This window comes from Lentimicrobiaceae bacterium (genome assembly GCA_023227965.1).
GTDB lineage: Bacteria > Bacteroidota > Bacteroidia > Bacteroidales > JALOCA01 > JALOCA01.
In genome coordinates this window covers 1-83695 of record JALOCA010000012.1, presented here as the reverse complement: position 1 = coordinate 83695, position 83695 = coordinate 1, and the positions used below count along the sequence as shown (strand labels likewise).

General features: G+C 37.0%; 83 protein-coding genes and 1 pseudogene. 60 read left to right on the top strand and 24 right to left on the bottom strand.

Annotated elements, in window-relative coordinates; all coding sequences use genetic code 11:
* On the bottom strand, positions 1-575 hold a 575-nt coding region (locus M0R21_06080; protein MCK9617388.1), incomplete at its 3' end, for a YCF48-related protein.
* Positions 576-778: 203 nt separating this feature from the next.
* Between M0R21_06080 and M0R21_06075 the strand changes: the two genes are divergently transcribed.
* Together M0R21_06075 and M0R21_06070 are read left to right on the top strand one after the other, a co-directional pair.
* Complete coding sequence (locus M0R21_06075; protein ID MCK9617387.1) at positions 779-2779, top strand: sensor histidine kinase; 2001 nt, start codon at positions 779-781, stop codon at positions 2777-2779.
* Positions 2776-3435 carry a response regulator transcription factor gene (locus tag M0R21_06070; protein ID MCK9617386.1) on the top strand — a complete coding sequence of 220 codons (660 nt, stop codon included), beginning with the start codon at positions 2776-2778 and terminating at the stop codon, positions 3433-3435. Before M0R21_06075 ends, M0R21_06070 begins: the two co-directional genes overlap by 4 nt.
* A gap of 40 nt (positions 3436-3475) precedes the next feature.
* Here M0R21_06070 and mqnC read toward each other — a convergent pair whose 3' ends face one another.
* The gene (mqnC, locus tag M0R21_06065; protein MCK9617385.1) at positions 3476-4567 is read right to left on the bottom strand and encodes a dehypoxanthine futalosine cyclase; all 1092 of its coding nucleotides are present in this window, start codon (positions 4565-4567) and stop codon (positions 3476-3478) included.
* 96 nt (positions 4568-4663) lie between these two features.
* Here mqnC and pdxA point away from each other — a divergent pair, with 96 nt between their 5' ends.
* The 8 genes from pdxA (at position 4664) to M0R21_06025 (ending at position 15284) form a co-directional block, all read left to right on the top strand.
* The gene (pdxA, locus tag M0R21_06060) at positions 4664-5722 is read left to right on the top strand and encodes a 4-hydroxythreonine-4-phosphate dehydrogenase PdxA (GenBank protein MCK9617384.1); all 1059 of its coding nucleotides are present in this window, start codon (positions 4664-4666) and stop codon (positions 5720-5722) included.
* A gap of 14 nt (positions 5723-5736) precedes the next feature.
* Complete coding sequence (locus M0R21_06055; GenBank protein ID MCK9617383.1) at positions 5737-8208, top strand: bifunctional UDP-N-acetylmuramoyl-tripeptide:D-alanyl-D-alanine ligase/alanine racemase; 2472 nt, start codon at positions 5737-5739, stop codon at positions 8206-8208.
* 20 nt (positions 8209-8228) lie between these two features.
* Positions 8229-8576, top strand: coding sequence for a hypothetical protein (locus tag M0R21_06050; protein ID MCK9617382.1), 348 nt, complete (start codon positions 8229-8231; stop codon positions 8574-8576).
* A gap of 138 nt (positions 8577-8714) precedes the next feature.
* Positions 8715-9848, top strand: coding sequence for a hypothetical protein (locus tag M0R21_06045; protein MCK9617381.1), 1134 nt, complete (start codon positions 8715-8717; stop codon positions 9846-9848).
* 639 nt (positions 9849-10487) lie between these two features.
* Positions 10488-11207, top strand: a complete 720-nt coding sequence (locus M0R21_06040; protein MCK9617380.1) for a glycosyltransferase family 2 protein — start codon at positions 10488-10490, stop codon at positions 11205-11207.
* Between the two features lie 3 nt (positions 11208-11210).
* Positions 11211-12947: a hypothetical protein gene (locus M0R21_06035; GenBank protein ID MCK9617379.1), complete on the top strand. Its 1737-nt coding sequence runs from the start codon at positions 11211-11213 to the stop codon at positions 12945-12947.
* A gap of 76 nt (positions 12948-13023) precedes the next feature.
* A complete protein-coding gene (locus M0R21_06030; protein ID MCK9617378.1) occupies positions 13024-13791 on the top strand; it encodes a glycosyltransferase family 2 protein in 768 nt (255 codons plus the stop codon).
* 11 nt (positions 13792-13802) lie between these two features.
* A complete protein-coding gene (locus tag M0R21_06025) occupies positions 13803-15284 on the top strand; it encodes a hypothetical protein (GenBank protein MCK9617377.1) in 1482 nt (493 codons plus the stop codon).
* 13 nt (positions 15285-15297) lie between these two features.
* Here M0R21_06025 and M0R21_06020 read toward each other — a convergent pair whose 3' ends face one another.
* The 6 genes from M0R21_06020 to M0R21_05995 all read right to left on the bottom strand — a co-directional run bounded on the left by M0R21_06020 (position 15298) and on the right by M0R21_05995 (position 23529).
* On the bottom strand, positions 15298-16707 hold the full coding sequence (locus tag M0R21_06020) for a hypothetical protein (GenBank protein MCK9617376.1): 1410 nt from the start codon (positions 16705-16707) through the stop codon (positions 15298-15300).
* Between the two features lie 49 nt (positions 16708-16756).
* Positions 16757-18178, bottom strand: coding sequence for an MBOAT family protein (locus M0R21_06015; GenBank protein MCK9617375.1), 1422 nt, complete (start codon positions 18176-18178; stop codon positions 16757-16759).
* A 55-nt stretch (positions 18179-18233) separates the two neighbouring features.
* Positions 18234-20579 (bottom strand): transglycosylase domain-containing protein, encoded by a 2346-nt coding sequence (locus M0R21_06010; GenBank protein MCK9617374.1) that lies wholly within the window; start codon positions 20577-20579, stop codon positions 18234-18236.
* Between the two features lie 14 nt (positions 20580-20593).
* Positions 20594-21067, bottom strand: a complete 474-nt coding sequence (locus M0R21_06005; protein ID MCK9617373.1) for a gliding motility lipoprotein GldH — start codon at positions 21065-21067, stop codon at positions 20594-20596.
* 124 nt (positions 21068-21191) lie between these two features.
* Complete coding sequence (locus M0R21_06000) at positions 21192-22304, bottom strand: hypothetical protein (GenBank protein MCK9617372.1); 1113 nt, start codon at positions 22302-22304, stop codon at positions 21192-21194.
* A gap of 46 nt (positions 22305-22350) precedes the next feature.
* Entirely contained in the window at positions 22351-23529 is a 1179-nt protein-coding gene (locus tag M0R21_05995) for a DNA polymerase III subunit delta (GenBank protein MCK9617371.1), read from the bottom strand.
* A gap of 496 nt (positions 23530-24025) precedes the next feature.
* Here M0R21_05995 and rpsL point away from each other — a divergent pair, with 496 nt between their 5' ends.
* The 35 genes and pseudogenes from rpsL to M0R21_05820 all read left to right on the top strand — a co-directional run bounded on the left by rpsL (position 24026) and on the right by M0R21_05820 (position 44146).
* Complete coding sequence (gene rpsL, locus M0R21_05990) at positions 24026-24406, top strand: 30S ribosomal protein S12 (protein MCK9617370.1); 381 nt, start codon at positions 24026-24028, stop codon at positions 24404-24406.
* Between the two features lie 39 nt (positions 24407-24445).
* Complete coding sequence (rpsG, locus tag M0R21_05985; protein MCK9617369.1) at positions 24446-24913, top strand: 30S ribosomal protein S7; 468 nt, start codon at positions 24446-24448, stop codon at positions 24911-24913.
* A 27-nt stretch (positions 24914-24940) separates the two neighbouring features.
* Positions 24941-27052, top strand: a complete 2112-nt coding sequence (gene fusA, locus M0R21_05980) for an elongation factor G (protein MCK9617368.1) — start codon at positions 24941-24943, stop codon at positions 27050-27052.
* A 25-nt stretch (positions 27053-27077) separates the two neighbouring features.
* The gene (gene rpsJ / locus M0R21_05975; GenBank protein MCK9617367.1) at positions 27078-27383 is read left to right on the top strand and encodes a 30S ribosomal protein S10; all 306 of its coding nucleotides are present in this window, start codon (positions 27078-27080) and stop codon (positions 27381-27383) included.
* Positions 27384-27434: 51 nt separating this feature from the next.
* On the top strand, positions 27435-28064 hold the full coding sequence (gene rplC, locus M0R21_05970) for a 50S ribosomal protein L3 (protein MCK9617366.1): 630 nt from the start codon (positions 27435-27437) through the stop codon (positions 28062-28064).
* The gene (gene rplD / locus M0R21_05965) at positions 28055-28681 is read left to right on the top strand and encodes a 50S ribosomal protein L4 (protein MCK9617365.1); all 627 of its coding nucleotides are present in this window, start codon (positions 28055-28057) and stop codon (positions 28679-28681) included. Before rplC ends, rplD begins: the two co-directional genes overlap by 10 nt.
* A 39-nt stretch (positions 28682-28720) precedes the next feature.
* The gene (gene rplW, locus M0R21_05960) at positions 28721-29011 is read left to right on the top strand and encodes a 50S ribosomal protein L23 (GenBank protein ID MCK9617364.1); all 291 of its coding nucleotides are present in this window, start codon (positions 28721-28723) and stop codon (positions 29009-29011) included.
* A gap of 7 nt (positions 29012-29018) precedes the next feature.
* Entirely contained in the window at positions 29019-29843 is an 825-nt protein-coding gene (rplB, locus tag M0R21_05955; GenBank protein ID MCK9617363.1) for a 50S ribosomal protein L2, read from the top strand.
* 27 nt (positions 29844-29870) lie between these two features.
* Positions 29871-30149 (top strand): 30S ribosomal protein S19, encoded by a 279-nt coding sequence (rpsS, locus tag M0R21_05950; protein MCK9617362.1) that lies wholly within the window; start codon positions 29871-29873, stop codon positions 30147-30149.
* Positions 30150-30164: 15 nt separating this feature from the next.
* Positions 30165-30587 carry a 50S ribosomal protein L22 gene (gene rplV / locus M0R21_05945; GenBank protein ID MCK9617361.1) on the top strand — a complete coding sequence of 141 codons (423 nt, stop codon included), beginning with the start codon at positions 30165-30167 and terminating at the stop codon, positions 30585-30587.
* Between the two features lie 30 nt (positions 30588-30617).
* Entirely contained in the window at positions 30618-31373 is a 756-nt protein-coding gene (rpsC, locus tag M0R21_05940; protein MCK9617360.1) for a 30S ribosomal protein S3, read from the top strand.
* Between the two features lie 42 nt (positions 31374-31415).
* Entirely contained in the window at positions 31416-31844 is a 429-nt protein-coding gene (gene rplP, locus M0R21_05935; GenBank protein ID MCK9617359.1) for a 50S ribosomal protein L16, read from the top strand.
* Between the two features lie 5 nt (positions 31845-31849).
* Positions 31850-32050 (top strand): 50S ribosomal protein L29, encoded by a 201-nt coding sequence (rpmC, locus tag M0R21_05930; protein MCK9617358.1) that lies wholly within the window; start codon positions 31850-31852, stop codon positions 32048-32050.
* Positions 32051-32063: 13 nt separating this feature from the next.
* On the top strand, positions 32064-32321 hold the full coding sequence (gene rpsQ, locus M0R21_05925) for a 30S ribosomal protein S17 (protein MCK9617357.1): 258 nt from the start codon (positions 32064-32066) through the stop codon (positions 32319-32321).
* A gap of 2 nt (positions 32322-32323) precedes the next feature.
* On the top strand, positions 32324-32692 hold the full coding sequence (gene rplN, locus M0R21_05920) for a 50S ribosomal protein L14 (GenBank protein MCK9617356.1): 369 nt from the start codon (positions 32324-32326) through the stop codon (positions 32690-32692).
* Between the two features lie 21 nt (positions 32693-32713).
* Positions 32714-32929, top strand: a pseudogene (locus tag M0R21_05915) (50S ribosomal protein L24).
* Between the two features lie 90 nt (positions 32930-33019).
* Positions 33020-33574: a 50S ribosomal protein L5 gene (gene rplE / locus M0R21_05910; GenBank protein ID MCK9617355.1), complete on the top strand. Its 555-nt coding sequence runs from the start codon at positions 33020-33022 to the stop codon at positions 33572-33574.
* Positions 33575-33576: 2 nt separating this feature from the next.
* Positions 33577-33846, top strand: a complete 270-nt coding sequence (gene rpsN, locus M0R21_05905; GenBank protein MCK9617354.1) for a 30S ribosomal protein S14 — start codon at positions 33577-33579, stop codon at positions 33844-33846.
* Positions 33847-33878: 32 nt separating this feature from the next.
* Entirely contained in the window at positions 33879-34277 is a 399-nt protein-coding gene (gene rpsH / locus M0R21_05900) for a 30S ribosomal protein S8 (GenBank protein MCK9617353.1), read from the top strand.
* Between the two features lie 17 nt (positions 34278-34294).
* Positions 34295-34852, top strand: a complete 558-nt coding sequence (rplF, locus tag M0R21_05895) for a 50S ribosomal protein L6 (protein ID MCK9617352.1) — start codon at positions 34295-34297, stop codon at positions 34850-34852.
* 28 nt (positions 34853-34880) lie between these two features.
* Entirely contained in the window at positions 34881-35237 is a 357-nt protein-coding gene (rplR, locus tag M0R21_05890) for a 50S ribosomal protein L18 (protein MCK9617351.1), read from the top strand.
* Positions 35238-35242: 5 nt separating this feature from the next.
* The gene (rpsE, locus tag M0R21_05885; GenBank protein MCK9617350.1) at positions 35243-35761 is read left to right on the top strand and encodes a 30S ribosomal protein S5; all 519 of its coding nucleotides are present in this window, start codon (positions 35243-35245) and stop codon (positions 35759-35761) included.
* Positions 35762-35775: 14 nt separating this feature from the next.
* Positions 35776-35955, top strand: coding sequence for a 50S ribosomal protein L30 (gene rpmD / locus M0R21_05880; protein ID MCK9617349.1), 180 nt, complete (start codon positions 35776-35778; stop codon positions 35953-35955).
* 27 nt (positions 35956-35982) lie between these two features.
* Complete coding sequence (gene rplO, locus M0R21_05875; GenBank protein MCK9617348.1) at positions 35983-36429, top strand: 50S ribosomal protein L15; 447 nt, start codon at positions 35983-35985, stop codon at positions 36427-36429.
* Between the two features lie 6 nt (positions 36430-36435).
* Entirely contained in the window at positions 36436-37797 is a 1362-nt protein-coding gene (gene secY, locus M0R21_05870) for a preprotein translocase subunit SecY (protein ID MCK9617347.1), read from the top strand.
* Positions 37798-37819: 22 nt separating this feature from the next.
* The gene (map, locus tag M0R21_05865) at positions 37820-38596 is read left to right on the top strand and encodes a type I methionyl aminopeptidase (protein ID MCK9617346.1); all 777 of its coding nucleotides are present in this window, start codon (positions 37820-37822) and stop codon (positions 38594-38596) included.
* Positions 38597-38600: 4 nt separating this feature from the next.
* Entirely contained in the window at positions 38601-38819 is a 219-nt protein-coding gene (gene infA, locus M0R21_05860; GenBank protein MCK9617345.1) for a translation initiation factor IF-1, read from the top strand.
* Between the two features lie 41 nt (positions 38820-38860).
* Positions 38861-38977, top strand: a complete 117-nt coding sequence (ykgO, locus tag M0R21_05855; protein MCK9617344.1) for a type B 50S ribosomal protein L36 — start codon at positions 38861-38863, stop codon at positions 38975-38977.
* 20 nt (positions 38978-38997) lie between these two features.
* A complete protein-coding gene (gene rpsM, locus M0R21_05850) occupies positions 38998-39381 on the top strand; it encodes a 30S ribosomal protein S13 (protein ID MCK9617343.1) in 384 nt (127 codons plus the stop codon).
* Positions 39382-39419: 38 nt separating this feature from the next.
* A complete protein-coding gene (gene rpsK, locus M0R21_05845; protein MCK9617342.1) occupies positions 39420-39809 on the top strand; it encodes a 30S ribosomal protein S11 in 390 nt (129 codons plus the stop codon).
* A gap of 69 nt (positions 39810-39878) precedes the next feature.
* Positions 39879-40484 (top strand): 30S ribosomal protein S4, encoded by a 606-nt coding sequence (rpsD, locus tag M0R21_05840; GenBank protein ID MCK9617341.1) that lies wholly within the window; start codon positions 39879-39881, stop codon positions 40482-40484.
* A gap of 38 nt (positions 40485-40522) precedes the next feature.
* Positions 40523-41515 (top strand): DNA-directed RNA polymerase subunit alpha, encoded by a 993-nt coding sequence (locus tag M0R21_05835; GenBank protein ID MCK9617340.1) that lies wholly within the window; start codon positions 40523-40525, stop codon positions 41513-41515.
* 5 nt (positions 41516-41520) lie between these two features.
* Positions 41521-42075 (top strand): 50S ribosomal protein L17, encoded by a 555-nt coding sequence (gene rplQ, locus M0R21_05830; GenBank protein ID MCK9617339.1) that lies wholly within the window; start codon positions 41521-41523, stop codon positions 42073-42075.
* Positions 42076-42160: 85 nt separating this feature from the next.
* The gene (gene eno, locus M0R21_05825) at positions 42161-43450 is read left to right on the top strand and encodes a phosphopyruvate hydratase (GenBank protein MCK9617338.1); all 1290 of its coding nucleotides are present in this window, start codon (positions 42161-42163) and stop codon (positions 43448-43450) included.
* A gap of 522 nt (positions 43451-43972) precedes the next feature.
* Positions 43973-44146: a hypothetical protein gene (locus M0R21_05820; GenBank protein ID MCK9617337.1), complete on the top strand. Its 174-nt coding sequence runs from the start codon at positions 43973-43975 to the stop codon at positions 44144-44146.
* 293 nt (positions 44147-44439) lie between these two features.
* Here the strand turns inward: M0R21_05820 and M0R21_05815 are convergent, their stop codons facing one another.
* From M0R21_05815 to M0R21_05790, 6 genes are all read right to left on the bottom strand, one after another.
* A complete protein-coding gene (locus M0R21_05815; protein ID MCK9617336.1) occupies positions 44440-45189 on the bottom strand; it encodes a tetratricopeptide repeat protein in 750 nt (249 codons plus the stop codon).
* Positions 45186-45773 carry a sigma-70 family RNA polymerase sigma factor gene (locus tag M0R21_05810; protein MCK9617335.1) on the bottom strand — a complete coding sequence of 196 codons (588 nt, stop codon included), beginning with the start codon at positions 45771-45773 and terminating at the stop codon, positions 45186-45188. The genes M0R21_05815 and M0R21_05810 overlap by 4 nt, the downstream gene beginning before the upstream one ends.
* A 686-nt stretch (positions 45774-46459) precedes the next feature.
* The gene (locus M0R21_05805) at positions 46460-46801 is read right to left on the bottom strand and encodes a PAS domain-containing protein (GenBank protein ID MCK9617334.1); all 342 of its coding nucleotides are present in this window, start codon (positions 46799-46801) and stop codon (positions 46460-46462) included.
* Position 46802: 1 nt separating this feature from the next.
* Positions 46803-49238: a Smr/MutS family protein gene (locus M0R21_05800; protein ID MCK9617333.1), complete on the bottom strand. Its 2436-nt coding sequence runs from the start codon at positions 49236-49238 to the stop codon at positions 46803-46805.
* A gap of 75 nt (positions 49239-49313) precedes the next feature.
* Positions 49314-52613, bottom strand: a complete 3300-nt coding sequence (locus M0R21_05795; GenBank protein ID MCK9617332.1) for a tetratricopeptide repeat protein — start codon at positions 52611-52613, stop codon at positions 49314-49316.
* A 192-nt stretch (positions 52614-52805) separates the two neighbouring features.
* A complete protein-coding gene (locus tag M0R21_05790; protein ID MCK9617331.1) occupies positions 52806-54041 on the bottom strand; it encodes a T9SS type A sorting domain-containing protein in 1236 nt (411 codons plus the stop codon).
* 276 nt (positions 54042-54317) lie between these two features.
* Between M0R21_05790 and gldA the strand changes: the two genes are divergently transcribed.
* On the top strand, positions 54318-55229 hold the full coding sequence (gldA, locus tag M0R21_05785; protein ID MCK9617330.1) for a gliding motility-associated ABC transporter ATP-binding subunit GldA: 912 nt from the start codon (positions 54318-54320) through the stop codon (positions 55227-55229).
* Positions 55230-55255: 26 nt separating this feature from the next.
* Here gldA and miaA read toward each other — a convergent pair whose 3' ends face one another.
* Complete coding sequence (miaA, locus tag M0R21_05780) at positions 55256-56167, bottom strand: tRNA (adenosine(37)-N6)-dimethylallyltransferase MiaA (GenBank protein ID MCK9617329.1); 912 nt, start codon at positions 56165-56167, stop codon at positions 55256-55258.
* Positions 56168-56262: 95 nt separating this feature from the next.
* Between miaA and M0R21_05775 the strand changes: the two genes are divergently transcribed.
* The gene (locus tag M0R21_05775; GenBank protein MCK9617328.1) at positions 56263-57588 is read left to right on the top strand and encodes a peptide MFS transporter; all 1326 of its coding nucleotides are present in this window, start codon (positions 56263-56265) and stop codon (positions 57586-57588) included.
* A 24-nt stretch (positions 57589-57612) separates the two neighbouring features.
* Here the strand turns inward: M0R21_05775 and M0R21_05770 are convergent, their stop codons facing one another.
* Positions 57613-58344, bottom strand: a complete 732-nt coding sequence (locus M0R21_05770) for a rhomboid family intramembrane serine protease (GenBank protein ID MCK9617327.1) — start codon at positions 58342-58344, stop codon at positions 57613-57615.
* A 155-nt stretch (positions 58345-58499) separates the two neighbouring features.
* On the opposite strand from M0R21_05770, the gene M0R21_05765 reads away from it, so the two are divergent.
* Positions 58500-60119: a S41 family peptidase gene (locus M0R21_05765; GenBank protein ID MCK9617326.1), complete on the top strand. Its 1620-nt coding sequence runs from the start codon at positions 58500-58502 to the stop codon at positions 60117-60119.
* Positions 60120-60188: 69 nt separating this feature from the next.
* Here M0R21_05765 and M0R21_05760 read toward each other — a convergent pair whose 3' ends face one another.
* The 5 genes from M0R21_05760 to dapF all read right to left on the bottom strand — a co-directional run bounded on the left by M0R21_05760 (position 60189) and on the right by dapF (position 64575).
* Positions 60189-61580 carry a phosphomannomutase/phosphoglucomutase gene (locus M0R21_05760; protein MCK9617325.1) on the bottom strand — a complete coding sequence of 464 codons (1392 nt, stop codon included), beginning with the start codon at positions 61578-61580 and terminating at the stop codon, positions 60189-60191.
* A gap of 1 nt (position 61581) precedes the next feature.
* Positions 61582-62652 (bottom strand): endolytic transglycosylase MltG, encoded by a 1071-nt coding sequence (gene mltG / locus M0R21_05755; GenBank protein ID MCK9617324.1) that lies wholly within the window; start codon positions 62650-62652, stop codon positions 61582-61584.
* 12 nt (positions 62653-62664) lie between these two features.
* The gene (locus tag M0R21_05750; protein ID MCK9617323.1) at positions 62665-63189 is read right to left on the bottom strand and encodes a GNAT family N-acetyltransferase; all 525 of its coding nucleotides are present in this window, start codon (positions 63187-63189) and stop codon (positions 62665-62667) included.
* A gap of 52 nt (positions 63190-63241) precedes the next feature.
* Positions 63242-63685: a hypothetical protein gene (locus M0R21_05745; protein ID MCK9617322.1), complete on the bottom strand. Its 444-nt coding sequence runs from the start codon at positions 63683-63685 to the stop codon at positions 63242-63244.
* 107 nt (positions 63686-63792) lie between these two features.
* The gene (gene dapF, locus M0R21_05740; protein MCK9617321.1) at positions 63793-64575 is read right to left on the bottom strand and encodes a diaminopimelate epimerase; all 783 of its coding nucleotides are present in this window, start codon (positions 64573-64575) and stop codon (positions 63793-63795) included.
* Positions 64576-64802: 227 nt separating this feature from the next.
* Here dapF and M0R21_05735 point away from each other — a divergent pair, with 227 nt between their 5' ends.
* The 8 genes from M0R21_05735 to M0R21_05700 all read left to right on the top strand — a co-directional run bounded on the left by M0R21_05735 (position 64803) and on the right by M0R21_05700 (position 72533).
* Positions 64803-66254: a Do family serine endopeptidase gene (locus M0R21_05735; protein ID MCK9617320.1), complete on the top strand. Its 1452-nt coding sequence runs from the start codon at positions 64803-64805 to the stop codon at positions 66252-66254.
* Between the two features lie 89 nt (positions 66255-66343).
* Positions 66344-67207 (top strand): RNA polymerase sigma factor RpoD/SigA, encoded by an 864-nt coding sequence (locus tag M0R21_05730; protein ID MCK9617319.1) that lies wholly within the window; start codon positions 66344-66346, stop codon positions 67205-67207.
* A 330-nt stretch (positions 67208-67537) separates the two neighbouring features.
* Complete coding sequence (locus M0R21_05725) at positions 67538-69016, top strand: glyceraldehyde-3-phosphate dehydrogenase (GenBank protein MCK9617318.1); 1479 nt, start codon at positions 67538-67540, stop codon at positions 69014-69016.
* 67 nt (positions 69017-69083) lie between these two features.
* Positions 69084-69479, top strand: a complete 396-nt coding sequence (locus M0R21_05720) for a heme-binding domain-containing protein (protein MCK9617317.1) — start codon at positions 69084-69086, stop codon at positions 69477-69479.
* Between the two features lie 87 nt (positions 69480-69566).
* Positions 69567-70796: a beta-ketoacyl-[acyl-carrier-protein] synthase family protein gene (locus M0R21_05715; protein MCK9617316.1), complete on the top strand. Its 1230-nt coding sequence runs from the start codon at positions 69567-69569 to the stop codon at positions 70794-70796.
* 51 nt (positions 70797-70847) lie between these two features.
* Complete coding sequence (locus tag M0R21_05710; protein ID MCK9617315.1) at positions 70848-71153, top strand: phosphopantetheine-binding protein; 306 nt, start codon at positions 70848-70850, stop codon at positions 71151-71153.
* A gap of 8 nt (positions 71154-71161) precedes the next feature.
* Positions 71162-72082 carry an acyltransferase domain-containing protein gene (locus M0R21_05705; GenBank protein ID MCK9617314.1) on the top strand — a complete coding sequence of 307 codons (921 nt, stop codon included), beginning with the start codon at positions 71162-71164 and terminating at the stop codon, positions 72080-72082.
* A gap of 31 nt (positions 72083-72113) precedes the next feature.
* Positions 72114-72533: a pyridoxamine 5'-phosphate oxidase family protein gene (locus tag M0R21_05700; GenBank protein MCK9617313.1), complete on the top strand. Its 420-nt coding sequence runs from the start codon at positions 72114-72116 to the stop codon at positions 72531-72533.
* Here M0R21_05700 and M0R21_05695 read toward each other — a convergent pair.
* Genes M0R21_05695 through M0R21_05685 form a run of 3 tightly spaced genes read right to left on the bottom strand, consistent with a single transcriptional unit; the run spans position 72523 to position 76514 of the window.
* Positions 72523-73956, bottom strand: coding sequence for a radical SAM protein (locus tag M0R21_05695; protein MCK9617312.1), 1434 nt, complete (start codon positions 73954-73956; stop codon positions 72523-72525). The genes M0R21_05700 and M0R21_05695 overlap by 11 nt on opposite strands.
* 46 nt (positions 73957-74002) lie before the next feature.
* The gene (locus tag M0R21_05690; GenBank protein MCK9617311.1) at positions 74003-75343 is read right to left on the bottom strand and encodes a B12-binding domain-containing radical SAM protein; all 1341 of its coding nucleotides are present in this window, start codon (positions 75341-75343) and stop codon (positions 74003-74005) included.
* A 52-nt stretch (positions 75344-75395) separates the two neighbouring features.
* A complete protein-coding gene (locus M0R21_05685) occupies positions 75396-76514 on the bottom strand; it encodes a M23 family metallopeptidase (GenBank protein MCK9617310.1) in 1119 nt (372 codons plus the stop codon).
* A 144-nt stretch (positions 76515-76658) separates the two neighbouring features.
* Between M0R21_05685 and M0R21_05680 the strand changes: the two genes are divergently transcribed.
* From M0R21_05680 to M0R21_05665, 4 genes are all read left to right on the top strand, one after another.
* Positions 76659-78119 carry a glycosyltransferase family 39 protein gene (locus M0R21_05680; GenBank protein MCK9617309.1) on the top strand — a complete coding sequence of 487 codons (1461 nt, stop codon included), beginning with the start codon at positions 76659-76661 and terminating at the stop codon, positions 78117-78119.
* A complete protein-coding gene (gene ligA, locus M0R21_05675) occupies positions 78116-80167 on the top strand; it encodes an NAD-dependent DNA ligase LigA (protein ID MCK9617308.1) in 2052 nt (683 codons plus the stop codon). Before M0R21_05680 ends, ligA begins: the two co-directional genes overlap by 4 nt.
* Before the next feature lie 197 nt (positions 80168-80364).
* Positions 80365-81993, top strand: a complete 1629-nt coding sequence (gene pruA, locus M0R21_05670) for an L-glutamate gamma-semialdehyde dehydrogenase (GenBank protein MCK9617307.1) — start codon at positions 80365-80367, stop codon at positions 81991-81993.
* Between the two features lie 39 nt (positions 81994-82032).
* Positions 82033-83568, top strand: a complete 1536-nt coding sequence (locus M0R21_05665) for an aldehyde dehydrogenase family protein (GenBank protein ID MCK9617306.1) — start codon at positions 82033-82035, stop codon at positions 83566-83568.
* Positions 83569-83695 lie beyond the last annotated feature (127 nt).

Sequence of the window (83695 nt, the reverse complement as noted above, 5' to 3'; positions counted from 1 at the left end):
TCATAATGAGCTATTGCCATAACGAAACTGTTGGAAATGGAATTTTCACCAAATACGAATGCTATGTTATTATTTAATATTCTCGCTGAATAAAAAGCACCAATATAATTTTTTCTTAAAACTAACCATGTTGTACCCATGTCCTGTGTTGTCAATATCGTCATGTACCGTCCACATACAATGCCTTTACCGGAAGGTTCCATATCTATGGATAATAAATCAGCTTCAGAAATATTTTGTATATATTCTTGTGTCCAGGTATTGCCCCCATCTTCTGTTTTGAGCATCAAACCACCGTTGCCTACGATTATCGCATGATATTTATCAATAAAACTAACGGAATTAAGAGCTACTCCAACTCCAGCGTCTTTTTGTTCCCATGTTGCCCCTCCATCTGTTGTTTTAAGAATTATTCCTTTATTTCCAACAGCAATTCCGGTATTTTCATTAAAGAAATCAACGCCGTATAGTGTTTTATCTGTTCCTGATTGTAATGGAAACCAGGTTGATTGAGCGTTAACTTTGAAAACACTGATACCAACCAACATAACGAATAGTAAAGTTTTCCTTATCATTTTATTAATTTTAGTATGAATTTTGAAAATTATATCAAGGCAAAAATAGTTTTATCATTTAGTATTAAACAATCCGTGTTGGTGGGTATTTTTATATACAGAAATCCGTATTGGCACGTATTTTTATAATTTTCCAAAAAATTGATTAATAATAACATAAGAGTTACATACTTTTACAGCGTTTTTATAAATACATTTTCTTAATGAAGTGGCTGCTAGTTTTTATAGCAATAAATTTTATAAGTGTCTTTTCTGTAAGTGGTTATGCAAAACCACCTTCTCCAACACAGGATAGCTTATTACATTTACTAAGCTCTGCGAAAGGAGAAAAGAAAGTGGATGTATTAAATAGTTTATGCTGGAATTATATTTATACAGATACGCGCAAAGCACTTGATTATGGAAATACTGCATTAACATTGGCAACTAAATTACGTTATTTTAAGGGGGAAAATGTTGCTAATAACAGGATAGGGGTTGCTTACGATATTTTGAGTAAATACGATAGCGCGCTTTTGTTTTATCATAGAGCATTGGTTATCAGTAAGAAATTTAACGATACAAGACAAATAGCTGGTAATCTGAGCAATATTGGCCTTACACATTGGCATATCGGAAATTATAATGATGCTTTAAAATATTACTTTTCGTCTCTAAGCTATTTTGAAAGTGCTAAAAATATGAACGGACTTGCGTCTGCATACAATAATATTGGATTAATTTATCAATCGTTAAGAAATAGTAACAAAGCACTTCAATTTTTCGATTCCTCTTATGTATTATATAAGAAAACCAATGATGAATTTGGGTTAGGAGCGGTAATGACAAACATTGGAAATCTGTACCTTGTAAATAATAATAAAAATAAAGCATATGAATATCTAATTAAGTCTATAAAAATAAAAGAAAAAAATAAAGATTATTATGGATTATCAATAAGCTATAACCATCTTGGATCGCTCTTTATCGAAAAGAGAAATTATGATAAAGCGTTGGCTTATGAACAGAAATCTATTGATTATGCAAAAATTATCCACGATGATAGCGAACTTGCTTCTGCATTGTTAAAAATTGTTGTTATTTATGTTAAAAAAAACAATTCAGGGAAAGCGATGGAACTAAATACCCTTGCTGAGAAAATAGCAAAAAAAGTTGAAAGCCAGAAATTATTATATGAAACATACAAAAACTACTCTGATATTTACCAACTTAAGGGAAATCTTTTCAAATCATTTGAGTATTATAGAAAATTTAAGGAAACAGAAGATAGTGTAGTTAATAGCCAACGTTTTAATCAGATTTATGATCTTGAGCTAAAACATGAAACAGAAAAAAGTAATACGGAAATAGCTTTGCTTAATAGGCAAAAAAAAATCCAAAACCTTCAGATTGAAAGACAAAATTTACTAATTGGCAAAAGAAATAATCAAATTATCTTGGTAATTACCGGATTTTTTATTGCTTTGCTGATTTTATATATTATATACATCAATTACAGGCATAAACAAAAGATTACATTAGAAGAAACTTTCTATCTTCTTAAGGAAAAGCGTGCAAATGAGGTTATTGAAGCAGAAATTCGCGAACGTAAACGTATGGGAGAGGAATTGCACGACGGGCTTGGTCAGATACTTTCTTTGTTGAAACTTACACTTACCAGCTTGAAAAACAAGCAGAAACTATCTTCTGTAAAACAAAATGAACTGATAGAAAATGCAGTAGAACTTACTGATAATGCCTTTACTGAACTTCGGAATATTTCGCATAATATGGCTCCAATTTTTTTGAAAGAAAAAGGGTTTACAGGCTCCATAAAAGATTTGCTTGATCATCTCAACCAATTTAATAAGTATAAAATCAGTATGGATATTAACGGTACTGATAATCAGCTTGAAAATTTTCTCGAATTGACCATTTACCGTGTAGTTCAGGAAGTACTAAACAATATTATTCTTCATGCAAAAGCTACCGAGATAAATTTTCAGCTTTTGCAAAGCGATAAAGAAATTACATTGATGATAGAAGATAATGGTAAAGGGTTTGATATTAGTGAAATAAGAGACAAACATGGCATTGGCTTAAGAAATATCCGGTCGCGAATAGAAAATATTGGAGGTAAAGTACACCTGGATTCTGTGATAAACCGGGGTACTATTATTACTATCATTGTTCCTGTAAAAAAAATAAAAAACGATAGAATATGAATAAAATACGGCTACTTTTGGTAGATGATCACCGGTTGATGCTAGACGGATTGATTTCTTTGCTGGAGGATGAAGATTGTATTGAAGTGGTAATGGGGGCTACCAGTGGCATGGAAGCATTGAAAATAATAGAAACAAATACAATAGATGTGCTGATGGCTGATATAAATATGCCGGAAATGAGTGGCGTGGAATTAACCAGAATTGTTCGTGAAAAGTTTCCGGATACGAAGGTATTGGCATTGAGCATGTATAATGACAACATTATGATATCTAAGATGATAGAAGCCGGAGCACTGGGCTACGTGCTAAAAAGCACGAACATTTCTGAGCTGATGGATGCCATTACCACGGTAGCTTCAGGGAAAAGATTTTTATCAAAAGATGTTCAGGAAGTTATCATGAAGGGAATCTATAATACCGGTAGTCCGATAAGTACAATAGAACCGAATGTAATAAAACTTACCCCTCGCGAAACAGAAATTCTTTCATTGATTGCACGGGAATATTCCAATGAACAAATTGCAGAAAAACTATTTATTAGCGAACGTACTGTGGAAACTCACCGGAAAAATATTTTTGTTAAAACCAAACAAAAAACCATAGTTGGATTGATAAAATATGCTATTGAAAACGGATTGATTCAGAATGCATAAATTTTATTAGTGAATTTAAAGACGATCATGCAGTAAGCATCTATGTATAAATATATTCAAATCTCTGATTTCTTTGCTGGGGCGTAAAACCAGCTTCGCGAATGGCATTTTGAATTCCGGCAGCATTAAAATTGTTGCTTGCCCCTGCACCCGAAACCACATTCTCTTCTATCATAATGGAACCGAAGTCGTTGGCTCCTGCATGCAGGCAAAGCTGTGCTGTTTGCTTTCCTACTGTTAGCCACGATGGCTGAAGATTGGGTATGTTGGGAAGCATCAACCGGCTAACTGCAATCATTCTAAGGTATTCCTCTGCATTTACACGGTTCGAAACATTGTATTTTGAAAAAAGAACAGTATTTTTATGTTGAAATGGCCAGGGAATAAACGAAAGAAAACCTGGAGCGTTTTCTGGCTTTTCTAATTGTACTTCTCTTAATTTTACCAGATGTTCCATCCTTTCTGCAATAGTTTCTACATGCCCAAACATCATTGTTGCCGAAGTTACCAGATTTAATTTGTGGGCAATACGCATTACATCCAGCCATTCTTTTGCAGAACATTTACCTGGCGAGAGAAAGTGCCGTACCCTGTCTGATAAAATTTCGGCACCAGCACCAGGAAGGCTATCCAGACCTGCTTCCATAAGTATTTCCAGTACTTTTTTATAAGAAAATTGTTCTTTTTTGGCAAGAAAAGCAATTTCCGGAGGACCCAATGCATGAAGTTTCAACTTGGGATATAGTTTTTTTAACTGGCTGAAAAGGTCGGTATAAAAAGAAAGCCCCAAATCCGGATGCATACCTCCCTGGAGGAGCAATTGTTCTCCACCCAATTGTATTGTTTCATCTATTTTTTTAATATATTGTTCAATAATAGTTATATAAGCGTTTTTACTTTTTGGCGTACAATGAAAATTGCAAAATTTGCAGCCGGACATACAAACGTTGGTAATATTTACATTACGATCAATAATCCAGGTAACTTTTCCGTCTGGATGAAGTATTTTACGAATTTCATTTGCCGTCCACATTAATTCTGCAAGGGGTGCTTCCGAAAGAAGAAATAGTCCTTCCGTTGCTGAAAGAAACTCTGCCCGCATAGCCTTATTAAGTACCCGATTTGTATTCATGTAATATGTTTTTTACCGTTCAAAAGTAGGAATTAAGTAGTAAAACACTCATACCTTTACATTTTATTTATTTACCTTTGCCCAAAATACATAAGAATGACAAAAACATCAGAAAAAGAACATATTATTGCGGGTATTACCCATGGTGATTTGAATGGAATTGGTTATGAGGTGATAATAAAATCCCTGATGGATGCACGCATTATGGAAATGTTCACCCCCATAGTGTATGGCTCATCAAAAGTAGCTTCATATCATCGTAAAACACTAAATATAAATGATTTTACATTTAATTTGATTAAGAAAGCCGATATGGCAGTGCCTCGTCGTGCTAATATTATTAATATTTATGAGCCTGAAATAAAAATAGATATGGGAGTATCCACCCATCTGGCAGGCGAAATGGCTTTTTTGGCATTGGAAGCTGCCATTGAAGACATTAAAAAGGGATTAATAGATGTCCTGGTAACGGCGCCTATTAATAAAAAGAATATTCAAAGCGATAAATTTAATTTTCCGGGGCATACTGAGTATCTTGCTGAGAAATTTTCTGCTTCCGACCCGTTAATGCTCATGGTAAGTGGAAATTTGCGGATTGGGGTTGTAACTGGTCATATTCCCCTGACAGAGGTATCCAATACAATTAATACAGAACTGATATTAAATAAAATAAAAATCCTTAACGAATCATTGAAACGGGATTTTAATATCCAACGCCCCAAAATTGCTTTATTTGGGCTTAATCCCCATGCTGGCGACGAAGGTTTGCTTGGAAACGAAGAAATTGATATAATTATACCGGCAGTCAACCAAGCTATGGAACAAGGCATTCTGGCATATGGACCTTACGCTGCCGACGGTTTTTTTGGTTCGGAAACTTTTACCCAATTCGATGGCATGTTGGCAATGTACCACGACCAGGGATTACTTCCTTTTAAGACTCTTGCTTTTGAAAGTGGGGTTAATTACACGGCAGGATTACCTTTTGTGAGAACTTCTCCTGCTCATGGAACTGCTTATGAACTGGCAGGAAAGGATAAGGCTTCACCGGATGCCTTCAGAGCAGCTATCTATTTAGCAATAGATATTTACAAAAACAGGCAAATGTTCGATCATCTTCAGGCAAATGCCCTCAGCAATACCGAACATAAATAAATGTTTAAACCTTAATGGAATACACCTTTCAACAGATTGGGAAAATTATTTCCGGGAAAATAATACAGCAAACAAACAGCGAGGTTGTAAGGGATTTACTCATTGACAGCCGGAGGCTGTTGTCTCCCGAAAAAACTTTATTTTTTGCCCTTATTTCATCAAGAAATGATGGACATAAGTTTATAGACGAATTATATAAAAAGGGAGTAAGAAAATTTGTAATATCCGATACAAATTATCCTGTTCAAAATTGCAATGCGGCTGGTTTTATTGTAGTTGACAATACATTGAATGCCTTACAGGTATTGGGACAGTTTCACAGAAATCGCTTTACGTTTCCGGTAATAGGTATCACGGGAAGTAATGGGAAAACTATTGTAAAAGAATGGCTTTATCAGTTGATTGGCAGTGATAAAAAGGTTGTACGCAGCCCGTTAAGCTATAATTCACAAATTGGGGTTCCGTTGTCAGTACTCCAGATGAATGATTCGCATCAACTGGCTATTTTTGAGGCCGGAATATCACAACCAGATGAAATGCAGAAGCTTGCTTTAATTATCCAACCCGAAATAGGAATTTTTACCAATATAGGCTCTGCACATAGCGAAAACTTTAAAAGCCTTGAGGAAAAAATAAGAGAGAAACTTCTATTGTTTAAAAAAGCTAAACGCATTATTTTGCGCCAGAATACGCTTATTGATAATGTTCTCAAAAATACATTCTTAAATGAAGAATGCCAGCCATTCACCTGGAGTCGCCAGCCTGGTTCCGACCTTTGGATAAAAAACGTCCGAAAATTCAGGAACGTTACCCAACTTACAGTTATTTATCAAGACAGGGAAACTAAAATTTCCATCCCTTTTACCGATTTGGCTTCAATGGAAAATGCAATGCATTGTTTTGCAACATTGCTTGTACTTAACTATCCGATAGAGGAGGCTGCCTCCCGGCTGCAGTATTTGCATCCTTTATCCATGCGGTTGGAGCTTAAGGAAGGGATAAATCATTGTTCTATAATTAATGACAGTTACAGTTCCGACATAAATTCTTTGGCAGTTGGCATTGATTTTTTGAACCAACAAAAACAACATCCCCAAAAAACGGTAATTATTTCCGATATTTTGCAAAGCGGAAAAACAAATGAAGAATTATATTCAGAGGTGGCTACTCTTTTATATAGAAAGCATATTAACAGGGTAATAGGTATAGGCACAGCCATTAGTCAGCAGCAGGAAAAATTCAGGATGGAGAAAAAATTTTTTCCCGATACCGAAACTTTTTTGCAGGAATTTTCTGTAAACCATTTTCAGAATGAAGCTATTTTACTTAAAGGCGCAAGAATTTTTGGTTTTGAGAAAATTAATAGTATTTTGCAGCAAAAAGCTCATGAAACTGTATTGGAAATCAATTTGAATGCACTGGTACATAATCTGAATTATTATCGCTCGCAATTAACTAACGGAACTAAAATAATGGCAATGGTAAAGGCATTTTCATATGGAAGTGGTAGTTATGAAATTGCAGGGGCTTTACAATTTCATCATGCCGATTATCTTACTGTTGCCTATGCCGACGAGGGAATAGAACTTCGCAAAGCAGGAATTACCTTGCCTATTCTTGTAATGAATCCTGAAAACCACGCAATTGATGCCATGCTTGTGAATAAACTAGAACCGGAAGTGTACAGTTTCAAGACTCTTGACATGATTGAAAAGGCGTTAAAAAATTCACCAGATATAACAATAGTCCATATACATATTAAATTAGACACTGGGATGCACCGGCTAGGATTTTGTGTTGGAGAGTTAGAACAGCTAATTGAAAGGATAAAAAATAATAAAAGAATAATAATCAAATCAATATTTTCGCACCTGGCAGCCGCAGACGATGCTGAAGAGGATACTTTTACCCACAGTCAAATTACTGTATTTTCTAAAATGAGTAAATTAATTCAGCAGCAATTTAATTATAAAATATTATTACACATATTAAATTCGGCTGGAATTACAAGATTTCCTGGTGCACAGTTTGATATGGTACGTTTGGGAATTGGGTTATATGGAATTGCATCAGTTCCAGAGGATGAAAAATACTTAAAAAATGTAAATACTTTAAAAACAATAATATCTCAAATTAAAAAAGTTCCTGAAGGGGAAACAGTAGGCTATAATCGCCGGTGGAAAGCAACAAAGGAAAGTAAAATAGCAACAATACCAATAGGATATGCTGACGGATTAAATCGGAGATTAGGAAATGGGAAAGGTTTTTTACTAATAAATAATCAGTTAGCTCCAATTATAGGGAATATATGTATGGATATGTGTATGTTGGATATTTCACATATAGAAGCAAAAGAAGGCGATGAAGTGATTGTGTTTGGCGAAAAAAATTCAATCACCAAACTTGCAAAGGCTATGGATACAATTCCTTATGAAATTTTAACTGCCATTTCGAGGAGAGTTAAAAGGATTTATATACAGGAATAAGCGATGTAAGCGACGTGCAAATGAGAAAAATAAAATTAAATATGAATTGTAGAATTGGTAAAAATATAAATATATTTTTACCAATTCTAATGTTTTTTTTTGGAATATGGTATTTTGCCATTCGAATACTAGGTTTGGATTTTGCTTATATTCCTGGAGATTTCGGTGATGCAAGATTTATTCATTATATATTAGAACATGGGTATCGTTTTCTTTCAGGAAATGAAAATTCTTTCTGGAATGCAAGTTTTATGTTTCCTTATAAAAATAATATTGCTTTATCCGATAATATGTTGGGAACAATGCCTATTTATGCCCTTTATAGGATTATTGGAATAAATTCTGAAACTTCTTTTCAATTTTGGTGACTAACTATTACGGCGTTTAATTATATCATTACTTATTTCGTAATGCGTAAGTGTTTAAAAAACAATTTTATATCAGCTTTAGTAGCCTATATTTTTGCATTTGGAATATTTAATTTGGGTCAGATATATTTTGTACAAATGAATATAAAATTTTTGATTCCATTAGTATTTTATGCTGCACATCAATTAATAATGAATCCTTCGAGGAAGTATTTAATAGTTTATGCGTTAGGACTTGTTTATCAGTTTTATTGTGTTATTTACACAGGATTTTTTTTATTTTATTTTTCAATATTTTACATGATTATTTTGTCATTTGTTTATAAAAAAAACAAATTTATCTTATTTTATTTTACTAAAAAGGAATATATATATACTTTATTAATTACTTGTATTTCTTTAAGTTTAATGTTCTTATTGTTAGCGCCTTATGTTTATTCGGCAGAAGATTTAGGTTATAGAAATTACAGTTTTGTAACTAATTTTTTGCCAAGGCCATTGTCCTTTTTTCTTTCTCATAATTCCTCAGTTCCATGGAGAATACTTTCCTCTTTTGGAGATAAAATTGTTTCTGAGTGGTGGCTACATATACTTTTTCCGGGTATTTTACCTTATTTAGGTTTAATTATAGCATTAGTCTATATCATAAAAAATTTGTTTATAAAAAAGCCGATTAACAAAACCATTCTATCTTTAGTTGCTATAATATTATTAATATTAATATTATACATAAGAACTAATGGTGGGAAAACATTATATTTCATTCTTTTTAACTTACCTGGAATGAATAGTTTGCAGGTATTAACAAGATTCGCATACATATGGAACTTTTTACTTTTAATTGTAGGTGCATTAATGTTATTAAAATTAAAAAACTACAAAATGGTATGGAAAATAGTAATGTTTATTTTTCCTATTATAATTGTTACAGATAATTTATTTGATGCATCAAAAGTTTTAAAAACTGAAAAAAAAGAATGTATAATTCGTATAGACACATTAAAATTAAAAATTCAAAATGAATATAATCACAGAAAACATATAGCTTTTGCCTATGTCCCAGGTAATAGTGTCCCAGCTTATCAGGCTCATTTGGATGCAATGCGGACAAGCCAGGAACTTAATATACCTACTATAAATGGATATTCAACTTCATGTCCTTCTAAGGGAGATGCTTGTGCGTTTTATTCAAAATGTGATAAGGAAACATTATTAATATTGTTAAATATCAATAAAATACAATCAAAATCAGTTTGTATTATTGAAAACTAAATAGAGTTAATGGGTGATGAAAAATTACTATTAAAAATTCAAATAAATAAATATACATTTTAAATTGTAATATAATAAGTAATACAATCTTTATATATTATTTTTTATAAGTAATGCGATTATATTATTTATTATTTAATGATTATCCGTTTTCCTGCCTAAAAAGTATAAAACCATAATTTATGAAGAAAAATATTAATGATTCGTAGTATGATACGTTATTTTTTCAATAGGGTAGGCTTTGCGGTTCTCTATGCGCAATTCTTTCCTTACTCTGCGGTAAAAAAAATTTAAACCGCAGAGAATGGCTGAGTCTCTTGCAAAGAGGCGCAAAGAATTTTTATTAATAAATTTGTTTAGGTAAGATAGCAGAGACTCATAAAATGTTTTATTCTTAACAGGTTAATCAGGGCAAAAATTATTTAGAAAAAACCACTAAAATTTCTATCACATGCTTTCCCCCAATTAACCAGTAACTATCAGTATTATATATATTGGGGTAACCTTTTTATAATATAATCACGATTTGTTAACGTTATTTTATGCTATATAATTTATCTTATTGTAAAACAAGTTTAATTATTTTGCAGTATTTTAAACCTTTTTTATAGTTTTGCCTTAAATTCAGTTTTAACATTAATGAAAGTATTATCTATATTAATACCCGCCTATAATGAAGCGGGAACGATTGCCCTTATTCTCGATAAGGTATTAAATGTTCAACTTATAGATAATATTCAAAAGGAAATTATTATTATCAACGATTGTTCTACAGATAATACTATGAGGGTAGTAGAAGAATATATTGCATTACATCCTCAATCAATAATTAAATTATACAATCAAACAATAAACAAGGGTAAAGGATCTGCTATTCATAGAGGAATAAAAGAAGCACAAGGCGATTTTATAATTGTTCAGGATGCGGATTTGGAATACGACCCGGAGGAATATAATGTACTATTGAAGCCTATTGTGGATGGACATGCAGATGTGGTATATGGGTCAAGGTTTATGGGAGGTCAGCCACATCGTATTTTATTTTTCTGGCATACAATCGGGAATCGTTTCCTTACTTTCCTATCCAATATGTTTACTAATCTCAATCTTACTGACATGGAGACATGTTATAAATTGTTTAGGACAGAGATTCTTAAACAAATTCAGTTTAAAGAAAAACGTTTTGGTTTTGAACCAGAGGTTACTGCCAAGATTTCTCATATAAAAGGAATAAGGATTTATGAGGTGGGAATTTCTTATTATGGACGTACATATGAAGACGGGAAGAAAATAGGAATGTCAGATGGATTTAGAGCGATAATTTGTGTTTTGAAATATGGTTTATTTTACAAAAAATAAATTATGAAGAGAATTAGGTTGTGGATGAGCTACTTACTGCTACTGATTATTCCTTTGTTGGTGGTTATTTATCAGCAACATATAGAAAAAAATATATATTGTAGCGATCCTGACTATGCTTATATTCTTAATGGTCTTAATATAAATATGCACAAACTTCCGTTATATTGTGATCACCCAGGGGTACCTTTAACAATATTTTCGGCGGCAGGAATACGGCTAACTTATTGGCTTCATGAAAAATCTGCAGATATACAGACAGATGTTCTTTTGCATCCTGCTTATTATGAGATTCGTTTGCAATTGATGTTATTTTTTTTAATAGTAGCAGTTACTCTTTTTTCGGGTTATGGGATATATAAAAAGTCTAAAAATTTAAATTTGGCAATAGCCTCACAATCTGCACCATTTTTATTTTCCACATCCTTAACCATCTCATCGGTTAGTTTTATGCCAGATGCGATGTTAATTATTATATTACAATTGTTTATATTGCTGATTATTCAATATGGAGTAAAGAAAATAAATAATGAAGATACAACAAAAGAGTTATGGCTGTTCCCAATTCTTTCTGGTTTAGCTTTATCTGTAAAATTAATTGTTCTTCCGATCTTATTATTACCTATATTATTTATCGGATTTAATATTAAGAAGCTTGTAAAATTTTTTTCTATTACCGCCTTAAGTTTTATTATATTCACATTACCGGTTATTAAGCAATATCCTTATATGTTTAATTGGTTTTTATCATTATTTACGCATTCCGGAATATATGGCGGTGGAAGTACAACAATCATAAATCCAGATACTTACTATAAAAATATCATATTTATTATATCAAATAATAATTTAATGACAGTTTTTATGATATTGTCGCTCGTCTGGTTAATTTATTTTTATTATTTAAAAAGAACTGGACGAAATCATTATAATACTTTTGTATTTAAATTATTCTTTTACTCAATTATTACTCAAATAGTAAGTATCCTTATTGTTTCAAAATCTTTTGATGGGAAAAGTTACTATTTAATTGTAACTTATGCGTTGACCGCATTAACTTTTATTATAGCTTGTGTATTAATATCAATGCAATTTAGATTCAGGAACCATCTTATACAGTTAATATTTTTGAGCAGTTTGATGGTCTTTTGTATATTGGTTAATTTAAAAAACTACAAAGTTGATTTTCTTGGTCAATCAATGACAAAAATTGAATGTGATGAATTACAAAAGTTTCTTGAAAATAATTCAGAATATAATATTGTTACAAATGCTTCATATAGTTTAAATAAAAACTATGCTTTATTATTTGGGCTTGCATTTTCAAGAGTTCATGAAAATAGATTAATGCAACTTTATCCAAAAGCATATTTTTATAATGTAATTCCGGAAAAATTTACAAATTGGTATAAAGAGGTCCCAATTAATAGTATGTTTAAAAATAATAAAATGCTATTAGTGGATAGATATTTGAGCGATCAGGAAGAAGCAAATTTTATAAAGAATGGATATGCTGTTAAGTTATTATTTTCGAATAGAATAAAAGCTGTATATGAATTAGCTAATTATAAATTTGAAACAGGTAATTACGAAGTATTAATAAAAGACAAAATTAAAAAGATTTATAGCGATAAAAAATGGTTAAATGCAATCAGAGAAAAATCTCTACAAAAGGGAATATCATTAGATAGTATGGTATATTTAGATGCTAAGTGGATGATAGACACTTATGGGAAATAAGTTTAAATTAATTATAGTGAATTTTTTTTATTTATTGAAAAAATTAAAACACTTTAAAATGAAATAAGTTTATAATATGTTGTGTGGTAGAAAAATAGTTGTTGTATTGCCAGCTTATAATGCTGAGAAGACATTAGAAAATACTTATTGCGAGATTCCAATGGATATTGTTGACGATGTGGTAATTGTTGATGATGCCAGTTCTGATAAAACAGTAGAAATAGCAAGAAAGATTGGAATCAAACATATAATTAAACATGAAAATAATAAAGGCTATGGTGGAAATCAAAAATCTTGTTATAATAAGGCATTGGAATTAGGCGCCGATATTATAATTATGTTACATCCGGATTATCAATATACACCTAAACTAATTCCATCTATGGCATATATTATTGCCAACGATTTATACCATGTGGTTTTAGGTTCTCGTATTTTAGGTAAGGGCGCATTAAAGGGGGGGATGCCTGTTTATAAATATATCGCAAATCGCTTCCTTACATTGGTACAAAATATATTAATCAACGAAAAAATTTCTGAATACCATACCGGATACCGTGCTTTTTCAAGAGATGTCTTAGAATCAATTAATTATAATATGAATTCTGATGATTTTGTTTTTGATAACCAAATGCTTTCACAAATAGTGTACGCGGGTTATGAAATTGCAGAAGTAACCTGCCCTACCAAATATTTTAAAGACGCTTCTTCAATAAATTTAAACAGAAGTATAATGTATGGATTAGGTGTTTTAAGAACATCTTTTATTCATTTTTTACAACGAAAAAAAATAATTAATAATAGTTTATATTTTTTAAAAAATAATAGTTTGATAAAAGATTAATATTTGGTAATATGAAAACTTCATTATTAAAATTAAAAAATATAAACATTATTATTTTTATTATTATTTATGAATTAATATTTTTATTCATATTATATAAAGTTTTTCAAGTTCCAATAACACACGACGAAACGTCAACAACTGCTCATTATAGTAACTTTAATGTTTGGCAAATAATGATGTATCCTGATAATTGGCCTAATAATCATGTATTAAACACTTTAATAACTAAAGGATTTTTAGGTTTATTTGGTAAGGAGCAATGGGTAGTTAGATTACCTAACCTTTTATCTTTTTTAGTTTATGCTTTTGCTGTTTATCGTATTATTGTTTCAATTTTAAAAAAGGATTCTGTTTATTTTATTCCTGCTGCTATTTTATTTATAGCTAACCCATATTTTCTGGACTTTTTTGGATTGTGCAGAGGATACGGTATGTCATGTTCATTATGTACTTTATCAGTAAGTTACTTAATTTCGGGATATAAATATTTAAAAAATAAAGATATCTGGTTAGCATTTTCCCTTTCAATCTTAGCCTCTTATGCTAATTTTACGCTTTTAGTTTTTTGGGCGGCAGTTACTATACTAACTTGGTTATATTTTTTATTATTGAGGAAAGGGGGAATAAGGCTTGTTATTAAGCCAACATTAATAATCTTAATTTCTTGCATTTTATATGCTGCACTGATAGCAGTTCCAATTTACAAGATGCAAAGTACTAATCAGTTTCAATATTGGTATTCATTGGGCTTTTTGAAAGGAACGATTTTTTCAATTGTTCAACAGGCACTTTATGGCTCAACAAGTATAATTCCCAATTTGGAATTTATAATTGTAGCATTTGGAATTATTGTAGTAATATTCAATATTATATATATTGTAATTCAATTTAGAAATGTTAAATTAAAAATTATAAATAATCCAGTTTTTATTACAACTACAGTTTTGATATTTACATCTGTTATAAGTATTTTACAATGTAAGATTTTACATACTCCTGATTTAAGTGGAAGGACTGCTCTGTTTTTTTATCCATTATTTATTATTGTATTTATTACAACTATTTTTGTATTTTCAGATATAATAAGTATGGTTACGTCAAAAATAATATCTATATTTATAACTTTATTATGTTTATATCATCTTGCAAATACTTTCAGTTTTAAAAGCGTAAGAGAATGGTGGTTTGATGCAAATACATATGAGGTTATAAATTATTTAAAATATACTAATGGTAATCAGCCTGTTTCTTTAAAAACGAACTGGCTTTATTTTCCATCTTTTTATTTTTATAAATATACAGGTAAACTACCTTTGATGGATTTAAAGGATTATGACAAATCTATAGATATTAATACCAATGCAGATTATTATTATATACTTGCTGAAGATTATAAAACATTGGAACCAAAGTTTGAAATAGTATATAAGTTTACTGATAATAGTTGGCTTTTAAAAAAGAAAACCATATTGAAGGAAAATAAAGAATAAATAACGATTAAAATTATTTTTCATTATATCTTTTTGATGCTTCTCGGAAAACAATATCATCAATAAAGGAATGTTCTTTGGTTGCTGTTTTAAATAGATTTCTCATTAAAATTTTCTCATTTCTTATTTTAATAACCTCTAATAAAACTGAATCTTGGTATTTTTGATTGGTATTTTTACTAAAACCTTCATTAAAAACAAATTCTGCATTGATTCTAACCCAATCTTCTGTTGAAATATTTTTTTCCTTAGCTGCTTTAATTAGTAGCTTGTACCAATCATCATATCTACGGATACCGTTTTCTATATCATTTATAGTATCTTTTAAATAATTAGGAAAATATAATTTGTATAAATGTTCATTAAAATTCCAGAAAGCAGTATGAAGAAAGCGTTCGGTACACATCATGAAAATCACATCTCTTTTTTCAATTTCTTTCTTCAAATCAAGTTGTTCAGCAAATGTTTCTTTTGTATATGAATCAGGAAATACTTTGGAACCATAATACCAAAGCTGGTGGTCATCTTTAAATAAGTTAGATATTTTCCCTTCCCCAAGTAAAGAAAAATAAAAACTATCACCTATAACAAGAACCGATGGCTTGGTTTTTGTTTTATCATTTATAAAACTTATTTTAGGATAAGCCATCTTATATGTAGGCATTTTAAATAGCAGATTCATAGCCTTTCCCATATCATAATCCACTCCCTGAAGTTTATTGGTATAATTAATTTTGGTAATGCTAATATCCGGCAGATCAATATTACGCGTTTTTTCAATGTATTTGGCAAGTGAATCCATTGCAAGCATCGCACCATAGGAGCTCCAATGAATTCCGTATTGCGGGAAAAGAGAGTATTTTGAAGTGTTTTTTATGCTTTTAAACCATGCATTCATATCTATGTATTTGACATTATATCTGTCAAAACATTCAATATAATATTTATAATTGGTAATTTTATTTAGATTTGGGTGATATTTGTCAGGTATATATTCGGGGAAAAAACTTGCTTTCCCAGGTTCAAAAACCGGAATTAAATCTATATTATATGTTTTTTTTAAATAGTCTTGAAGGAATTTTATCTGTCGTACTTTTCGTTCAATAGGAATTTTGCCAATAAAAAGTTCTCCATTATATTCGAGAAGATAATCCTCCTCAAACATATAATTTTTTTTGCCAACTACGACTCCTTCAGCATGAGCAATTTTAAATATGTTAAAATCCAGTTGGTTGTTCAACCTTATAAAAAACTCGCGAAACCCTATATGTTCTTCAATATATTTATTAAATTTTTCTTGATAATTATCAGAAAACCATGCATCCCAGGAAAAAACGGGTTTTTCTGCCGGTACATAAGATCCTCCAAGGGGCTCTAATTTAATAAAAAGATAAGTTACCTGTATTAAAGGTAGTAAAAGCATCAGGATAATTATACTGAATAATATTCTTTTTATCATGGTCTTCATATCTTTAAAATCTGAAATAAATAAACGGATTAAAATTAGTAGTAGTAATGCTACCAACACATATTACCAACAGAGTTAAAGAAATACAGGTAAAGACAAGAAAACCTTTAATGTTATGATATGGTTGAAAAACTTTTATTTGCCATTGTTCATTTCCTTTTATCAGTCCCCAAAATGAAAACAGAATTGCAATAAATAATATAGGTAAAAATTTCGTACTTATGATTACGTCAGAATATCCTCTATCTAAAGAAAACATTTTACCAAGGTATCTCCATGCAAGGGCTAAATTTTCGGAACGGAAAAACACCCACCCTATCATGGTAATAAAAAAGGTTAACACAATTGAAGGTAATTTGCCGATTTTTTTTAAAACTTTCAGAAGAAATAGGCGGTCGAGTAGCAAAAATAAACCGTGAAAAGCACCCCAAAACACAAAATTCCAGGCGGCTCCGTGCCATAAGCCCGAGATGAGAAATACAAAGACCAGATTAAAATACATCCGGCTTTTACTTACCCTGTTTCCGCCTAGGGGGATATACAGATAATCACGCATCCAGCGACTAAGAGTCATATGCCAACGCCTCCAGAACTCTGTAATACTTTGAGAAATATAAGGATTATTGAAATTTTCAGGAAAAATAAATCCCATCATACGGGCAATTCCGATTGCCATATCTGAATAACCTGAAAAATCAAAATAAATCTGAAAAGTATAGGCTAAGATTCCTATCCATGATAATGAAGTAGTAAGTTCTTCAGGCGAGAGAGCAAAAATTTGGTCAGCTGTTTCGCCCATTACATTAGCTATCAGCACTTTTTTTGCAAGACCGATGCAGAATCTGAAAAATCCGATAAGGCGATTGTCGAAATTTTCTTGGTAATCGCGGTTAAGAATCTGATCAGAAATTTCGTGAAAACGTATGATAGGTCCGGCTATAAGTTGCGGGAAAAAAAGTATATACAAGCCGTAATCTACAATACTTTTAAAAGGAGGTTTCTCGTTGCGGTACACATCAATCAGGTAACTCATTTCGTGGAAAGTGAAAAATGAAATCCCGATGGGTAAGGCTACAGCAGCCCAATGTACGGATGTCATTCCGAACGATTGTAGTAATTCATTGAAGTTTTCCACAAAAAAATTGGCATATTTAAAATAAGCCAATAAGCCAATATTTACTGATAATGCAATAGCAAGAATGATTTTTTTGTTTCTGCCTTCTGTTTTATGGATATATTTGGCAAAAAAGAAATCAGCAAAAAGAGAAAAAAGAACAATGAAAACATATTTTGGAGCACCCCAGGTATAAAATGCAAGACTGACAATAACTATCAGCAGGTTGCGAAAATTTTTGGGTACAAGATAATATGCAATGAGAACAAGTGGAAAAAAATATAAAAGAAATATATTGCTACTAAAAACCATGCAATCTTATTTAAGATTATTATCTGGAGGCAAAAATATTAGTTTTTAGCGATTTTTAAAATTTATCTATGTCTTGGCTGCTTCCAGAGGAAGATGATTTACCTTGTTTTTCGACATATTTATTGCAATCAATTTCTACAGTAAGTTCATCCGCAGGCTTTTCAAAATCATCAACTGAAATATGCAGAGAGGGATCGGCATATATTTTTTTCATATATAAAGCAAAAATTGGCAATGCCATGGTCGCTCCCTGCCCCAAAAGAATGGAACGAAAATGTACACTACGGTCTTCATTACCTACCCATACACCCGTAACTAAATTGGGTGTTAAGCCCATAAACCATCCGTCTGAGTTATTTTGGGTGGTTCCAGTTTTACCGGCAATTGGGTTGTTTAAACCATATTTATAACGCAGGCGGGCGCCGGTTCCGTTTTCAACTACCCCTTTCATAAGCGTAAGCATCAGGTAAGCTGTTTGTTCGCTCATGGCTTCCTCCTGGTTAGGAACAAATTTTGCAATGAGGTTGCCGTTTTTATCTTCAATTCGGGTTACAAAAATGGGTTCGGTATATATTCCTTTATTAGGGAAACAACTCATAGCACCCACCATTTCATTGAGTTTCAGATCGGCAGTTCCAAGGCAAATTGAATATACCGGTGGAATATAACTTTTTACGCCCATTTTATGCGCCATTTTAACAACCGCTTCAGGTGAATATCTTTTAATCAGGTAAGCCGAAACCCAGTTTACCGAATTAGCTAATGCCCATCGTAGGGTAACCATCTCGCCTTCGCGATCGTGGTCAGAATTTTTAGGTTCCCATTTGTCGCCGCTGGGTAATTCGACCGTTTGCTGCACATTGGGTACTTTGGAACATGGGGAAAATTCCCCTTCCTGCATGGCAAGAGTGTAAACAAAAGGTTTAAAAGTTGACCCAACCTGCCTGCGACCCTGAGTTATATGATCATATTGGAAATGTTGATAATCAATCCCCCCAACATAAGCTCTCACAAAACCTGTTTGTGGTTCCATCGACATTAAACCTGCCTGTAAAAAATATTTGTAATAACGTATTGAGTCCCAGGGAGACATCAAGGTATCGCGGTCTCCATTCCAGGTAAAAACCTGCATTAGTGTAGGCGTTTTGAAATTTTGTTGGATTTCGTCCTCATCCATTCCTGCACGTTTAAGGTTATGATACCTGTCGCTACGGTGCATAGCATCCTTCATTATTTTTGATATTACATCCGACCCCAGTGACACATCAAAGGGTGCACCCTTAACTCCTTTCCAATGTTTGAAGAAAGAAGGTTGAAGTTCTTTTTTAAGATGTTCTTTTACTGCTTCTTCTGCATATTCCTGCATTTTGGAATTAAGGGTAGTATAAATTTTAAGTCCGTCTTTGTATAGATTGTACTTGCTCCCATCCGGTTTTTTATTTTTATTTATCCATCCATACAAAGGGTTGGTTTCCCATTGCAGGGAGTCGTAACTGTAATCTTCTTTGTCGTCGTAGTTGTCTTCATCTGGTTTTTCGGCATACATTATTTTCCGGAGATATTCCCTGAAATAAGTGGCAAGACCCGAAGTATGGTCCTGAATACTATAATGTTTCATGTCGATGGGCGTTTGTCTTACCGAATCGTATTGTTCTTCTGTTAAATAGTTATGTTTTCGCATTTGGTTCAAAACGACCTCTCTACGTTTCAAAGCTCTTTCGGGATTGCGAATAGGGCTGTAAAAGGAGGGCGCTTTTAAAATCCCGATAAGGAGGGCGCTTTCTTCAACATTCAAGGAATCGGGAGATTTGTTAAAATACGTTTTAGCAGCTGATTTGATACCAAAGGACAGGCTTCCGAAATCAACGGTGTTTAAATACATGGCAATGATTTCGTTTTTCGTATAATTTCTTTCTAATTTGGTAGCTGTAACCCATTCTTTCAATTTTGTGAAGACAGTTTCGACAAAAGTACGGTTAGGTTTGCGTGGGAAAAGATTTTTGGCAAGTTGTTGTGAAATGGTGCTACCTCCTCCTTTAGAATTGCCGGTAACAATACCAAACATTACCCTGAAAACGGCTTTGGGATCAACGCCCGAATGTTTGTAAAAACGTGCATCTTCGGTAGCTATGAGGGCTTTGATAAGCCAGGGAGAAAGCTCTTCGTAATGAATAATGGAACGGTTTTCGATATAAAATTTGCCTAACAATTCCTGATCGGCTGAAATTACTTCAGAAGCAAGATTACTTTTTGGATTTTCAAGTTCTTCAAAAGAAGGCATAAACCCAAGCCAGCCTAAGGAAATCATGGTAAATAACAGTATGACAAATACTATTGAAGCAATGTAAAGTAACCAAAATCTCTTTACCCAAGTGGTTTGCCCTTTGATATCTTTACTCATTATATAATGTATTGTTATTCAATTTTATTGTTTTCGATGTTGATACCCAAATTTTTAATACCTACAAGCTCTTTGTCACGCATAGCCTGCCGGATGTAAAAAGTGTATATTCCTTTTACCGGAAACCGGAAATCTTGTTTTACAAGGAATCGGTTATCCTTAATTTTCCCCCATCCTTTTCCTTTCCATTTTCCATTGGCATTGGCAAGCAGGCACTCCACGGTATCTTTGCTGAATTTTTGGTTAGGAAATTGGGTTTGGATAAACAAATAAATGTTACTGTATTTGTAATCTGTTGTATTTCGTATTGTAACATAAAAATTATGCAATGCAGTAAGGTCAGTTACTTCAACAGAAAATTGCAAAGCTGCATCTGGCTTCCATCCTTTTTCGTCAACATTTGCCGTTTTGTCCAATAACGGCTTGGGAGTACACGCAAATAACAGTAAAACACAACTGAAGGAAATAAAAAACAATTTTTTTTTCATTCGTTAACAATTTTTTTACAGAAGTTTCATGCCTATTCCATGCATTCGGGAAAATCCATATATCAGAAAATTATTTTCATCCGTGCTTGTGAAAGCAATACATTTAGATTTCATTACCGGGAAACTATTCATCTTTATCGAATCGGTTAATATCTTCTTGGGTAAGAACCTGGTCAAATTCTGCTTTGTGCTCTTTGGTCTGTGCAAAATCTTCAAGTTTTTCGGGAAAAATACCATTTTTGTTGTTTTGTATGATTTCTCTTACTTTATCAATAGGAATGGCAAGAAGATTTGCTTGGTCGGAAACGTAGGAATACCACATCAGTTTTCTGAAAATATCAGTTTTCTGATGGATTGCATCTCCTTTTTGCGTTTTCAGAGTAACTTCGGGAGAAGGGAAGCCTTTTAGGGCATCAGTATATGTTTCGTATTCGTAATTAAGGCAACATTTCAGTTTTCCACACTGTCCGGCAAGCTTTTGTGGGTTTAGGGAAAGTTGCTGAATGCGGGCAGCCTGCGTGGTAACCGAACTATAAGAACCCAGCCATGTACAGCAGCACAGTTCTCTTCCGCATGAGCCTATCCCACCGAGTCTGCTGGCTTCCTGCCTTACGCCAATTTGCTTCATTTCGACACGTATCCGAAAAGTTTCGGCTAACGCTTTTATGAGTTCCCTGAAATCAACGCGGTCATCGGCGGTGTAGTAAAAAATTGCCTTGGTACCATCACCTTGAAATTCTACGTCATTAACTTTCATTTTCAGGTTAAAACGCGATGCAAGTTCCCTGGTTTTGAAAAGGGCGAGTTCTTCGCGCTCTATGGAAACTATCCATTTTTCGACGTCGGAAGAACGGGCTTTGCGGTACACTTTTTTAATCTCGGTATTTTTAATGTCAATCTTTTTCTTTTTCATCTGCAACCGAACCAAGTCTCCGGTAAGAGTAACAATACCAATATCGTGACCCGGCAAAGCTTCAACTGCAATAATATCGCCTGTGTGGATGTCCGTTTCGCCATTAAGCTGGTAAAAATCTTTTCTGCTGTTTTTAAATCGTACTTCTATAAAATTAAATGGCTTTATACCATAAGGAGGTTTAATATCTTTCAACCAGTCAAATACGTCTAACTTACAAATTCCGTGCGAAAAAGCCTGTTCGGGTTTATGGCTTTTCATTGCATGAGTACATCCGCGTGTAAAAAAAGGATTGGAAGGTATGGTAGTATTGTTGTTTTCCATAGAATTATTAAAAATATGCTGCAAAATTACACTTATTAACGAAATATCAGTTCGATTTAATCAATCTGCTACAGGTAAACGATAAATCGGTAAAAAGAATGGAGGGATTTGCATTTCTTTCGATATGATAGATGGCTTTATTGATTTCGCCGGTTATTTGTTCCACGTTTTTGTTGTGAATAAATTGTGAAAATTTAGCCACAAAATCACTTTCTTCGGCATCAAGGTAGGGCAAAATGGCATTGTTAGTATTGTACAACAAGCAATTTCGTATCATGAGCAACGAATATGCAAGGAAAGATTTTTGTGTTTCTCTGCCTGATTTTGAAATGAAAGATACAAAAGAGATGAAATCCTGCTTTTTAGATGTAAAATTGATACCGTCAGCAGAGTCATTATTTTTCTCGATTCCTCCATAACAGGCGCGCATCCAATACCTGAACAAATTAAAAAATTCGTTTTCAGATTCCTTTTCTTCAATAAAACAGATGGCATTCCGGAAATTGCCATTGGCAAGTTGCACGGTTTTTCTGATTTCTGAGTCAGGGAGTGCATATTTTGACTTCAATGTCGTAAAAAGGATTTCCGTTTCAATTTTGGGTATCCGAAGAAGTTGAGTGCGCGAAAGAATGGTATTAATAATTTGGTCCTGGTTTTCCGATATCAGAATAAACAGGGTTTTTTCGGGAGGTTCTTCCAGAATTTTCAGAATTTTAGGGGCAGCCGAATGGAATAGTTTTTCCACCATCCATATTATCATTACTTTATATTCCGATTCGTACGATTTGTAACTTAAAGTTTTAATTATATCGTTACAATCTTCGGCATTAATGATGCCTTGTTTGTTCTCGATGCCAATTTTTTCGTACCAATCGGAAAGAGAAATATAACCGTGGTTATCAAGCATTAGTTCGCGCCAGGGTTTGATAAATTGTTTGCTGGAAGGCTTTTCTTTTACATCTCTGGTAGTAGAAACCGGGTAGATAAAATGTAGGTCGGGATGCACAAGTTTTTCAAACTGCCTGCACGAACGGCATACACCACACGAATCTTCGGGTTGCCGGTTTTCACAATTGATATATTGGGCATAAGCGATGGCAAGAGGAAGTTTGCCCGACCCTTCCGGACCAAGAAAAAGTTGGGCGTGGCTTACACGGGCATCGTAAACGGATTGAATCAAACGATGGATTATGCTTTTCTGTCCTATAATATGCTTGAATTGCATAGAATTATGTTATAAAAATACATTTTTCAAATGTAGAGAAAATAATCCGATACGCATGCAATACAAAAAAAACAACTTAATGTGAAAAATAAAAAACATCACGTTGCGGGGTTGTTTATATCCGGTAGAGAAAATTATTTTTTAAAAAGGTTTTTAATATGAAAATAATATTATCTTTGCACCCGCAAAACCCTGAATAAAGTATATGACTGGTTTTGCCGGAATTAGAACCGTAAAACTAAGGAAACCTGATAAAGTAAGACAGCTATAGGTTTTCGTTGACAAGGGCAAATGTTTGATTATTAGCGTGTCAATGGGTCTCGTCTTAATAAATCTTTATCAAATTTCTGTAGTTTTCCGACTTGTAGCTTCCGAGCTTGTAAAAGTTTTTATATAAAATTTGTATAGTCTACTAATTGTATGAAAAATTATAATACTTTTGCAGACCCAAAAAAACAAAGGTGTAACTGATTAAAAAACTATTAAACAAATATTTATGCCTACAATACAACAATTGGTTCGTAAAGGCCGTCAGAAACTTACCGAAAAAAGCAAGTCACCTGCGTTGGATTCCTGCCCGCAGCGACGTGGGGTTTGTACAAGGGTATATACTACCACCCCCAAAAAGCCTAATTCGGCAATGCGTAAAGTAGCAAGAGTTCGCCTTACCAATGGCAAAGAAGTGAATGCTTATATTCCCGGTGAAGGACATAACCTTCAGGAACACTCCATAGTTATGATTAGGGGTGGTAGGGTAAAGGACCTTCCTGGTGTACGTTACCATATCATCCGTGGCGCACTGGATACTTCAGGAGTAGAAGGAAGAAACCAGCGTCGTTCGAAATACGGAACCAAACGTCCTAAAGCTAAAAAATAATAAACTGATTCTTTATACCTATTTATAATATATAGTACAATGAGGAAATCCAGACCTAAAAAACGCATCATACTGCCCGATCCGAAGTTTAACGATGTGTTGGTAACCAAATTCGTAAACAACATCATGTTTTGCGGGAAAAAAAGCATTGCTTACGATGTTTTTTATGAAGCCATAGAAATTGTTTCTGATAAAACAAAAGAAGACGGGCTGGACGTTTGGAAAAAAGCTTTGTCGAATGTTACTCCTAACGTAGAAGTACGTAGCCGCAGGATAGGAGGAGCTACTTTCCAGATTCCTTCCGAAATTCGCCCGGGACGTAAAATGTCCATCGGTATGAAAAACCTGATTGGCTTTGCACGCAAACGCCATGAAAAAAGCATGGGGCAAAAACTGGCTTCCGAAATCGTAGCTGCTTATAAAGAAGAGGGTGCCGCTTTTAAAAAGAAAGAAGATACCCACCGTATGGCAGAAGCCAATAAAGCATTTTCACACTTTAGATTTTAACAATAAAAAAACTCCGGTAAAACTACGATGAGCGAAAAACTCACATATACGCGCAACATCGGCATTATGGCTCACATAGATGCGGGTAAAACCACAACTACTGAGCGTATATTGTATTATACCGGCGTTAACTATAAAATGGGTGAGGTGCACGAAGGTACAGCCACAATGGACTGGATGCCTCAGGAACAAGAGCGCGGAATTACCATTACCTCTGCTGCCACCACTGTATTCTGGAATCACCATAACCAAGCCTATAAAATAAATATTATTGACACACCCGGACATGTAGACTTTACTGTGGAAGTGGAACGCTCGCTAAGAGTGCTCGACGGAGCAGTTGCTCTTTTCTGTGCCGTGGGTGGTGTTGAACCTCAAAGCGAAACTGTTTGGCACCAAGCCGACAAATACAACGTTCCCAGAATAAGTTTTGTCAACAAAATGGACCGTGCCGGTGCCGACTTTTTCAATGTTGTTAACGAAATTAAAGAAAAACTGGGTGCAAACCCTGTTCCCCTTCAAATCCCTATTGGAAGCGAAGACACTTTTTGTGGTGTTGTTGATCTTATCAGCAATAAAGCCTTATTGTGGGATGAATCCACACTCGGAGCTGATTATTATGAAACAGAAATCCCCAAGGACTTAAAAAAAACGGCTGAAGAATACAGAACCCTTTTGATAGAAGGAGTTGCAGAAGAAAGTGAACATTTATTTGAAAAATTCATCAACGACCATAATTCTCTTTCGGAAGAAGAAATTATCGCCGCTGTACGCAAAGCAACTCTTGAAATGCGTATCACCCCGGTAATTTGTGGTGCTTCGTTTAAAAACAAAGGAGTACAAACTTTGCTTGATGCAATTGTTCGTTATTTGCCTTCACCCGGTGACATTCCTCCTGTAACAGGAATTAATCCACAAACTGAAAAAGAAGAAATAAGAAAAGCCGATGAAAATGAACCATTCAGTGCATTGGCTTTCAAAATAGCAACCGATCCTTTTGTGGGTCGCATTGCCTATTTCCGGGTTTATTCTGGTAGTTTAAACTCCGGTTCTTACGTGTTAAACGTAACTACAGGAAAAAAAGAACGCATTTCGCGCATTCTGCAAATGCATGCCAACAAACAGAATCCCCTCGAACGCATTGAAGCAGGAGATATAGGTGCTGCTGTGGGTTTTAAAGATATTCGTACTGGAGATTCACTTTCCAGCGAGAAACATCCCATAATTTTGGGAAAAATATCGTTCCCTGAACCTGTAATTTCCGTAGCCGTTGAACCCAAAACCCAGGATGATGTTGATAAATTATCCTTAGCTCTTAACAAACTTGCCGAAGAAGATCCTACTTTCAACGTAAAAGTGGACGAAGAAACTGGACAAACCGTAATCAGTGGTATGGGCGAATTACACCTTGATATTCTTGTTGATCGTCTCAAAAGGGAGTTTAAGGTAGAATGTAACCAAGGCTCACCGCAGGTGGCTTACAAAGAAGCCATTACCGGAACCGTGGAACACCGCGAAATTTATAAAAAACAAACCGGAGGCAGAGGTAAATTTGCCGATATTCAGTTTGTTATTTCTCCCGCTGATCAGGGAATAAAAGGATTACAGTTTATTAACGAAGTTCGTGGCGGCAATATTCCTAAAGAATATATCCCCGCAATAGAAAAAGGTTTCAAAACCGCTATGCTCAATGGCGTTTTGGCAGGATATGCACTTGATAGTCTGAAAGTGAAATTAATTGACGGTTCGTTTCATGCTGTTGATTCCGACTCACTTTCGTTCGAAATTTGTGCCCAGTTGGCTTTCAGAAATGCATGCCGCAAGGCAGGGACTGTTTTGCTGGAACCCATAATGAAATTAGAAGTAACTACACCCGAAATTTACATTGGCGATGTTACCGGAGATATCAACAAAAGAAGAGGACATCTGGAAAATGTACATTCCAATAAAATTGGATTCCAGATAGTGAAAGCAAAAGTTCCCTTGTCGGAAATGTTTGGCTATGTAACCACTCTTCGCAGTATGACCTCGGGCAGAGGAAATTCAAACCTTGAATTTTCACATTATTCAGAATTGCCCAAAGAATTAACTGAAGAAGTATTAATGAAAATTAAAGGATATATACCTGTTTTAGCTTAAGTAAAAAATTAAAAACACAATAAAAGTGAGCCAAAGGATTAGAATAAAATTAAAATCTTACGATCATAACCTGGTAGATAAATCTGCCGAGAAGATTGTAAAAACCGTAAAATCAACAGGTGCAGTTGTAAGCGGACCCATTCCTCTGCCTACCAACAAAAAGATTTTTACTGTAAACCGTTCAACCTTTGTTAATAAAAAGTCTAGAGAACAGTTTGAACTCAGTACATACAAAAGATTGCTCGATATTTACAGCACAACATCTAAAACCATAGACGCACTGATGAAACTTGAACTTCCGAGTGGTGTGGAAGTAGAAATTAAAGTCTGAGGAAACTGTAAAATAAAAAAGCAATTATCAAAGCAAGAAAAATTATAAACGATGTCAGGATTAATTGGAAAAAAAATTGGAATGACCAGTATTTGGGATGCCTCTGGTAAAAATGTACCATGCACAGTTATACAAGCTGGCCCGTGCGTAGTAACCCAGGTACGCTCGAAAGATAAAGAAGGCTACGATGCCATTCAGCTTGCCTTTGAAGACAAAAAGGAAAAACATACCAATAAAGCTGAAAAAGGACATTTTGCAAAAGCAGGGGTAACCCCCAAAAGAGTAGTAGCTGAGTTTACCCGTTTTGAACCTGAACATCGCAAACAATTTGGTGATGTTTTGAAAGCTGATATATTTGTGGAGGGGGAATACATTGACGTTGTGGGAACCAGTAAAGGAAAAGGATTCCAGGGCGTAGTTACCCGTCACGGATTTAGTGGCGTAGGCGGTACCACACACGGACAACACGACCGTCTTCGCGCACCCGGTTCGGTTGGCGCTTCTTCCTGGCCTTCACGCGTATTCAAAGGCACTCGCATGGCAGGTCGTCTTGGTGGCGATCGCGTAAAAATAATTAACCTTCAAATCGTAAAAATAATACCCGAAAACGATATTATTGTGGTTAAAGGATCGGTTCCGGGAGCTAAAGGTTCATATTTAATCATAGAAAGATGGAGTTAGAAGTATATAAAATTAACGGAGAAAAAGCTAACCGTACAGTTATTGTTAGCGACGATATTTTCAATATCACTCCCAACGACCATGCCATATACCTCGATACCAAACAGTATCTGGCAAATCAGCGGCAGGGAACCCATGCTACAAAAGAAAAATCTACAGTTTCGGGAAGTACAAAAAAACTGAAACGCCAAAAAGGTACGGGCGGAGCTCGCGCAGGCAGTATAAAATCACCGGTGTTTGTTGGCGGAGCCAGAGCTTTCGGACCCCAACCCCGCGACTACCGTTTCAAATTAAACAAAAAACTGAAACAATTAGCCCGCAAATCTGCCTTAGCTTATAAAGCCAAAGAAAACAGTATCGTAATTTTAGAAGACTTTACGTTCGAACAACCCAAAACAAAAAACTTTTTAAACTTATTGAAAAGCTTTGACCTTAACGACAAAAAAACATTGTTTGTATTTAATCAAACCGATAAAAATATTTATTTATCCACTCGTAACTTAACCAAAGTAAAAAGTGTAAACGCATTAGGACTAAATACATACGATATATTAAACGCAAACAGCCTTATCGTTTCCGAAAGTTCAATAGGGCAGATTGAAGAAATGTTTAGTTAATTAAAAGATTATTTGTATCACAATCAAATAAATAAAACAATGGGCATCATCATCAGACCGTTGATAACTGAGAAAATGACAACCGCCAGTGATAAACTGAACCGCTATGGATTTATTGTTGACAAAAAAGCCAACAAAATTCAAATAAGAAATGCAGTGAAAGAATTATATGGTGTCGAAATAGAATCGGTAAACACAATGAACTACTCCGGAAAACAAAAAGGACGCTTTACAAAAGGCGGCTATATTTCCGGGAAAGCCAACGCTTTTAAAAAAGCAATGGTAACATTGGCAAAAGGTGAAACAATTGATTTTTACAGCAATATTTAGTAGATAAATGGCTTTAAAGAAATTCAAACCAACAACTCCTGGTCAACGTTTTAAAGTAATAAGTACGTTTGACGAAATAACTACCTCCACTCCCGAGAAGAGTTTGTTGGTTACAAAAAAAAGAACCGGAGGTAGGAACAACGAAGGTAAAATGACCATGCGCTATTTAGGTGGCGGTCATAAACAACAATATAGGATTGTAGATTTTAAAAGAGATAAGGACGGAATTCCGGCAACTGTAAAATCAATTGAATACGATCCCAATCGTACCGCACGTATAGCGTTGTTAGCTTATGCCGATGGCGAAAAAAGATATATCGTGGCACCACAAGGATTAAAATTAGGACAAAAAGTTGTTTCAGGCGAAGGGGTATCACCCGACGTAGGCAATACTTTATTCCTTAGCGAAATTCCTTTCGGAACAATAGTCCATAATATCGAGCTGCGACCGGGACAAGGTGCAAAAATGGCAAGAAGTGCCGGCTCTTATGCACAACTTATGAGCCGCGACGGAAAATTTGCCATCATAAAACTCCCTTCAGGCGAAACCCGTATGATACTTCAGGCTTGCAAAGCTACTATTGGAATGGCATCCAATGTTGATCATAGCCTCGAATCGTCAGGTAAAGCAGGAAGAAGCCGCTGGTTAGGTCGTCGCCCGCGCACCCGTGGCGTTGTGATGAACCCCGTTGACCATCCGATGGGCGGAGGCGAAGGAAGAGCAACCGGAGGACATCCGCGTACCCGTAAGGGAATGCCTGCTAAAGGTTACAAAACCCGCTCGAAAAAGAAAAGCAGCGATATGTATATCATCGAAAGAAGAAAAAAATAAATAGTCAACCATCAATTATAAACAATAATGAGCCGTTCGTTAAAAAAAGGACCATACATTGATTACAAACTCGAAAAAAAAGTGCTCGAGTTAGTAGAATCGAAAAAAAAGGTTGTGATCAAAACCTGGTCGCGTGCCTCTATGATTTCTCCCGATTTTGTGGGACAAACCATAGCCGTACACAACGGGAATAAATTCATACCGGTTTACGTTACCGAAAATATGGTAGGCCATAAACTTGGAGAATTTGCACCCACTCGTACTTTCAGAGGACATGCAGGAAGCAAAGACAAAGGCAAAAAATAAAGAAATTGAAATAAAATGGGAGCAAGAAAACATAACTACGCAGAAAGCTTGAAACAGGAAAGAAAAACCACCTATTTCGCCAAGCTGAATAATTGCCCTACATCGCCCAGAAAAATGCGGCTTGTAACCGACATCGTACGTGGCGTTGACGTAGAAACAGCATTGCACATATTAAAAAATTCGCCCAAGGAAGCTGCCGGACGCCTACGCAAACTTTTACTTTCAGCCATTGCCAACTGGCAATCGAAAAATGAAGGAGCACGCATTGAAGATGCACACTTATACATAAAACTTATCAATGTAGATGGTGGCAGAATGCTGAAAAGAGTACAACCCGCACCTCAGGGCAGAGCTTATCGGGTAAAAAAACGCTCAAACCATGTTACAATGGTATTAGGCAACCGTAATGAAAATATACAAAAAGAAACAAACGAATAAATAAAATAACAACCATAATCATTAAGTTTAATGGGACAAAAAACAAATCCAATAGGTAATAGGTTAGGAATTATCCGCGGATGGGATTCTAACTGGTACGGCGGAAGAAACTTCGAACCCAAACTCGTAGAAGACAATAAAATCCGTAAGTATCTGAATACCCGTCTTGCCAAAGCCGGTATTTCAAAGATAATTATCGAACGTACCCTAAAATTGGTTACAGTAACCATTAATACAGCCCGACCTGGTATCATCATAGGTAAAGGCGGACAGGAAGTGGATAAACTTAAGGAAGAATTAAAAAAACTTACCGGAAAAGAAATCCAGATCAATATTTCTGAAATAAAACGCCCCGAAATGGATGCTGTTATCGTAGCAGCAGCCGTTGCCAAACAAATAGAAGGCAGGATTTCATACCGCAGAGCCATTAAAACCTCTATCGCCTCTACCATGCGCATAGGCGCCGAAGGAATAAAAATACTGATTTCCGGCAGACTGGGCGGAGCCGAAATGGCACGCCGCGAACAATACAAAGAAGGACGTATCCCTCTACATACTCTCCGTGCCGATATTGACTATGCCATAGCCGAAGCCCATACTACCTATGGACGTATCGGAATAAAAGTATGGATTTGTAAAGGAGAAGTTTACGGAAAACGCGACCTTTCCCTCAACATCGAAAGTGGAATAAAAGTAGGCGGCGTTACAGGCGGAACAAACGCACCCCGCGGAGGCGGAAAATCCCAACGCGGTGGAAACAGATCCGGAAGACCTAGAAGTAAGTAATTACGGCAAAAGAAATTGTACTAACTTATAATCAGTTGAGAAATGTTACAGCCGAAGAAAACAAAATATAGAAAACAGCAAAAAGGCAAAATGAAAGGCAATGCCAAAAGAGGATCTGAATTGGCTTTTGGATCTTTTGGAATCAAAGCCCTTGGATCATGTTGGATGACAGGTCGTCAGATAGAAGCTGCACGTCAGGCATTAACCCGTCATATGAAACGTGAAGGTCAAATATGGATACGCATTTTCCCCGATAAACCCGTAACCAAGAAACCTGCCGAAGTACGTATGGGTAAAGGAAAAGGAGCACCCGAATATTTCGTGGCTCGTATCACCCCCGGCAGAATTCTTTTTGAAGCAGAAGGCGTACCTATGGATGTAGCTAAAGAAGCCTTGCGCCTCGGAGCCCAAAAACTCCCCATACTTACCCGGTTTATTGTAAGAAGAGATTACGTTGAAGAAACAATCTAAATAAAATGGAACAAAAAGTCATTAGAGAACTTTCAACTCCCGAACTCATTGAACGTTTGGATGAAGAAAAAAAACAGCTTACCCGGTTAAAAATTAACCATGCTGTTTCCCCTTTGGAAAATCCGAATAAAATAAAAGCATACAGGAAAACTGTTGCCCGGATTATTACCGAACTCAAAAGAAGAGAAATTGAGCAACCAAAATAACTGTTTTAAAAAGATGGAAAGCAGAAATCTAAGAAAAGAAAGAATTGGGCTTGTGGTCAGCAATAAGATGACGAAATCTATTGTTGTAGAAGTTGAACGCAAAGTGAAACATCCCAAGTACGGAAAATTCGTGAAAAAAACCACCCGATTTATGGCGCACGACGATAAAAACGACTGCAACATAGGCGATACCGTACGCATAGCCGAAACAAGACCCTTGAGCAAAAATAAATGTTGGCGATTAGTTGAAATAATTGAAAGAGTAAAATAATTATGATACAACAGGAAACAAGATTAGCTGTTGCTGATAACAGCGGTGCAAAAGAAGTACTTTGCATCAGGGTCCTTGGTGGTACCAGAAAAAGGTATGCATCAATAGGCGATAAAATTATCGTAAGTATAAAAAATGCTATCCCATCAGGAAACGTTAAAAAAGGCACCGTTATCAAAGCCGTAGTGGTTCGTACTAAAAAAGAAATTCGTCGCGCCGATGGTTCTTACATCCGTTTCGACGATAACGCAGTAGTACTGCTCAATAACACCGGCGAAATGATTGGAACACGTATATTTGGTCCGGTAGCCCGCGAACTCAGAGAAAAACAATTTATGAAAATAGTTTCATTGGCACCCGAAGTGCTGTAATGAATCAAAGAATACATAGCCATGCAGAAGAAATTACACATCAAAAAAGGAGATAACGTAGTCGTTATTGCCGGTGATTCCAAAGGCAAAACAGGCAGAGTGCTCGAAGTTATTGTGGAAAAAGAACGCGCAATAGTGGAAAATATCAATATGGTATCAAAACATACCAAGCCCAATGCCAAAACCCCAAAAGGCGGAATCGTGAAAAAGGAATCATCCGTTCATGTATCCAACCTTATGAAAGCTGAAAATGCAAAAGTTGCAAAAACAGCGGTTGAAAAGAAAACCAAGAAATCAGAAACTAAATAAATAGGGGAGAGATAAATAATGAATTATTCACCCAGATATAAAGATAAATATTTTAACGAGATTATCCCTGTACTGAAGGAACGTTTTTCTTATAAAAACACCTTGCAGGTACCTCGCTTAGAAAAAATTTGCATCAACCAGGGAATGGGAACAGCCATTGCTGACAAAAAATTACTCGAAGTAGCCGTAAATGAAATGACAGCTATTGCCGGGCAAAAAGCAGTACCCACCAAATCACGTAAAGACATCTCCAACTTCAAACTACGTCGTGGTATGGCAATAGGTGTAAGAGTTACTCTTCGTGGCGACAGAATGTACGAATTTCTCGACCGACTGGTTTCGGTTTCACTACCCCGTATTCGCGACTTCAGAGGCATCAATGAAAAAGGCTTCGACGGAAGAGGAAATTATACCCTCGGCATCCCCGAACAAATCATTTTCCCTGAAATCAACATGGACCAGGTGAGTAAAATCAACGGATTAGACATCACCTTTGTAACATCGGCACGTACCGACAACGAATGTATTGCACTGTTAAAAGAATTTGGATTACCCTTTAAAAACCAGAAATAAACATGGCAAAAGAGTCAATAAAAGCACGGGAACTTAAAAGAGAAAAAATGGTTGCAAAATACGCAGCCAAACGTGCCGAACTAAAAACTGCCGGCGATTATATCGCTCTGCAGAAACTTCCCAAAAACGCTTCTCCGGTTCGTTTACACAACCGCTGTAAACTCACCGGCAGGCCCAAGGGATATATGCGTCATTTTGGTATTTCCCGTATCAATTTCCGCGAAATGGCATTGAACGGATTAATACCCGGTGTAAAAAAAGCAAGCTGGTAAAATTGTCGAAAAAATAAATGTAATTAATCATTATGGTTACTGATCCTATCGCAGATTATTTAACAAGAATACGGAATGCCGTTATGGCAAACCATCGTGTGGTTGAAATTCCGTCATCAAATATCAAAAAAGAAATTACGAAAATTCTTTTTGATAAAGGCTACATCTTAAACTATAAGTTTGAAGACGAACCCAAACCCGGAACCATAAAAGTGGCATTAAAATACCACCCGGTTACCAAATTGCCTGCTATTATCCAATTGGAAAGAGTAAGCAAGCCCGGGTTAAGAAAATACGTGAGCGCCGAAGAATTACCCAGAGTACTTAATGGTTTGGGAATTGCCATTTTATCCACTTCGCAAGGACTTATGACCGACAAAGAAGCCCGTAATCTGCATATCGGAGGCGAAGTTATTTGTTACATCAGTTAAAAAGGAGAATTATTACAATGTCAAGAATTGGAAAATTACCCATAAATATACCCCAGGGAGTTCAGGTAACGGTAAGCGATAATAATATCGTAACCGTAAAAGGAAAATTGGGCGAATTAAGACAAACCGTTGACCCCTCTATCAAAATTAACATCGTAGATAGTGTCATCAGCGTTATTCGTTCTACCGATCAACCTCGCCACCGTGCCCTGCATGGATTATATAGGGCTTTAATAGCCAATATGGTAAAAGGCGTATCGGAAGGATTTACCACCAAACAGGAATTAGTGGGTGTAGGTTACAAAGTAACTGCCACAGGCCAGGTATTGGAATTGTCGCTTGGTTATTCGCACAATATTATCATGGAACTTCCCCCCGAAATAAAAGTAGAAGCCGTAACCGAACGCGGGAAAAACCCTCTCATTACTATGCACTGTTTCGACAGACAACTGCTGGGACAGGTAGCCGCCAAAATCCGTTCGTTCCGCAAACCCGAACCCTACAAAGGCAAAGGTATCAAGTTTGTTAACGAAGTACTGAAAAGAAAAGCCGGCAAATCAGCTTCTGCCAAGTAAAAATTATTAACCCGTTGTTTGTAAAGCAATGAAAAACGAAAAAGAATACAGAAGGTTCAGAATCAAGAAACGCATCAGAAAAATCGTTCACGGAACCCCGGAAAAACCCAGACTAACGGTTTTCCGCAGTAATAAACAGATTTATGCTCAGATAATTGATGATGTTGCGGGTAAAACAATGGTTTTTGCTTCATCAAAAGTATCGGCAATAGCCAATGAAAAAATGACAAAAACCGAACAGGCAAAACGAGTAGGACTGTTGATAGCAGAACGTTCTATCGAAGCCGGTATCCATACAGTGGTTTTCGACCGTAACGGCTATTTATATCATGGTAGAATCAAATCCTTAGCTGACGCAGCCAGAGAAGGAGGCCTTAAATTTTAACACCTATGCCAAACTTAAACATTAAAAGAGTAAAATCGAGCGAAATCGAGTTCAAGGACAGGCTTGTAAGCATACAGCGTGTAACCAAAGTAACCAAAGGCGGACGAACATTCAGCTTTTCAGCCATCGTGGTTGTAGGAAATGAAAACGGCGTAGTTGGTTATGGCTTGGGAAAAGCTAAGGAAGTAACAGCCGCTATTGCCAAAGGCATTGACGACGCTAAGAAAAACCTGATTAAAGTTCCGGTGTTAAAAGGAACCATACCTCACGAACAAACCGGTAAATATTGCGGAGCATTGGTCTTCCTGAAGCCAGCTTCCCCTGGTACCGGAGTTATCGCCGGCGGCGCAATGCGTGCCGTACTGGAAAGTGTAGGCATTAAAGACGTTCTGGCAAAATCCAAAGGCTCGTCGAACCCCCACAGTGTGGTGAAAGCCACCATCAATGCGCTTATCCAAATGCGCGATCCTTTTTCCGTTGCACAACTGCGCGGAATAGAATTAGACAAAGTGTTTAATGGGTAAATAAGTATAAACACATGAAAAAAGTAAAGATAAAACAGGTGAAAAGCGCCATTCATTGTCCTCTTCGCCAAAAACGCACACTCGAAGCCCTCGGATTCAAAAAAATGAACCAGGTGATAGAGGTTGAAGCCACCCCCCAAATTATCGGAATGGTTGGCAAGGTTAAACATTTGTTGGAAATTGAAGAAATTTAGTTGTTTAAAGCAAAACAAACGATATTTATGGATTTAAGTAGTCTTAAACCGGCAAAAGGTTCAGTAAAAAAATCGAAACGCATCGGACGTGGTCAGGGATCTGGAAAAGGCGGAACCTCCACCCGCGGGCACAAGGGCGCCAAGTCACGCTCAGGATACAGCAGCAAAGTAGGACATGAAGGAGGTCAAATGCCTATTCACCGTCGTTTGCCTAAATTCGGTTTTAAAAATTTCAACCGTGTAGAATATCATGGTATCAATATCGACACTTTGCAGAAATTAGCCGATGATAAAGGCCTTTCTGTTATTGATCCTGAAGTTCTTATTAATAATGGTCTCGCTTCGACAAGCGACCTTGTAAAAATTTTGGGAAGAGGCGAACTCAAGGCAAAATTAGATGTTAAAGCACATTCTTTTTCTGCATCAGCAATTAAAGCAATTGAAACAACCGGTGGCACCGCCACAAAAATCTAACGTTGAATGAAAAGGCTGATTCAAACCATAAGAAACATCAACAAGATTGACGAACTTCGTAAAAGAATCATCTTTACTATCGGTATCATTCTGATATACAGATTAGGCTCTTACGTTGTACTACCAGGAATAGACCCTGGTCAACTCGAAAATCTGCAAAATCAATCTAAAAGCGGATTATTAAGCCTTCTTAATATGTTTTCGGGAGGTGCATTTTCTCATGCATCCATCTTTGCTTTGGGTATTATGCCTTACATTTCGGCATCCATCGTAATTCAGTTGCTTGGAATGGCGATCCCCTATTTCCAAAAACTACAAAAAGAAGGAGAAAGTGGGCGCAAAAAGATAAACCAAATTACTCGTTATCTTACTGTTATTGTAACGACATTACAAGCTCCTGCATATCTTACAAACGTTATTTCACAACTTCCCGCACAGGCAATTTCACCTTTCGATCCCAATATTACTTCACCCAGTACATTTTTTTGGGTTTCATCAATAATAATTTTGGTTTCGGGAACCATGTTTATCATGTGGCTTGGCGAAAAAATTACCGATAAAGGTATCGGAAATGGTATATCACTCATCATCATGATAGGTATTATAGCACGTCTTCCCTTTGCTCTTTTTGGTGAATTTATCTCGCGCATGGAAGAAAAAGGCGGCGGTCTTGTATTCTTTGTTGTAGAACTTGCCATCTTGGTTATCGTAATTCTGATTTGTATTTTATTGGTACAGGGAACCCGAAAAATTCCCGTGCAATATGCAAAACGTATTGTAGGTAACAAGCAATATGGCGGTGTACGCCAATACATTCCTTTAAAAGTGAATGCTGCAGGTGTAATGCCTATCATTTTTGCACAAGCTATCATGTTTTTACCCTTAACCATTGCAGGTTTTGCTGCCTCCGAATCCCTTTCAGGATTTGCTTCTACCTTTACCGATATTAACGGGTTTTGGTATAATTTTGTGTATGCTATACTCATTATTGCCTTTACATATTTTTACACGGCAATAACCATCAACCCCAATCAAATGGCGGAAGATATGAAAAAGAACGGCGGATTTATTCCCGGTATCAAACCTGGAAAAAAGACAGCCGAATTTATTGATAACGTAATGTCACGTATAACTTTGCCCGGATCAATGTTTCTTGCTTTTGTAGCTATTATGCCTGCATTGATTCGCCTGAGCGGGATAAGCACACAATTTGCACAGTTTTACGGAGGAACGTCCCTCTTGATTTTGGTGGGCGTTATTCTTGATACATTGCAACAAATTGAAAGCCATCTGCTGATGCGCCATTACGAAGGATTAACAAAGTCGGGCAGAATAAAAGGTCGTTCTGGCGCGGCTTATGGAATGTAAAAAAACGGTCGTGGAGTTTAAGATGATTAGTTTTAAAAGCGACGAAGAAATAGAATTAATAAAAGAGAGTTCTTTACTTGTTGGTAAAACCCTTGCTGAAGTAGCCCGAATAATCAAACCGGGAATAAAAACCATTGAACTCGACAAGGTTGCCGAAACATATATCCGTGACAACGGAGCTGTACCGGGATTTAAAGGGTACAATAATTACCCTGCCACCCTGTGCATTTCGGTTAACGATGAGGTGGTACACGGCATACCTGGCGAAAAAGTTCTTTATGAAGGAGATATCGTTTCGGTGGATTGCGGTACTTATAAAAATGGTTTTTATGGCGATTCTGCCTATACTTTTGCCGTAGGAAACGTAAGCGAAAGGGTGCAGGAATTAATGATCCATACACTCGAATCGTTGTACAAAGGAATAGCAGTAGCCATTGATGGCAAACGAGTAGGCGATATCGGTTTTGAAATCCAAAACTATGTTGAAAAGCACGGATATTCAGTGGTTCGCGACTTGGTTGGACACGGATTGGGCAAGCACCTCCACGAAAAACCGGAAGTACCCAATTACGGTAAAAGAGGAACAGGAACCAAACTGCAGCAGGGAATGGTCATTTGCATTGAACCTATGATTAACTTGGGAAAATACCATGTAGTACAAAACCGCGACGGATGGACCGTGAGAACTAAAGACGGATTACCCTCAGCCCATTTCGAACATGTGGTAGCAATACGTAAAGAAAAAGCAGAAGTATTGTCAACTTTCAGTTTTATTGAGGAAATTGTAAGAAAAAACTAAAATAATGGCAAAGCAAACATCAATAGAACAAGATGGAACTGTTATCGAATCATTGGGCAATGCCATGTTCAGGGTAGAATTGGAAAACGGGCACATCATTATTGCACACATTTCGGGCAAAATGCGTATGCACTACATTAAAATTTTGCCTGGAGATAAAGTAAAACTGGAAATGTCGCCTTATGACCTTACCAAGGGAAGAATAACTTTCCGTTACAAATAAAAAAGAAGTATTTTTGCTAACATTATGAAATATAACAAACAATGAAAGTAAGAGCATCCATAAAAAAACGTACTCCCGAATGCAAAATCGTAAGGAGAAAAGGCAGGTTATATGTTATTAACAAAGCTAATCCTAAATTCAAACAAAGACAGGGATAACAATAAAATTTTAATCATATATGGCACGTATTGCAGGTATTGATTTACCCAAGAATAAAAGAGGAGAAATAGGTTTAACCTATATCTTCGGAATAGGCAGAAATACTGCCCAAAAAATATTAACCGAAGCCGGTGTTGACTGGAATAAAAAAGTACAGGACTGGAACGATGAAGAACAGAATAAAATTCGTACCATCATCGGCGATAAGTATAAAGTAGAAGGTGCATTGCGCTCTGAAGTACAGATGAACATCAAACGACTGATGGATATCGGTTGCTACCGCGGTATCCGCCATCGTGTGGGCTTACCCCTACGAGGACAAAGTACAAAAAACAATGCCCGTACCCGCAAAGGAAGGAAGAAAACCATTGCCAATAAGAAAAAAGCACCCAGCAAAGGTTAATAAAATATCGTAATTATTTTAAAAGAATATATTTTAATATGGCAAAAGTTGCTAAAACATCAAAAAAGAAAGTTGTTAAAGTTGACCCTATAGGCAAAGCATACGTATTTGCATCCTTTAATAACATTATTATATCGTTGACCAACAATGCCGGGCAGGTTATTTCCTGGTCATCGGCAGGGAAAATGGGTTTCAAAGGATCGAAAAAAAATACCCCTTATGCCGCCCAAATGGCTTCGCAGGATTGTTCTAAAGTAGCTTACGACATGGGTTTACGTAAAGTAAAAGTGTACGTAAAGGGACCCGGTGCTGGCAGAGAATCCGCCATCCGTACCATACATTCCGGAGGTATTGAAGTAATGGAAATTATTGACGTTACCCCGGTACCGCATAACGGATGCCGCCCGCCCAAACGCAGAAGGGTTTAATAAAAAAAATATTAAATTTAAAATGCTGAATTGTCAGTTAAAAAATTTCAAAATCCAAAATTGTAAAAAATGGCAAGATACACTGGTCCCAAAACCAAAATTGCACGTAAATTCAGAGATCCGATTTTCGGACCCGATAAAACATACGAAAAGAAAAATTATCCTCCTGGAATGCACGGTGCTTCAAAACGCCGGAGAAAACCTTCGGAATATGGTGTACAATTACAAGAAAAACAAAAAGCTAAATATACATACGGCATTCTCGAACGTCAGTTTAAAAATATTTTTCACCAGGCAACCGGGAAAAAAGGAATCACTGGGGAAGTTTTGCTGCAACTTATTGAATCACGGCTCGACAATGTAGTATACCGTTTAGGAATAGCCCCCACTCGTTCTGCAGCTCGTCAACTGGTAGGACACTGCCACATTCAGGTGAATGGCAAAGTACTCAATATTCCCTCGATGCAACTGCGTCCCGGAGATATTGTAAGCATACGTGAAAAATCAAAATCCCTCGAAGCTATTGTTAACTCATTGGCTTCACGCGGTAACCGTTACCCTTGGCTCGAATGGGACGGCGCTTTAATGACTGGTAAATTCATGAGCTACCCCGAACGTCAGGATATTCCTGAAAACATAAAAGAACAACTTATCGTCGAATTGTATTCGAAATAATCCACACATTAACCTTCCTCATTAATAAAAAGATCACTATGGCAATCTTAGCATTTCAAAAACCTGAAAAGGTGATCATGTTAGAAGCAGACGAATACAAAGGAATATTTGAATTTCGTCCGCTGGAACCCGGTTTCGGAATTACTATTGGTAATTCGCTGCGCCGTATTCTGTTATCTTCTCTCGAGGGGTATGCCATTACATCTGTAAAAATCGAAGGTGTTGAACACGAATTTTCATCCGTTAAAGGCGTTGTTCAGGATGTTACAGATATTATACTCAACCTGAAGCAAATCCGCTTTAAAAAATTGCTTGAGTCGGAAACCTCCGAAAAAGTACGCATAGTAGTAGGCGGACAAACTGCTTTTACAGCAGGCGACATCAATAAATACATGTCAGTATTCCAGGTGCTGAACCCTGACCTGATTATTTGCAACATGGAAAATACCGTGAAACTCATCATGGAAATTACCATTGATAAGGGCAGAGGATATGTACCGGCAGAAGAAAACAAAATTCTTAATGCACCCATAGGTACTATTGCCATTGATTCTATCCATACACCCATTGTTAATGTAAAGTATGTGATTGAAAATTTCCGCGTAGAACAAAAAACCGATTACGAAAAATTAGTGTTCGAAATTAGTACCGATGGTTCTGTTGCTCCTAAGGATGCACTGAAAGAAGCCGCTAAAATACTTATTCAACACTTTATGCTTTTTTCTGACGAAAAAATAACTATTGATGTAGAAGAAAAAGCCGTTACGGAAGAGTTCGACGAAAACACACTTCACATCCGTCAGTTGTTGAAAACCAAGTTAGTTGATCTCGATTTATCGGTTCGTGCACTAAATTGTCTGAAAGCTGCCGACGTGGAAACTCTGGGCGAGCTGGTAGCCTTTAACAAAAACGATTTGCTTAAATTCCGCAACTTCGGAAAAAAATCCCTTACCGAACTGGAAGACCTTGTAAGAGCAAAAAATCTTGAATTTGGAATAAATGTTGCAAAGTATAAATTAGATAAGGATTAATTGAAATGAGACACCAAAATAAAGTAAACCACTTAGGTCGTACGAGTACTCACCGTAAAGCCATGCTCTCTAACATGGCATCGTCGCTTATTTTACATAAACGAATATATACCACTCTTGCTAAAGCCAAAGCGTTGCGTCCGTATGTTGAGCCTCTGCTTACCCGTGGAAAAGATGATTCTACACATTCACGTCGTATCGTTTTCAGCTATTTGCAAAACAAAGAAGCCGTTTCGGAACTTTTTAGAAATATTTCACTGAAAATTGCCAACCGCCCCGGAGGGTATACCCGTATTCTTAAAACTGGAAACCGCCTCGGCGATAATGCTTCTATGTGCATGATGGAACTGGTTGACTACAACGAAATTCTCCTCGGTACCAAGGAAGAAAAGAAAACAAAAACTACCCGCCGTCGTGGAAGTGGAAAGAAAAAAACCACTGAAACCCAAACCGGAAAACCTGCTGCCAAAATTGCTAAACCCGTTGCTGAACCCAAACCTGCAACGCAAGCAGACGAACCGATGACAGATACTACTACCGATAATAGCGAAAAGGAATAGAGTTAAAAAAATAGAACATACAGGGATAAAGTGTCGCAGCACTTTATCCTTTTTTATTTTAATAAACATTAATTAAAAAAAGATTATGAGCACTATTGCAAACATTTATGCCCGCCAGATACTTGACTCACGCGGCAACCCCACTATTGAAGTGGATGTTATGACTGATTCCGGCATCGTAGGCAGAGCTGCTGTTCCTTCCGGTGCCTCCACCGGAGTACACGAAGCCGTTGAACTACGTGATGGCGATAATAGCTATTACCTCGGAAAAAGCGTGCTAAAAGCCGTTCAAAACGTAAACAAAACTCTTGCCGAAGAACTCAAAGGCTATTACATTACTGACCAGAATGAAATTGATCGCCGGATGATTGAAATTGACGGTACTGCCAACAAAGGAAACATCGGAGCCAATGCCATCCTCGGTGTTTCTTTAGCCGTAGCCCATGCTGCAGCACAACATACCGCCCAGCCTCTTTACCGTTATATTGGCGGAACCAATGCCAATACGCTTCCTATTCCCATGATGAACATCCTTAACGGAGGTTCTCATGCTGATAATAGTATAGATTTTCAGGAGTTCATGATTATGCCCATAGGTGCAAATTCATTTAGCGAAGCCATTCGTATGGGCGCTGAAGTATTCCATAATCTAAAATCTGTATTAAAAAAACTTGGTTATTCAACCAACGTAGGCGATGAAGGTGGTTTTGCCCCCAATCTTAAATCGAATGAAGAAGCCGTTACAGTTATCCTACAAGCCATCGAAAAAGCCGGATACAAACCCGGTATAGATGTTTGTATCGCCCTTGACCCCGCTTCTTCCGAATATTACATTCCTGAAGAAAATGTGTACCATCTTCACAAATCAACAGGTGATAAATTAACACCTGCTCAAATGGTAGACTATTGGAAAAACTGGATAGATAAATACCCTATCATCTCTATCGAAGACGGAATGGCTGAAGACGACTGGGACGGATGGAAACTTCTGACAGATATGTTAGGCAATAAAATTCAACTGGTGGGCGACGATTTATTTGTAACGAATGTATTACGTCTGCAACAGGGTATTGATAGAAAAGTTGCCAATTCTATCCTGATTAAGGTAAACCAGATTGGAACCCTTACTGAAACCATTGACGCCGTTAATTTGGCTTATCGTAATTCTTATACTGCCGTTATGAGTCATCGCTCAGGCGAAACAGAAGATACTACCATTGCTGACCTTGCTGTAGCTTTAAATACAGGATTGATTAAAACCGGATCTGCCAGTCGTACTGACCGTATTGCCAAGTATAATCAATTACTCCGTATTGAAGAAATGCTGGGAAACAGCGCTCACTACCTCGGCATGAATTTTAAATATGCAAAATAAAAGCTTTAACAGAGTACGTTTTTCCGAAAACCCTGGTTCCCACTGGGGTTTTCTTTTTGCAAAGGAGAAAAAGGATATAAAAAGTGAAGAAGTAAAAACGAAAAATTATCCTGTTCGCTCATTATTTGTCAGGTACAATCTTACTTTTATTAGGTGCGAAGTTGAATTTTGAATGTTTGATGATAAACTTTAAAATTTGTACTCTTCAACCCTTAGCTCTCAACTCCCTAATCCCTAAATATAAATTAAAAACCTAAGCCCGGGACAAAACATGTTTTACTATTAACCCGTCAGGGTTTTATTATCAATAGAAAAGATTTTTTATTTCTGGTGGATTCTTTGTCAGAAGATCAATAATGAATGCCCTACGGACAATCTTTTATAAAAAACCAACATTCTATTAACATTTATCGCCTGCAGCGAAATGTAACATACTTAAATATTCCAGGAATAGTTTACAACCTTATGCCAGCTCAGGTTACTATTTAGCCAAACCTTTATAAAAACCCAATAGACAGTATTATGATGATGCTTTCCATCAACGAAAAACATCATCGAAACGGCGGAAAGCATTATCGAAACGGCGGAAAGAATCATCGAAATGGCGAAAAGAATCATCATAATGGCGGAAAGCATTATCGTAATGGCGGAAGGTATTATCGTAATAATAAAACTTATAACCTGAGTTCAGGATAAAATATGTTTTACTATTAACCCGTTAAGGTTTTAATATCAATAGAAAAGGTTTTTTATTTCTGTGGGTTCTCCGTCAGGAGATCAATAATTCATCGCCTGCGGCGGAATGTAACATACTGAAATATTACAAAAATGGTTTGCAACCTTATGCTAACTCAGATTTATAATTATTTACGATCCCATGTTATTGCATACAAAATTGCAACGGAAAACTATTTTGATTGGGTTTGTAAATCACAAAGACTATAGTGCTGGTATAAAAAAGTAATGTGTTTGAAGTATTTATTAGAAAACTATTCTGCTTTGTTCAATATTTTTTCAGCTTGCTCTCTGAAATAATGCGAAGGATGCGACGCAATTGTAGCAAATAGCTTTTGGGCTTTTATTGTATCTCCAGCTTTCAGATAGCTTAGTCCGAGATACCATTCGGCATGTTCAATGTACAAATTATCCCCGTTTTCGATAATCATTTGAAAATAGGAAATGGCTTTTGGAAGGTTCCCTGTTTCGATATAAGATATACCGGAATAAAAGCGGAATGCGATATTTTGGGGGTTGTTTTTGAGCAATTTTTCGAAAATAATTAATGCCTGGGTGTATTGTTTATTGTTATAATAAACAATGCCTTCAGAAGCGACCTGACTGTCAGAACGTTTTGTGTCTCTGTATGGTTCGGCAGTAAAGTATTGTTCAAACAAAGTTTCCTTGGTCGAAAAATAGTTATGAGTAAGATAATACCCACCGCTCATCATCAGCATTATGCCAACTGCAGCCGCTGCCATGTATTTTTTATCGCCAAATACAGGTATTGAGGCTAATTTGAAGGTTTGCCTACTTTTCTCTCTTGCTTTCAGTAGTTTGCTTCTTAAATCAATAATATCTTGTTGTACTAATGCTTGGTTAATTTGTTTTTCAAGTCGCAGATCAAGTGCCAGCATTCTATCATTATTTACCTCTTTTTCAAACCATTCCAATTCTTTTCCCATCATTTTATTATTAAAATAATGTTCGAGAAGCCGGTAGTAATCTTGTTTTTGAATCATATTTCAAAAATTTTAGCAAAATTTGGGTCTCTTAAAATATATTTTTTTAATATTTCTTTGCATTTAAACTTTCGCAATCTTGCATATTCTTCACTTACATAATGCATTTCTTCTGTTATTTGTCCCGGTGTCATGTTGTTTGCCGACATAAGCAAAATTTTTTGACAATCTTTACCCAATAATAGAAAATGCTTTTGAATCATGGCATTCCTTTCTATTTCAATACTTGCCATTATATTTTCTGTTTCAATGGGCAAGGAATTATAATCAAACAATTCTTTGTTATCATATACAGCTTGGGATACTTTGTTGCGTTTCCATAACTCCTGTAACCATAAATGTTTGCAAATAGAATACAAATAAGTAAAAAAAGAACTTGTAAGTGTAAAACATTCTCTTGTAAGTTTGGTATAAATAATTACAACTGCTTCCTGAAAAATATCTTCCGCATCATTAGCACTTCCTCCATTTACTAAAATGTATTGTTTAATGGGTGGAAAATAATTTTTATAGATATCGCTAATTGTTTTATTGTTTCTTTCACGTAAACCTTCAATAAGTTTTACATCGTTTTCTTTATCCATTATTCATCTGTTTATCCATTTTTTACTGAATTGTTATACTTTATAAAAATATTTTTTTTAAAAATCATTATTTGTTGATATTCAGCTAAAAACAAAAGAAAAATTGAAAGCAAACGTACGTAAATTTTTTCAATCTTCATTCATTGCTCAAAAATTAAAACGAAATGACACTAATAAGGTAAAATAATTATATAAAATTAAACAGCTTATATTAATATATAGAATGGAATTTATTTATATTAGTTAATAAATTGTAATTAATGGAGTTGTCAAGATGATATTATTTATAAAATATTCTTGTTAATGATGTTATCATATAATTTATTTCATAAAAATTTCTCTCACCGACATACCTATTATGATAAAATAATAATTAATAAGAATAAAGAATACATATATAATATTAAAATATATTTTATTATATATATTGGAATAGCTTAAAATTTACGTTAAAGTTTTATATCTGTTTTTTTTTATTCCGTGAAAGTCAAATCCAAATAAGCAGAATGATTTTAATAATGCGAACTGTAAACCCCATTGAAAATTACCAGTAAAGAATTATTAATGGTTACACCTTTTAATAGATTATTATATACATGAAAAATTTCCCTGCATATTTAATCAAAAAACAGAAAACCCACCCAAAAGACAGTTTCAATTGAAAGTTTAAGAACTGAGAACAATGTCTACCTGATAAAATGGGGCATATCAGGTGGTAATACAATAGAAAGTTCCACTATGCCTGCACATTTTCCGTTTTGATACCAGGGCGATTGGTGGATGAGTTTTTTTATTCCATTTTTTTCAATGGTGTAGGTATTTGACGCTTGTTTGTTGATAAGCAGTTTCAGCTTTTCGCGTGAAGATTCGGAATGGCAGTCGTAAAGACTTTTTCCTATCAAGCTCTTCCCTCCGTATTTTTCGAAGGTAGCTGAGGCTTTTTCATTCATATACACTATCACTCCCTGCATATTGGCAATGGTAACCGCTGAAGGAAATTCGTTTGCCCAATGTTGTATATTTTCCATGTTATCTGAATTTTACAATAGTTATTCCATGTCCGCCAAATTCGATACGCTCGTCGTAAAACTGTTTGATTTCGCGCACCGTACTTAAATATTCGCGGATAAGATGACGAAGGATACCATTTCCTTTTCCGTGAAGAATATTCACTTCGAACACTCCAAGTAAAATAGCTTCATCAATGTATTTTTGTACTGTATTAAGGGCTGCCTCGGCTCGTTGTCCTCTAACATCGAGCCGGAGACTGAATTCTGTAGTTTTGGCGTTGATGTCGTTAATGATGCCGGAATATCGGCTACCCGTTTTTCTTTTTTCTTTCGGTTCCTCACTTGCTCTTTCTATGTGTTGGCGCAAAGTTTTAATTTTGAAGTTTTCAAAGGCAACCAACGCTTCCTCATCATCTATTTCAAGGATTTCTCCTGTAAAATCCTGACCAATAATACATACCTTATCGCCCTTCCGTAAAGGGGTTTCTATATCCGATTTTGGACTTTCGGTTTCATTTTGCAAGCTGATTGATTCTGGGTTATCATGGGATGTGTTTTCTATTTGTGGCGTTGCTTCCTGTAGTTTTTCGGTTAGTGCCTTAATTTCTTGTCTTCCCGCCTTTGTAGCCGATTTTTCTGCCTGATTTTCCCGTATTTCCTTTATTGTTTTTTCAATAAGGCTACTTGCATCTGTTAGCAGGTTTTTGGCTTCGAAACGGGCACTGGAAATAATTTCTTTCTTTTTTGCATCCAGGTCGTTATACAATTTCTTGTATTTTGCAATCAGTTCGGAGAGAAGGGTATCTGCCGCCCTGAGTTGTTGAAATTCCTTTTCTAACGCAAGTTTTTCTGTTTCTAGTTCCGTAAGGCATTGTTCATAATCTAACTGGGATGTGCCGGTTTTTTCGGCTGCATTTTGCAGAATTTTTTCAGGAAAACCTATGTTGCGGGCAATTTCAAATGCAAATGAACTACCTGGTTTTCCAATTTTCAATAGATAAAGAGGTTGCATTTTGCTATTATCGAACAGCATAGCTCCATTAATTATTCCTGCTGTTTTTTCGGCAAGAAGTTTCAGATTAGAATAGTGAGTGGTTACAATTCCCATGGAATTTTTCCGGCTGAGTTCTTCCAGTACGGCTTCAGCAATAGCTCCGCCCAAGTGAGGATCTGTACCCGTGCCAAATTCATCAATCAGAAAAAGGGTATTTTTATCAGCATTTTTTAGAATATTTTTCAGATTCAATAGATGTGAACTATATGTACTAAGGTCATTTTCAAGCGATTGTTCATCACCTATGTCAATAAAAAGTGTATGAAAAATTCCTGCTTCTGAGGCTTCTTTTACCGGGATAAGCAAACCACATTGCAACATGTACTGAAGTAAGCCTGCAGTTTTCAGACAAACAGATTTTCCACCTGCATTGGGTCCGCTGATTACAAGGATTCTTTCATTATCGTCGAGTGATATATCGAGCGGCACTACTTTTTTGTTTTGTAGCTGATGCGACAAAAAAAGCAAAGGATGAACAGCTTGTTTCCATTGTATCAGGGGCTTGTTGTGTATGTCCGGTCGTATTGCATTCAACTGTACTGAAACCAATGCTTTTGCGCGAATAAAATCTACAAGTCCTAAAAAACGATATGCTTGTATCAGTTCGGAAAGTTGTGGGCGGAGGGTGTCGGTAAAAAGAGTAAGAATTCGAATAATTTCATGTCGTTCAGCTATTTCGAGTTCCCGAATGGCGTTATTGGTTTCGAAAGCTTCTGAAGGTTCAATAAATACGGTTTGCCCGGTAGCCGATTCGTCGTGAATATAGCCTTTTATTTTCCTTTTATAAGAAGCAGGTACAGGGATTACGAGGCGACCGTTTCGTATGGTTATTTCTGCATCCTGCACCAGCCAGCCTTCCTTTTTACCCAGCGAAAGAGATTGATACACTTTTCGTTCTACAGATGCAACTTTCGATTGTATGTCTTTTCTTATTTTGGATAGCTCGGGGGAAGCATGGTTATGTATTTCTCCTTTTTCATTGATAATAAGTTCAATATCTCTAAGGATGATGTCTTCAGAATAAATATTTACGGTAAGGGCAAGTAGAGCCGGATATTTTTTATTTCGTTTTGTAAGATAGTAAATGACATCTAATAATGTTCTGAGAGAAAGCTTCAGTTCCAGCAATTGTTCGGGTGGAATGTAGGTTCCTTCGGCTTTTAATCTGTCGAATTCGCTGGTGAGATCAAAATAATCTTGGGAAGGAAACGGATCGTCGAATAAATACAATTGTCTAAATTCTTCCGTTTGGTCAAGTAATTTGCCAATGATTTCAATTTGGGAAGAAAAGTGCATTTTTTTTGCAAAATATTTTCCCAATGTACTTAGGCAGGCATTGACAATCATCTGCCTGATGGAATCAAAACCTGTTTTCTGCTCAAAGTTTCCAGGATAGACCACTGTTAATTTTTTACTGCAAAGGTATATTTATTACTTTACCGGGAATAGAAATGCCCATTAAGAATGTAATGGGATTTATGTACTATAAATTCTTCGGGCAATGATAACAGCTCCTGTAATTATGGTTGTAGTGATAACAAGCCCGGCAATTATCCACCACAAATAATTAATACCTTTGTTAATGGGATTTGTGTCTCCAATTTCAACATAAGCTGCCCAGAAAAAAGGGTGTGATTTAAGTGGATCGGTATGAAGTAGGTAATCCTTTTTTGCCAGTTGTAGTGCCTGATCTTTGTTTAGTCCCTTGGAAAGGTATTGGTAAAAACTTTTTACAAGATCGGCACTGGAGGCATCGTTTACCGACCAAAGGGTAAGAATAATACTGGGAACCCCTGCATAGATAAAGCCCCGTGCCATGCTCATGATCCCTTCGCCCTTGCTGAGTTTACCACTTCCTGTATTGCAGGCACTGAGCATGGCTAATTGTGCATTAAGTTTCATATTGAAGAGTTCGTAGGCATAAAGCAATCCTTCGTTGAGAGAATCCGGAGATGGTGAAAATATTAATCTCGAATATATAGGATTTTCATCATTTATCTGTGTATGCATTGCCAAGTGTAAAATACTATATTTCCCAGCTTTCTTTTTAAAATTAGCTTCTGTTGCATCTTTTCCTGTGAAAATTTTTCCTCCGACAATATCTTTTACACACTTTATTTCGTCTTGTGCAGCGGGCAGAGATGGAAGGTTGAAAATCGGGTTTTTATTGCCATAAGCTTGGTAATCGGGGGCAAACGCAAGTACTTTCACATTGCTGAAATTGTGTTTCTTATTTTTGCTGAAATTGATTGTAGTGCTATAGGAATAGCTGATGTCGTTTTGTAAAAACAGATAAGGAAGGGTTTTAAAGTTCATTCTTCCCCTCCGGGGCTCGCAGGTAAGCAGAACTTCAAAAGGAAGATAACCCAGTTTGTCGTCAGGTATTATTTTTAGAGATTTCCCTTTTATTTTATCAGCGATGGGTTCAATCAATATTTTGTACAAATTTCTCGATGTCTGAATAAAAGAATCGTATTCCAGCCTTGTATAGTTCAATGCATCGTACTGGGTCAACAGAGACCGCATTTTGGTGAGGTTTTTCCCAAATTCCTGGTTAACGGGTGTTTGATATGCAATAATTTCCGTTTTTGTGATACAAAATGTAAAAAGAAGCGAATCGGAAAGGACATAAGAAATACACGCCTGATCAGGATGTACTTTTTCCTGAACTTGCCTTGCCCCAATAGTTTGTGTGCTATATTTCAACTTGTAATAATCAGAATAGGATGTTTCTAAAGTTTTTTCCAAACTGTCGTGTTGTTGATTCAGGTTAAAAATCTTTTTTTCCCATAACACTATTTTCTCCGAATTGGATTGTTCAAGTGATTTTTCGGTGTACAGATAGTTTTCGTATACCGATAGTCTGTGTTTAATTTCTCGTTCTTTTTCTAAAAGATTGCGAGGTACATTGCCAATTTGAGTAGCTTCCAATTCTTTAATGCCTGAGAGCAAAATTGCATATTTGCCTTTTTCAGAAAATTCAAATGATTTTTCAAGATATTTTTCCTCACCGGTTACTTTATACAGTTGTAAAGCTGTATAAAGTCCGGCGTTAACCATATTTTTTTGCTCACTATTAATAAGATATTTACTATCCTCAGCCAGATACGACATCCTTATCCGTTCGGTAAGTGCCAAGGCAAGGCTATAAGTCTCAAAACTTGCTTTTAAGTAAGTAATTCTTTTTTTTGTAGTTTGAATGTAATTGTTTAGCAGAGCATTGGCTTTATATGTAAGAGCATTCAATGCATAATAATCGGTGGGTAAAGCATTAACATCGGGGTTGGTTAATAAATTACCATTGTTAAAAACAGGGCTTTGTGATACCAAAGCCTTATGAAAATAATAGGTGGAAGTGTTATAATCATGTTTGTTGTAATATAGGATACCTATGTGTGTATAACAATTTGCTACATCTCTGTTTTTTTCACCAAATTTATTTTTATATATTGATAGTGAGATATTAAAATAATCTATGCTTTTTTTATAGTTTCCTGTTTGGGATAAGTATTTGGCATACTCGAGATATGACTGGGCGGTTTCTACATGGCTAATCCCATTGATGCTTTCGGCTATTTCAATAGATTTTTCAAAATATAAGGTTGCATTGTTTTTATCGTTAATTTGTTGATAACATTTTGCAAGGTTACGGTAAATCCTGATTTTATCCGATGTATTATGATAGGTTTGCAGGCTTTTGAATAAATAACTGAGAGCCTTGGAATACATGCCTTTTTGCATATATACATAACCAATATTTGAATATAAAAGGCTATAATATGGATGACTTTCATTATATACAGATTTTAAAATAGATATGGATTCCAAGTAATATTCAAGAGCCTTGTCATAATCTGCAATTGCATTAAAAATATTTCCTTTATTTAATAAAGTTAAACTTAATTCGTAATTTTTATTTTTTTTATTTTTTTTAAAAATCTGCTCCGCTTTATTTAAATAATTTTCAGCTTTTTTATATTGACTGAAAAGGTAATTTAATTGTCCGAAGTTAAGATAAATATTTCCTAACGCTGGGTCATTTTGTTTTAAAATATTTTGATTTATCTGTAAATTAGTATTCATTTCCATTAAAGCTCTATCATAATCGCCTGTCCTGGCGAATGCTATTCCCAGATTCTGGTGATACATAGCAATATCTGCCTTATCTATAATCGCATTTTTTTGTGCTATGCTTAAAGCTTTCGTATAATACTCTATTGATTTTTTAAAGTCGCCTAAATATAAATAATTAGTTCCTATGTTATTATAGGGTAATGATAGGATAGAATTGTTTTTACCTAATATTTTAACAAATAATGAAACTGACTGGTTTAAAAGTTGAATTGAAAGCTGATTTTTCCCCGTATTCATTAAAACAGAACCTTTTGCAAGAAAAATTTCTGCTTGCAAAAGGTTATTGGAGAATTGCCCTGACATAAAAAGACTTTCAGCAGAATCAATGATAGTTAAAGCATTATCAAATTTGTTTTCAAACCTGTAGCAATTTGCCATTTTAATCTGGCATTGAATTAGCAAGAGAGTGTCTTTTTTCTTAAGAGCAGTTTTCAGTACAGTTTGGTACAGGGCAAGGGCAGTTTCGTAGTCCTTTTTTTTGTAAAAATCTTCAGCAGATAGAAACGTATTTGCATTGGTTTTTTTTTCGGTGGGTACGAACTTAGAAAAGGATAGAGAATCTTTTTTCAAATAATAAACGCCAATGACCCCTAAGCATAAATATACACTAATGGCAAATAGTAATACCCTGTCTTTCTTCATTATTCTCCACTACATCTGTTAGCAGACCTTTGCACATCTCCCTTATGCAAAGGCTGTTTTTTAATGCCCGTAAATGTATTAAACAATTCTTTGTAATTTAAAAATAAATAGAACTAGTGAGAAATTTTTTTTAGGATGAAAAAAAAAGAGAGGCAATAACCTCTCTATAAACCATATGTTAGCAATAAAAAACTAATTGTTTATCATTAGTTTTCCTTTTTCCATCAGCCTGTTTTCGGGAGAAAGAATACTATAAAAGTATATTCCGCTTTGTAAATCGTCAGTATTTAAATTAATATTTTGCATTCCCTGCTGATATACTCTTGAATACTGCTTAACTATTTCACCTGTTGCATTATATACTTTTAAATGTACATACCCTTCTTTTTCAATAGAAAAAACAAAATTAACAGTTTCAGATGCCGGATTAGGATATACTCCTGCAGACCCTAACGGACTGGCTTCCCACACCACTTTTGGGAAGGTAACGCTTTCGCCAGCAAAAATTTTACCTTTTTTATCATTTAACTGACTAAAAAACGGGTCAATAACGAGTGCAATTTCTTTATCTTGGATGAAAGCATCGGTTGTTGTACCTTCAATGGTAAAAATAACATCCCCGGTAAATACTTCATGGGGAAGCATACAAGGGCTTAAGTAGGAAATGTAGATTTTGTCGTTTATTACTTTGTAATCAATCTCGCCAAATGGGGACTTGATATTATTAATAGTCATTAAATCAGATGGATAGTTAATAACAAATCCCATACCTCCAATATTCATATGGGAGGAAATAGTATAAGGAATAGCAAAACTATTCTTTGTTTGTGCTGTTACGGTCTCTTCGCAATTCGGGTAAATCATGGGTTTGGGTTTTTGTCCAGGAAGAAAAACGCCTCCAACATCTCCGGAACTTGAGCCACCGGTAGTAGGAGGGTTGTCTTTTCCTTTTGAAACATCTATCGTGTCATCGGTAAATACCCAGTTTCCTGCAGGGAAAGGTAATCCCGTAAGCAGCCAATGATTCATAATTGTATCATAATCAGCTATTGTAATTGTGTCATCGCCTGTAACATCAGCTGCCAGTTTTTGTAATACATCAAAAGTAATCTGATTATTCAGATATAACATTACAAGTTGTGCATCTTCAATTCCTACTCCAAGCGGAGGCTGGTTGTAGGTAGCGCTAACAATATAAGAACCGTTTGCAATATTATGAAATGTGTAAACTCCGTTTGGGTTACTTGTTGTACTATCTAATATTGTATTTGTTAATGTTTTAAGATAAAGAGTAACACCCTGCATGGGGCTACTGGGGTCGTTATGATAATTTACTGATCCATGAATGCTGGTTTTTTGTGCAAATGACATAAGTGGCTGTATATTAAGCATACAGATAAACATCAGAATAAAAAACTTGTTTTTCATAATTTTAAGTGCATTGATTATAATGAATTTGTTCTAATTTTAAACTATACATCCTTTATCAAAAAAAAATGAATTTGTTATACATCTCTGAAAAATATTTTTTGCAAAAAAAATAAAAATTATAAAACAATTTTAAAAAAATAGTAGTATTCAGCTATTTATAATTTAATAATCATCATAATTGTAAAAAATAAGCATAAAATATTTTTTAAACAGTTCCCGGACAACATAAAAGTCCGGGTATTTTATAATTTTGTAGGCTAAAAGAAATTCGAAATGTCAATTGAAGTTCAGAATATTACAAAAATATATAGCGGACAAAAAGCGCTTGATGATGTTTCATTTACCATAAAACCCGGTGAGATTATTGGATTTTTGGGTCCTAACGGAGCTGGAAAAACTACGATGATGAAAATAATAACCTGTTTTATACCTCCCACAGCAGGCAATGTAAGGGTATATGGTTATGATATTGTTGAGCAATCTGTAGAAGTTCGTAAAAAAGTAGGATACCTACCCGAAAACAACCCGTTATACACTGAAATGTATATTAAGGAATATCTCGAGTTTGTTGCCGGTATTTACAAACCTGATTTTAATATTTCTGCAAGGGTACAGGAAATGATAGCAATAACCGGATTAGAACTGGAACAAAAGAAAAAAATAAGCACTTTGAGCAGGGGATACCGACAACGTGTTGGGTTGGCTCAGGCGTTGATTCATGATCCTGACGTTCTTATTTTAGATGAACCCACCACCGGGCTTGATCCCAATCAGATCGTTGAAATTAGAAATCTTATTAAAAATATTGGCAAGGAAAAAACGGTGATGCTTTCTACGCATATAATGCAGGAGGTTGAGGCTATTTGCAGTAGGGCTATCATAATTGACAGAGGAAAAATTATTGCCGATGACCAAATGCAGCATCTCTCAGAATCTTCCATTAAAAATGAAATTATCATTGTGGAATTTAACAAGGAAATTGCCGAGAAAACACTTTTAGGAATACCGGGCGTTAAGAGGGTAAAAAAAATGAATGGTAATTTCTGGGAAATGGAATCCGTATCGGATATTGATATCAGAAATACTATTAATCATTTTGCAAAAGATAATGATTTGTTTATTCTATCGTTACATAAACCGGAAAGAAATCTCGAAAAGATTTTTCAGGAACTTACACAAAAATAAAAACAGAAACCGCTGCTATATTTTGCTTATTTCTTTAATGATATTACCTCAAGAATACGGTTCACTTTTTCTTTATCTGGCAAGTTACCATCAATCCATCGGATAGGCAAACCGTTGCGTTCCATACGACGAAACCAGGTCATCTGCCGTTTTGCAAATTGGTGTATGGCTGTGTTGAGCAAAGTAAACATTTCGTTATAGGTAAGTTCTTTGATTATGTATTGGGTAATATATTTGTACTCAAGCCCATAAGCTTTTAATGTTTCGGGACGGACTCCCGAGTTGAGTATTTGCTGAATTTCCTCTATCATTCCGTTTTCCAAACGTTGTTGCAGACGATGTGTAATATGTTGCCTTATGATTTCGCGGGGAAAGTTAATACCGAAAATAATTGATGGAACTGGCTGAAAAGACTTGATATCCGGATTTTTCTGAAGCCAGGTTTCTATCTCGATGGCTCTCAATAGCCGGTTTCGGTTTACGGTATCTGTAGTGGCATGAAGTGATTTTAATCTTGAAAGCTTTGTACAAAGCTCTTCATCACTAAGCAGATTGAGCGAATTTCGCAAAGATGTATCTTCCGGTATAGCCGGTAGCCGGTAACCTTTCAGAATTGCTTCCAAGTATAAACCAGTACCTCCACAAAGAATGGGTTGTTTTATGCGAGAGAGGATATCCTGGAATACTAAGTGAAAATCACGCTGGAATTCATGAACACTGTATTCGTAGCCAGGATCGGCAATATCAATCAAATAATAAGTAATTTGCTTACCATTAACAATATAGTCATTATAATCTTTTCCGGTTCCAAGATTCATTTTTCGGTAAACCTGGCGGCTGTCGGCGCTTATAATTTCGCCATTACAGGCTGCAGCCAAAAGAGCTGCCAGCCTCGTTTTCCCGGTAGCAGTAGGTCCCAGCAGGGTAATAAGTGGCATAGGAGGTCAAAATTAGTAAAATTCATGAATGGGATATGTAATATTTTAATATTTTAGCTCCTCAAATCTATAAAAAAATGGAAAAACAGGCTACTATGAAACAACCATCTGCATTGTATATGCTTGCGTTAACAGCATCTTGGGAACGTTTCAGCTATTACGGAATGCGGGCTTTTCTTATTTTGTACATGGTTAATAGTGCACTGAGTCCTTCCTCCGGGCATTTGGGTGGCATGGGCTGGGATGATGGCTTTGCCGGAAAAATTTATGGAATTTTTACGGGACTATGTTATTTATTTCCCTTGTTGGGAGGTTGGTTAGCCGACCGTTATTTGGGTGAACGTCGTTCTGTTTTCATTGGCGGGGTACTTATTATGCTGGGGCATTTTACCTGTGCTATTGATGACAGTTTGTTGCCTTTTATTGGCGGGCTTACCTTGCTGATATTGGGCAATGGTTTTTTTAAACCTACGGTTGTAACCATGGTTGGCGATTTATACCAGCAGGGCGATAAACGTCGCGACAGTGCTTTTACCATATATTATATGTTGTTCAATGCCGGAGTATTTCTGGCACCCATCCTTTGTGGGTATTTCAGCCAAACTTATGGCTATCGTTACGGCTTTATTACTGCCGGAACAGGTATGGCTTTAGGATTAATTGCTTATGTTATAACGGCTCCCCGATATTTGGGCAATTTGGGCAAAGTGCCAAAACATCAACAAAATAAAGCTATACAAATTGAAAAAACGCCATTGACAAAAGAAGAAAAAGATAGAATTGCCGTAATTGTGGTTTTGCTGTTTATCGTTACTTTTTTCTGGGCTGGCTACGAACAAGCCGGTTCATCTTTCAATTTGTACACCGAAAGATTTATTAATCGAACGGTAGCCGGTTGGACTATACCTACCGAATGGTTTCAGAGTGTTAATCCTTTGTTTGTTGTAATCCTGTCTCCGTTTTTTTCCTGGTTATGGATGGCGTTATCAAGAAAAGGGAAAAATCCTTCAACACCTGTAAAAATGGGAATTGGGATGGTTTTTCTTGCAATTGGTTTTATGTTTATTCTGGGTGCCATAGCACAACGCGGGGGTGATGTATCAGATGTAAACGTTAAGGCAGGTCTTTTTTGGCTGATAGCTACCTATTTCTTTCATACAATAGGCGAATTGTGTCTCTCTCCGATAGGTCTTTCAATGGTAACCAAACTGGCTCCGATGAAATTAGCTTCACTTTTTATGGGAGTTTGGTTTTGTTCCAATTTTTTGGCAAACTTGATAAGCGGTTTTCTTGTAGGATATGTTAAAGAGTTGGGTGCAGGAACCATTTTTGCTTCCATTGCCATTTTTATGCTTGTACTTGCTATTATAGTATTTTTTATTGCACGCAAGTTACTAACGATGATGCATGGGCGGGATTAATTCCGGTAAATTAAGGGCAAAACCTTATTTTTTAATTTCATAATGGACAGACAGAAACGGTTTGTTGCTGTCATCTTTCTGTTCTTCGGAGGGTGAAGGCGGGGTCTCCTCGGTTTGTTTCCATGGGCTATTTTCATCATCATCTTCCTCTTCTTCTTCTTCGTTCCATTGGTAAACTTTACGTTGTATCCCATCGTTACGAAAATATACCGAAAGAATAAAACCTGCTATGGAACCCATAAGATGCGATTCCCAGGAGATATTTTTGTGTGGAAAAAACTCAGGAAAAACTCCCCATATCATACTTCCGTATAAAAAAACAACCAACAAGGAAAATGCCATGAGCTTAGATTCGCGCCGGATAAACCCACTGAAAAAATGGAAGGCAGCCAAAGCATAAACCACCCCGCTTGCACCTATATGAAAAGAGTTCCCTCTTGCAAAAAGCCAAACCCAGATTCCGGTCATTAACCATGAAAGCCCGATTACTTTAAATGCAATCTCCCTGTAAAAGTAAAATAAGGCAGAACCCAACATGAAAAGTGGTAAAGAGTTGGAACCCAAATGTGCATAGTCAGCATGAATGAGTGGGGCAGTAATAATTCCAGGAAGACCTTCTGCACGTAAAGGAAGAATGCCTAAAAATATCAGGTCGGCATTAAAGAATTGTTTGCAAAGTTGAATGCACCAAAGCAAAACAATAAAAAAGAAGGGAAACAGCATGCTACGGAGTAGTTTTTCCCGTTCGTCTGACATGATTAATGTTTTGTCGCAAGTAAACAACAATCGAGCCATGTATCTGTTAATTTTTCATAATTGCTTCATTGCATTGCTTTCCTATACCATTTTCTTGTATTTTTGAATTTTTAATCCTTAGTTGACTTTTTGTCAGTTGATAAAATTTATGCATCATGAATAATCGTTTTTTCTTTTTTAGCAAATATTTGGTACTTATTCTTGTTATCGGATTGTTTACCAATACCAGGAATGGTTTAGCCCAAAGTTACGATTCGCGGCAAACGGTACAAAAATTTGCAACTGCAATGCAGATAATCCGGTTTGCCTATGTTGACAGTGTAAACGAGGCTAAACTTACCGAAACCGCTATTACCGAAATGCTGAAAGAACTTGATCCACATTCGGTGTACATTTCAAAGGAAGAACTTCGTGAAGCCAATGAACCCCTTGAGGGAAAATTTGATGGAATTGGCGTTCAATTTCAGGTGTTCAAAGATACTATCCTTGTGGTTGCAGCTATCTCTGGCGGACCTTCAGAAAAAGTTGGAATTATGGCTGGTGATAAAATCGTGAAAATAAACGGAGAAAATGCTTTCGGGAAAAAAGTGAACACAAAATATGTGATGGATCGCCTGCGTGGTAAAAAGGGGACCAAAGTTGTGGTGAGCATTTTCCGCAAAGGGATTAAGGGCTTGACATCTTATACCATTACCCGCGATAAAATTCCTTTGAACAGCATTGACGCCACTTATATGGCTACTTCCGATATCGGGTACATTAAACTGGATAGATTTTCGCAAACTTCGATGGATGAGTTTACTTTGAGTCTTAATACTTTAAAAAAAGCAGGAATGAAAAGCCTTATTCTCGATTTAAGAAACAATACGGGAGGCTATATGAACATAGCAATTGAACTTGCCGACGAATTTCTTGAAAAAGGTAAACTGGAAGTTTATACCGAAGGACTTAAAAGCCCACGTCAGGATTTTTATTCTACCCAGAAAGGTGGTTTTGAAAAAGGAAAACTGATAGTGATGATAAATGAAGGTTCCGCTTCGGCAAGCGAAATTGTTGCAGGAGCTGTACAGGACTGGGACAGAGGGTTAGTTATCGGCAGAAGATCGTTTGGAAAAGGATTGGTTCAGCATCCGTTCCAGCTACCCGACAGCACACAAATTCGCCTTACTACCGGACGTTACCACACACCTTCAGGCAGATGCATTCAAAGGCCTTATGAAGAAAGTCTTGAAGATTATTATTTAGACCTTTACAAACGATACAAACATGGCGAACTGGTGAATGCCGACAGTATCAAATTCCCTGACTCTCTGAAATACAGTACAAACAACGGACGTACCGTTTATGGTGGCGGAGGCATTATGCCCGATATTTTTATCCCTTGGGATTCATCCTTTATTACAAAATATTACAGCGAAATATTTCGCAAAGGGATTATTAATCAGTTTGTTATGCAATATATAGAAGACCACCGCACCGATTTGAAAGCGGCTTATCCCGATTTGAACAACTTTTCCGTAAATTTTGTTACTGATGAAAACTTCCTGAAACAATTTACAGATTACGCCGAAAAAGAAGGCGTGAAAAAATTAGATTCTGATTTTGTTATTTCCGAAAAATATATTTCGTTAGTTATTAAAGGTTTAATAGCCAGAAGTCTTTTTGATGTAGGATCATATTACCAAATAGTAAGCCCGTTGGATAACGAGCTGCAAAAAGCAATTCTAATTATTATAGACGATAATGCTTTTAAGAAATTAAAAAACAAAGGCTGAAAAAATCCATAATTCTATCTTAATATTAATTTAACTCCGATATGGAATAAAAAAACTAAAATCGGATAATCAGGAAAATTGCTGAATAATTTTTTTAACCTCTTCAATCTTTGTTTTTAACAATGATGCATCGGTAGCCTCGGCAATAAAACGCAGGTAAGGTTCGGTGTTTGATGGGCGTACATTAAACCACCAGTCGTTAAACTCGATGCGGTATCCATCAAAATCGTAAAAAGCCACCGGATTTTCGAGAGTACAAAAATGGCTTCGTAAAGCTTCCATAGCCTGTTCTTTTTGTCCGATACGGAAATTGATTTCCCCCGAATTGAAATACCCATGGGAAACGTTTTGCAGGATTTTCGAAACACTGTTACCTTTTGCTTTTTCGCCGGCAATAACATCGAGCAAAATGAGCGCTGCAAGCAAACCCGAATCAGAATAATAGAAATCGCGAAAATAATAGTGTCCTGCAAGTTCTCCTCCAAATAAGCCATTAATTTCTCGGAGTTTAATAGCTGCATAAGCCCTGCCTACCCGCCACATTTCTACCTGATACCCTGTTTTTTTTAGGTAATTTTTTACAGATTTTGAAGTTCTTATGTCAATTAATGCCTTATGGGGTTGCATTGAATCGCAGCCGCAATCCGCAAAACATTTGCTCCCGACTGCCATTTTTTTTGAAAAATACATTCCTGCAATTGCAATCATGAGGTCGGGCGAGATGAAGTTTCCTGCTTCGTCAACAAACATCACCCTGTCAGCATCTCCATCGAAAATTAAACCGATATCGCATTGGTTTTGTTTTACAAAGTAGCGCAATGGCTCGGTATTTTCGGTCTCAAGCGGATTGGGTTCGTGGTTGGGAAAACTACAGTCAATATTTTCAAAAAGGTAATGAGGCGTATTTCCGAAAATTTCTCTTGCAAAAAGTGAGACCATTCCATTGGAACAATCAATAGCCATGTTTAAGGAAGAAATATTGGGCAGGTATTTTTTTAAAAATGCAACATAAGATGTCTTGGCATCAAATGGAATGGTTTTTCCTTTCCGGTCAGAGGTTTTTATTTCTTTATTGTTGATTAGCCAGCTTTCCAACTGACCCAACCCTGTATCGTAACCTACAGGTAAACAATCGGTTTTAGAAATTTTTAAACCATTATACTCTTTAGGATTATGTGAAGCAGTTATTTGTACCGAAGCATCAAAACCGAAACAGGCAGTGGCATAATACACAAGGGGCGTGGTAGCGAGACCTAAATCGTAAACATCGGCACCGGCATCAATAATACCACGGGTTAAAGCTTCAAAAATTTCGTCGGAAGATGTACGGGCATCCCTCCCTACCAACACTTTGTCGGTATGCAATAGTTCGGGAAGAAAAAATCCGATGGCATATACGTCGTTCCGGTTAAAATCTTTATTATATATACCCCTGATATCGTATGCTTTAAATGCACCCATCTTATTTTTTTATTTTGCGTTTATCAAGTTCTTGTTGGTAGCGTACAGCATTAACACGGTGCTGTGTAATATTGGCTGCAAAATTATGGTAACCTGTCATGTCCTCTTTTGCACAAAAAAACAAGTATTGATGGCGGGTAAAATGCAATACGGATTGTATAGAAGCAATGGAAGGTATGCAAATGGGACCAGGAGGTAACCCAGGATATTTATATGTATTATACGGTGAATCAATATTTTTATGGCAATTTAGCACTCTGTGGATTGTATAATCATTTGCAGCAAAAACTAAGGTTGGATCGGCTTCCAGGTGCCAGCCTCGGGCAAGCCGGTTAAGATACACTCCTGCAATCATTGGCTTTTCATCGTCTTTATTGGTTTCTTTTTCAACGATAGAGGCAAGAATACTTACTTCGGCTGGTTGTAGTCCGATTGCCGCTGCTTGATTTCGGCGTTCCTCATTCCAGAAATCAGCATAATACCGGTACATTTTACCAATAAAAGTAGCGGCATCCGTATTCCACCAAAATTCATAAGTATTGGGGATAAAAAGTACTAAGATATTTTCAGTGGTTAGCCCAAATTTTTTTGCAAGTCCGGCATTATTTAATTGTTGTATTAGCGAAGCCGAATCTGCCTCAATTTGTTTTGAGATACGGGAAGCCATATCGGCTTTAGTCCGTATAGAATTGAATATAACTCTGACGGGCTCCTGCTTTCCGGAACGTAACAGGTTGACAAGGCTATTGGTACTCATCCCATTGAAAATTTTGTACTTGCCCGGCTTCACTTTTGAAAGGTATCCTTTTTGCTTTGCAACCCAAACAAAGAGTCGCATATTTTTTATTATCCCTTTTTCTTTAAGAATTGTGGTAACATTGTTAAAGGAAGAATGTGTAGGAATATACAGATAATCAGTTTCTTTATTTGCTAATTGTACATTTCCGGCAAAGAAAATACGGTAAAAGAAAAATCCGGCAGTGCCGAGCAATAAAAAAACAGAGATAAGTGCGACAATTATTATGTTTCTTTGCTTTTTCGAGGTAAAAAATGGATTTCCCGCAGTTGTCATATTGTTTTTACATTATAATAAACATTGCAAAAATAATTCATCATGCCATTGGTTGCCATGAAAATTCCATTGTAACTTCGTACCGGAAACAATAAAACCTTTTTTTTGAAAAAGTCTGATACTTACGGTATTATTTGTTTCTATGTTGCAATATAATTGGTGCAGCAACAAGGTTTCTTTTGCATAAGCCATGAGTAAATCGAGGGTTTGGGAGGCAAATCCTTTTTCCCGGTAGTCCGAATGCAGGAGAATACCAATTCCCGCTCTTTTATGTATAGGCTCAAAATCAAACAGGTCAACAATGCCAATACAGCCAGTTTTCTCCGAATTATCAAGCAGGTCAATCATCAGCCGCAATTGTTTCTGACTGAAAATATCATTTGAAGCGCTGAGAATGTATTGTTCGAGCATATAGCGCGAAAACGGGGCGACCGTATTGCTTAAATGCCAGAGCGACCTGTCGTTTTCCCATTCAAATAGTTTTTGAATATCCTCCGGTTCTGGGGCGCGCAATGAAATGTTGTTTCCTTTTATCATTTGAAAAAAATTGCAACAAAAATATAAAACCCATCCTTATAGTGATACTGCATCAGTAAAGAAACGCAAAAGGATTATCGTTATACACAAAAATATTTTTCAATAAAACATAGTTTTTGCCCGTCGTTTTCAAAGTATTCCTGTCAATAATATCCAGTAAATGGTACGTTTGTTTATCGGTGGAAACCCAGAGCTGAACGGAATCGCCCTGTCTAAGAAATTGTGCTTGTGAAGGATAAAATAAATCGTTAATAATATGATATTTGAGTTTTATTTCTCTGTTTTTTGTTGCAATTTTTACCAAAGGAGTAATCAGGGAATCGTGTGGGTTAAAAATGTGGTTTTCAATGCGTAATTCTTCATTTTCCGGTTGAGAAGTTTTATGGAATGAAAAATCGTGGTGCCTGATTACCGATAAATTCCCGGATTGTGGCGATGGACTGTGTTGCCCCAGGTTTATGTAGGGAATTAGTAAGATTAGAAGCAGGTATTTCATTCGTAAATTATTGGTTACAATAAGGTTGAGAAATATTGATTTGCAATAATTTTCATACGTTTTTATCCCGCACATTTGAAAAGTCAGTTTCATAAGGTGCAACAAAATTACAATGGGTACTCCCCTTTGAAAACAAAGGTAGCAGCTCCTTCGAGCCACACATCTGAAAATCCACTTTCAATTTTTGTAAAGCGAACATTGAGCTTGCCTCCTCTCGTTGTTACATTAAATTCCGAACTGTTAACCTTGTATGAAGCGGCAATTGCCGATGCCGTGGCACCGGTTCCGCAGGAAAGAGTTTCGTTTTCAACTCCTTTTTCGTAAGTCCGGATTGTCAGGTTGTTATCAGTGATTTTAACAAAGTTTACGTTAATTCCATAATTTGCAAATGGTTCGCTATAACGAATCTTTTTCCCTTCATCATAAACGTTAAGGTGGTCAATTTCACTTACAAACCGGACAAAATGAGGGGTTCCCGTATTTAAAATCCAGTCTTCATTCTGTTGTTGCGGGGTTAATACATCTTGCATTTTAAGGGAAACAATAACAGATGCAGGTGCTTCGGCAACCACTTTGGCAAAATGTTCACCATCGGATGCTAAAAAATATGTCTGATCTTCAATAATATTTAATTTGCAGGCAAAAGCAATGATGCATCTGCCGCCGTTTCCACACATGGTAGCTTCACTTCCGTCAGAATTAAAATATACCATTCTGAACGGATATTTTGAATCTTCTTCCAGAAGGATAAGTCCATCCGCCCCAATTCCCCACCTGCGGTCGCACATTGTACGAATAATATGCTGAGATGCAACAAAATGATGAGTTCTGTTGTCTATCATGATAAAATCATTTCCTGTCCCCTGGTATTTAAAAAATTCAGTAAGCATATACAATGTTAAAATGTCAGAAACTGCTGTCGCAACCGAATGCAAAATTACTATTATTAACCAGATATTTTATGGGAAACAGGGTTTAACTTTTTTTAACATAACCTTCTATACTTTAGAAGTTCTGAAAGCGTTTCACTTACCAAAAGATAAAATTTATCTAATATACGAAAAGAGAAAAAGGAATGAAATTTGTGTAGAAAAATGAAAAATTTAATCTTAAACCTATGAAAAAGTATGTTTTAGCAATTTTAATGGCAGTAGCTGGCGGAATGATATCGCTGGGCGCTTATTCACTGATTAATAAGGAACAAACATCACGACCTTTGTATGTAGATCAACCACAGGTACAAATGGCAAATTATGTACCGGGTACTGCAGTTACTGGTCCGGATTTTACGAATGCTGCAAATATGACAGTACATGCAGTTGTACATATCAAAACTGAGTACGAACGGAAAAGCAGCGTATATGATAATTTTTTCAATGACTTTTTTAATATGGACCCTTTTGGAGGACAATTTCAGAACAGGGTTCAGCCTATTGAAGCGTTTGGCTCCGGGGTAATTATTTCGCAGGACGGCTATATCGTTACCAATAACCATGTGGTGCAGGAAGCCGAAAAAATTTCTGTTACGCTTAATGACAAACGCACTTTTACTGCCGAAATAATAGGTACCGACCCAACTTCTGATTTAGCACTTATAAAAGTAGAAGCCAAAAATCTTCCCTATTTACAATTTGGTAATTCCGATAATGTAAGAGTAGGCGAATGGGTGCTTGCAGTGGGAAACCCTTTTAACCTTACTTCCACCGTTACTGCGGGTATAGTAAGTGCAAAAGCGCGGAATATTAATATTTTAGGTATAGAAGGTGCAATTGAATCCTATATCCAGACCGATGCTGCTGTAAACAAAGGTAACAGTGGGGGCGCTCTTGTAAATGGTAATGGGGAATTAATAGGCGTAAATGCAGCTATCGCCTCAAATACAGGTTCGTATGCAGGATATTCATTTGCAATACCTTCCAATATTGCCAAAAAAATCACAGATGATTTAATGAAATACGGAGAAGTACAAAGGGCTTACATTGGAGTTTCTATTCGTGAAATTGATGGTAATTTTGCCGAAAAGGAAGGATTAGACGGTTTACGTGGTGTATATGTTAATGATGTTACCGAAAACGGAGCCGCTAAAGATGCGGGAGTTAAAACCGGAGATGTTATTATTTCTATTGATAATGTAGAAACTAACTCTACGGCAGAATTGCTCGAACGTGTAGCACAATATAGCCCAGGGGCAAAAGTAGATGTACAGATAATCAGAAGCGGAAAAACACTACATCTGTCACTCACCTTGAAAAATAAAGAAGGAAATACTGAGTTAGTAAAAACAGAATCGAAAGATGTTATTTCTGTGCTAGGTGCAGAATTTGAAAGTATTTCAAAAGATGAAGCCAACAGATTAGGAATAAAAAATGGTTTGAAAATTATTAAAATCGGAAAAGGAAAGCTAAGTGAAGTAGGTATTCGGGAAGGATTTATTATTATTGCAGTGGATAAAAAACCCATACGAACCGCCGATGATATTTACACTGCATTAAAAGATCGCGAAGGGGGTGTACTCATCGAAGGTATTTATCCAAACAGAAAAAGAGCATGGTATGGCTTTGGCATGTAAAATGCTAAAAATTACGAGGGGCAGTAAAACTTTTTAGAAAAAAAAGTGTTCATATATATTGTGAATACTAAAGCAAGGAGTAAAGCATAATGAGACAGCTAAAAATTTCCAAATCAATAACCAATCGTGAAACAGCGTCTTTAGACAAATATCTGCAGGATATTGGTAAAGAAGAAATGATTACGGCTGACGATGAAGTGCAACTTGCCCAAAAAATTAAAGTAGGCGACCAGAAAGCGTTGGAAAAATTAGTGAAAGCAAATCTCCGTTTTGTTGTTTCTGTTGCAAAACAGTACCAAAACCAGGGACTTAGCCTTCCTGATTTAATTAATGAAGGGAATGTAGGATTGATAAAAGCAGCTCAACGTTTCGACGAAACCAGGGGCTTTAAATTTATCTCCTATGCTGTTTGGTGGATACGACAATCTATACTTCAGGCACTTGCTGAACAGGCGCGTATTGTACGATTACCTCTCAACCAGGTGGGCTCGTTGAGTAAAATTTCAAAAGAAGCCTCCCGCCTTGAACAAAAATATGAACGCCCTCCTTCACCCAACGAAATTGCAGCGGCTCTTGATGTTCCTGAGCAAAAAATTGATGCAGCATTGAAAATTACAACACGCTATGTTTCAATGGATGCCCCGATAGCTACCGATGAAGAAACCAAACTGATTGACGTTTTTATTAGCGAAGATACACCCGTTACCGATTTCGAATTGATGAAGGAATCTTTGTCTCTTGAAATACAACGCTCCTTATCAACACTTACTGAAAAGGAACGCGATGTTATTAATTTATACTACGGAATAGGTATTCCTCATGGACTTACCCTTGATGAAATAGGTGCCAAATTCGACCTGACAAGGGAGCGTGTCCGGCAAATAAAGGAAAAAGCCATCCGCAGACTGAAACATACATCCAGGAGCAAACTTCTGAAAGCATACCTTGGATAGTAGTATTTTTTATTTTTTAGGTGAAGAGGTTATCCTAAAGATTAAGGATAGCCTCTTCTATTTTTTCCATGCAACCATTTCATGTAATGGACTGTTTTAAAAATGTAATGGTGTGATTTAACCGGTTTTTGGTGTTTTATAAACACTATTGCTTTTCCGGAGGCTGACCCATTAGGACTGCCTCTCTTTTTTCCCCAACAAAAGATAAACTCCACTTTTCTATAGCGAAACATTGTTGATTAATTTTTCTTTGCGCAAAGTAGGATTCAAACTTTTTTTAATACATTTGAGCCAGTAAAACATACAATCACTAACTCAAACATTCTTTTTATGGAAAATTGCGGTAACAAGGGTAATGAGAGTAATAATCATTATCAGGAAACATTGTGCCATTGGATAAATGATGAAAAAGCAGCTAATGCATTTATAGATGTAATTGGTAAACTCTGGTTCGACAAAAGTATTGAACTCATTATCTTCCGCCGGCAGCTACTCGACAGAAGCGCAAGCAATATTCTGCACAAACATTCTTATGCTACAAATATCATTAATAACCCCTTAAAAATTCAAGACTCATTGCTTCTTGCCCAAGCCATGCTAAACCTGAATCTTGCGCCTGCACGCATAGATATTGGTCGCTTAAACAGAGAGTGGCTTGTTGAAGGTAAAAATTATTTTTCTGTTGAAGCATTTCTGAAGACAAAACTGAATTATATAGTAGATGCGCAGCCTCGTAGCCAGAAAACACAGGACGTGATTTTATATGGTTTCGGGCGGATTGGCCGTCTCGCAGCCCGGCAGTTGATAAATGCTTCCGGCAATGGCTCGCAGCTTAGGCTAAGAGCCATTGTAACACGTTCAAACAGCGATGACGATATACGCAAACGCGCTTCCCTGTTCCGCAAAGATTCGGTACACGGGAATTTTGAAGGAATAGCAGTGGAAGACTTTGAAAATAAGGCAATATTTATTAATGGGCATGTAATTAGGATGATAGCTGCAAATAGCCCTGACGACGTTGATTACGAATCGTATGGAATAAAAGATGCCTTATTGATTGACAATACCGGCATTTTTCGCGACAGGGCAAATCTCAGCAGGCATTTAAAAGCAAAAGGCGTCAGCAAAGTACTGCTTACTGCTCCCGGAAAAGGTGATATACCTAACGTAGTGTACGGAGTGAATCAGGAATCTATTGATTTAGAAAACGAAACCATTTTTTCGGCAGCATCCTGTACAACCAATGCGGTAGTGCCTCCTTTAAGTGTTATTGAAAGAGAATTGGGGATAGTAAGAGGGCATTTAGAAACCATCCACTCCTATACCAACGACCAAAACCTGCTCGACAATTACCACAAAAAATCCAGGAGAGGACGCTCGGCGCCTATGAATATGGTTATTACAGAAACTGGTGCCGGTATGGCTGCTGCAAAAGCACTCCCCAGCTTGAAGGGAAAACTTACAGCCAACTCGGTACGCGTACCTACACCCAACGTATCCTTAGCCATCCTTGCATTAAGTGTAGCCCGCCAAACTTCCATAGAGGAAGTGAACGAAATTATGCGAAATGCTTCCCTGCAGGGTACCCTTATCGAACAGATACGCTATTCTACTTCCAACGAATTAGTTTCGTCCGATTGCATTGGTGATTCCTGTGCCTGTGTGTACGACAGCCCTGCCACACTGGTTTCTGACGATAAAAGAAATATTGTTCTATATTTATGGTACGACAACGAATTTGGCTATACAAGCCAGGTAATTCGCCTTGCCAAACACATCGGGCAGGTTAAAAGCTATAGGTATTATTAATGAATTCCTGTTTTGGCAATATTTAAAAAATTGCTAAAATAATTTATATAATTTAAATAAAATGGTTATGAAAAATTATTTAAAAATTGTATTGTTTTTTGTAATTGTGGTCGTTTTGATGAGCTGGAAATTTCCGGAAACCTTCATCTCTCCTAAATACGATGCTGCAATTCAAATTACTACAATGCCTGATTCTGTTGCTTTAATTGTCGAAAAAAGTTGTTACCCTTGCCATTCGAACAAAGCCAGCGGACTGTCGGCAAGTTTACTCAACTTTGAAAAGTTTTCTGCTCTTAAACCAAATAAGAAAGCCAAAAAGTTAGATGCAATTTGCGATGAAATCAGTAGGGGGAAAATGCCGCCTGCCGGTTTTATTAGTAAAAATCCGGGTTTGAAATTATCCGGAAGTGATATACAGAAGATCTGCAGTTGGACTAAATCAGAGAAAGATGTAACCCCTTAACCGGGCTGTGTATCCCAAACCCTGTTTGTAATTTTGTTTTTTTCTTGTATTTTTGACGAAAAAAGCAATCGCACATTAATAGCAAATATGACGAATCCGAAAAGAAAAGTTGTTATTACCGGATGTAATATAATTTCTTCATTAGGACTGAATTGGGAAACAACCTGGCAAAATCTTGTCAGTGGAGAAAGCGGGGTTCGACAGATTTCTACTTTCAATACAGCGGCATTGCAAACGCAGATTGCTGCGCAGGTTCCCCCCGAATTTGATGCCTACGCAAAAAATTTTATTACCCGAAGAGTTTCAGGGCAAATGACCCGTGTAACCCGTATGTGTTATGTGTGTGCAAAAGATGCAATTACCTTAAGCGGGATAGATTTCGATAATTTCGACAGAACCCGTTGCGCCGTAATTTTAGGTGTTGTAAGTACTGGAAATACCAGTGTGGAAAAAGATACTACTTCGAAAAATAGGGTGCTTAAAAACATGAATAACGCTATGTCGGCTTGGATTTCACTGGAATATAAACTAATGGGTCCCAATTTTACCGTAAGTGCAGCCTGTGCTTCCTCAGCATATGCCATCGGAATAGCATATGACATGATAAAAAATGGGATGGCAGACGTGGTAATTGCCGGAGGCGCCGATTCCATAGTTAATCCCGAGGAAATAGAAGGTTTTAATGAATTATTTGCCTTATCGGTAGAAAACACCCCTCCTGAAAAAGCTAGTAAACCATTCAGTGCCAATCGTGATGGTTTTGTTATTGGAGAAGGAGCCGGCATTTTGGTTTTGGAATCAGAAGCATCGGCTTTGGCAAGAAATGCCGAAATCTATGGCGAGATTGCCGGGTACGGTATCAGTAGTGAAGCCTACAATATTATGGCTCCGATGAAAGACGGCGAAGGGATTGCCCACACCATACAGATTGCCCTGCAAAATGCAGGAATTTCACCGGAAGATGTGGATTATATAAACGCCCATGGCACCTCCACTCTTCTTAATGATAAATATGAAACCATGGCAATAGAGAAAGTTTTTGGCGAAAGAGCCCGTACCATTCCAGTATCTTCCTCCAAATCCATGATAGGGCACACCATAGGAGCTGCCGGAGCCATAGAGGGAATTATTACCATGCTGAGCGTTAAAAATCAATTAGTAACACCTACTATCAATTTGGACATTCCCGATCCCGAGCTTAATCTGGATTATGTACCCCATGCTGCTCGTGCCCATCGCATACGGTATGCTCTTTCCAATTCCTTTGCTTTTGGCGGACATAATGCCACCCTCGTTTTTAAAAATCATACACTCTAATTACTTTTTTTTTATATTTACAATTCAATAGGAAAACAAAACAATATCAAAATGGGAAAGATAAACGCGAATACACGGCAGGAAGTAGCTGAAATTGTTTTCAATTTTTTTAGTGAAGAATGCGAAGTTGACATAAATCAACTGAATGAAAAAACCAACGTGATTAAAGACATTGAAGGCGATTCACTGATGTTTCTGGAGTTGCTTGAAATCTTTAAAAAGAAATATAACCTTGATATAGAACTAAAAACTATTGGTAAATACGTAATTAAGCATCCTGCCGAAACCATAGGCGATATCATTGATATGACTTTGCTGATTATTGAATTTGAAAATTCAATTCTTGAACAGGCATAATTATACCCGTGTTAGAGAAAAAGAATACCGCCTTCCTGTTTCCGGCATTTGTGTTGGGCTTCCCAAATGAAGAGAAGCAGTTAATTGAAACGCTAACGGGAGAATTAACCGACTTTTACAAACAGGCAGAAACTGTTTCAGGCTTTAATTTTCGAAATAATAATGCTGTTAACAAAGAAAATACCGACGTCGAACTCTATTCGCAGTTGCAATCGTATGTTTTTAGTTGTGCCCTGTCGGAAATACTGAAAAACCATTCTATGGAAGCCTGCCTCGCAGCCGGATACAGTATGGGTATTTATGCTGCGCTTTACCATACGGGCTCTGTGGATTTTTCCACTGGTCTTAATCTCATTGTACAGGCTTACAATCATATCCGGCTAAGTTGCCAGGGACCCCGTTGTGGAATGGCAAGCATAATCGGACTCGAAAAGAAAGACATAGAACACATTATTAGTACCTGCCTCCTGAATGTGGAAATTATCAACAATAATGGATTTCATTCGTTCGTAATATCGGGAAATGCAGCCGATATTGCCGAAACGGTGAAACTTTGTCGCTACGAGGGTGCCATTCACACCCGGATTATACCAGTGAGTGTAGCTTATCATTCGTACCATCTCAAAGAAGCTGCTGCCAACTTTGGAAAAATGCTTCCGGCAATGAATATTAAAGCGGCTAATACCGGGCTGATTTCTATTATCAATCAGCGCGTATTTTCTTCCCGTGAAGAAATATTACTTGAGTTACAGCAAAATCTATGTTCAAAAATTAACTGGATGGCTACTATGCAGGTAATGCTTGAAAAGGGCATAACTACTTTTGTTGAATGCGGAACTGGGGAAACCCTTTACAAGATTGGAAAATTTATTGAGGGTAATTTTAAAATATTTACATTTAAAAGTTTGTATAAGCTGATAAAAAGCTAAATTTGCAATTGTTTTTAGAAAATTTATTAAAATGACGACCCAGGAAATATTTGAATTTCTTAATTCACATCCCATATTTTACCTAGCAACTGCCGATGGCGACCAGGCAAGGGTAAGGGGTATAATGTTACACAAAGCCGATGAAAAAGGATTGGTTTTCACGACGGCTAAATACAGAGATGTATATAAACAATTAATAACCAATCCTAAAGTAGAATTGTGTTTTCACGAGCAACATCTTCAGATCAGGGTAACCGGTATTGCCGAAGAAATTGATGAAGACATTGAATTAAAAAAGGAAATAGTTGCTGCCCGTGATTTTATGAAACCCTGGATTGCCAAAACTGGTTACGAACCTATGGGGCTTTTCAGAGTTACCCATTGCGTGGCAACAACCTGGACAATGACAAATACATTGGCTCCCAAGATATTTGTAAACCTTACTGCTTAGGTATTTCCATTTTGAAATTCCGGTAACGTATCCTTAGCAAAGTTCGGAAAAGCGGTTCCCGGTATGATTCTTTTTGCTGAAGGGCAAAGGCTTCTTTCACCATTTCGGGCGTAGGATTTGATTCCCATGCAGGTATGCAGTTCGGCCGTTTGGCTGCCGCCTCGTTGACCAAACGGTATAGTTTTTCTTTTCCCAATTCCGACGACAGATAAAATTCGGGGGCAAAAAGCGAATCTCCTTCTTTTATTTTGCCTTCCTGTACTGCAATGGTATAAAGTGGGGTTTGCGGGTAAATCCGTAATCCTACGGTAAAATGTACAAGGTCGAGCGGGTAAATCCACCGATCAATAAATGAAAAGGTTTCTTCCACTGTGGTTTCATTTTCGCCAGGTCCGCCCAACAGGAAAAACCACATGGTGGGTAAATCTGCTTCTCTGATAAGCCTTGCAATTTGTTTCAGGTGTACAAGGGTGAAATTTTTCTGCAGTTTTTGTATCATTGTAGGGGAAGCAGAATCGGGGGTACAGTCAATTTGTGTAAATCCGGCTTCTTTCATCAGGTGAAACAACTCGGAACTTGTGTGCATGGGGTTAATACCCATAGTCCGGAATTTTGCACCAATATTTCGTTTAATAATTTCATAACAAATAGCTTCGGCATGCCCTGGAGGGTCGTTAAAAGTAGAATCCACAAATTCAAAAGTTAAAGTCCCCAGACGCTGGATTACCTCTTCAATTTCATTAACGATTTCTTCCGGAAGGCGGAGTCGATAATTCCTTCCTTCGATGACCGGATAGGCACAATAAATACAATTGTGATAGCACCCGCGTTTACTTTGAATGGGGTAAGCACCACGTTGCCTGTAAGGTTCAAAATCAATATGCTTGTCTATTTTGCTAAATAGTAAATTTTTTAGAGAAAACGGGTAACATATGGCAAGGTGGGAGCCGACAGTGCCATTTTTACTATAAATTCCCGGGATACCGCTAACTTCCGATCTTTCGTCGAGACATTGTAATAAAGCCGGTAAGGCAAATTCACCTTCACCGCTTATTCCGTAATCAGCCCTTGTAAGTTGCATCAATTCTTGAGGGTAGATGCTGAACCCACTTCCACCCAATATTAAGGGAGTATCCGGGCTACATTGCTCTATAGGCAGGATAAATTTTTGCATTAAAATCACGGTATAATCCGAAGGGGATTCAAGGTACATATTATCAATATTCCGGATGCTTACCCCGATGTAGTCGGGCTTAAAGGCAAGTATTTCGTCAGTTAAATGCAAACCTTCATCAAAAACACCATCATAAATTTTTACCGTGTATTTATTTTCTAGTTGCGATGCGAGCAAACATAACCCCAAAGGGGCTACGGGATAAGGCATTTTTTCCGTATTGGCATTTACCAATAAAACTTTTTTCATCCTGATTTTGTTTATTATTTAAACATTAAAATTTTGCATTTTAACTTTAAATTACATCTTTACCTTTCTTAATCAGCCATAAGCTACCAACATTTTCGTAAAACTTTTCGGGTGGAAGGGTGGTTTTCATTACACTGTTAAAGAAGTTGTACCTACTTAAATCGAAATCAATGATTTTATCTTTAACTTCTTCGTAATAAACGGTTCCTGGCATAGGCGAAAGAATGGTATATCCTGCATACACCACCTGATGGTGGGATGCGTATTCGGCAAGAGCGGCAAAATCGTCGGGTGTGTAATCGGGCGGAATCACATAGTTACCCCTGAGCATGATGCCATTGGCATGGAAAATGGAAATGGCTTGCTCAATCAGACGGGCATCAGCGTTTTTGTTGTATTTTTTTAGTTCTTCCTGCCTGAAGGATTCAAACCCGCAAATCACTACTTTCAAACCTGCTTTTGCTAATTTTTCGATAAGGTACGGATAATGAACAGCCGTATCAAAACGTATGTCCATAATATATGTTTTCTGGATACCTTCTTCCAGAATCCTGTCCACAAGATGATTGATAAAACCTGGGTTAACGATAGTGTTTGCATCGGCAAAACGCACTACACCATAATCTTCTATACTCTTCAATTCAGTGATAATGCTTTCCACTTTACGCTGAAAAAAACAACCTTTGAATTGTACCCAGATAGAACAAAAAGTACATTTGTAGGGACAGCCAAGCGATGTAAAAAGATAAGTGCTTGCAAACGGGCTGCCACCTACTACATAGGTTGAAATCCACCTTTTCAGCAAGTTACGGTCAGGGAAAAGAAAATTTTCGGTAGCTGCGTTCCAAGCTGCAGGTGGTGCAGTGGAAGGTTGCCAGCCATTTTCAGTGTGCAGCCAGATTCCACCGATAGAATTAAAATTTTTCTGAAATTCTTTTGCCTGAATAACTTGTCGAAAAATTCCAGCAGCCTGTCCGGTACAAAGTATATCAACGTAGGGAAAATCAAAATCCATCGGGCAGAGAGTGGCATGGAGCCCTCCGGCAACGGTGAGTACTTCCAGGTTGCACTGTTTCGCTGTGCGGAAAATTTCCAAACCAAAATAAAACTCCGAGGCGATAAAAGTTACTGCCACAACGTCAGGTTTTACGGATTCCATCAGGTTGGTAACTACTTGCGCAAGAGGAGGAGTTTCCGGAACTAGGTCGTATTCTCCTTTCAGGTCAATAAAAGTAATATCATGATCGGCAACGGCAGCAGCTACGGTAAGCAAGCCTAAAGGAGGTCCTATGAGTTTTTTATGGATAAAATGTTTTGCTTCAGAAGGTGCGTATTCTAAAATTCTATTTTCGGGCGAACGGGGAGGGTTGATAAGAAGTATCTTCATTAGGGTCGGCTTGCAAAACTGCAAAAGTAACAATTCCGATAGTAAGTACGGATTATCTTATCCGAACACGGGTACCGATATTGAGAGTTTTATTGGCACGGATTCCGTTAAGGTCGCATAGCTGCTTTACAGTCTTTCCTGATTTACGTGCAATGGCACTCAAGGTGTCACCACTTCTTACCTTATAATATTTACTTCCACTTCTTCTTGAATAGGATTGTACGTTTTTCTTTGTTTTCGATTTCCCGAAAGTTTTCTTCGTAATCATCAGGGTATCGGTGGAAAGCGAAAAATCGTTCAGGTCGAAAATCTGGGTGGGATTAAAAGGTTCGCCAAGATACCTGGTTTCGAAGTGTAAATGGGTAGCGGTAGCATGACCAGTTCGTCCCCCAAGCCCAATTATTTCTCCGGCTTTAATCACCTGGTTAGGCTGAACTAAAATCTTTGACAGATGTCCGTAAAGTGTTTCAATCCCATTGCTATGCCTAACAACAACCATATTTCCGTATCCTCCGTAACGTCTTGCCATTCTTACTACCCCGTTAAAGGCACAAAAAATAGAGTCGTGAAGTTTGCAACGAATGTCCACACCGGCATGAAAATGTCGTCCTCTGTATCCAAAAGGAGAAATCAGCACATTTTTGTTGGGAAAGACGTACATGCTGTCTTCATCAGTAAATATTGGTAAATAGGTAGTATCTGATTCGGAAAATGCGGTTCGGCTTACTCTAACATGCTGAGTATCCCATTTGTGATTGTAAAGGTAATCGGCGGGGATAAAAATGATATCGTTGGGTACAAAATTATTCTGGATGGTATCGGGAGTAGGTGATTCTGTGAGTTTACGGTTAACAAATCGTGTATTGTCGAACAACTTATTGCTGATTTTGTGGTTATGTGTTGAATCGGACATTAAAAAAATAGGATAGGCAGCCGCTGAATTATCATTTTCCTCAGCCTTAAAAAAATTGGTGTTCTCGTTAAAAAATTCGGTAGTGTCAAAAATGATTTGCTGCGAAAAGGCATAGCCGGTGATTGTCATAAATACAAACAGCAGAAGCAGGATTTTATAATCAGGGCAATAATCTGTCGGAGAAGGAAACATTGTAATAAATTTGGGTAGTACAGCTATTGAATTCCAGTTGGAATGCTCGCAAAAATACATATTCATTTTATTGTATCAGGATTTTTTTGGATTTTTTAACGTTCTTAGTACTTTTATCGGTAAATTTTAAACTGATTTATGCTCCGGATAAAAAAGTACTGGCAGGAACACCCTCTACCTTCAATTCTTTGGTTAGCAATTATTCTGAGAATGATTTCCGTAATCTTTTCCAAAGGATTTGGAATGCATGATGACCATTTTCTCATCATAGAAGTGTCGCAATCGTGGGTGGATGGCACTAATTTTAACAATTGGCTTCCCGGTTCGCAAGGTGCGGTACCTTCGGGACACAGCTTTTTCTACACCAGCCTGCACTTCCTTCTCTTCCTGTTTTTAAAAATTATAGGCATCACCGATCCGCAAACCAAGATGTTCATCGTGCGCTTTTTGCACGCTTTGTTATCGTTACTTAGCGTTTACATGGGCTATCGCATCACAGAAAAAATTGACGGTAAAGAAATAGCCCGTAAAGTGGGTTTGTTATTTGCTGTTTTCTGGATTATGCCCTGGCTGAGCGTAAGAAACCTGGTGGAAGTGGTTTGTATTCCGTTTTTGCTTACCGGAAGTTATATTTTACTAAAAGCTGAAGACAGGCAAAACCGTATGTTGTGGTATGTATGGGCAGGAATGATTTTCGGACTGGCTTTTTCTATCCGTTTTCAAACCATTATATTTTCATTAGGAGTAGGGCTGGCGTTACTTTTTCAAAAAAAATGGAAGGAAGGCATTCTTTTTGGGCTGGCATACTTGTTTTTGGCATCTCTGGTACAATGTGTTACGGACATATATTTTTGGGGCTATCCATTTGCGGAAGTGAAGGAATATATCCGTTACAACATGGACAATGCTTATAACTACATGACCGCCGGATGGTATATGTATCTGTTATTAATTTTATTAGTTTTAATTCCACCAATAAGCATTTTATTGTTTATTGGATTTTTCCGCACCTGGAAAAAACATTTATTGTTATTCCTACCAACTTTGCTTTTTATTGTTTTTCACTCTTATTTTCCCAACAAGCAGGAACGTTTCATCCTGCCTATCCTCCCGTATTTCTTTATTCTTGGTATGGTTGGACTGAATGGATGGGTAAAAAGTGCTGCTTTTTGGCAGAAGAGGCAACTGTTGCTACGCAGATGCTGGACTCTTTTCTGGATAGTCAACCTTGTCTTGTTGCCTGTAGTAAGTACCATGTATTCCAAACGCTCACGGGTGGAATCTATGGTTTACCTGTCGCAGTACAAAGGCATGAAAGATATTTTGCTTGAAGATACTAACCACGGACGTGCCAAACGGGCACCCCGTTTCTATCTGACACAGTGGGTTACCCTTCACGAATTTTCGAAAGACAAACGTTACCATCCTTTGAAAAAAATATATCCCGACAGTACAGAACGCCCCGATTTTATCCTGTTTTTCGGTGATAAAAATCTGAACACCCGTATTGATTCTATTAAAACCATTTGCCCGAACCTGGAATTTGAAGCAACCATCCATCCAAGTTTTATGGATGATCTGATGTACCGGCTTAACCCCATCAATTCCAACCAGACAATTTTTATTTACAGAAATATTGATCGCATGGGTAAAAAAACAGAACAGTTATGAGTCCGGAGCAGGCAAAAAAACGGATAGAAGAACTTAGTGCTCAGATAAACAGACATAATTACAATTATTATGTATTGGATAGCCCTACCATTAGCGATTTTGACTTCGATATGTTGCTGGAGGAACTTATTCGGCTCGAAAAACAATACCCGGAATTTGTTCTTCCGGATACTCCAACCCAAAGAGTAGGCGGAGAAATCACCAGGGAATTCCAGCAGGTTATACATCGCTATCCAATGCTTTCGCTGGGAAATACTTACTCGGAAGAAGAATTAAGGGATTTTGATAACCGCATACAAAAGCTACTAAACGAACCCGTAGAATACATCTGTGAACTAAAATACGACGGTGTCTCTATTAGTCTTACATATGAAAACGGTTTGCTGATTCGTGCCGTTACACGTGGGGATGGAGTGCAGGGAGATGATATTACCGTTAATGTAAAAACCATCAAAAGTATCCCCTTGCGGCTTAGTGGTAGTGATTATCCGGATGATTTGGAAATACGGGGAGAAATTTTTATGCCGCACAAAAGTTTTGAGATGCTGAATGCCGAGCGCATCGAAATAGGCGAAAGTCCGTTTGCAAATCCGCGCAATGCAACATCCGGTTCCTTAAAATTGCAGGATTCTTCCGAAACTGCTTCACGTCAGTTGGATTGCTACTCTTATTACCTTCCGGGCGAAAATCTTCCTTTACCAACCCACTACGAAAACCTGATGAAAGCCCGTCAATGGGGCTTAAAAATTTCAAGTAACATAGCACGTTGTAGCAACATAGATGGAGTATTAACTTTTATCCGTGATTGGGATAAAGGGCGGGAAGAACTCCCCTTCGACATTGACGGGGTGGTGATAAAAGTAAACGACCTTCGTCAACAACGGATGTTGGGCTACACTGCCAAATCGCCTCGCTGGGCTATTGCTTATAAATTTAAAGCCGAAAGAGTAGCTACCCGATTGCTTTCCATTAGCTATCAGGTTGGTCGTACGGGCTCCATTACTCCGGTAGCCAACCTTGAACCGGTATTGCTTGCCGGAACAGTAGTAAAACGGGCTTCGCTGCACAATGCCGACATCATTGCAGCCCTCGATATTTGTGAAGACGATATGGTTTTTGTGGAAAAAGGTGGAGAAATTATTCCCAAAATCGTTGGTGTGGACACCAACTTCCGTACAAAAGATTCAAAACCCATAATATACGTTACACATTGCCCCGATTGTGGAACAAAACTTATCCGTTTCGAAGGAGAAGCCAATCATTATTGTCCGAACGAGGATGGCTGTCCGCAGCAAATCAAAGGTAAGCTCGAACATTTTATTAGCCGTAAGGCAATGAACATTGATAGCTTGGGAGAAGGAAAGATAGAACTGCTTTACGACAAGGAACTTGTAAAAAATCCTGCCGACCTGTATGCCCTTACCCATGATAAGTTACTGGGATTGGAAAAAATATACAAAAGCGTAGGGGAGAAAAAGGAAAAGAAGATTTCTTTCCGCGAAAAAACGGTTGAAAATATTCTGAAAGGAATACAAAACTCGCAAAACGTGCCATTCAGCAGAGTGCTGTATGCGTTAGGAATACGTTATGTGGGTGAAACTGTGGCAAAAAAACTATCTATACATTACCGTTCGGTGGATAAACTCAAAAATGCAACTTTTGAAGAATTGGTGTTGGTGGACGAAATCGGGGAAAAGATTGCACAAAGCATTTTGCAGTGGTTTTCGTCCCGAAATAACCTGCTGATAATTGAAAATCTGCGGAAAGCAGGCGTTCAAATGGAAATGAAAGAAATACAAACGCTTCTTTCAGACAAATTGAAAGGGCAATCTATCGTGGTAAGCGGCAATTTCGGTACTCCGGCACGCAGAAAAAAAATAGAATTGTTGATAGAACAACATGGTGGCAAAAACGCCGGAAGTGTCAATTCAAAGACTACCTTTGTTATTGCCGGCGAAAACATGGGACCGGAAAAACGTAAAAAGTCCAATGATCTGGGAATTCCGGTAATCAGCGAACAGGAATTCCTTCAGATGCTAAGCACTTAATATAAAACAAATTATTATTCATAATTCTTAGCAGGCTTTCGGTTTCCTTCCCCGGAAATATTCAGATAAATTAGTATCAAATTTTTATTTCTAAACTTTTCAGTTTGATAAAATGTTTTATAGGCTCATTTATTTTAATAATTTTGCAAGCTATATGTATTATATTGCATATCGAATTAAATTTCAAATTCATAGATATGAATAATGCAATTTATAATTTCCCGTTGCCGCAAAATGAAATGGTTTTGGACTATTTAAAAGAAAGCCCTGAACGCATTGCGCTTGAAAAGGAATTACAAACGCAAATGAACCGGGAAATAGAAATTCCGTTGATCATTGGTGGAAAGGAAATTCGTACCGGAGATACCGGCAATGTTTGTATGCCCCACCGCCACTCGCATGTTTTGGCTACTTATCACAAAGCCGGTAAAAAAGAGATAAAACTTGCCATTGATGCGGCGCTGGATGCCCATAAAATATGGGCTAACCTAACGTGGACAATACGTGCATCTATTTTGCTGAAAGCTGCCGAACTGATTTCTACCAAATACCGCGCACTTATCAATGCCTCCAATATGCTGGGACAAAGTAAAAACTTTTACCAGGCAGAAATTGATGGCGTATGTGAAACCATTGACTTTTTGAAGTATAATGCTTATTTTGCAGGTAAAATTTATGAAACACAGCCCCGTTCGGCTTATAACCAGTTAAACCGAATGGAATTCCGGGCACTGGAAGGTTTCATTTTTTCGGTTACCCCGTTTAACTTTACTTCCATTGCATCCAATCTGAACATGGCTCCGGTGATGATGGGCAATACCACCGTTTGGAAACCGGCGACTTCGGCTTTGCTTTCCAACTATTACCTGATGAAAGTATTTATGGAAGCAGGAGTACCCGAAGGTGTTATTAATTTCCTTCCGGGAAAAGGTTCACTTATCGGTAACACAGTGTTAGAATCAAGGGACCTGGCAGGGATACATTTTACCGGTTCTAACCGAACTTTCAACCAGTTGTGGTCGCTTGTAGCTGCTAATCTTCCGGTTTACAAATCGTACCCGCGATTGGTTGGCGAAACCGGAGGTAAGGATTTCATTTTTGTGCATCCTTCGGCTGACCCCTTGGAAGTGGCTGTAAATGCCATTCGTGGTGCATTTGAGTACCAGGGGCAGAAATGCTCTGCTGCTTCGCGGATGTATGTTCCGGAATCGTTGTGGGCTGTTATCAAAAAGTTAATGGTGGAAATGGCAAACGATATTAAAATAGGGGATGTAACCAATCCCGCCAATTTTATGAATGCGGTTATTGATGAAAATGCCTTTGATACCATCGTATCCTATATTGATTTTGCCAAGAGTTCACCAGAGGCAAAAATTATCGCCGGTGGCACTTGTGATAAGTCGGAAGGGTATTTTATTCGCCCAACAATAATCGAAACAACAAATCCGAAGTTTAAAACAATGGAAGAAGAAATTTTTGGACCTGTGCTTACAGTGTTTGTGTATAAAGATAATAAAATGGAGCAGGCTATTGAACTGTGCGATATCACTTCCCCATATGGACTTACCGGAGCTGTTTTTGCAAGAGACCGCATTGCGGTTGCACATATTTGCGAAAAACTTAGATATGCAACAGGCAATTTCTATATAAACGACAAGCCTACCGGTGCCATTGTCGGTTTGCAACCTTTTGGCGGTTCTCGCGCTTCCGGAACCAATGATAAGGCAGGCGGAGAATTTAACCTGATAAGATGGGTAAGCCCGCGTACTATCAAGGAAACTTTTATTCCGGCAACGGAATACCGTTATCCATATATGTCTGAATAATCAACAATTTATAATATTTTACCCTAAATAAAAATACAAATGGAATCAGTTTTATTACGACTTGGAATCAATATCATTAACGACGGTGCCTCAACCGGTGCCGACTGGATTAAAACGCAAGGAGAAATATCCACTTCAATATCGCCCATTGATGGCAAGGTGATTGCAAAGATTAAAAATGCTACAATTGAAGATTATGAACATATCGTAACGCAGGCGCAGGAAGCATTTAAAACCTGGAAAACAACACCCGCCCCCCACCGCGGCGAAATCGTAAGGCAGATAGGTGAAGCTTTGCGCGCTTACAAGGACGACCTTGGCTACCTTGTTTCTCTTGAGATGGGAAAAATTTACGAGGAAGGAAAAGGTGAAGTACAGGAGATGATTGACATCTGCGACTTTGCCGTGGGGCAGTCGCGTTTGCTCAACGGTTTTACGATGCATTCTGAAAGAAACGAACACCGCATTTACGACCAGTACCATCCGCTTGGAATTCTCGGATTGATTACAGCATTTAATTTCCCGGTGGCAGTGTGGGCATGGAATTCGATGATTGCAGCTATTGCCGGTGATGTGGTAATTTGGAAACCCAGTTCAAAAACACCATTGTGTGCCATTGCGGTACATCATATCATAGGCGAAGTATTACGCCGGAACGAACTTCCCGAAGGTATTTTTAACCTTGTGATTGCCAAAAGTAATGTACTTGGCGATAATTTTGCCGCCGACAAGCGGATTCCATTATTTTCAGTAACCGGTTCCACTGCTGTAGGCAAGCGGGTTTCGAAGATTGTTGGTGAACGGCTTGGGAGAAATATTCTTGAACTTGGGGGAAATAATGCAGTAATTATTTCTGAGAGTGCCAACCTCGAAATGGCAATTAAATCTGTTGTCTTTGGGGCGGTGGGAACCTGTGGACAGCGTTGTACAACCACCCGGAGGCTGATTATCCATGAAAATATCTATGAAAATGTAAAAGAAAACCTGCTTACTGCTTATCAAAGTGTTTCGGAACACATAGGCAATCCGCTGGAAGATAACATTCTTGTAGGTCCCCTGATTGATAATAATGCCGTAAAACAATTTTCTGATGCACTTAACAGTGTGAAGAAGGAAGGCGGAAAAATATTGTTTGGCGGACAAGTTCTCGGAGATGAAAAATATATTTCGGGCAATTATGTAGTCCCCGCACTGGTGGAAGTAAAAAACCATTATAAAACGGTGCAGAAAGAAACCTTTGCACCCATCCTTTATCTTATAAAATATCGCACAATAGAGGAAGCAATCGCAATAAATAACGATGTTCCTCAGGGATTATCATCGTCAATCTTCACCCAAAACCTTATTGAATCGGAAAAATTCCTTTCGGATGCAGGTTCCGACTGCGGAATTGCCAACGTCAACATCGGAACTTCCGGTGCCGAAATAGGCGGCGCTTTTGGCGGTGAAAAAGAAACCGGTGGCGGACGCGAATCAGGTTCCGACTCGTGGAAACTGTACATGCGCCGACAAACCAATACCATCAACTATGGGCAGGAACTTCCATTGGCACAGGGAATAAAATTTGGATATTAACCCATTTTGCAGCTATCCAGGAATAAAATGGATGTTATCAAGGGATTGATTTTTTTGAGGAGGAGGCTTGGGCACTACAGATTTTTTTCGGAGGAAGGGTGCATATTTGTAGTTCAATGCGTCATAA

Bases quoted from the DNA above. Each gene is read 5' to 3' on its own strand.
- M0R21_06075 (MCK9617387.1), top strand. From the start codon at position 779: ATGAAGTGGCTGCTAGTTTTTATAGCAATAAATTTTATAAGTGTCTTT.
- M0R21_06070 (MCK9617386.1), top strand. From the start codon at position 2,776: ATGAATAAAATACGGCTACTTTTGGTAGATGATCACCGGTTGATGCTA.
- mqnC (MCK9617385.1), bottom strand. From the start codon at position 4,567: ATGAATACAAATCGGGTACTTAATAAGGCTATGCGGGCAGAGTTTCTT.
- pdxA (MCK9617384.1), top strand. From the start codon at position 4,664: ATGACAAAAACATCAGAAAAAGAACATATTATTGCGGGTATTACCCAT.
- M0R21_06055 (MCK9617383.1), top strand. From the start codon at position 5,737: ATGGAATACACCTTTCAACAGATTGGGAAAATTATTTCCGGGAAAATA.
- M0R21_06050 (MCK9617382.1), top strand. From the start codon at position 8,229: ATGAGAAAAATAAAATTAAATATGAATTGTAGAATTGGTAAAAATATA.
- M0R21_06045 (MCK9617381.1), top strand. From the start codon at position 8,715: ATGAATATAAAATTTTTGATTCCATTAGTATTTTATGCTGCACATCAA.
- M0R21_06040 (MCK9617380.1), top strand. From the start codon at position 10,488: ATGAAAGTATTATCTATATTAATACCCGCCTATAATGAAGCGGGAACG.
- M0R21_06035 (MCK9617379.1), top strand. From the start codon at position 11,211: ATGAAGAGAATTAGGTTGTGGATGAGCTACTTACTGCTACTGATTATT.
- M0R21_06030 (MCK9617378.1), top strand. From the start codon at position 13,024: ATGTTGTGTGGTAGAAAAATAGTTGTTGTATTGCCAGCTTATAATGCT.
- M0R21_06025 (MCK9617377.1), top strand. From the start codon at position 13,803: ATGAAAACTTCATTATTAAAATTAAAAAATATAAACATTATTATTTTT.
- M0R21_06020 (MCK9617376.1), bottom strand. From the start codon at position 16,707: ATGCTTTTACTACCTTTAATACAGGTAACTTATCTTTTTATTAAATTA.
- M0R21_06015 (MCK9617375.1), bottom strand. From the start codon at position 18,178: ATGGTTTTTAGTAGCAATATATTTCTTTTATATTTTTTTCCACTTGTT.
- M0R21_06010 (MCK9617374.1), bottom strand. From the start codon at position 20,579: ATGAGTAAAGATATCAAAGGGCAAACCACTTGGGTAAAGAGATTTTGG.
- M0R21_06005 (MCK9617373.1), bottom strand. From the start codon at position 21,067: ATGAAAAAAAAATTGTTTTTTATTTCCTTCAGTTGTGTTTTACTGTTA.
- M0R21_06000 (MCK9617372.1), bottom strand. From the start codon at position 22,304: ATGGAAAACAACAATACTACCATACCTTCCAATCCTTTTTTTACACGC.
- M0R21_05995 (MCK9617371.1), bottom strand. From the start codon at position 23,529: ATGCAATTCAAGCATATTATAGGACAGAAAAGCATAATCCATCGTTTG.
- rpsL (MCK9617370.1), top strand. From the start codon at position 24,026: ATGCCTACAATACAACAATTGGTTCGTAAAGGCCGTCAGAAACTTACC.
- rpsG (MCK9617369.1), top strand. From the start codon at position 24,446: ATGAGGAAATCCAGACCTAAAAAACGCATCATACTGCCCGATCCGAAG.
- fusA (MCK9617368.1), top strand. From the start codon at position 24,941: ATGAGCGAAAAACTCACATATACGCGCAACATCGGCATTATGGCTCAC.
- rplC (MCK9617366.1), top strand. From the start codon at position 27,435: ATGTCAGGATTAATTGGAAAAAAAATTGGAATGACCAGTATTTGGGAT.
- rplD (MCK9617365.1), top strand. From the start codon at position 28,055: ATGGAGTTAGAAGTATATAAAATTAACGGAGAAAAAGCTAACCGTACA.
- rplW (MCK9617364.1), top strand. From the start codon at position 28,721: ATGGGCATCATCATCAGACCGTTGATAACTGAGAAAATGACAACCGCC.
- rplB (MCK9617363.1), top strand. From the start codon at position 29,019: ATGGCTTTAAAGAAATTCAAACCAACAACTCCTGGTCAACGTTTTAAA.
- rpsS (MCK9617362.1), top strand. From the start codon at position 29,871: ATGAGCCGTTCGTTAAAAAAAGGACCATACATTGATTACAAACTCGAA.
- rplV (MCK9617361.1), top strand. From the start codon at position 30,165: ATGGGAGCAAGAAAACATAACTACGCAGAAAGCTTGAAACAGGAAAGA.
- rpsC (MCK9617360.1), top strand. From the start codon at position 30,618: ATGGGACAAAAAACAAATCCAATAGGTAATAGGTTAGGAATTATCCGC.
- rplP (MCK9617359.1), top strand. From the start codon at position 31,416: ATGTTACAGCCGAAGAAAACAAAATATAGAAAACAGCAAAAAGGCAAA.
- rpmC (MCK9617358.1), top strand. From the start codon at position 31,850: ATGGAACAAAAAGTCATTAGAGAACTTTCAACTCCCGAACTCATTGAA.
- rpsQ (MCK9617357.1), top strand. From the start codon at position 32,064: ATGGAAAGCAGAAATCTAAGAAAAGAAAGAATTGGGCTTGTGGTCAGC.
- rplN (MCK9617356.1), top strand. From the start codon at position 32,324: ATGATACAACAGGAAACAAGATTAGCTGTTGCTGATAACAGCGGTGCA.
- rplE (MCK9617355.1), top strand. From the start codon at position 33,020: ATGAATTATTCACCCAGATATAAAGATAAATATTTTAACGAGATTATC.
- rpsN (MCK9617354.1), top strand. From the start codon at position 33,577: ATGGCAAAAGAGTCAATAAAAGCACGGGAACTTAAAAGAGAAAAAATG.
- rpsH (MCK9617353.1), top strand. From the start codon at position 33,879: ATGGTTACTGATCCTATCGCAGATTATTTAACAAGAATACGGAATGCC.
- rplF (MCK9617352.1), top strand. From the start codon at position 34,295: ATGTCAAGAATTGGAAAATTACCCATAAATATACCCCAGGGAGTTCAG.
- rplR (MCK9617351.1), top strand. From the start codon at position 34,881: ATGAAAAACGAAAAAGAATACAGAAGGTTCAGAATCAAGAAACGCATC.
- rpsE (MCK9617350.1), top strand. From the start codon at position 35,243: ATGCCAAACTTAAACATTAAAAGAGTAAAATCGAGCGAAATCGAGTTC.
- rpmD (MCK9617349.1), top strand. From the start codon at position 35,776: ATGAAAAAAGTAAAGATAAAACAGGTGAAAAGCGCCATTCATTGTCCT.
- rplO (MCK9617348.1), top strand. From the start codon at position 35,983: ATGGATTTAAGTAGTCTTAAACCGGCAAAAGGTTCAGTAAAAAAATCG.
- secY (MCK9617347.1), top strand. From the start codon at position 36,436: ATGAAAAGGCTGATTCAAACCATAAGAAACATCAACAAGATTGACGAA.
- map (MCK9617346.1), top strand. From the start codon at position 37,820: ATGATTAGTTTTAAAAGCGACGAAGAAATAGAATTAATAAAAGAGAGT.
- infA (MCK9617345.1), top strand. From the start codon at position 38,601: ATGGCAAAGCAAACATCAATAGAACAAGATGGAACTGTTATCGAATCA.
- ykgO (MCK9617344.1), top strand. From the start codon at position 38,861: ATGAAAGTAAGAGCATCCATAAAAAAACGTACTCCCGAATGCAAAATC.
- rpsM (MCK9617343.1), top strand. From the start codon at position 38,998: ATGGCACGTATTGCAGGTATTGATTTACCCAAGAATAAAAGAGGAGAA.
- rpsK (MCK9617342.1), top strand. From the start codon at position 39,420: ATGGCAAAAGTTGCTAAAACATCAAAAAAGAAAGTTGTTAAAGTTGAC.
- rpsD (MCK9617341.1), top strand. From the start codon at position 39,879: ATGGCAAGATACACTGGTCCCAAAACCAAAATTGCACGTAAATTCAGA.
- M0R21_05835 (MCK9617340.1), top strand. From the start codon at position 40,523: ATGGCAATCTTAGCATTTCAAAAACCTGAAAAGGTGATCATGTTAGAA.
- rplQ (MCK9617339.1), top strand. From the start codon at position 41,521: ATGAGACACCAAAATAAAGTAAACCACTTAGGTCGTACGAGTACTCAC.
- eno (MCK9617338.1), top strand. From the start codon at position 42,161: ATGAGCACTATTGCAAACATTTATGCCCGCCAGATACTTGACTCACGC.
- M0R21_05820 (MCK9617337.1), top strand. From the start codon at position 43,973: ATGATGATGCTTTCCATCAACGAAAAACATCATCGAAACGGCGGAAAG.
- M0R21_05815 (MCK9617336.1), bottom strand. From the start codon at position 45,189: ATGATTCAAAAACAAGATTACTACCGGCTTCTCGAACATTATTTTAAT.
- M0R21_05810 (MCK9617335.1), bottom strand. From the start codon at position 45,773: ATGGATAAAGAAAACGATGTAAAACTTATTGAAGGTTTACGTGAAAGA.
- M0R21_05805 (MCK9617334.1), bottom strand. From the start codon at position 46,801: ATGGAAAATATACAACATTGGGCAAACGAATTTCCTTCAGCGGTTACC.
- M0R21_05795 (MCK9617332.1), bottom strand. From the start codon at position 52,613: ATGAAGAAAGACAGGGTATTACTATTTGCCATTAGTGTATATTTATGC.
- M0R21_05790 (MCK9617331.1), bottom strand. From the start codon at position 54,041: ATGAAAAACAAGTTTTTTATTCTGATGTTTATCTGTATGCTTAATATA.
- gldA (MCK9617330.1), top strand. From the start codon at position 54,318: ATGTCAATTGAAGTTCAGAATATTACAAAAATATATAGCGGACAAAAA.
- miaA (MCK9617329.1), bottom strand. From the start codon at position 56,167: ATGCCACTTATTACCCTGCTGGGACCTACTGCTACCGGGAAAACGAGG.
- M0R21_05775 (MCK9617328.1), top strand. From the start codon at position 56,263: ATGAAACAACCATCTGCATTGTATATGCTTGCGTTAACAGCATCTTGG.
- M0R21_05770 (MCK9617327.1), bottom strand. From the start codon at position 58,344: ATGTCAGACGAACGGGAAAAACTACTCCGTAGCATGCTGTTTCCCTTC.
- M0R21_05765 (MCK9617326.1), top strand. From the start codon at position 58,500: ATGAATAATCGTTTTTTCTTTTTTAGCAAATATTTGGTACTTATTCTT.
- M0R21_05760 (MCK9617325.1), bottom strand. From the start codon at position 61,580: ATGGGTGCATTTAAAGCATACGATATCAGGGGTATATATAATAAAGAT.
- mltG (MCK9617324.1), bottom strand. From the start codon at position 62,652: ATGACAACTGCGGGAAATCCATTTTTTACCTCGAAAAAGCAAAGAAAC.
- M0R21_05750 (MCK9617323.1), bottom strand. From the start codon at position 63,189: ATGATAAAAGGAAACAACATTTCATTGCGCGCCCCAGAACCGGAGGAT.
- M0R21_05745 (MCK9617322.1), bottom strand. From the start codon at position 63,685: ATGAAATACCTGCTTCTAATCTTACTAATTCCCTACATAAACCTGGGG.
- dapF (MCK9617321.1), bottom strand. From the start codon at position 64,575: ATGCTTACTGAATTTTTTAAATACCAGGGGACAGGAAATGATTTTATC.
- M0R21_05735 (MCK9617320.1), top strand. From the start codon at position 64,803: ATGAAAAAGTATGTTTTAGCAATTTTAATGGCAGTAGCTGGCGGAATG.
- M0R21_05730 (MCK9617319.1), top strand. From the start codon at position 66,344: ATGAGACAGCTAAAAATTTCCAAATCAATAACCAATCGTGAAACAGCG.
- M0R21_05725 (MCK9617318.1), top strand. From the start codon at position 67,538: ATGGAAAATTGCGGTAACAAGGGTAATGAGAGTAATAATCATTATCAG.
- M0R21_05720 (MCK9617317.1), top strand. From the start codon at position 69,084: ATGAAAAATTATTTAAAAATTGTATTGTTTTTTGTAATTGTGGTCGTT.
- M0R21_05715 (MCK9617316.1), top strand. From the start codon at position 69,567: ATGACGAATCCGAAAAGAAAAGTTGTTATTACCGGATGTAATATAATT.
- M0R21_05710 (MCK9617315.1), top strand. From the start codon at position 70,848: ATGGGAAAGATAAACGCGAATACACGGCAGGAAGTAGCTGAAATTGTT.
- M0R21_05700 (MCK9617313.1), top strand. From the start codon at position 72,114: ATGACGACCCAGGAAATATTTGAATTTCTTAATTCACATCCCATATTT.
- M0R21_05695 (MCK9617312.1), bottom strand. From the start codon at position 73,956: ATGAAAAAAGTTTTATTGGTAAATGCCAATACGGAAAAAATGCCTTAT.
- M0R21_05690 (MCK9617311.1), bottom strand. From the start codon at position 75,343: ATGAAGATACTTCTTATCAACCCTCCCCGTTCGCCCGAAAATAGAATT.
- M0R21_05685 (MCK9617310.1), bottom strand. From the start codon at position 76,514: ATGAATATGTATTTTTGCGAGCATTCCAACTGGAATTCAATAGCTGTA.
- M0R21_05680 (MCK9617309.1), top strand. From the start codon at position 76,659: ATGATTTCCGTAATCTTTTCCAAAGGATTTGGAATGCATGATGACCAT.
- ligA (MCK9617308.1), top strand. From the start codon at position 78,116: ATGAGTCCGGAGCAGGCAAAAAAACGGATAGAAGAACTTAGTGCTCAG.
- pruA (MCK9617307.1), top strand. From the start codon at position 80,365: ATGAATAATGCAATTTATAATTTCCCGTTGCCGCAAAATGAAATGGTT.
- M0R21_05665 (MCK9617306.1), top strand. From the start codon at position 82,033: ATGGAATCAGTTTTATTACGACTTGGAATCAATATCATTAACGACGGT.